Source organism: Kitasatospora sp. GAS204B, assembly GCF_029892155.1.
Lineage (GTDB): Bacteria > Actinomycetota > Actinomycetes > Streptomycetales > Streptomycetaceae > Kitasatospora.
The window spans coordinates 1-113,736 of the sequence record NZ_JARZAG010000003.1; the positions used below are offsets into that span (position 1 = coordinate 1).

General features: G+C 71.5%; 101 protein-coding genes and 2 pseudogenes (1 of these 103 only partly in view). 43 read left to right on the forward strand and 60 right to left on the reverse strand.

Annotated elements, in window-relative coordinates:
• Positions 1-136: 136 nt before the first annotated feature.
• From P3T41_RS04995 to proC, 8 genes are all read right to left on the reverse strand, one after another.
• A complete protein-coding gene (locus P3T41_RS04995; RefSeq protein ID WP_280688061.1) occupies positions 137-1,174 on the reverse strand; it encodes a lysophospholipid acyltransferase family protein in 1,038 nt (345 codons plus the stop codon).
• Positions 1,175-1,180: 6 nt separating this feature from the next.
• The gene (locus P3T41_RS05000) at positions 1,181-2,278 is read right to left on the reverse strand and encodes an NAD-dependent epimerase/dehydratase family protein (protein ID WP_280688063.1); all 1,098 of its coding nucleotides are present in this window, start codon (positions 2,276-2,278) and stop codon (positions 1,181-1,183) included.
• Positions 2,279-2,417: 139 nt separating this feature from the next.
• The gene (locus P3T41_RS05005; RefSeq protein ID WP_003948845.1) at positions 2,418-2,516 is read right to left on the reverse strand and encodes an AURKAIP1/COX24 domain-containing protein; all 99 of its coding nucleotides are present in this window, start codon (positions 2,514-2,516) and stop codon (positions 2,418-2,420) included.
• 121 nt (positions 2,517-2,637) lie between these two features.
• The gene (locus tag P3T41_RS05010) at positions 2,638-2,847 is read right to left on the reverse strand and encodes a helix-turn-helix domain-containing protein (RefSeq protein WP_035847941.1); all 210 of its coding nucleotides are present in this window, start codon (positions 2,845-2,847) and stop codon (positions 2,638-2,640) included.
• A gap of 258 nt (positions 2,848-3,105) precedes the next feature.
• Complete coding sequence (locus tag P3T41_RS05015; protein ID WP_280688067.1) at positions 3,106-4,305, reverse strand: acetoin utilization protein AcuC; 1,200 nt, start codon at positions 4,303-4,305, stop codon at positions 3,106-3,108.
• Entirely contained in the window at positions 4,286-5,602 is a 1,317-nt protein-coding gene (locus P3T41_RS05020) for an MFS transporter (RefSeq protein WP_348533628.1), read from the reverse strand. Before P3T41_RS05020 ends, P3T41_RS05015 begins: the two co-directional genes overlap by 20 nt.
• A 31-nt stretch (positions 5,603-5,633) precedes the next feature.
• Positions 5,634-6,287: an HAD family hydrolase gene (locus P3T41_RS05025; RefSeq protein WP_280688071.1), complete on the reverse strand. Its 654-nt coding sequence runs from the start codon at positions 6,285-6,287 to the stop codon at positions 5,634-5,636.
• Between the two features lie 5 nt (positions 6,288-6,292).
• Positions 6,293-7,120: a pyrroline-5-carboxylate reductase gene (gene proC, locus P3T41_RS05030; protein WP_280688073.1), complete on the reverse strand. Its 828-nt coding sequence runs from the start codon at positions 7,118-7,120 to the stop codon at positions 6,293-6,295.
• Between the two features lie 443 nt (positions 7,121-7,563).
• On the opposite strand from proC, the gene P3T41_RS05035 reads away from it, so the two are divergent.
• Positions 7,564-8,949 carry a cation:proton antiporter gene (locus P3T41_RS05035; RefSeq protein WP_280688075.1) on the forward strand — a complete coding sequence of 462 codons (1,386 nt, stop codon included), beginning with the start codon at positions 7,564-7,566 and terminating at the stop codon, positions 8,947-8,949.
• On the opposite strand, the gene glgA is transcribed toward P3T41_RS05035, so the two are convergent.
• Positions 8,928-10,112: a glycogen synthase gene (glgA, locus tag P3T41_RS05040; RefSeq protein WP_280688077.1), complete on the reverse strand. Its 1,185-nt coding sequence runs from the start codon at positions 10,110-10,112 to the stop codon at positions 8,928-8,930. The two genes, P3T41_RS05035 and glgA, sit on opposite strands and share 22 nt — an antisense overlap.
• A 44-nt stretch (positions 10,113-10,156) precedes the next feature.
• The gene (locus P3T41_RS05045) at positions 10,157-10,315 is read right to left on the reverse strand and encodes a hypothetical protein (protein ID WP_280688079.1); all 159 of its coding nucleotides are present in this window, start codon (positions 10,313-10,315) and stop codon (positions 10,157-10,159) included.
• 280 nt (positions 10,316-10,595) lie between these two features.
• Here P3T41_RS05045 and P3T41_RS05050 point away from each other — a divergent pair, with 280 nt between their 5' ends.
• The gene (locus P3T41_RS05050; RefSeq protein ID WP_280688081.1) at positions 10,596-11,942 is read left to right on the forward strand and encodes a helix-turn-helix domain-containing protein; all 1,347 of its coding nucleotides are present in this window, start codon (positions 10,596-10,598) and stop codon (positions 11,940-11,942) included.
• Between the two features lie 37 nt (positions 11,943-11,979).
• Here P3T41_RS05050 and glgB read toward each other — a convergent pair whose 3' ends face one another.
• From glgB to P3T41_RS05110, 12 genes are all read right to left on the reverse strand, one after another.
• Complete coding sequence (glgB, locus tag P3T41_RS05055) at positions 11,980-14,259, reverse strand: 1,4-alpha-glucan branching protein GlgB (protein ID WP_280688683.1); 2,280 nt, start codon at positions 14,257-14,259, stop codon at positions 11,980-11,982.
• A 101-nt stretch (positions 14,260-14,360) separates the two neighbouring features.
• Positions 14,361-15,935 carry a phosphotransferase gene (locus tag P3T41_RS05060; RefSeq protein WP_280688083.1) on the reverse strand — a complete coding sequence of 525 codons (1,575 nt, stop codon included), beginning with the start codon at positions 15,933-15,935 and terminating at the stop codon, positions 14,361-14,363.
• Position 15,936: 1 nt separating this feature from the next.
• Complete coding sequence (locus P3T41_RS05065; protein WP_280688085.1) at positions 15,937-17,928, reverse strand: alpha-1,4-glucan--maltose-1-phosphate maltosyltransferase; 1,992 nt, start codon at positions 17,926-17,928, stop codon at positions 15,937-15,939.
• Between the two features lie 23 nt (positions 17,929-17,951).
• Positions 17,952-18,548: a DJ-1/PfpI family protein gene (locus P3T41_RS05070; protein ID WP_280688087.1), complete on the reverse strand. Its 597-nt coding sequence runs from the start codon at positions 18,546-18,548 to the stop codon at positions 17,952-17,954.
• 33 nt (positions 18,549-18,581) lie between these two features.
• Positions 18,582-20,258: a thiamine pyrophosphate-binding protein gene (locus P3T41_RS05075; RefSeq protein ID WP_280688088.1), complete on the reverse strand. Its 1,677-nt coding sequence runs from the start codon at positions 20,256-20,258 to the stop codon at positions 18,582-18,584.
• Positions 20,259-20,374: 116 nt separating this feature from the next.
• Complete coding sequence (locus P3T41_RS05080; protein WP_280688090.1) at positions 20,375-21,214, reverse strand: type 1 glutamine amidotransferase domain-containing protein; 840 nt, start codon at positions 21,212-21,214, stop codon at positions 20,375-20,377.
• Between the two features lie 83 nt (positions 21,215-21,297).
• A complete protein-coding gene (locus tag P3T41_RS05085) occupies positions 21,298-21,999 on the reverse strand; it encodes an EthD domain-containing protein (RefSeq protein WP_280688092.1) in 702 nt (233 codons plus the stop codon).
• Between the two features lie 324 nt (positions 22,000-22,323).
• A complete protein-coding gene (locus tag P3T41_RS05090) occupies positions 22,324-22,632 on the reverse strand; it encodes a muconolactone Delta-isomerase family protein (protein WP_280688094.1) in 309 nt (102 codons plus the stop codon).
• Positions 22,633-22,724: 92 nt separating this feature from the next.
• The gene (locus P3T41_RS05095; protein ID WP_280688096.1) at positions 22,725-24,179 is read right to left on the reverse strand and encodes an ankyrin repeat domain-containing protein; all 1,455 of its coding nucleotides are present in this window, start codon (positions 24,177-24,179) and stop codon (positions 22,725-22,727) included.
• A 21-nt stretch (positions 24,180-24,200) separates the two neighbouring features.
• On the reverse strand, positions 24,201-24,869 hold the full coding sequence (locus P3T41_RS05100) for an SDR family oxidoreductase (RefSeq protein ID WP_280688098.1): 669 nt from the start codon (positions 24,867-24,869) through the stop codon (positions 24,201-24,203).
• Positions 24,870-24,963: 94 nt separating this feature from the next.
• Positions 24,964-25,305, reverse strand: coding sequence for a nuclear transport factor 2 family protein (locus P3T41_RS05105; RefSeq protein WP_280688100.1), 342 nt, complete (start codon positions 25,303-25,305; stop codon positions 24,964-24,966).
• A 188-nt stretch (positions 25,306-25,493) separates the two neighbouring features.
• Entirely contained in the window at positions 25,494-26,975 is a 1,482-nt protein-coding gene (locus P3T41_RS05110) for an MFS transporter (protein ID WP_280688101.1), read from the reverse strand.
• A gap of 177 nt (positions 26,976-27,152) precedes the next feature.
• Between P3T41_RS05110 and P3T41_RS05115 the strand changes: the two genes are divergently transcribed.
• The 4 genes from P3T41_RS05115 to P3T41_RS05130 all read left to right on the forward strand — a co-directional run bounded on the left by P3T41_RS05115 (position 27,153) and on the right by P3T41_RS05130 (position 30,025).
• Complete coding sequence (locus P3T41_RS05115) at positions 27,153-27,593, forward strand: VOC family protein (protein ID WP_280688103.1); 441 nt, start codon at positions 27,153-27,155, stop codon at positions 27,591-27,593.
• A 53-nt stretch (positions 27,594-27,646) separates the two neighbouring features.
• Positions 27,647-28,303: a TMEM175 family protein gene (locus P3T41_RS05120; protein ID WP_280688104.1), complete on the forward strand. Its 657-nt coding sequence runs from the start codon at positions 27,647-27,649 to the stop codon at positions 28,301-28,303.
• A gap of 43 nt (positions 28,304-28,346) precedes the next feature.
• Positions 28,347-29,303 (forward strand): NADP-dependent oxidoreductase, encoded by a 957-nt coding sequence (locus P3T41_RS05125; RefSeq protein ID WP_280688106.1) that lies wholly within the window; start codon positions 28,347-28,349, stop codon positions 29,301-29,303.
• Between the two features lie 86 nt (positions 29,304-29,389).
• A complete protein-coding gene (locus P3T41_RS05130; RefSeq protein WP_280688108.1) occupies positions 29,390-30,025 on the forward strand; it encodes a nuclear transport factor 2 family protein in 636 nt (211 codons plus the stop codon).
• A 145-nt stretch (positions 30,026-30,170) separates the two neighbouring features.
• Here P3T41_RS05130 and P3T41_RS05135 read toward each other — a convergent pair whose 3' ends face one another.
• The 5 genes from P3T41_RS05135 to P3T41_RS05155 all read right to left on the reverse strand — a co-directional run bounded on the left by P3T41_RS05135 (position 30,171) and on the right by P3T41_RS05155 (position 38,163).
• Positions 30,171-31,508, reverse strand: coding sequence for an IS701 family transposase (locus P3T41_RS05135; protein ID WP_280688109.1), 1,338 nt, complete (start codon positions 31,506-31,508; stop codon positions 30,171-30,173).
• Positions 31,509-31,586: 78 nt separating this feature from the next.
• A complete protein-coding gene (locus P3T41_RS05140) occupies positions 31,587-33,749 on the reverse strand; it encodes an AGE family epimerase/isomerase (RefSeq protein WP_280688110.1) in 2,163 nt (720 codons plus the stop codon).
• On the reverse strand, positions 33,746-35,890 hold the full coding sequence (gene glgX / locus P3T41_RS05145) for a glycogen debranching protein GlgX (protein WP_280688113.1): 2,145 nt from the start codon (positions 35,888-35,890) through the stop codon (positions 33,746-33,748). The genes P3T41_RS05140 and glgX overlap by 4 nt, the downstream gene beginning before the upstream one ends.
• 166 nt (positions 35,891-36,056) lie before the next feature.
• On the reverse strand, positions 36,057-36,749 hold the full coding sequence (locus tag P3T41_RS05150) for an NAD(P)H-binding protein (RefSeq protein ID WP_280688115.1): 693 nt from the start codon (positions 36,747-36,749) through the stop codon (positions 36,057-36,059).
• Positions 36,750-36,819: 70 nt separating this feature from the next.
• Complete coding sequence (locus tag P3T41_RS05155; protein WP_280688117.1) at positions 36,820-38,163, reverse strand: NDP-sugar synthase; 1,344 nt, start codon at positions 38,161-38,163, stop codon at positions 36,820-36,822.
• Positions 38,164-38,581: 418 nt separating this feature from the next.
• Here P3T41_RS05155 and P3T41_RS05160 point away from each other — a divergent pair, with 418 nt between their 5' ends.
• From P3T41_RS05160 to P3T41_RS05170, 3 genes are all read left to right on the forward strand, one after another.
• Positions 38,582-39,058: a hypothetical protein gene (locus P3T41_RS05160; protein WP_280688118.1), complete on the forward strand. Its 477-nt coding sequence runs from the start codon at positions 38,582-38,584 to the stop codon at positions 39,056-39,058.
• Positions 39,059-39,117: 59 nt separating this feature from the next.
• A complete protein-coding gene (locus P3T41_RS05165; RefSeq protein ID WP_280688119.1) occupies positions 39,118-39,567 on the forward strand; it encodes a hypothetical protein in 450 nt (149 codons plus the stop codon).
• A gap of 100 nt (positions 39,568-39,667) precedes the next feature.
• Positions 39,668-40,954: a hypothetical protein gene (locus P3T41_RS05170; protein ID WP_280688121.1), complete on the forward strand. Its 1,287-nt coding sequence runs from the start codon at positions 39,668-39,670 to the stop codon at positions 40,952-40,954.
• A 3-nt stretch (positions 40,955-40,957) separates the two neighbouring features.
• Here P3T41_RS05170 and P3T41_RS05175 read toward each other — a convergent pair whose 3' ends face one another.
• The 5 genes from P3T41_RS05175 to P3T41_RS05195 all read right to left on the reverse strand — a co-directional run bounded on the left by P3T41_RS05175 (position 40,958) and on the right by P3T41_RS05195 (position 46,226).
• Entirely contained in the window at positions 40,958-41,440 is a 483-nt protein-coding gene (locus P3T41_RS05175) for a hypothetical protein (RefSeq protein WP_280688123.1), read from the reverse strand.
• A gap of 61 nt (positions 41,441-41,501) precedes the next feature.
• Positions 41,502-43,346: a dihydroxy-acid dehydratase gene (gene ilvD / locus P3T41_RS05180; RefSeq protein WP_280688125.1), complete on the reverse strand. Its 1,845-nt coding sequence runs from the start codon at positions 43,344-43,346 to the stop codon at positions 41,502-41,504.
• Between the two features lie 82 nt (positions 43,347-43,428).
• On the reverse strand, positions 43,429-44,196 hold the full coding sequence (locus P3T41_RS05185; RefSeq protein ID WP_280688127.1) for a class I SAM-dependent methyltransferase: 768 nt from the start codon (positions 44,194-44,196) through the stop codon (positions 43,429-43,431).
• A gap of 30 nt (positions 44,197-44,226) precedes the next feature.
• Positions 44,227-45,030, reverse strand: coding sequence for a sugar phosphate isomerase/epimerase (locus P3T41_RS05190; protein WP_280688684.1), 804 nt, complete (start codon positions 45,028-45,030; stop codon positions 44,227-44,229).
• A gap of 233 nt (positions 45,031-45,263) precedes the next feature.
• Positions 45,264-46,226 (reverse strand): Ppx/GppA phosphatase family protein, encoded by a 963-nt coding sequence (locus tag P3T41_RS05195; RefSeq protein WP_280688129.1) that lies wholly within the window; start codon positions 46,224-46,226, stop codon positions 45,264-45,266.
• 131 nt (positions 46,227-46,357) lie between these two features.
• On the opposite strand from P3T41_RS05195, the gene P3T41_RS05200 reads away from it, so the two are divergent.
• Both P3T41_RS05200 and P3T41_RS05205 read left to right on the forward strand, forming a co-directional pair.
• On the forward strand, positions 46,358-47,113 hold the full coding sequence (locus P3T41_RS05200; RefSeq protein WP_280688130.1) for an alpha/beta hydrolase: 756 nt from the start codon (positions 46,358-46,360) through the stop codon (positions 47,111-47,113).
• A gap of 35 nt (positions 47,114-47,148) precedes the next feature.
• Positions 47,149-48,006: a hypothetical protein gene (locus tag P3T41_RS05205; RefSeq protein ID WP_280688132.1), complete on the forward strand. Its 858-nt coding sequence runs from the start codon at positions 47,149-47,151 to the stop codon at positions 48,004-48,006.
• Here the strand turns inward: P3T41_RS05205 and P3T41_RS05210 are convergent, their stop codons facing one another.
• Both P3T41_RS05210 and P3T41_RS05215 read right to left on the reverse strand, forming a co-directional pair.
• Entirely contained in the window at positions 48,007-49,155 is a 1,149-nt protein-coding gene (locus tag P3T41_RS05210) for an NADH-quinone oxidoreductase subunit D (RefSeq protein WP_280688685.1), read from the reverse strand.
• Positions 49,156-49,160: 5 nt separating this feature from the next.
• Complete coding sequence (locus tag P3T41_RS05215) at positions 49,161-50,168, reverse strand: SAM-dependent methyltransferase (RefSeq protein ID WP_280688133.1); 1,008 nt, start codon at positions 50,166-50,168, stop codon at positions 49,161-49,163.
• Positions 50,169-50,262: 94 nt separating this feature from the next.
• On the opposite strand from P3T41_RS05215, the gene P3T41_RS05220 reads away from it, so the two are divergent.
• From P3T41_RS05220 to P3T41_RS05295, 16 genes and pseudogenes are all read left to right on the forward strand, one after another.
• Positions 50,263-51,465, forward strand: a complete 1,203-nt coding sequence (locus P3T41_RS05220; RefSeq protein ID WP_280688135.1) for a sensor histidine kinase — start codon at positions 50,263-50,265, stop codon at positions 51,463-51,465.
• A 58-nt stretch (positions 51,466-51,523) separates the two neighbouring features.
• A complete protein-coding gene (locus tag P3T41_RS05225; protein ID WP_280688137.1) occupies positions 51,524-52,213 on the forward strand; it encodes a response regulator transcription factor in 690 nt (229 codons plus the stop codon).
• Positions 52,214-52,291: 78 nt separating this feature from the next.
• Positions 52,292-53,215: a DUF2520 domain-containing protein gene (locus P3T41_RS05230; protein WP_280688139.1), complete on the forward strand. Its 924-nt coding sequence runs from the start codon at positions 52,292-52,294 to the stop codon at positions 53,213-53,215.
• The gene (gene panC / locus P3T41_RS05235; RefSeq protein WP_280688141.1) at positions 53,215-54,111 is read left to right on the forward strand and encodes a pantoate--beta-alanine ligase; all 897 of its coding nucleotides are present in this window, start codon (positions 53,215-53,217) and stop codon (positions 54,109-54,111) included. The genes P3T41_RS05230 and panC overlap by 1 nt, the downstream gene beginning before the upstream one ends.
• Before the next feature lie 48 nt (positions 54,112-54,159).
• A complete protein-coding gene (gene panD / locus P3T41_RS05240) occupies positions 54,160-54,576 on the forward strand; it encodes an aspartate 1-decarboxylase (RefSeq protein WP_280688143.1) in 417 nt (138 codons plus the stop codon).
• A gap of 23 nt (positions 54,577-54,599) precedes the next feature.
• Positions 54,600-56,267: an L-aspartate oxidase gene (locus P3T41_RS05245; RefSeq protein WP_280688145.1), complete on the forward strand. Its 1,668-nt coding sequence runs from the start codon at positions 54,600-54,602 to the stop codon at positions 56,265-56,267.
• Between the two features lie 5 nt (positions 56,268-56,272).
• Positions 56,273-57,244, forward strand: a complete 972-nt coding sequence (gene nadC / locus P3T41_RS05250; RefSeq protein WP_280688147.1) for a carboxylating nicotinate-nucleotide diphosphorylase — start codon at positions 56,273-56,275, stop codon at positions 57,242-57,244.
• A 26-nt stretch (positions 57,245-57,270) separates the two neighbouring features.
• Complete coding sequence (locus P3T41_RS05255) at positions 57,271-58,068, forward strand: type III pantothenate kinase (RefSeq protein WP_280688148.1); 798 nt, start codon at positions 57,271-57,273, stop codon at positions 58,066-58,068.
• Positions 58,069-58,143: 75 nt separating this feature from the next.
• On the forward strand, positions 58,144-58,857 hold the full coding sequence (locus P3T41_RS05260) for a hypothetical protein (RefSeq protein WP_280688150.1): 714 nt from the start codon (positions 58,144-58,146) through the stop codon (positions 58,855-58,857).
• Between the two features lie 206 nt (positions 58,858-59,063).
• Positions 59,064-60,653, forward strand: coding sequence for a hypothetical protein (locus P3T41_RS05265; RefSeq protein ID WP_280688152.1), 1,590 nt, complete (start codon positions 59,064-59,066; stop codon positions 60,651-60,653).
• Between the two features lie 76 nt (positions 60,654-60,729).
• Positions 60,730-62,307: pseudogene (gene lysX / locus P3T41_RS05270) on the forward strand (bifunctional lysylphosphatidylglycerol synthetase/lysine--tRNA ligase LysX); the annotation flags it as partial.
• 4 nt (positions 62,308-62,311) lie between these two features.
• Positions 62,312-62,476, forward strand: a complete 165-nt coding sequence (locus P3T41_RS05275) for a hypothetical protein (protein WP_280688156.1) — start codon at positions 62,312-62,314, stop codon at positions 62,474-62,476.
• 87 nt (positions 62,477-62,563) lie between these two features.
• Positions 62,564-62,968, forward strand: coding sequence for a BlaI/MecI/CopY family transcriptional regulator (locus P3T41_RS05280; RefSeq protein ID WP_280688158.1), 405 nt, complete (start codon positions 62,564-62,566; stop codon positions 62,966-62,968).
• A gap of 10 nt (positions 62,969-62,978) precedes the next feature.
• Complete coding sequence (locus P3T41_RS05285; RefSeq protein ID WP_280688160.1) at positions 62,979-63,506, forward strand: amino-acid N-acetyltransferase; 528 nt, start codon at positions 62,979-62,981, stop codon at positions 63,504-63,506.
• 195 nt (positions 63,507-63,701) lie between these two features.
• Entirely contained in the window at positions 63,702-64,052 is a 351-nt protein-coding gene (locus tag P3T41_RS05290; protein ID WP_280688161.1) for an Lsr2 family protein, read from the forward strand.
• 667 nt (positions 64,053-64,719) lie between these two features.
• On the forward strand, positions 64,720-67,236 hold the full coding sequence (locus tag P3T41_RS05295; RefSeq protein ID WP_280688163.1) for an ATP-dependent Clp protease ATP-binding subunit: 2,517 nt from the start codon (positions 64,720-64,722) through the stop codon (positions 67,234-67,236).
• A gap of 71 nt (positions 67,237-67,307) precedes the next feature.
• Here the strand turns inward: P3T41_RS05295 and P3T41_RS05300 are convergent, their stop codons facing one another.
• Positions 67,308-67,751, reverse strand: a complete 444-nt coding sequence (locus P3T41_RS05300) for an ATP-binding protein (RefSeq protein WP_280688165.1) — start codon at positions 67,749-67,751, stop codon at positions 67,308-67,310.
• A gap of 34 nt (positions 67,752-67,785) precedes the next feature.
• Between P3T41_RS05300 and P3T41_RS05305 the strand changes: the two genes are divergently transcribed.
• The 4 genes from P3T41_RS05305 to P3T41_RS05320 are packed head-to-tail and all read left to right on the forward strand — an operon-like array spanning position 67,786 to position 69,713.
• Positions 67,786-68,265: a helix-turn-helix transcriptional regulator gene (locus P3T41_RS05305; protein WP_280688168.1), complete on the forward strand. Its 480-nt coding sequence runs from the start codon at positions 67,786-67,788 to the stop codon at positions 68,263-68,265.
• Positions 68,241-68,705 carry a DUF5753 domain-containing protein gene (locus tag P3T41_RS05310; RefSeq protein ID WP_280688686.1) on the forward strand — a complete coding sequence of 155 codons (465 nt, stop codon included), beginning with the start codon at positions 68,241-68,243 and terminating at the stop codon, positions 68,703-68,705. The genes P3T41_RS05305 and P3T41_RS05310 overlap by 25 nt, the downstream gene beginning before the upstream one ends.
• A complete protein-coding gene (locus tag P3T41_RS05315; RefSeq protein ID WP_280688170.1) occupies positions 68,695-68,907 on the forward strand; it encodes a DUF397 domain-containing protein in 213 nt (70 codons plus the stop codon). Before P3T41_RS05310 ends, P3T41_RS05315 begins: the two co-directional genes overlap by 11 nt.
• 11 nt (positions 68,908-68,918) lie before the next feature.
• A complete protein-coding gene (locus tag P3T41_RS05320) occupies positions 68,919-69,713 on the forward strand; it encodes an alpha/beta hydrolase (RefSeq protein WP_280688172.1) in 795 nt (264 codons plus the stop codon).
• Positions 69,714-69,882: 169 nt separating this feature from the next.
• On the opposite strand, the gene P3T41_RS05325 is transcribed toward P3T41_RS05320, so the two are convergent.
• Entirely contained in the window at positions 69,883-71,046 is a 1,164-nt protein-coding gene (locus P3T41_RS05325) for a pentapeptide repeat-containing protein (protein WP_280688174.1), read from the reverse strand.
• A 172-nt stretch (positions 71,047-71,218) separates the two neighbouring features.
• On the opposite strand from P3T41_RS05325, the gene P3T41_RS05330 reads away from it, so the two are divergent.
• Complete coding sequence (locus tag P3T41_RS05330) at positions 71,219-71,431, forward strand: cold-shock protein (protein WP_280688176.1); 213 nt, start codon at positions 71,219-71,221, stop codon at positions 71,429-71,431.
• Between the two features lie 10 nt (positions 71,432-71,441).
• On the opposite strand, the gene P3T41_RS05335 is transcribed toward P3T41_RS05330, so the two are convergent.
• Positions 71,442-72,053, reverse strand: a complete 612-nt coding sequence (locus tag P3T41_RS05335) for an XRE family transcriptional regulator (RefSeq protein WP_280688178.1) — start codon at positions 72,051-72,053, stop codon at positions 71,442-71,444.
• A 74-nt stretch (positions 72,054-72,127) separates the two neighbouring features.
• Positions 72,128-73,084, reverse strand: a complete 957-nt coding sequence (locus tag P3T41_RS05340) for a helix-turn-helix domain-containing protein (RefSeq protein ID WP_280688180.1) — start codon at positions 73,082-73,084, stop codon at positions 72,128-72,130.
• Between the two features lie 110 nt (positions 73,085-73,194).
• Here P3T41_RS05340 and P3T41_RS05345 point away from each other — a divergent pair, with 110 nt between their 5' ends.
• Positions 73,195-74,223, forward strand: coding sequence for a saccharopine dehydrogenase NADP-binding domain-containing protein (locus P3T41_RS05345; RefSeq protein WP_280688182.1), 1,029 nt, complete (start codon positions 73,195-73,197; stop codon positions 74,221-74,223).
• A gap of 78 nt (positions 74,224-74,301) precedes the next feature.
• Here the strand turns inward: P3T41_RS05345 and P3T41_RS05350 are convergent, their stop codons facing one another.
• The 4 genes from P3T41_RS05350 to P3T41_RS05365 all read right to left on the reverse strand — a co-directional run bounded on the left by P3T41_RS05350 (position 74,302) and on the right by P3T41_RS05365 (position 77,865).
• Positions 74,302-75,711 carry a CHAP domain-containing protein gene (locus P3T41_RS05350; RefSeq protein WP_280688184.1) on the reverse strand — a complete coding sequence of 470 codons (1,410 nt, stop codon included), beginning with the start codon at positions 75,709-75,711 and terminating at the stop codon, positions 74,302-74,304.
• A gap of 93 nt (positions 75,712-75,804) precedes the next feature.
• Positions 75,805-77,052 (reverse strand): transglycosylase family protein, encoded by a 1,248-nt coding sequence (locus tag P3T41_RS05355; protein WP_280688186.1) that lies wholly within the window; start codon positions 77,050-77,052, stop codon positions 75,805-75,807.
• 110 nt (positions 77,053-77,162) lie between these two features.
• The gene (locus P3T41_RS05360; RefSeq protein ID WP_280688188.1) at positions 77,163-77,312 is read right to left on the reverse strand and encodes a hypothetical protein; all 150 of its coding nucleotides are present in this window, start codon (positions 77,310-77,312) and stop codon (positions 77,163-77,165) included.
• A gap of 148 nt (positions 77,313-77,460) precedes the next feature.
• Positions 77,461-77,865: a hypothetical protein gene (locus P3T41_RS05365; protein WP_280688190.1), complete on the reverse strand. Its 405-nt coding sequence runs from the start codon at positions 77,863-77,865 to the stop codon at positions 77,461-77,463.
• Positions 77,866-77,980: 115 nt separating this feature from the next.
• Here P3T41_RS05365 and P3T41_RS05370 point away from each other — a divergent pair, with 115 nt between their 5' ends.
• The gene (locus tag P3T41_RS05370) at positions 77,981-78,976 is read left to right on the forward strand and encodes a LuxR family transcriptional regulator (RefSeq protein WP_280688192.1); all 996 of its coding nucleotides are present in this window, start codon (positions 77,981-77,983) and stop codon (positions 78,974-78,976) included.
• A 19-nt stretch (positions 78,977-78,995) separates the two neighbouring features.
• On the opposite strand, the gene P3T41_RS05375 is transcribed toward P3T41_RS05370, so the two are convergent.
• The 5 genes from P3T41_RS05375 to P3T41_RS05395 form a co-directional block, all read right to left on the reverse strand.
• Entirely contained in the window at positions 78,996-79,679 is a 684-nt protein-coding gene (locus tag P3T41_RS05375; RefSeq protein ID WP_280688194.1) for a Clp protease N-terminal domain-containing protein, read from the reverse strand.
• A gap of 49 nt (positions 79,680-79,728) precedes the next feature.
• Positions 79,729-79,956: a hypothetical protein gene (locus tag P3T41_RS05380; RefSeq protein ID WP_280688195.1), complete on the reverse strand. Its 228-nt coding sequence runs from the start codon at positions 79,954-79,956 to the stop codon at positions 79,729-79,731.
• A gap of 79 nt (positions 79,957-80,035) precedes the next feature.
• Positions 80,036-83,425, reverse strand: a complete 3,390-nt coding sequence (locus tag P3T41_RS05385; protein WP_280688196.1) for a tetratricopeptide repeat protein — start codon at positions 83,423-83,425, stop codon at positions 80,036-80,038.
• A gap of 270 nt (positions 83,426-83,695) precedes the next feature.
• Positions 83,696-84,022, reverse strand: coding sequence for a trypco2 family protein (locus P3T41_RS05390; RefSeq protein ID WP_280688198.1), 327 nt, complete (start codon positions 84,020-84,022; stop codon positions 83,696-83,698).
• Positions 84,023-84,105: 83 nt separating this feature from the next.
• Positions 84,106-85,266, reverse strand: coding sequence for a beta-eliminating lyase-related protein (locus tag P3T41_RS05395; protein ID WP_280688199.1), 1,161 nt, complete (start codon positions 85,264-85,266; stop codon positions 84,106-84,108).
• 322 nt (positions 85,267-85,588) lie between these two features.
• Here P3T41_RS05395 and P3T41_RS05400 point away from each other — a divergent pair, with 322 nt between their 5' ends.
• Positions 85,589-86,491: a M23 family metallopeptidase gene (locus P3T41_RS05400; protein ID WP_280688200.1), complete on the forward strand. Its 903-nt coding sequence runs from the start codon at positions 85,589-85,591 to the stop codon at positions 86,489-86,491.
• Positions 86,492-86,519: 28 nt separating this feature from the next.
• Here the strand turns inward: P3T41_RS05400 and P3T41_RS05405 are convergent, their stop codons facing one another.
• On the reverse strand, positions 86,520-87,143 hold the full coding sequence (locus P3T41_RS05405) for a TetR/AcrR family transcriptional regulator (protein WP_280688201.1): 624 nt from the start codon (positions 87,141-87,143) through the stop codon (positions 86,520-86,522).
• A 283-nt stretch (positions 87,144-87,426) separates the two neighbouring features.
• Between P3T41_RS05405 and P3T41_RS05410 the strand changes: the two genes are divergently transcribed.
• Positions 87,427-89,028, forward strand: a complete 1,602-nt coding sequence (locus P3T41_RS05410) for an MDR family MFS transporter (RefSeq protein WP_280688203.1) — start codon at positions 87,427-87,429, stop codon at positions 89,026-89,028.
• Positions 89,029-89,100: 72 nt separating this feature from the next.
• Here P3T41_RS05410 and P3T41_RS05415 read toward each other — a convergent pair whose 3' ends face one another.
• Positions 89,101-89,994: an A/G-specific adenine glycosylase gene (locus P3T41_RS05415; RefSeq protein ID WP_280688205.1), complete on the reverse strand. Its 894-nt coding sequence runs from the start codon at positions 89,992-89,994 to the stop codon at positions 89,101-89,103.
• A 170-nt stretch (positions 89,995-90,164) separates the two neighbouring features.
• Here P3T41_RS05415 and P3T41_RS05420 point away from each other — a divergent pair, with 170 nt between their 5' ends.
• Positions 90,165-91,040, forward strand: coding sequence for a hypothetical protein (locus P3T41_RS05420; protein WP_280688207.1), 876 nt, complete (start codon positions 90,165-90,167; stop codon positions 91,038-91,040).
• A gap of 55 nt (positions 91,041-91,095) precedes the next feature.
• Here the strand turns inward: P3T41_RS05420 and disA are convergent, their stop codons facing one another.
• Together disA and radA are read right to left on the reverse strand one after the other, a co-directional pair.
• Positions 91,096-92,202, reverse strand: coding sequence for a DNA integrity scanning diadenylate cyclase DisA (gene disA, locus P3T41_RS05425; RefSeq protein ID WP_280688209.1), 1,107 nt, complete (start codon positions 92,200-92,202; stop codon positions 91,096-91,098).
• A gap of 120 nt (positions 92,203-92,322) precedes the next feature.
• On the reverse strand, positions 92,323-93,828 hold the full coding sequence (radA, locus tag P3T41_RS05430) for a DNA repair protein RadA (RefSeq protein ID WP_280688211.1): 1,506 nt from the start codon (positions 93,826-93,828) through the stop codon (positions 92,323-92,325).
• Positions 93,829-93,954: 126 nt separating this feature from the next.
• Between radA and P3T41_RS05435 the strand changes: the two genes are divergently transcribed.
• On the forward strand, positions 93,955-95,898 hold the full coding sequence (locus P3T41_RS05435; protein ID WP_280688213.1) for a sigma-70 family RNA polymerase sigma factor: 1,944 nt from the start codon (positions 93,955-93,957) through the stop codon (positions 95,896-95,898).
• 219 nt (positions 95,899-96,117) lie between these two features.
• Positions 96,118-97,146 (forward strand): NAD-dependent epimerase/dehydratase family protein, encoded by a 1,029-nt coding sequence (locus tag P3T41_RS05440; RefSeq protein WP_280688215.1) that lies wholly within the window; start codon positions 96,118-96,120, stop codon positions 97,144-97,146.
• A gap of 80 nt (positions 97,147-97,226) precedes the next feature.
• Here the strand turns inward: P3T41_RS05440 and P3T41_RS05445 are convergent, their stop codons facing one another.
• From P3T41_RS05445 to P3T41_RS05470, 6 genes are all read right to left on the reverse strand, one after another.
• The gene (locus P3T41_RS05445; protein WP_280688216.1) at positions 97,227-97,985 is read right to left on the reverse strand and encodes a DUF4239 domain-containing protein; all 759 of its coding nucleotides are present in this window, start codon (positions 97,983-97,985) and stop codon (positions 97,227-97,229) included.
• Positions 97,986-98,023: 38 nt separating this feature from the next.
• A complete protein-coding gene (locus tag P3T41_RS05450) occupies positions 98,024-99,175 on the reverse strand; it encodes a family 2 encapsulin nanocompartment cargo protein polyprenyl transferase (RefSeq protein WP_280688218.1) in 1,152 nt (383 codons plus the stop codon).
• Between the two features lie 110 nt (positions 99,176-99,285).
• Positions 99,286-100,710, reverse strand: coding sequence for a family 2B encapsulin nanocompartment shell protein (locus P3T41_RS05455; protein ID WP_280688220.1), 1,425 nt, complete (start codon positions 100,708-100,710; stop codon positions 99,286-99,288).
• Between the two features lie 216 nt (positions 100,711-100,926).
• On the reverse strand, positions 100,927-101,478 hold the full coding sequence (locus tag P3T41_RS05460) for a methylated-DNA--[protein]-cysteine S-methyltransferase (RefSeq protein ID WP_280688222.1): 552 nt from the start codon (positions 101,476-101,478) through the stop codon (positions 100,927-100,929).
• Between the two features lie 47 nt (positions 101,479-101,525).
• Positions 101,526-103,307, reverse strand: coding sequence for a beta-galactosidase (locus P3T41_RS05465; RefSeq protein WP_280688224.1), 1,782 nt, complete (start codon positions 103,305-103,307; stop codon positions 101,526-101,528).
• A 137-nt stretch (positions 103,308-103,444) separates the two neighbouring features.
• The gene (locus P3T41_RS05470; protein WP_280688225.1) at positions 103,445-104,674 is read right to left on the reverse strand and encodes a M23 family metallopeptidase; all 1,230 of its coding nucleotides are present in this window, start codon (positions 104,672-104,674) and stop codon (positions 103,445-103,447) included.
• 177 nt (positions 104,675-104,851) lie between these two features.
• On the opposite strand from P3T41_RS05470, the gene P3T41_RS05475 reads away from it, so the two are divergent.
• The 4 genes and pseudogenes from P3T41_RS05475 to P3T41_RS05490 all read left to right on the forward strand — a co-directional run.
• Positions 104,852-105,709, forward strand: a complete 858-nt coding sequence (locus P3T41_RS05475) for a polysaccharide deacetylase family protein (RefSeq protein WP_280688228.1) — start codon at positions 104,852-104,854, stop codon at positions 105,707-105,709.
• Between the two features lie 240 nt (positions 105,710-105,949).
• Positions 105,950-106,363: a hypothetical protein gene (locus P3T41_RS05480; RefSeq protein ID WP_280688229.1), complete on the forward strand. Its 414-nt coding sequence runs from the start codon at positions 105,950-105,952 to the stop codon at positions 106,361-106,363.
• 71 nt (positions 106,364-106,434) lie between these two features.
• Entirely contained in the window at positions 106,435-108,918 is a 2,484-nt protein-coding gene (locus P3T41_RS05485) for a tetratricopeptide repeat protein (protein ID WP_280688687.1), read from the forward strand.
• Positions 108,919-109,390: 472 nt separating this feature from the next.
• Positions 109,391-110,293 (forward strand): annotated as a pseudogene (locus P3T41_RS05490) (MinD/ParA family protein); the annotation flags it as partial.
• Between the two features lie 164 nt (positions 110,294-110,457).
• On the opposite strand, the gene P3T41_RS05495 reads toward P3T41_RS05490, so the two are convergent.
• The 3 genes from P3T41_RS05495 to P3T41_RS05505 form a co-directional block, all read right to left on the reverse strand.
• Positions 110,458-110,877, reverse strand: coding sequence for a hypothetical protein (locus tag P3T41_RS05495; protein ID WP_280688231.1), 420 nt, complete (start codon positions 110,875-110,877; stop codon positions 110,458-110,460).
• Positions 110,878-111,060: 183 nt separating this feature from the next.
• Positions 111,061-112,272, reverse strand: a complete 1,212-nt coding sequence (locus P3T41_RS05500) for a histidine kinase (RefSeq protein ID WP_280688234.1) — start codon at positions 112,270-112,272, stop codon at positions 111,061-111,063.
• On the reverse strand, positions 112,269-113,736 hold the 3' portion of the coding sequence (locus P3T41_RS05505; RefSeq protein WP_280688236.1) for a cation acetate symporter. 260 nt of this gene lie beyond the right edge of the window; the window shows 1,468 of its 1,728 coding nt (coding positions 261-1,728); its start codon lies beyond the right edge, outside the window; the stop codon is at positions 112,269-112,271. Before P3T41_RS05505 ends, P3T41_RS05500 begins: the two co-directional genes overlap by 4 nt.

Consider the following 113,736-nt stretch of genomic DNA (forward strand, 5'->3'; position numbering starts at 1 on the left):
CGCCCGAGCGGGCCCCCAACCCCCCCCCGCTCACCCCGGGGGCGCTCGGGGGGCCGGCCGGGCCGGGCACCTGCGGGCCTCCCTCTTTTATACGGGGGGGGGGCGCGCGCCGCGCCCCCCCCCCTCCCCGTTGCCGTCAGAAGAACACGCTGCGGCGGTCCACCAGTAGCCGGTACAGGGTGTGCTGGATGGTCTCCCGCACCTCGTCGGTGAGGTTGAAGACCAGCATCGGGTCCTCGGCCGCCTCCGGCGGGTAGCCGTCGGTCCGGATCGGCTCACCGAACTGGATCGTCCACTTGGTCGGCAGCGGCAGCACCCCCAGCGGGCCGAGCCAGGGGAAGGTCGGGGTGATCGGCAGGTAGGGCAGCCCCAGCAGCCTGGCCAGGCTCTTCACGTTGCCCAGCATCGGGTAGGTCTCCTCGGCGCCCACGATCGAGCACGGCACGATCGGCACCTGGGCCCGCAGCGCGGAGGCGACGAACCCGCCGCGCCCGAACCGCTGCAGCTTGTACCGCTCGGCGAACGGCTTGCCGATCCCCTTGAAGCCCTCCGGCCAGACGCCGACCACCTCGCCGCGCTCCAGCAGCGCCTGGGCGTCCTCGTTGCAGGCCAGCGTGTGCCCGGCCTTGCGGGCCAGCTCGCCGACCAGCGGGAGCACGAAGACCAGGTCGGCGGCGAGCATCCGCAGGTGGCGCCGGGCCGGATGGTGGTCGTGGATGGCGACCTGGGTCATCAGCGCGTCCAGCGGGACCACCCCGGAGTGGTTGGCCACCACCAGGGCGCCGCCCTCGGCCGGGATGTTCTCGATGCCGCGGACCTCGATCCGGAAGTACTTCTCGGCCAGCGGCCGCAGCGCGGAGAGGAAGACCTCCTCGGTCAGCTCGCGGTCGAAGCCGAACTCGTCCACCTCGTAGTCACCGGTGATCCGGCGCCGCAGGAAGGCCAGCCCACTGGCCGCCCGGCCTTCCCAACCCTTGCCGAACACCGACTCCGTCACCGGTCCGAGCCGGTCGGCCAGCAGGTCGCCCAACAGGTCACCCAGACCGTCGGCCAGTCGGGCGGCGACGGCAGCGAGGTCGGCACCCGCCTCGTCGCCGGCCGGCGACCAGCTCGGGGCGGACTCGATCGGGATCACCTTGGCCTCGCCGGGCAGCTCCTCGTGGGCGGCACTCATCGGGCCTCAGCTCCTGTCGTCAGGGGTGCGCACGTCCTCGGGGGTACGCAGCAGCGCGGTCAGCCGGTCGGTCACGGTGGCCAGCCGTTCGGGGGGCAGCAGACCGGCGCGCTGCCCGGCGGCGAAGTCGGCGAAGGCCTCGGTGGTGCTGAACCGCGGGCGGTAGCCGAAGACCTCGCGCAGCGCGGTGGTGTCCACCACCCGGCCGTGCGCCAGCAGGCCGATCTGCTCGGTGGAGAAGTCCGACACCCGACTCCGCTTGGCCAGCGCGGCCACCCAACCGAGCGCGGGCAGCAGTATCGGCACGGTGGGCCGGCCCAGCCGCCGGGCGCACTGCGAGAGCAGCAGCACGCCCTCGCCCGCGACGTTGAAGGTGCCGGTGCGCCGCGGCTCGCCCTCACCCGGGTCCAGCGCGGCCAGCCGCAGCACCTCGACGGCGTCGTCCTCGTGCACGAACTGCAGCCGCGGGTCGTGGCCGAGCGCGGTGGGCAGCACCGGCAGCGTGAAGTACTCGGCGAGCGGGGTGTCGGCACCGGGGCCGACCAGGTTGGCGAACCGCAGCACGCTGACCGCGACGTCGGGGCGGCGCCGGGCGAAGCCGCGCACGTAACCCTCGACCTCCGCCGCGTCCTTGGCGAAGCCGCCGGTCGGCAGGGTCTTGGGCTGGGTCCGCTCGGTGAAGACGGCCGGGTCGCGCGGGGTCGACCCGTAGACGCCGGTGGTCGACTTCACCACCAGGCGGCGGAGCACGGCGGACTGCTGGCAGGCACCGAGCAGCTGCATGCTGCCGATGACGTTGATCTCCTTGACCGTGGCCCGCGCCGAGGTGCCCGGGTTGGTGGCGCTGACGTTGAGGTGCACCACGGTGTCCACCGCGTACTCGGCCAGCACGCGGGCGATCGCCGGGCGGCGCAGGTCGGCGTGCGCGAAGACGAAGTCGGCACAACGGCTGTGGTCCAGCGGTGCGACGGACCCGACCGGACGGCGCGGCGGCTCGGTGTCCACCCCGACCACCAGGTCCACCCCCGGCTCGCGGCGGATCCGGTCGACGAACCGGGCACCGAGTTGCCGGGCCACGCCGGTGACCAGCACGACCTTGCCCACGTCCTCGCCGCCCTCCCTGCCGTCGCCCCGCTGCCACGGGTGGTTGCACCGTACCGCGTCGGCTCCCCGAAACAGACGTTGCCCGCCCCGGCAAGCCGGGACGGGCAACGGTTGCACCTGGAGCGGGGCTCCGAGGGTGTTACTTCTTGTTGCGACGCTGCACGCGGGTCCGCTTCAGAAGCTTGCGGTGCTTCTTCTTGGCCATACGCTTGCGACGCTTCTTGATGACAGAGCCCACGGAACAACCCTCGCTCACTGAGACTTCCGCCCGTGAGAGACGGAGTCCATACGACTGACGGAGGGCCTAGCCTACCGTTTGCGCGGCCAGCACCGTAATCGGGACCGGACGCACCCCCCGGTCAGGCGCTCTGACGGCCGACGTAGGAGTCCTTGAGGTAGTCGTGGACCGCCTGTTCGGGCACCCGGAAGGACCGGCCGACCCGGATGGCGGGCAGCTCTCCGCTGTGCACCAGCCGGTACACCGTCATCTTGGAGACCCTCATGACCGAGGCGACTTCCGCCACGGTCAGGAAGTTGACCTCTTGCAGGGGGCGTTCGCCGGAACTCATGACCTCACCCGACCCTTTTCCGTGTGCAAGGCACCGGCTTCCCCTCCGGTGACTCCACCGACACACGCGTATCCCCAGAGTAGTTGCGGGTGGTACGCGTGGGAAGAGGGGGATGCCGACTCCTTGTACGGTCAGAGATCCCCCTGTTGCAGTACGTAGGCGGTCAGTCGTCTGCCCCAGTCCGCCTCACGTCGGCGCCACTCCGGCCGCACCTCGGCCGCGCGTCCGGCGATCGGGCGGGAGCAGGGCGGGCCGGGTTCAGGCCAGCAGGCCGAGCTGGGGGAAGGCTGCCCGGCGGGTGGCCAGGATCGCCTGGTCGAGGCGGTCGCCGGGGTCGTAGCCGGACTCGGCGAAGTCGCGGAAGTGCGCGTCGGCGCCGTCGGTCATCCGGCTCGGGGCGGGGCAGCGGGTGCGCCGGTAGACCTCGGCGCGCCAGGCCTCGGGGGTTTCGGTGGCCGGGTCGACGGGGTGGCCGGCGGCGATGGCCACCAGGTGGGTCCAGGTCCGCGGCACCACGTCCACCACCGCGTAGCCACCGCCGCCGAGCGCCACCCAGCGTCCCTCGCAGTGCCGGTGGGCCAGCTCGTGCAGGGCGCCGGCGACCGCGCGCTGGGCGTCCACGGTGACCGCGAGGTGGGCCAGCGGGTCCTCCAGGTGGGTGTCCGCGCCGTGCTGGCTGACGATCACCTGGGGGTCGAAGGCCGCGATCAGCTCGGGGACCACGGCGTGGAAGGCACGCAGCCAGCCGGTGTCGCCGGTGCCGGCCGGCAGTGGGAGGTTGACGGCCGAGCCGGGCGCCTGCTCGCCGCCGGTCTCGGTGGCCCAACCGGTCTGCGGGAACAGCGTGCTGGGGTGCTCGTGCAGCGAGATGGTGAGCACCCGCGGATCGTCCCAGAAGGCCTGCTGCACCCCGTCGCCGTGGTGCACGTCCACATCGACGTAGACGACCCGCTCGGCGCCCAGTTCGAGCAGCCGGGCGATCGCCAGGGCGGCGTCGTTGTAGACGCAGAAGCCGGAGGCCCGCCCGGGCATCGCGTGGTGCAGGCCGCCGGCGAAGTTGACGGCGTGCCGGGCCCGGCCCTGCCAGACCGCCTCGGCGGCGCCCACCGACTGACCGGCGATCAGCGCGGAGGCGGTGTGGATGGCCGGGAAGACCGGGTTGTCCTCGGTGCCCAGGCCGTGCCGCTCGTCCAGGGTGCCGGGGTGTGCGGCAGCTTGCCGGACCGCCTCGATGTAGTCCAGCCGGTGGACCAGGTGCAGGGTCGACTCGCCCGCCGGCGGGGCGGCGGTCACCGTCACCCCGGGCAGCCCGGGCAGCCCGAAGGCCTCGACCAGCCGCATGGTGAGCGCGAGCCGGGTCGGGTCCATCGGGTGGGTCGGGCTGAAGTTGTAGGCGGTGACCCCCTCGTCCCAGAAGAGGCGCAGGCTGCAGGGCTGATCAGACTCGGCTTGAGGCATGGTCCAAAAGTAGTGGCTGGCGTTCGGCGGGAGCGAAGTGCCCGGCCAGCGGGACCACCACGAGCACCAGCAGCATCGGCGCCAGCAGCGCCCAGCGGAACGAGCCGGCCCCCGCGATCGCGCCGACCAGCGGCGAACCGATCAGGAAGCCCACGTAGTTGAAGAGGTTCAGCCGGGCCACCGCCGCGTCCGAGTCCTGCGGGAAGAGCCGCCCGCCGGCCGCGAAGACCTGCGGGATGACCGCGCAGATGCCGAGCCCGAGCACGGTGAAGCCGGCGATCCCGGCCCACGGCGCGGGCGCCAGCGCCGCGATGCCGAAGCCGAGCGCCGCCACCGCGGCGCCGCCGCGCACCACCGCGGCGGCACCGAAGCGCTGCACGCCGCGGTCGCCGAAGGTGCGCCCGACCAGCAGCGCGACCATGTAGCCGGCGTAGCCGAGCGCGCCCACCCGGTCGCCGCTGTGCAGCGTCTCGGTCAGGTACTTGGCGCTCCAGTTGGAGACCGTGGAGTCGGCGATGTAGGCGAAGGCCATCGCGGCGCAGAGCGGCAGCAGCGGCTTCCACGGGATCGACCGGGCGGCGGCCGCCACCGCCTCCTCGACCGCGTGGCCGAGTTCACCCGGCCCGGCGAAGAACCGTCCGGCGATCAGCGCGGCCGGGACCAGCACCGCGACACTGGCACCGAAGAGCGTGATCAGGTGCAGGTGCGCACCGCCGCTGGCGAGCAGCGCGCCGATGATCCCGCCGGCGCTGAACGCCGCGTGGAAGCCGAGCATGATCGAGCGGCCGTAGCGGTGCTGCAGGCCGACCCCGAGCATGTTCATCGAGGCGTCCAGCGCGCCGACCAGCAGCCCGAAGGCGGCCAGCGCCAGGGCGAGCGCCCAGAGCGAGTGCCCCAGGCCCACCCCGACCAGGGTCAGGCAGACGGCCGGCTGGACGATCCGCAGCACGGTGCGCGGGGCGGTCCGTTTGACGAGTTGCTCGGAGCTGATCGACCCGACGCCGGCCAGGATCGGCACGGCGGCCAGGAAGATCGTCAGGGTGCCGTCGGACAGCCCGTACTGCCGCTGGATGCCCGGGATCCGGGTGACCAGCAGGGCGAAGGTGATGCCCTGGAGCAGGAAGGCGACCAGCAGGGCGGTGCGGGCCTGGCGCAGCCGAGCCGAGACTTCGGCGGGTACGGCCTGGGTCGTCATCCGGACCTCGCTCACCACCGGTCCAGTGGCTACTGGCCGGTACGACGATATTGGCGCGAGCGTAGGGGGTGGGCGCGGGTTTGGGGAGAGGGCCGACGGCAACGATCGGGCGACGAGGACGATCTGGCCTCGATCAGGCGTCCAGCAGCTCCAGCACCTCGGCCAGGCCGCCGATCAGCCCGGTGGCACCGGCCTCGGTGAGCCGCTCGGCCGGGGTGAGCGCGGTGTAGCCGTACACGTCCATCCCGGCGGCCCGGGCCGCCAGCACGCCCATCGGGCTGTCCTCGATCACCAGGCAACGCGCCGGTGCCACCCCCAGGGTGCGGGCGGCGTGCTGGAACAGGTCGGGCGCGGGCTTGCCGACACCGACGTCCTGGGCGCTGAAGATCCGCTCCTCGGGGAGCAGGCCGCGCAGTCCGGTGAGGTCGAGCGCGGCGCGGATCCAGTCGTGCCCGGCCGAGGAGGCCAGGCAGTACGGCACGCCGCGCCGGCCGAGCTCCTTGAGCAGTTCGGCGGCGCCGGGCACCGGGGTGAGCTCGGTCGCGAAGGCGGCGAACACCCGGTCGTGGAAGGCCTGCGGGAAGTCGGCGGGCAGCGTGGCGCCGAACCGCTCGGCGACCAGCTCGCGCACCGCGTGGCTGGCCCGGCCCATCAGCTCGCGGTAGGAGTCCTCGACGGTGATCGGGAAGCCGAGGCCGGTGAGGTACTCGGCCAGCAGGCGGTTGGATATCGGCTCGCTGTCGACCAGCACGCCGTCGTTGTCGAAGATGACCAGGTCGTGGTTCACCGCTGTCACTTCCCGCCGGAGGCCAGCTCGCGGGACCGGTCGCGGGCCGCTTCCAGCGCGCCGAGCAGCGCCGCCCGCACCCCGTGGTTCTCCAGCTCGCGGATGGCCGCGATGGTGGTGCCGGCCGGCGAGGTGACCGCCTCGCGCAGCTTGACCGGGTGCTCGCCGGAGTCCCGCAGCATCACCGAGGCGCCGATCGCGGACTGCACGATCAGGTCGTGCGCCACCTGCCGGGGCAGGCCGAGCAGGATGCCGGCGTCGGTCATCGCCTCGACCAGGTAGTAGAAGTAGGCGGGGCCGGAGCCGGAGAGCGCGGTGGCGGCGTCCTGCTGGGACTCGGGCAGCCGCAGCGCCTTGCCGACCGACTGGAAGATCTGCTCGGCCCGCCGCAGGTGCTCCTCGCCCGCGTGCGAGCCGCCGGAGATGACGCTCATCCCCTCGTCCACCAGGACGGGGGTGTTGGGCATCACCCGCACCACCGGCGTGCCGGCCGGCAGCCGGGCCTCGAACCAGCGGGTCGGGATGCCGGCCGCGGCCGAGATGACCAGCCGGTCGCTGCCGACGTGCGGGCCGAGCTCCTCCATCAGCGTTCCCATGTCCTGCGGCTTGACCGCCAGGATCAGGGTGTCGGCCAGCTTGGCCGCCTCCCGGTTGGTGCAGGCGCCGACCCCGTACCTGCGGGCCAGCTCGGCGGCCCGCTCGGGACGGCGGGCGGTGACCCAGACCTCGGCCGGGCGCTTGCCGGCCCGCAACAGACCGGAGAGCAGCGCTTCGCCGATCTTGCCGGTGCCCAGGAAGGCGATCCGCTGGGGATGGACGGCGCTGCTGGTCATGGCGTGGCTCCTTGATCACCGCGACAGTACTGCCGCCCATCCTCGCACCCGGCCCTGGGCCGTCGGGGGACCCGTCCACCGGGCGGACGGCTCCCCCGACGGCCCAGGGGCGACCAGGCGGTGGTCGAGCATCGCTCGCGCGACGCGCCCGGGCGTCGGGGAGTGAGGAAGATCGCACGGGAGTCTCCGGAGGATTCGCCGGACCGGAGCGCAACCGGGACATCGGACAGTGCGCCCCCGCTTCGCACGGGTTTGTGACTGATCATCAGCGACAAGTTATATTTCTATTTGTCAATTTACTAGTAAATCCCGATCCGCCCGCCGCTCCCGATAACGGCGAAGTCTGGGAGGTTCACCATGCCAACCCCGCCACGGAGCCCTCGGTCGGCGACGCCGGCACCCCACCGGCCGACCACGCAGGGTGGCGACGGCCGGGAGCGCCGATGAGCTCCCTGGACCTCACCACCCGCCTGCTGGCCGGCCTGGCGGTGCTGCTGGGACTGAGCCGCGGCGCCGGACGGCTGGCCACCCGGTTCGGGCAGCCGGCCGTGCTGGCCGAGATCGCGGTGGGCGTGGCACTCGGCCCCTCGGTGCTGGGGCGGCTGCTGCCGCGGGTGCACCAGCAGCTCTTCGGCCGGGACGTGCAGTCGGTGTTGAACGGGCTGGCCCAGCTGGCGGTGGCGCTGTACGCCTTCGAGATCGGGCGGCACCTGGCCGACCGGAAACAGCGGCAGGCCGGCCCGGCCACGGCCGGTGGGCGGGCGCCGCTGGTGCTGGCGGCGGTCTCGCTGCTCACGCCGGCCGCCGCCGGGCTGGCGCTGGCACCGCTGCTGCACGCGCACCGGCTGGCCGGCCCGGGGACCGGACTGGGCGCCTTCGCCCTCTTCCTGGCCTGCGCGCTCGGCGTGACGGCGGTCCCGGTGCTGGCCCGGATCCTGCAGGACCGGGGCTTGGCGGAGACCACCGTCGGACGGCTGAGCCTGCTGGCCGCCTCGGTCGGGGACGCGGCCTGCTGGTGCCTGCTGGGCCTGGCGCTCTTCCTGGCCGGCCGGATGGGGTGGCCGCAACTGCTGGCCGCACTGCTCGGCGCGGGGCTGGCGGCGCTGGTCGCCGGGTACCGTGCCCGGCGGCCGCACCTGGCCGCGCGGCGGGAGGCGAGCACGGTGACGGTGACCGGTGCGATCTGCCTGGCGGCCGCGGCCTCCTCGGCGCTCGGGCTGCACCCGCTCTTCGGCGGGCTGATGCTCGGGCTCGCCTGGCCGGCGGGGGCCTCGGCGATCAGTTCGCTGACCGTCGGCTCGCCGGGCGGCGGCTCAACGGGCGCGGGGTCACCGGGCGTCGGTTCACCGGCTGTCAAATCCGCACTCGACGTTCGGTCAACCCGGCCGCCGGCGCCGCGCCCCGGTCCGCGGTCGAGCCCGGCGGTCGGCCAGCTCGCCGCCGTGCTGCTGCCGTGCTTCTTCCTGGGAACGGGGCAGCAGGTCGATCTGGGCGCGGGCCTGCTGGACGGCGGCTTCCTGCTGCTGGTGGCGGCGCTGCTGGCGGTCGCCACCGCGACCAAGTTCGCCGCCTGCGCGGTGGTCGGCGCCCGCTACGGCTTCCCGCCCAGGGACGCGCTGCGCCTGGGGGTGCTGATGAACACCCGCGGACTGACCGAGATCGTCGTGCTGACCACCGGCTACCAGGCCGGGCTGATCGGTCACCGGCTCTTCGAGGCCCTGCTGCTGGTCGCCCTGCTGGCCACCGCGGCGGCCGGCCCGGCGCTCAGCCTGCTGGCCCCGCGCCGGGCGCCGGTCACCGGACGGCCTCAGGCGACGAGCTTCTCGTAGACCCGCAAGGTGCGCTCGGCCACGCCGGTCCAGGAGAACCGCTCCACCGCCCGCCGCCGCCCGGCCGCGCCGAGCAGCTCGGCCAGGTCCGGATCGTCGAGCAGCCGGTTGACGGCGGCCGCCAGGCCCAGGGTCAACTGCTCCGGCTCCGCCGGCTCGCCGGTCCCGTCGGTCCTGGGCCGGTACTCGACCAGCAGCCCGGTACCGCCGTCCTCGACCACCTCGGGGATCCCGCCCACCGCGGTGGCCACCACGGCCGTCCCGCAGGCCATCGCCTCCAGGTTGACGATGCCCATCGGCTCGTAGAGCGAGGGGCAGACGAAGACCGTGGCGTGGGTGAGCAGTTGGCGCAGGCTGCGGCCGTCGAGCATGCCGTCGATCCGCACCACGCCGGCCCGCCGGCGGCTCAGCTCGGCCACCAGCTCGGCCACCTCGGCGGCGATCTCGGGGGTGTCGGCCTGGCCGCAGCAGAGCACCAGTTGGGCCTCGGGACGCAGCTCGAAGGCGGCCCGCAGCAGCTGCGGCAGGCCCTTCTGCCGGGTCACCCGGCCGACGAAGAGGACGATCGGGCGCTGCGGGTCGATGCCGTACCTGACCAGCGTGTCGATCCGCGGATCGGCCTGGTAGATCTCGGTGTCGATGCCGTTGTGGATCACCTGCACCCGCTCCGGGTCGATCTCCGGATAGGTGGTGAGGATGTCCTCGCGCATCGCCGTCGAGACCGCGATCAGCGCGTCGGCGGCGAGCGCCGCCGACCGCTCGAGCCAGCTCGACAGCGCGTATCCGCCGCCCAGTTGCTCGGCCTTCCACGGCCGCAGCGGCTCCAGGCTGTGCAGCGTCATCACGTGCGGGACGCCGTGCAGCAGCTTGGCCAGGTGTCCCGCGGCGTTGGCGTACCAGGTGTGACTGTGCACCAGGTCGGCGCCGGCGCAGTCGGCTGCCATCCGCAGGTCCGCGCCGAGGAAGCGCAGCGCCGCGTTGGCATCGCCCAGGTCGCTGGGCAGCGGGTAGGCGCGGGTGTCCGGCTCGCTGCGGGGGGCGCCCAGGCAGCGGACGTTGACCTGGGCGAGCTGTCGCAGCGCCCTGGTGAGCTCGGCCGCGTGCACACCGGCGCCGCCGTAGACCTCCGGCGGATATTCCCTGGTGAGCAGGTCGATCCGCATGGTAATTCCCTTCTGGCGAGGTGGCAGCGGGAACTGACGGATCATCAGCAGCAGGCCGGCGGTCCATTGGGAGTCGGCGTGGCGTTGGCCGTGACGGGCGGCGGCGTCGGCGTTGCGGCAGCCGCGCCACCTGCGGTGACGGCCAGGACGCCGGTCATGGCCAGCAGAGTGGCGGCGAAGAAGAGCGGAAGGATCTTGCGCATGGGCTTTGCCTTTCGCTGAGTCACTTTTGTTGACAGCCAGAGTCAATCTTACTTGACCATAGAAGTCAATGATCATCTTTCGCGCTGACTCACCCCACCGGAGAGTGACCATGGCGTACGGGGGAACATCACACCGTGCTGGGGACGTTCGCCGTACCAAGGGGCCATGCGTGGGGCGATAGCCTTGGCGGGGGCCAGCTAGTGATGTAAAAGATGGAGTCAAATGGGTATCTCGCGAGGTACGGCTCAAAGCGCCGCCCTCCCCGTTGACCGGAGAACCATGGAGCAATCACAGAGCGGGACGAATGGCATCGGGCAGCGGCTTCGCGAGCTGCGCCAGAAGCGTGGCCTGAATCAGCAGGACCTCGCGTCCGCGGATATCTCGGTGAGCTACGTGTCGCTGATCGAGACCGGGAAGCGCGCGCCCTCGGAGACCGTGCTCAAGTCACTGGCCGAACGGGTCGGGTGCACGGTCGACTACCTGCGCACCGGACGGGACGACACCCGGGTCAAGGAGCTCGAACTCAAGATCGTCTTTGGTGACATGGCGCTGCGCAACGGTGCCAACGGCGAGGCCCTGCAGTCCTACAGCGAGGCCCTGGCGAACGCCCCGCTGCTCGACGAGGCGATGGTCCGGCGGGCCAAGCTCGGCCAGGCGCTGGCCTTCGAGAAGCTGGGCCGGCTCGAGGCCGCCATCCAGCTGTTCAACGCGCTCTACGACGACCCGGAGACCACTCCGGGCTCGGCCGAGTGGGCCCAGCTCGCGGTGGCCCTCTGCCGGGCCTACCGGGACGCCGGCGACCAGGTGATGAGCGTGGAGGTCGGCGAGCGGGCGATGAAGCAGCTCGACCGGCTCGGCCTGGACGTCACCGACGACCACATCCAGCTGGGCGCCACGCTGATCGGCTGCTACTACAACCGCGGTGACCTGACCCAGGCCCAGTTGCTGAGCAACCGGCTGACCCAGGTCGCCGAGGAGAACGGCTCGCGGGTCGCCCGTGGCGCGGTCTACTGGAACGCCGCGCTGGTGGCCAACTCGCGGGGCCAGGCGAAGGAGTCGCTGGCGCTCGCGGAGCGCGCACTGGCGCTGATGGCGGAGTCCGACAACGTCCGCCACATCGGTCTGCTCAAGGTCAACTGCGCCGCCTACCTACTGGAGATCGACAGCTGCGACCTGGACCACGTGGCGGTCCTGCTGACGGAGGCGCAGGAGACGATGCTGGAGGTGGGCACCGCGGCCGAGCAGGCGAGCGTGGAGACCTACCGCGCGCGGCTGGCGCTGCGCCAGGCCGACCCCGACGCCGCCCTGGAGCGGGCCAGCCGGGCGCTCGGCCTGCTGCGCAACGAGTCCCGCTGGGAGTCCGCCTCGGCCCGCGTGGTGCTGGCCCAGGCCCAGTTCGAGCGGGGCGAGGCCACGGCCGGCGCGGAGACCCTGCACGCGGTGGAGCGCCAGCTCGGGCAGATCCCGGTGAACCGGAACACCGCCCTGGTCTGGCGGCAGGCCGGCGACGTCTGGCAGCTCAACGGCCACCCGAACGAGGCCCTGGCCATGTACCAGCACGCTCTGTCCGGCGTCGGCCTGGTGCCGCTGAAAGGGGCCGCCCGGGTCACCGCCCCGCTGATCTGAGCGCCGGGCGCGGCCGACGCGCCCGCGCCCGGTCCACTCAGCCCGCCTCGGGAACCGGTCCGGCCGGCCGGGCCCCGGTCAGCCGAGCCGCCGTCAGCGGCAGCTCCGGCCCCTGCGGGCAGAGCCACACCGTGGCCAGTGGCGGCAGCGTCAGCTCGGCGCTGAACGGCTGGCCCTGCCACGGCAGTTCCTCGGCTTGGTGCGGACCGGGGCGGCCCGAACCGGCGCCGCCGTAGCGGGAGTCGTCGGTGTCCAGCACGACCTGCCAGACCCCGGCCGCCGGCAATCCGATCCGGTAGCCGGTGCGCACCGACGGCGACAGGTTGCTGACCGCCACCAGCGAGCGTCCCGCCGCGTCCCGGCGGACGAAGCAGTAGACGTTGTCCTGGGCCGCGTCGGCGTCCAGCCAGGCGAAGCCGGCCGGGTCCGCGTCGAGTTGCCACAGTGGCGGGCAGTCCTGGTAGACCTGGTTCAGGTCGGTCACCAGCCGTCGTACGCCCCGGTGGTCCTCGGCGGCCGGCCAGCCCTCGTCCAGCAGCCACCACTGCGGGCCCTGCTCGTGGTCCCATTCGGCGCCCTGGGCGAACTCCTGGCCCATGAAGAGCAATTGCTTGCCGGGGTGGGCCCACATGAAGCCGAGGTAGGCGCGGTGGTTGGCCCGCTGCTGCCACCAGTCGCCCGGCATCTTGGAGACCAGCGCACCCTTGCCGTGCACCACCTCGTCGTGCGAGATCGGCAGCACGTAGTTCTCCGAGTAGGCGTACACCATCGAGAAGGTCAACTCGTTGTGGTGGTACTGCCGATGGATCGGCTCCCGGGCGAAGTAGCGCAGCGAGTCGTGCATCCAGCCCATGTTCCACTTCAGGCCGAAGCCGAGCCCGCCGCTGCCGTCATGTCCCAGGGAGTCGGTGGGGCGGGTGACGCCGTCCCAGGCGGTGGATTCCTCGGCGATGGTGACCACGCCGGGGCAGCGGCGGTAGACGGTGGCGTTCATCTCCTGGAGGAAGGCGACGGCGTCGAGGTTCTCGCGGCCGCCGAACTGGTTGGGGGCCCATTCGCCGTCCTGGCGGGAGTAGTCGAGGTAGAGCATGGAGGCGACCGCGTCGACGCGCAGGCCGTCGATGTGGAACTCCTCGCACCAGTAGACCGCGTTGGCGACCAGGAAGTTGCGGACCTCGGTGCGGCCGTAGTCGAAGGTCAGGGTGCCCCAGTCGGGGTGTTCGGCGCGGCGCGGGTCGGCGGGCTCGTAGAGCGGTTCGCCGTCGAAGCGGGCCAGCGCGAAGTCGTCCTTGGGGAAGTGCGCCGGCACCCAGTCCATGATCACGCCCAGGCCCGCCTGGTGCAGCGCGTCGACCAGGAACTTGAAGTCGTCCGGCGAGCCCAACCGCGCGGTGGGCGCGTAGAAGCCGGAGACCTGGTAGCCCCAGGAACCGCCGAACGGGTGCTCCAGGACCGGCATGAACTCCACATGGGTGAAGTTCAACTCCCGCAGATACTCCGGCAACTCCACCGCCAGCTGACGATACGTCAGACCTGGCCGCCAGGAGGCCAGATGCAGCTCGTAGATCGACATCGCGCCGGCCTGGGCACAGTGCTCGGCCCGGTGGCGCAGCCAGCGCGCGTCGCCCCAGACGTAGGGCGAGTCGTGCACCACCGAGGCGGTGGCGGGCGGGGCCTCGGCGCGGCGGGCCAGCGGGTCGGCCTTCTGCAGCAACCGCCCGTCCCGGGTGGCGATCTCGTACTTGTACCTGGCGCCCTCGCCGACGCCCGGCACGAACAGCTCCCAGATCCCGGTCGAACCCAGCGAGCGCATCGGGAACCCGGTGCCGTCCCAGAAGTTGAAGTCGCCGACCAGCCGCACCCCGACCGCGTTCGGCGCCCACACCGCGAACGCCGTGCCCAGCACGCCGTCCACCGTGCGCGGGTGCGAACCGAGCGCCTTCCAGAGCTGCTCGTGGCGCCCCTCGCCGATCAGGTGCAGGTCCAACTCGCCCAGCGTGGGCGCGAACCGGTAGCCGTCCTCCTCCACCCGCTCGCCGTTGCCGTCGGTGACCCGCAGCCGGTAGTCGGCACGCCAACCCGTCGGCAGCAGGCCGGTGAAGAGGCCGTCGTCGGCCCAGGAGAGCGCCATCCGACCGACCTCGGTCTCCAGCACCACCGCGTCGGCACCCGGCCGCAACACCCGCACCGCGACCCCGGACTTGCCGGGGTGGGCGCCCAGCACGGCGTGCGGATCGTGGTGGCGGCCGGCCAGCAGGCGGGCGACCTCGTCCGCGGACGGCCGCGCCGGGGAGAGTTGCAGGACCGGGGGATCCAGTTCGAGGGCCAGGCGCGGAGTCACGGGTGAAGTCCCTGTCGTCTAGTGGGCAGTGTGGGCATCTCTGGGGCGGCCGCCGCCGGGGTCGGGCAGCCACCGGGTCAGCGGCCGAAGACCAGCCGTTGGATCGCCGCCATCGGGATCGGCAGCCAGGCCGGTCGGTGCTGGGCCTCGTAGACCGCCTCGTAGACCGCCTTCTCGGCCTCGAAGGCCCGCAGCACCACCGGGTGGCAGTGTGGATCGACGCCTCCGGCCGCCGCGTAACCGGCGGTGAAGGCACGGCGGTTGCGCACCGCCCAGGCGTAGGCGCGGCGGTTGCGGCGCAGCCGGGCGGCGGTCCGCTCGGCGCATTCGCCGGCCGGCGGCTCGCCCCGCTCGGCGACGTCGCCGGACCCGGCGGACGGCTGCAGGCCGGCCAGCGCCTGCTGGCCGGCGTACTCGAAGGAGCGCAGCATGCCCGCCACGTCCTTGAGCACCGGCTGCGGCAGCACCCGTTCGGCCACCGGGCGGGCCGGCTCGCCCTCGAAGTCGATCACCTTCCAGCCGCCCTCGGTGCGCAGTACCTGACCCAGGTGCAGGTCACCGTGGATCCGCTGGGCCGCCAAGCCCCGCCCGCGCAACGCGAGTTTACCGAAGTCCTCGTAGAGGCTGCTCAACCGCCCGACGTAGGCCTCCAGTTCGGGCACCTCGCGGACGGCGGCGCGCAACTCCCGGTGCAGGCCGTCGACCAGCGCGACGATCTGCTCGGGCCCGAGCTCCACCTGGCCGAAGGCCTCGGCGAGCGCCGCGTGCACCTCGGCCACCGCGCCGCCCAGCGCCCGCGCCTCGTCCGTGAAGCCGTCCACGGCGGGCACCGTGCGGCAGACGCCGGTGATGCACTCGGCGGCCTGCTCGACCGCCAGCTGCCAACCGTTGCCCCGGGCCGGCAGGAACTCCTCCAGGATGCCGAGCACCATGGCCTGCTGCGGCTCACCGTCGGTGTGCAGCCAGCCGGCCAGGCCCGGGATGCGGTCGCAGTGCACCTGGGTGAGGCCGCGCAGCGCCTCGGTCTCCGGGTGCGGGCCGGGCTCCGGCTGGCGGAAGATCTTGAAGAGCAGGCGGTCGCCGTAGACCACCGTGCTGTTGCTCTGCTCCACGGCCAGCGCGCGGGCGCTGAGCCCGCGCGGCACCGGGCCGGCGCCGGTCAGCGACATCCGCAGCTCGCCGGTGTCGGCACCCGCGTCCACCGCGGACTCGGCGACCGCACCCATGCCCGACGCGACCGTCCGCTCCAGCAGCCGCTCCATCAACTCGTGGTCCTCGGTGGCCTCGTAGAGCGACCAGCCGTCCCACCGGCCGCCCCGCGCGATGCCGATCCCGGCCGGAGCCAGCGCCTCGGGCAGGCTGGGGCGCAGCCCGACCAGCAACTGGTAGTGGCGCGAGCCGGTACTGCCGTGCCGGGCGTCGAGCACCGAGTGCAGCAGCACCGGACCGTGCGGATCGCCGGCGCGCGGGCCGTCCAGCACCGAGGCGCTGACCGGGGCCAGCTGTTCCAGGTGGCCGTGCTCGTGGGTGAACCAGCGACGGGTCACCAACCAGGGCAGCAGGTCGGGCAGCAGCGGACGCAACAGCTCGTCGGCCTGCGACTCGGTGCCGCGCTCGGCGTTCAGGCAGGTGGCGCAGAGAATCGCCGGCATCTCAGCTCTCCTGACGGAACGTCATGATGTGGGCCGGGCCCTGCGCGGGGTCGAGCCGCACGTAGGCGTGGTGCTGCCAGCGGTGGTCGCCGCCGGAGAGCTCGCAGTGCACCGCGAGCGGGCCGTCGGCCTCGGGCAGCGTCACGGTGCACTCCTGCACGCCGGTCGGGTCCAGGTTGACGACGACGATCAGCTGGTCCGTGCCGGTGCGCTTGGTGTAGGCGACGACCTGGTCGTTGTCGGTGGGCAGGAAGCTGAGGTTGCGCAGTTCCTGAAGGGCGGGGTGTTCGCGGCGCAGCCGGTTCAGGGTGGTGAGCAGCGGCGCCAGGGAGTCGATGCGGGTCCAGTCGCGCGGGCGCAGCTGGTACTTCTCGCTGTCCAGGTACTCCTCGCCCTCGTCCACCGGACTGTTCTCGCCCAGCTCGAAGCCGGCGTAGACGCCGTAGCTGGGCGACAGGGTGGCGGCCAGCACGGCGCGCACCGCGAAGGCGCTCAGACCCTGCTGCTGCAGGTGCCGGGGCAGGATGTCCGGGGTGTTGACGAAGAAGTTGGGCCGCAGATAGGCGCCGGTCTCCTCGGTCAACTCGGTCAGGTACTCGGTGAGTTCCCGCTTGCTGTTGCGCCAGGTGAAGTAGGTGTACGACTGCTGGAAGCCGATCTTCGCCAGCGTCCGGAGCATCGCCGGGCGGGTGAAGGCCTCGGCCAGGAAGACCACGTCCGGGTCGGTCCGGTTGATCTCGCCGATCACCAGCTCCCAGAAGTGCACCGGCTTGGTGTGCGGGTTGTCGACCCGGAAGATCCGCACCCCGTGGCCCATCCAGTACCGCAGCAGGCGTAACGTTTCTTCGACCAGGCCGTCGAAGTCCTGGTCGAAGTTGATCGGGTAGATGTCCTGGTACTTCTTCGGCGGGTTCTCCGCGTACGCGATGGTCCCGTCGATCCGGTGGCTGAACCACTGCGGGTGCTCGTCGACCCAGGGGTGGTCGGGCGAGGCCTGCAGCGCGAAGTCCAGCGCGATCTCCAGACCCAACTCGCGGGCCCGGGCCACGAAGGCGTCGAAGTCCTCGATGGTGCCCAGGTCCGGATGGACCGCGTCGTGACCGCCCGCCGGCGAGCCGATCGCCCACGGCGAGCCGACGTCGTCCGGGCCCGCCGTCAGCGAGTTGTTCGGGCCCTTGCGGAAGGAACGCCCGATCGGGTGGATCGGCGGCAGGTAGAGCACGTCGAAGCCCATCGCCGCGACGGCGGGCAGCCGCTCGGCGGCGGTGCGGAAGGTGCCCGAGCGCGGCGGGTTCAGGGTGGCGCCCTCGGAGCGCGGGAAGAACTCGTACCAGGACCCGAACAGCGCCCGCCGCCGCTCCACCTGGAGCGGCAGCGTCGCCGAGGAGGTGACCTGCTCCCGCAGCGGGTAGCGCTCCAGCACGGCCGTCACGCCGGGCAGCAGCGCGGCCGCCAGCCGGGTCAGCGGGGCCCGGCGGTGATCGCGCAGCGCGGCCACCGCGGCCAACACGGCGGTGCGCGCGCTCCCCCGCGGCACCCCGGCGGCCACCCGCTCCAGCAGCAGCGCGCCCTCCTCCAGGGTCAGTTCGACGTCCTGCCCGGCCGGCAGCTTGATCTCGGCCCGGTCCAGCCAGCTGGTCACCGGGTCGCTCCAGGCCTCCACCGTGTAGCTCCAGCGGCCCACCGCGCTCAGGCCGACCTCGACGCCCCAGCGGTCGGTGCCGGGCGCCAGCTCGCGCATCGGCAGCCAGGGCCCGGGCCGGCCTTCGGGGTCGCGCAGCACCACGTTGGCGCCGAGCTTGCCGTGGCCCTCGCGGAAGACGGTGGCGCTGATCAGGAAGCTCTCGCCCAGCACGGCCTTGGCCGGGCGGCGGCCGTCCGCCACCACCGGGCTGAGGTCGAGCACGGGTATCCGTCCCACCAGAGCCGGCGCCGGCCCCGCGGTCGCCGGCTCTCCCAGCGCCGGTGTGGCGCGCGTGACCAGGTCGGTCATCTGTGGTCTCCCCTGTCGGCCGGTCAGGACAGCTCGGCGTGGCGCCGGCTGCCGCGCTTGGCGAGTTCTTCGATGATCTGGCGGGCGAACACGTGGCAGTGGTTCCCGGTCCGTGCCGTGACCAGGTCCTCGTCGACCACCACGTCCTGGTCGACGTAGACCCCGCCCATGTTCCGCAGGTCGCCGAGCAGGTTGTTGTGCACGACCGCGCGCCGGCCGCGGATCACCGCCGGGACCGGGGCGGCCAGCCACATGCCGTGGCAGATGATCCCCTTGACGATCGCCGGGTCGGCGAAGGCGCGCCGCAACAGCACGGAGGCCGGCGGCAGTTGGTCCACCTGCTCGGTGTAGCGCAGCCGGTCGGCGACGATGCCGGAGGGCACGATCAGCGCCGCGTACTCCTTGAGCCCGTACTCGTCCAGCTCCTCGAAGGACTCCGACACCTCGAACGGCATCCGATGCTCGTGGCCGCGGAAGACCAGCCGGTCGTTGCCCCAGAGCCGGGTGAGGAAGTGCACCTCGCCGCCCTCCTCGGCGAACCGGCGCTGGTAGTAGAGGATTTCCGGTTCGTAGAAGTCGCTCTCCATCAGGACGGCGATCTTCTGGCCGTTCAGCACCACGACGCAGACTCCTTCACTGCTGGGTCGGTTCGGTCAGGAGGAACGGCCGATGACGAGGTCGATGAGGAACGGGCCGCGGTGCGCCAGGGCCTTGGTGATGGCGGGCGCGGCCTGTTCGGGCTTCTCCACCCGCACCGCGCGCACGCCCAGCGACTCGGCGAGCTTGACGAAGTCGATCGCCGGGTGGTCCAGGTCGAACGGGCCGGGGAACTCGTGGTGCTCGACGGCGACCGTCTTCCAGTACTCCTCGATGTTCAGGTCGAGCAGCCGGTAGCGGCCGTTGTTGCAGATCACGAACTTCGCGGCGATGTCGTAGCGGGCCGCCGTCCACAGTGCCTGCACGGTGTACATGCTGCCGCCGTCGCCGGTGAAGCCGACCACGGTGCGCTCGGGGTGGGCCAGCTTGGCGCCGATCGCGCCGGGGATGCCGACGCCGAGCGAGCCGCCGCGGGTCTGGTGCCAGTGGCCGGGCAGGTTGGCCGGCAGATGCCGGAAGAGACCGGGCGAGCTGGTCAGCGCCTCGTCGAAGAGGACCGCGTCGGCCGGCAGTTGCTTGGCCAGCTCGTAACCGAACAGCTCGGCGGAGAGCGGGTCCTGGCCGACGCCCGCCAGGTCGATCGCGTTGGCCTCGATGACCGCGATCTTCTTCTCCTGCCTGGCCTTGGTCAGCCGGGCCAGCGCGTCCGACTTCTGCTCGCCGGTCTGCCGGCGGCGCAGCGCCTCGGTCAGCCGGGGCAGGGTCTGCTTGGGGTCGGCCAGCAGGCCGAGGTCGACCGGGAAGTTCTTGGCGATCGCACCGCTGTCCAGGTCCAGGTGGACCACCTTGCTGCCGGGCGAGAAGACCCCGTCGAGCAGCGGGTAGACCTCGTTCAGCGTGTAGGTGCCGGTGATCAGCACGCCGTCGGCCGGGTTGATGATCTTCGCGCTGGCCTCGCCGAACATGTGGCCCAACTGGCCGCCGAAGAGCGGGTGTTCGGCCGGCAGGTTGACCTCGGACCAGTCCGCGCCCCAGACGGTGGCGCCCCAGGCCTCGGCGAACTCGGCCAACTCGGCCTGGGCGCCGGCGAAGTGGACGCCGTCACCGGCCAGGATCAGCGGGTGGCGGGCACCGGCCAGCAGCGCGGCGGCCTGCTCGACGGAGCCGGCGTCCGGGCTGCTGGTGGTGGTGAGGTAGGAGGTGGGGACCGCGTCCTCGGTGGTCTCCTGGTCCATCACATCGGCCGGCAGCACCACCAGGACCGGCCCGTACGGCGGGGTGGCGGCCACCTTGAAGGCCCGGCGCAGCACCCGCAGGGTGGACTGCGGATCCACCACCCGGGTCGCCCACTTGGTCACCGGCTCGGCCATGCCGACCAGGTCGGCGGCCATCTGGGCGTCCATGCTGTCGTAGGCCAGGCCGGACTCGCCGACCACGCAGACCAGCGGGGCATGGCCGCGCATCGCCTGGTAGAGCATGCCGATGCCGTTGCCCAGGCCCACGCCGGAGTGCAGTTGGAGCAGGGTGGGCCGGCGGGTGGCCCGGGCGTAGCCGTCGGCGATGCCGACCACCACGGCCTCCTGCAACGACAGGATGTACTCGATGTCCGGGAAGCCCCGCAGCTCGTCCAGGAAGCCCTGTTCCACGGTGCCGGGATTGCCGAACATGTAGCGCACGCCGTCGGCCTTGAACTGTTCGAGCATCGCCACCCGGGCGGGCCTGGCGCCAGCCATCTCAGCCTCATCTCTGCGACGTCTGCGCGACGTCGGCGTCTGGAGCGGGAAACGGGCGGGCGGTCGCGCGGTGCGCGCCGGATGCGACCGCCCGCCCGGTCTTGGGGCGCCAGGGCTCAGTTGACGGTGAAGCCCCACTGGCGCAGGCCCTGCTCCAGCACCTCGACGACCTTCTGGCCGGTGAGGTAGGAGTCCGGGGTGGAACGGCCGGTGACGAACGGGAAGTCCACGATCACCGAGGTGTCGTGGCCGAAGTTGCCGTGGTAGGCACCCTCGGGCGCGGTGGCGTCACGCAGGATGTACTCCAGCGGGTACGGCGGCGGGCCGATCACGAAGTCGGTCCCCAGGAAGCCGGTGCCGTCCTTGTAGTCGTACTCGATGCAGTGCCCGGTGACGTGCTTGTTGCGGATGATGCTGACGCGGTCGTCCATCTCCCGGGCGAAGGCCAGGCAGGCCACGCCGTAGCACTCGGCGGCCACCACCAGGCCGAGGTCGCGGAAGGCCAGGATCAGGTCGTGCACCCGCCAGTTGTTGGCCAGGTCGACGATCGGCCCGGAGCCGCCGACGATCAGCAGCGCGTCGTAGCGCTCGGCGATCTGCGCCTTCACGTGCTCGCGCCGGTTGTGGTAGGCCTCGAACGCCCGCAGGAAGTCGGGCCGGCTGCGGTAGGGCCGGTCCGGCAGCCAGGAGGAGATGTCCAGCGGGTTGTCCAGCCGGTCCGAGGTGTCGACCGCCTTGACCTTCTCGGCCATCTCACCGGTGGTCACCGACTTGCCCAGCGGGGGGTCGATGTACTCGGGGTCGTAGCTCGGCGGCAGCGCGACCGGACGCTTGCCGGTCGGCGTCGCGAACGTGACCTCGTAGCCGGCCTTGTCGAAGGTCTCCAGCGGGCCGACCAGTTCCTCGCCCCAGTAGCCGTACTCGGACAGGACGATGAGGATTCTCTTCTTCGCCATCGGCGGTGGTCTCCTTCAGCGGGAGAGGTAGCGGATCGGCGGTCGAGGGGTCGACCCGCCGAAGGTCTGTGGTCGGCCGGAGCTCAGCGGGCTTCCGGTCCGATGATCCAGTTCTCGGTGACGGCCAGCGAGAAGACGTACTTCGGGTCGACCAGACCCTGCTGAGCGGCCTTCAGCTCGGCGAACCAGGGCGAGTCGAGGGCGGCCGCCAGGGCCTGCTCGTCGTCGAACCAGAGCTGCTCGACGCTGTCGAAGGCGGCTTCGCCGAACACGTAGTAGCCGTCCACGGTGTGCGCGTGCAGCGCCCGGCGCAGGCCGGGGGCGGCCGCCACCACCTGGGCGTACTCGCCCAGCGTGCGGGCCCGGTAGTCGGCCAGGTCCAGGCCCGGCGCGCGCTTGAGCAGCACGGTCAGCTTGACCCGGCCCGGCGCGGCCCCGGCCGGACCGGGCACGATCTCGTGCGCGGTGGTGTCGATCACCATGGACTGCCAGAAGGCGGCCCAGTTCGGCTCGTCCAGCCGGGCGCCCTGGAGGAACTCCTCGGTCTGCAGCGAGGCCACCTGCTCCTCGCCGTTCGCCAGCCAGATCTCGGCGATGCCCTGGTGGGGCAGGGCCGGCGTGCCGAGGTCGCCCGCGAAGGGGATCCGGCAGTCGATCAGGTACTTGCGGATCTGCGGGATCTTCGAGGCGAACTTCACCGCGTGGACGTTCACCCAGTAGTCCTGGAACTCCTGGGCCGTCATGCCCGGCTTGGGCGCGGCCAGAATGAACTGATGGATCATCATGTCTCCTAGATGGCACCGGATGGATGGCACCGGTACAGCTGGCACCGGATGTGGACACCAGGCCTGGCCACCGGGAAGGGGGCGGGCCCGCGCTGGGGCGCCGATGGCGAGCGAGCGCTCGAAAAGCCGCCGCGCCGACGGTGACGAACCGGCAAGGCCCTGTGCTTTCCATCGTCGCGAGGGCGCCACGGGGGGTCAATCACGATGGCGGGCCCCGGCCGAGAGTCGCAGGTTCCGGCCAGGACTCGTCCAGGTCACGGATGCGGACGGGCCCCGGACAGGTGTCCGGGGCCCGTCATCGCGAGGAACTCAGACCGGTCGGTCTCAGACCTGGTAGCGGAGCTTCACGTCCTCCGCGAAGCCGAGGTAGTCGCGCAGCGGCCAGACCGTCTCGAACTCCAGGTACTCCCGCATCGGGAGCCGGCCCAGCGCGGTGCGGTCGAGCTCCTCGGCGTCCGGCGAGTCGATGATCGCGATCACCCGCTTCTGCGCCGCCACCTTCCAAATACCCACGCAGAAGCCCGATTCGACGGTCTCCTTGGCGTGCTCCGCCTCCTCGCGCTCCAGCTCCCAGAGCTCGTCGAGAGTGATCCGGCCCTCGTGCTTCCACTTCATCTGGACGTAGAACAGCATCTGTTCTCCTCCGCGGAGGTGTGCGGCGCGAACCGCGTGGGCCGCGCCGGAACTGGACCGGCGGTGCTGCCGCGACCGCCGGGCGTGCTGGCTCAGGCCGACTTCGCGGCGGCGGCCAACCGGGCCGTCAGGGGGTGGTCGGACCCGAGCACGTCGGCGGCGACGTCGTACGGGGTCTTGCCGTCATGGCCGATCAGGTCGGTGCGGGCGCCGGCGTCCAGCAGGATCCGGGCGCACTCCTCCCAGCCGTGCCAGAGCGCGTCGTGCAGCGGCGTGTAGCCGTTGGTGGCGCCCTGGAAGTCGAGGTCGATGCCGTCCTGCCGGACCAGGTCGGCGGTGATCTCCGCGTGGCCGTTGTAGACGGCCTTGTGCAGCGGCACCGCGCCGAAGCACGGCTCGACCGCGTTGAGCTCGGCGCCGGCGGCCAGCAGGAGCTCGGTGATCTCCTGGTGCCCGTCCCGGGTGGCGACGTGCAGCGGGGTGTGGCCGTCGTTGAAGCCGTTGAGGTGCGGGAAACGGGCGTTGACCGCGGCACCGGAGGCGAGCAGCGCGCGCACCGCCTCGACGTCGTCCGCCACCACGGCCGCCATCAGCTGCTGCTCGGCGACCGCCTCGGCGTCCCGCTTGCGCCGCTGCTCCAGCAACTCCTCGGCGCGCAGCAGCAGTTCCTTGCCACGGGTGTTGACGTTGAGCTCGTACTCGAAGTGCTGGCGCAGCGAGAAGCCGTAGTGGGTGTACAGCTCCAGGCCCGCGCCCTGCTCGAGCAGGTACGCCACCAGGTCCGGGTACTTGTACCAGAGCGCGTCCATCAGCGGGGTGTGACCGGTGGTGGGGGCCACCGCGTCGACGAACGCGCCGGCCTCGACCAGCGCCCGGGCCACCGCCACGCTGCCGCTCTGGCAGGCCTTGTGCAGGGCGGTGGCCCCGGCCCGGGCGTCGGCGGTGCGCGGATCGGCACCGGCCTCGAGCAGCAGGCGCACCAGCTGCTCGTCGCCGCGCCCGGCCGCGATCAGCAGCGGGGTCAGGCCGCTGGCCGCGTCGACCCGGTTGACGTCGGCGCTCTCCACCTCGATCAGGTCGCGGACCGTGGCGACCGCACCGGCCCAGGCGGCCTCGACCAGGCGCTCCTGGCGGTCGGCGGTGAACGCGGCGACCTCGACGTTGGGGTCGAAGTAGACCTTCCAGCGGGCTATCCGGCCCTCCTCGTCGACCACGAAGCGGTGCGCGTCCTCGATCTCGAACTCCTGGCGGGTGCGGGTCTGCGCCGCCTTGGTGTAGACCACCGCGAAGGCGACGTCACCCTCCGCCCGCAGGTCCCTGACCTCGTACTCGATGACCTCGGTCGTCTCGGCCCGGACACCGAACGCCGCCTGGACCGCCTCCCGGCCGAGGTGACGGCCCAGGTACGGGACCACCCGGTTGAACCGGTCGGCCGGGAGCTCGAACTCGATGTCCGGGGACAGGCTCCCGATGACGGTCTCCATGTCGCCGCGACTGAGCGCGGCGAACCAGTCGGCCAGAGCCTCGTGCGTGCGCTTGCTGTCCATGGCGAACAGCCTCCTATCGGACTACCGGACGGGGTCCGGTTGCAGGGTGTCGAAGAGGTCGTCCCAGTCGGCCCGAGCGCCGCCGGACGCGTTGTACATCTCGAAGGTCCTGGACCGGGCGGCCGCGCTGTACAGGGCCTGCACGCAGGCGTCGGCCACGTCCTGACGGGTGATGTCGCCCTCGCCGCGGTCGCCCTGCTCCAGGCGGACGGCGGTGCCGCCCTTGCCGCCGGTCAGCCAGCTGGGCCGCACGATGGTGTAGGGCAGGCCGGAGGAGCGGATCGCGTCCTCCCCCGCCAGGCGCCAGTCGAGCATCCGCCCGGTCGCGTTGATCGGGTGGTTCTTGCGGGTCACGTAGATCTGGCTGACCAGCACGATGTGCGGCTTCTCGCCCGCGGCGGTGGCGGCGTCGAGCACGTTGACCACGCCCTGGTACATGGTGGCCTCCGGGCTGTTCGGACCGCTCGACGCGGTGCCCGGCTCGACGCTGAACACCACCGCGGAGCAGCCGGCCAGCGGCGTCGCCAGCGACTGCCGGTCCCGCACGTCGGCCTGGAAGGTCTGCGCGGCACCGGCCGACCGGGCCCGGCGGCTGACCACCCGGACCTGCTCCCCGCGCTCCAGCAGACCGGCCACCACCAGGCGGCCGACACTGCCGGCGCCGCCGACCACCACTACCGGGTTCTCCACAGCTACTCCTAGGAAATATGTCGGACCCTCAGGTCCGTTGGTGGTACCGGGCGTTCGTCCGGGCGCACTCGGTGCTCTCGCCGCCGACAGTGCGTCAGGTGAAGCGGCCGACGATCTCGGTGATCGCACCGCCGCCGACCCGATAGGTGTAGGCGAGATCCTCCCGCAGGCCCGCCGGCGTCCGGAAGCGGTACAGGACGGTCACCGCGTCGCCGGCCGGCCTGGCGCCGGTCTCCTGGTAGCGGCCGGCGACCCGGACCACCCAGGGCAGGAAGAAGCGGTCGAGCACCTGGCCGCGACCCTGGTGGACCGCCCCGCCCATGTCGATCCGGACGTCCGGGGCCAGGGCGCGCTCCAGCGCCGGGACATCGCCGCGGTTCGCGGCCGCGATGAATGCGCGGGCCGCGTCCAGCGCCTGCTGCGAAACCTCGTTCATGGCACCCCTTCGAGCCCCTTCGCGGCGTCAGGAAACGTGCACGTCAAGAAAGGGGTATCAATGACATTGACTCCTGGTCAATATCAGAGTTGAACAAGTACTTCCCTGATGCCTGTGAGGCGCATACGATGAGATCCACAGGCATCAGGGAAGGGGGCAGTGTCCTTCAGCGTTCCGAAGGCCTGCGATCAGCGTTCGGAGGCGGCCCTGGCCGGCGCGACGCTGTCCGCGGCGACCGGCGAGCCGGCCACCCGGGTGCCGCGCCCGGCGGGGGTGCGCAGGCCGATGAAGCCGATCACCAGGCCGGTCAGCGAGAACAGGCCGGCGACCAGGAAGGCCCAGCGGTAGCTGGAGATGCTGCCGCCGTGCGAGGTGGCGGTGAGCACGGCGGCCAGCACGGCCACCCCGATGCCGGCGCCGACCTGGTACGCGGCGGTGATCAGACCCGCCGCGACACCCTGCCGCTCGTCGGCGACGCCGCTGACACCGGCGATGTTGACGGACGGGTAGATCAGGCCGTTGCCGATGCCGTGCAGGATGATGCCGGGCAGGATCGCGACGGCGTAGCCGCTGGTGCTGCCGACGCCCAGGAAGAGCAGCACACCGGTGGCCTGGATGATCAGGCCGACGGTGACCACCGCGCGCATGCCGAAGCGGGTGACCAGCGGTCCGGAGGCGAACTTGGCGACCGCGACGATGAGGATGCCCAGCGGCAGGAAGGCGAAGGCCGTCTTCAGCGCGCTGTAGTGCAGGCCCTCCTGCAGGTAGAGGGTGGCGACGAACTGCCAGCCGATGGTGGAACCGGCCCACACCAGGTTGACCAGGTTCGCCGAGCTGAGCGTGCGGGCCCGGAACAGCGAGAGCGGCACCAGCGGCGAGCTGTGGCGGGACTCGATCACCACGAACAGGACCAGCAGCAGCACCGCGCCGACTAGCGTGCCGATGGTGCCGACCGAACCCCAGCCCCAGGACGGCGCCTGGACCAGGCCGTAGACCAGCAGCATGACGCCCAGGGTCGCGGTCAGCGCGCCCCCGATGTCGAAGCTCTGGCGCGGACCGGCGACCCGCGGCGGGTCGGCCTTGATCAGCGGGGTGGCCAGCAGCACCGCGATCGCGATCACGCCGGGTGCGAAGAACACCAGGCGCCAGTTGATCTCGGTGAGCACACCGGAGAGCACCAGGCCGAAGCTGTAGCCGGCGGCGCCGGTCATGGCGAAGACACCGAGCGCGCGGTTGCGCTCGGCACCCTCCTTGAAGGTGGTGGTGATCAGTGACATCGCGGCCGGTGCGGTGAAGCCCGCAGCGATGCCCTTGAGCACCCGGGTGCCGATCAGCAGCGCGCCCGAGGTGAGCACCCCGCCGAGCAGGCTGGCGACGATGAACAGGGCGGTCGCGCCGATGAAGGTCCGGCGCCGGCCCCACATGTCGGCGCACCGGCCGCCGAGCAGCAGGAAGCCTCCGTAGCCCACGGTGTAGCCCGAGACGAGCCACTGCAGCGAGCCGTCCGACAGGTGCAGGCCCGTCTTGATGCTGGGCAGCGACACGCCCAGCAGAGAGATGTCGAGCGCATCCAGGAAGACCGCGCCGCACAGGATCAGCAGCGCCAGCTGCTTCCTGCCGGCGGACAGTTCGCCCGGAGCGCTCGTGGATGCGCGATCGATGGTGGTCATGGCGTGTCTGGCTCCTCAGATCTCCGAGTGGAACGAGGTGACGCCTCACCAGAAAACCGCTAGAGTCAATCATTGTCAATCGAACAGTCAATACTCTAGGCTGTCGAAACCTGTGAGTGGCGCTCGGGCGATCGCTGTCGCGCCGCGGTGCCGCTTTTTCATGTCCCCGGAGGATCAATGTCCACCGAATTGACGCAGCAGCAGGTGGCGGACCGGATCACGACGATGTCGAGCTGCTTGGTCGTCGCCGACATCGACCGCGCCATCGACTGGTACCAGCGCATCCTCGGATTCGCTCTGGTCAACCGGCTCGACATGCCCGAGCGGGGCGAGCGGGTGGCCTTCCTCGGCAGCGGCACGCTGCGCCTGGAGCTCGCCGAGCGGACCGGATCGGCGTCGCTGCGCCGCGCAGACCCGCCGGAGCACGGCTCCGTCCAGGGCCCGAGCCATCTCTCCTTCTACGTGGACGACCTCGAAGCCGTCCTGGAGCGGCTGGCCGCGCTGGGCGTCCCGCCCGTGGTGGGACCGGTCGACGTGACACCGCTGGCGATCCGGGTCGCCTTCGTCCGCGACGTCGAGGACCACCTGATCGAGTTCGTCCAGACCGCGCCATGGTGACCGCCGCCGAACCGGCCGGCCGGGATGCGGCGGAGGGCCTGGCTCCTCCCGTGATGACGACCGCGCGCCTGGAAGCCTTCAGCGACGGCGTGTTCGCGATCGCCATAACGCTGCTGATCCTGGACGTGCATCCGCCCGGTCCCCTTGAGGCGGGCACCGGGCTCGCCTCGGCGCTGGGCCACCTGTGGCCGTCCTACGTCGCCTACGTGGTCACGTTCATGCTGATCGGGATGATCTGGCTCAACCACCACCTGATGTTCCACTACATCGTCAGGGTCGACCGGCCGCTGATGATCGTGAACCTGCTGCTCCTGCTCTCCGTGGCCTTCCTCCCGTTCCCCACCGCGATCCTGGCGGAGGCGGTGAGCACCGGCCACGGCGAGCAGGTGGCCGCGGCACTGTACGGGGTCGTGCTGATCCTCGGCGGGGTGTTCTTCAACGCGCTGTGGATCTACGCCTCACTCGGACACCGGCATCTGGGCGACCACATCTCACCCGCCCAGGCCCGGCGGATCCGGATCCGGTTCGGCGTGGGGCCGTTGCTCTACCTCACCGCTGTGCTGCTCTCCCTGTTCAGCGCGACGCTCAGCATCTGCTGCTACATCGCGCTGGCGCTGTCCTACTTCATCGACGTCAGCCCCAGGTCGGCGATGCCCGAGGCCACCGCCGACACCAGATCGGATCCAGCCCGCCCGCCGGACGGTTTCTGACGGACCGTCGGGGTCGACTGCCATCTCGGACGAGGAGCTCCACATGCCCGAAACCATGCGCGCGGTCCGCCAGCACAGCTTCGGCGGCCCCGAAGTGCTCAAGATCGAGGAGGTGCCTCGCCCGGAACCGCTCTGGACCGAGGTGCTGGTCCGGGTGCACGCCGCCGGCGTCAACCCGGTCGACTGCAAGACCCGGGCCGGCGGCGGCATCCTGAGCACCCAGGGGCCGCTGCCGTTCACCATCGGCTGGGACGTCTCCGGCGAGGTGGTGGCCATCGGCTCCGGCGTGACCCGCTTCGCCGTCGGCGACGAGGTGTACGGGATGGTCAACTTCCCCCGGAGCGGCGCCGGTTACGCCGAATACGTGACGGCCGACTCGCGCCAGCTGGTCCGCAAGCCCGAGGTGCTCAGCCACCAGGAGGCGGCCGGGGTCCCGCTGGTGGCGCTGACCGCCTGGCAGAGCCTGGTCAGCGTCGGTCGGACCGGCCCGGGCACCCGGGTCCTGGTCCACGGCGCGGCCGGCGGGCTGGGCCACATCGCGGTCCAGATCGCCCGGGCCCGCGGCGCCTGGGTGTGCGGCACGGCGGGCACCGCCCAGCAGGACCTGGTCCGACAGCTGGGCGCCGACGAGGTCTACGACTACACCAAGGTCCGGTTCGAGGAACTCGCCCACGACATCGACGTGGTGGTCGACACCGTCGCCGGGGACAACGGGCTGCGCTCGCTGCGCACCATGCGCCCTGGCGGCGTGCTGGTCTCGCTGCCGGTGCCGCCCGACGAGCAGACGCTCGCCGAGGCCGCCCGGCTCGGGCTGCGCGCGGTGTCGCTGACCGTCGAGGGCGACCGGACCGACCTGGAGGACATCACCGCGCTGATCGAGGCCGGCGCCATCAAGCCGATCATCGCCGAGGTCCTGCCGCTGGAGCGCGCCGACAAGGCCCACGAGCTGATCGAAACCGGCCAGGCCAAGGGCAAGGTCGTGCTGAAGGTCATCGGCTGACCTCTCCCCTCCTCACCTCACCTCACCTCATCCCGAGTCCCCGCCCGCCCCGGGCGGGGACCGTCTCCGTCAGGAATCGAGGATCCATGCCCATCATCAAGGTCAATCTCATCGAAGGCTTCGCCACCCTGGCGGAGAAGTCCCAGATCACCATGGAGATGACCGAGGCGCTGGTCACCGTCATGGGCGAGGTGACCAGGCAGTTCACCTACGTGTCCGTGGAGGACATGAAGCCCGGCGCCGTCTCGATGGGCGGCCAGCTGGTGACCGAGGAGACGATGCGCGGCGGGCTCGTCCTGTCCGAGCAGGAACTGGCGGTCAAGCTCACCGCCAGCCGCGTCAAGGCCGCCTACGCCGCCCTGGACAGCGGCGACCGCACCGCCATCGAGCAGTACTGGGACAAGGACCTCACCTGGTCGGTCCCCGGCGCCAACCCGCTGGCCGGCACCTACGAGGGGCTCGACGCCTTCCTCGGGTACGTGCAGAGCCGCCGGGACCTCTCCGGCGGCTCGTTCAGGTCGGAGGAGGAGCAGATCATGGTCGACGGGCACATCGCCGCCTACCTCTGCCGCAACTCCGCCATCCGCTCGAGTGCCGACTGCTCCTGCGCGCTGGCCGCCGACCTGATGCAGCTGCTGCACTGGAAGAACGGCCGGGTGATCTCCGGCCAGGAGGCCTACTTCGGCGACGGCGCCACCGGCAACGACGCCTTCTGGCGCTGACCGGCACCCGGCGCGCCAGCACGACGGCGCCTTCGGTGCGCACCCTCCCGGTGCCCACCGAAGGCGCCCTTCTGGTGGGCCGGCACGGCAGTGGGGGCACCGACCGCTTCGGTCGGTGCCCCCACTGCCGTGCCGGTAGCACGCCCTAGCGTTCGTCCGCGAGCTCCGCCGCCCGGTCCAGGTCCGGCTCCAACTGGGCCTCCAGCTCGGCCTCCAGGCCCTCCTCGAGCTCGGCCTCCAGCTGGTCGTCGTCCAGTTCGGCCGCCGCCAGCTCCGCCGACAGGTCTGCCACGTCCCCCAGCTCCTGGAGGGTGTGGAAGCCCAGCGCGGCCGAGGCCAGCGTCACGTGGTGGTGCCAGCCACGGAACGAGCGGCCCTCGAAGTCGCCCAGCCCGTAGTTCTGCCGCAACCGGTCCTGGCTGACCGCGACGTGGTGCCGCAGCTCGGCGAGCGCGACGGTGTCGGCCAGCCGGTCGGCGGGCAGGTTGGTCACCCAGTAGGTCCGCGGCCGCGGGCGGCCGAACGGCCACTCGACCACCAGCTGCCGCTGGACCCGGTAGCCGCCGGCCCGGCGCGGCCGCAGCGGCTGGCGACCGATCGCGCCGACCGGGCCGCCGCCGAGCGGTACCACCATGAACTGCGAGTGCCGGGTCCGCGCCGCCGGGCTGTCCTGCCAGGAGAGCGCCACCCGCTCGGCCCGGCCGCCCAGCGCGAGCGCCACGTCCACTGCGGGGTTGCGCTGTCCCGGTGCCCGGCCCGACAGTTGACGCACCGGCAGCAGGGTGCTCGGACCCACCTCGACGAGGTAGCCGACGTTGCGGTCCTCGAGCCCGACCAGCAGGGCCTCGATCTGCGGCTCGTAGGTCCAGTCGGCCAGCACCGGGGCGGGCGGCACGTTCCACTCCAGGACCTCGTCCAGCGACTCCAGCACGTAGCTCCAGCGCGGGCGGTGTCGCTCCTCGGCCGGGACATGGGCCTGGTTGCGCAGCTCGTGGTCCTCGTCCCAGTGCCGGGGCAGCATCAGGTGCCAGTTGACCGGCAGGCTGCCGCCGCGGTGCACCAGCGAGGTGGCCAGCGCCAGTTGGCAGTTGACCACCCGGCCGGCCGAACCGACGAACTGCCGGCCGACGCCGGCCGAGCGGGTGCCGTTCTTCGGGAACACCACCTCGTCGACGGCCCATGCCTGGGGCGCGGCCGCGCCGGCCACCCGCTCCGCGAGGTAGCGGCGCACGGTGTGCGAGGCCCAGGTGCTCTGGTTGACGAACTGCTGGATGGGCTGGACCGCTCTGTGGCCGAGCACCTTCTCGGTGATGTTGGCCGGGGTCCGGCGGCCGGGGGCGTGCAGCAGCCCCCGCAAGTAGACCTCGCCCCAACGGCGTTGGTCGGAACGGGCGAAGCAGGAGAAGAGGTCTCGACAGTACTCGGAGATTCCGTCCTGCCGATCCCCCGCAAACGGATCACGGAGGTGCGAAACCTTGGTCACAGCGGGTCCTTCGGCGTTCGGGCCACGCGGTCCGCCCCGCCCACCGAGGCGGGGCGGACCGGCGTGGCGCAGGGGTGGTCACTCGTCGTTGCAGGCGCGATCCGGGTCGAGCACGAAGGCGTCGGTCGCGATGAGCATCTGAGCGATCTCGGGTTCGGCGGAGCCGACGATGACGAAGTCGACGTCGGCGCCGATCTTGGTCCGCTGGAACAGCAGCTCGTTGATGATCGGGCGGCTGATCTCGGTGACCTTGCAGAGGTGGAACTCCACCCGGCGCGGGTTGACCGACAGGGCCTCGCCGAAACCGCGGCGGAAGTTGTCCAGCTCCTGGAGGTCGAGGATCCCCTCCAGGTGGACGTGCGCCGTCTCGCCGTCGAACTCGCTGGAGATCCGCAGCCGCAGGTCGGCCGGCTCGACGACCACCCGCACCCGCAGCGCCTCGCTGCTCTTCGGCAGCTTGACGGTCAGCGCCTTGGCGTCGAAGTCCTGGTACGGCTCGTCGTCGATCCAGACCTGGTCGATCTGGACCGAGCCCTCCGGCAGCATGTCGGGAGCCACCCGCAGCACCCCGTCCGGGAACGCGTCGGGGCGCGGCCGGAAGTGCAGGGTCAGCGGCTGCGAGGTGACCAGCAGGTTGGTGTAGGTCGCCGCCAGGTAGCAGAGCTCCAGCGCGTGGTAACCGGCCATCGAGTGGCTGCCCTTGAGCCGCTCGGTGCCCAGCAGGTAGGGGATGCCGTTGGCGAGCACGTTGAAGTAGACGCCGCCGTCGTCGTAGTCCAGGAAGAAGGCGTTGTAGAACGCCGCCGCCTCCCGGGCCTGCCGCTTGTGCTCCGGGTCCCCGGTGACGCCCGCCAGGATCAGGTAGGCCAGGATCGACTGCTCCTGCTGCCACCAGGCCTTGCGGTCGTGCCAGACCAGCCGGTGGGCGCCGCTGTCCGGGTCGGGGACCCGCTCGACCACGTCGTACCAGCCGCCGCGCTGCTGGTCGCTGCCGACCGGCGGCATGATCTCCGCGATCCGCTCGGCCAGTTGGCTGTACTCCGGCTTGTCGCGCAGCGCCCGGATCCGGGTGAGGTTCCAGGCGATCTTGAGGTTGTGGCCGACCACCGCGCGGTCCTGCTGCCAGCCCCAGGTGCGGTCGGGACTCCAGTCCTCGTGGAAGCGCTCCTGCACGAACGGGCTGTTGGGCTCGTCCGGGAAGTACTTGGCGATGGTGTCGGCGGTCTCCTCCAGGAGCTCCGCGAAGTCCGGCCGCCCGGTGGCCAGGTAGGCGTTGATCAGGTAGGCCGGGGCGTGGTCGCCGACCGAGTTCCAGTTCTTCCGGGCCCGGTTGCGGCCCAGCGAGTCGGACCGCGGGTCCATCGTGATCGGGTCGAGGTGGGAGAAGAAGCCGCCCCGTTCCTCGTCCTTGAAGTACTTGTGGAACAGCGCCACGGTGCGGTCGATGTCGTCCAGGATCCGCGGGTCGCCGGTGATCCGGTAGGTCTGGGTCGGGCCGGCCAGCGCGTAGATCTGCTCGTACATCGGGATCGCGTTGTAGTCGTCGCCGAACTCCGAGGCGAAGACCTTGCGTTGGGCGTCGGGGGTGATGTCGATGGCGTGGTACCAGTAGACGACGCCCTCCTGCTCGTCCGAGACCCGCATGTGCTCGCGCAGGTACTCGGTGCCGGACTCGGCCGCCGCCAGGAAGCGCTCCTCGCCGGTCAGCATGAAGGCGGTGGCCAGGCCGTAGACCAGCCGGGAGATGGTGTCGGTCTCCTGGCGCAGGTCCTGCTCGCTGTACTCGGACACGTGGGTGCCGTGCAGCGTCAGCCGGGTGCGGAAGCCGCGCCAGTCGTAGACCCCGTCGGGGAAGTGGCCGCGCAGGTAGAAGTCGGCTATCTCGGCCGCCTGCTGGACCCACCAGCCCGGCTTCTCGAAGACGTAGGCACCCCGCCGCTCCTCCGGGAAGACCAGCTCGCGGGCGTCGATCCGCTCGCCGCCGGCCCACTGGTGGAAGAGGCCGTAGACGAACACGTAGCGGCCCTCGGCCAGCAGGTCGCGGGTGGCGCCGCTGGTGTCCCGGCGGTGCGAGTCGCCGAGGTTGCGGACGATCTGGGAGCCGAGCACGCCATCCAGGTGGATGGTGAACTCCCGCCCGTCGGTGGTCCGCAGGCCGAACCGGTCATGCGTCGGCTCGTAGGAGGTGATGTATCCGGCGATGCTGTCGGAGTAGGTCCGTCGGACGTCGGGTGCGCTCATCGATTGGTGCCTCCGTTGTCGGGCAGCGCCACCAGGACGACGACGCTGCGACCGTGGGCGTGGAAGAGGTGGCCTGTGACGGGCTCCTCCGCACCGGGCGCCAGCACGTCGGCGTCCGCGCCGCGGGCGGTGTCGACCGTCCGGTGCCACTGGTGTCCCGCGATCTGCGGGAGCTCGAAGTCCAGACCGAGGTGGTACATGTTGAGGATCACGTGCAGGTCCGGATCGCCGTCGAAACCGCCCAGCGTGAAGGAGAGGACCCGGGCGTCGGTGTCCTCCCAGCCAGGCTGCTCCAACCTGGTGCCGTGCCAGCTGACCTCGGGCACCTCGCGCTCGTTGTGCCGACCGCTGAAGAACTGGGGCCGGCGCAGGGTCGCGTGGCGCTTGCGCAGCGCGATCATGGAACGGAAGAAGTCCTGGACCTCGGTCTCCTTCTCCGCCTGCTCCCAGTCCAGCCAGGAGATCTCGTTGTCCTGGCAGTACGCGTTGTTGTTGCCGCCCTGGCTGTTGCGGAACTCGTCACCGGCCAGGATCATCGGCACGCCGCGGGAGAGCATCAGGATCGCCGTCAGGTTCTTGATCTGCCGCACCCGCAGCCGCTCGATCTCGTCCGCGTCGCTGGCGCCCTCCACCCCGCAGTTCCAGCTGAAGTTCTCGTGGCTGCCGTCGGTGTTGGCCTCGCCGTTGGCGTGGTTGTGCTTGCCGTGGTAGCTCACCAGGTCGTTCATCGTGAAGCCGTCGTGGCAGGTGATGAAGTTGACGCTGTTGGTGGGCAGTTCGCCCTGCCGGCTGAACAGGTCGCGGGAGCCGCCGATCCGGGTGGCCACCGTCCCCACCAGGCCCGCGTCACCGCGCACGAAGCGCCGGATGTCGTCGCGGAACGGCCCGTTCCACTGCGCCCAGCGCTTTCCGGGGAAGCGGCCGACCTGGTAGAGGCCGCCGCCGTCCCAGGGTTCGGCGATGATCTTCGTCTCGGAGAGGATCCCGGACAGCTCGATGCCCCAGAGCACCGGCGGGGTCTCCATCTCGTAGCCCTCGGCGCCGCGGGAGAGTTCGGAGGCGAGGTCGAAGCGGAAGCCGTCCACGTGGTGCTCGGTGACCCAGTACTCCAGGCACTCGATGATGAACTTGGCCACCGCCGGGTGGTTGGCGTTGACCGCGTTGCCGCAGCCGGTGAAGTCCATGTAGTGCCGGCGGTCCTGCGGCCACAGGTGGTAGTAGACCTCGTTGGCCTGGCCCCGGAAGCTGATCGTGGGGCCGTGCTCGTTGCCCTCCGAGGTGTGGTTGAAGACCACGTCCAGGATGACCTCGATGCCGGCCTTGTGCAGCGCCTTGACCATGTCCCGGAACTCTTCGATGTGCTTGCAGCCGCACGGGTCGGAGCAGTAGTCGCTGTGCGGGGCGAAGAAGCCGAACGGGTCGTAGCCCCAGTAGTTGCGCAGCGGCGTGCCGTGCGGGCCGACCCGCAGCACCTGACGCTCGTCGAAGTCGAAGACCGGCAGCAACTCGACCGCGGTCACGCCGAGTTCCTTGAGGTACGGGATCTTCTCGACCACGCCGGTGAAGGTGCCGGGGTGGGTCACCCGGGCGGTGGGCGAGGAGGTCAGGCCGCCCACGTGCATCTCGTAGATCACCGTCTCGGCCAGCGGCCGGCGCAGCGGCTCGTCGCCCTCCCAGTCGTAGCAGTCCAGGTCCACCACCATGCTGCGCATCGCGTAGGCGCAGTTGTCCTCGTGGCCCACCGCGCGGGCCCGGTCCCAGAGGATGTTGATGTTCGCCCGCGAGTAGGGGTCGAGCAGCACCTTTCGGTGGTTGAACCTGGCGCCGGACTCCTTGACCTGCTGCGGACCGTCCATCCGGTACGCGTACACCTGTCCTTCCCGCAGACCGGTGACATGGCAGTGCCAGAAGTGATAGCTGTGATTGTTTTCCGGATCGAGCGTGATCACCCGGGCCGGCGCCAGCGCGTGGTAGCTGTCGAACAGCAGCAGGTCGACCCGAGTGGCTCGCTCGGAGAAGATCGAGAAGTTCACGCCGGTTTCGTCCACGGTGGCACCCAGCGGCTGCGGATGCCCGGCCGTCACCTCGGCCCGCATCAGTGTTTCGACCGGGACTTCTGTCGTCGCCTGACTCTTGGTCATATCTTCTGTCAACTCCCTACCCCATGATGCACCCGGAATTGTGGATTCCGCCCGACTCTCACCCCCCATGAGGGGAAGGACCGGGCTGCTCTCCGCTTCGCCGACGCGCGCACGGGTGCGGGCGGAGAAGGTGGCCTCGGCGCGGCACACCGGGACCACCGAAGGCTCAGGCCACCGGTGTCCGGTCCCAGGCGAGCGAGCCGTAGGCCTCGCTCCAGGACGGGAACGGCACCCCTGGCTCGTTGAAGATCTCGAAGGTCACCCCGCGGGCGGCCGGCGTGTACAGCGCCTGCAGGCAGGCCTCGGCCACGTCCCGCCGGGCCACCTGCCCGGTGCCCTGGTCCCCCTGGTGCAGCCGCACCCGGTGGCCGGCGCTGCGGTCGTCGATCAGCCACCCGGGCCGCACCACGGTGTAGGGCAGCCCCGACTCGCGCAGCGCCTCCTCGCCGGCGAAGCGCCAGGAGAGCAGGCGGCCGTAGGCGTTCAGCGGGTGCCCCTGGTGGGTCGCGTGCAGCTGGCTGATCAGCACCACGTGCGGCCGGTTGCCGTCGGCGGTGGCGGCCTTGAGGACATTGCGCACCCCGTGGCAGAGGGTGGTCTCCGGCCGGTCGGGCCCGCTCTGCTCGGTACCGGGCTCGACGCCGTAGACCACCGCCGAGCAGCCGGCCAGCGCACCGCCCAAGGTCTGCGGGGCGCGCACGTCCGCCTGTCTGAACACCGCACCCGGCGCCAGCTCCCGGCGGGCGCGGTGCGCGCTTCGACCGATGACGCGCACGCTCTCCCGGCGCTCCAGGAGCCCTTGCACGATGAATCGGCCGACGCGTCCCGTGCCGCCGACCACCACCACCGGATTGTCCATCGCCTTCACTCCTCTGCTCAGCCGTCGGGTGACGAGTCGTCGGGCAGGTCGCCGGTGTGCGCCGGTCGGATCAGATCCATCGCAGGATGTCGTCCGAGCTGGTCAGCCGGGTGCCCGAAGGAAGGTTCGCGATCATTGGGACTCTCAGGCGCGGGTAGACGCTGACCCCGGAGAGCCGGGACCCCCGCCAGAGCTGGGCGCCGTCCCCGATGGCCGAGAAATCCTCCAGTCGGACCGGGTTCTCCCGGTCCGACTGGATCTCCACCATGGGGCCGACATAGCTGTCGCTGATGTGCGCATACGGACCGATCACCGAGGCGTCGCCGCAGGAGCTGCGGCTCAGCCGCGCCCCCGCACGCAGTTCGACGCCGTCGCCGACGTCGGTGTACTCCAGCCGGACGTCACTGCCGACCGCGACATGGCGGCCTATTCGGACCCCGGGGCCGATCACCACGGTGCCCGCCTCGATCTTGTCCGCCAGCGTGGTGCCGGTGATGTCGTCGCGGGTGGCCAGCGAGGTCTCGTGGATCCAGTACCGCGGACTGGCGCTGGCCGGCTCGGCCATCAGCTCGTTCATCAGCGGATAGCCGCCGGCCAGCACGTCCTTGAGGGTGACCAGGTAGTCCTCGACGTTGCCGAGGTCGCCGAGTCTGTCGATCCGGTGCGCGGCCACCGGCAGGCCCCGCTCCACCAGGGTGGGCAGCAGGTCGCCGCCCCAGTCGAGCCGCTGCTGCGCCTGGCGCATCAGCTCCGGCTCCCGGGCGGCCTCGCGCAGGCGTGCGCAGTCCACCAGGTACATCCCGGCGTTCGTGGGAAGCATCGCGTCCGCGTCCTGGCGCACCTCGGGGAAGAGCTCGTGGATCCGGTCCAGCGCCGGCTTCTCCACGAAACCGGAGACCAGGCCACGGGCGTCGGTGCGCATCGCGCCGTACTTGCCGGCCACCTCCTGCGGCGTGCGGGCCACCGCGGCCACCGTCACCACCGCGTCGGCGGCCCGGTGGGCGGCCGCCAGCTCGGCGAGCGAGAAGTCGAAGATCGAGTCGACGGGCAGCACCAGGGCCTGCCCGGTGAGGTCCCACTCCTCCAGGTTGTGCAGGGTGGCCGCACCGGAGCCGACGTTGTACCGGTCGAAGCTGGGCCGCGAGTAGCGCACCTCGACGCCGTATCGCTCGCCGTGGCCGAGCAGCAGCATGATCTGGCTGCGGTTCTCCAGCCCCTGGGCCACCACGTAGAAGCGACGGATGCCCTGCTCACGACAGGCGTCGACGACCCACTCGATGAGGCGACGGCCGACGAAAGGGATCAGCGCCTTGCTGCGGATGTAGTCCGCGGACTCCAGCGTGATCGGCTTGGCACGTTCGCCGCGCCCACCGGCCAGGATGATCCCCACGGTCTCCATGTGCTCGCCACCCATCTCGCATCCCCCACGTCGGCGACCCTTGTCAGCAAAGACTCAACAGCAAGAGTCACATGGTGTCAACGAGGGAGTCAAGCCGGTGACCGAATGCCCGCCTTGTCGTCATGTCACCGGCGCGGTTCCGAGACGATATGTCAGGTCCACGACATGAAATTTCGGACCATTCCCCTGAAACTCATTCACGCCCGCCGGCGGCCGGCTCGGGACGACTGTGGGCCAATCAGCCGAGCTGGTGCGATTGGGGCGATTCGGATCTCCCCGGAATTCAGACCTGACCCTCCGTCACGCTGTCTCCCGACTATTGAGGATTCTCGTGACCTTCCGTAGCTGAAATTAAACTCCGGGGTCAGCCGCTCAAGCGGCCGAAAAGAAGCGATATCTTCGGCCTTACATCTCGCGCCACTGGGAGGATCAAATGGGGGAGTCCATGCGCGCCGCTTTCTTCGATCTGGGAGGCAGACACAGCTCACTGCGACACAGCCGGGCGGTACGCGCGGCGGCGGCCAGACACCGCTCGGTCGGCGACCTGGTGGTCCTGGTGCTCTCCCGCGACCAGCCCAAGAGGCCGACCCCGGCTGCGTTGAGCCTGGAGACGCTGGGTGTCGACGCGGACCTGGTCCTGCTGCCCGAGCCGGTCGACCCGCCCACCGTGCCCGAGAGCCACCCGCCGGTGACCGTGATCGAGGCGATCACCCTGCTCGGCCTCGACCCCGCCTGCTGCTTCGGCTACGTCGACCACTGCGGCGGCCTGCGCACCCTGGCCGTGGTCGGCAATCCCCGCGTGGTCGGCCTGGACCCGGATCTGGCCGCGCACGCCGACTCCCACGGCTGGCCGATCCTGAGCGAATCCCAGACACCGGTCGGCCAGGCCGGACCCCCAGGCGCCCAGTAGGGGAAAACTCAGGGCCGTGGCTACTGGCCCCCGGGCCCCGCGAGGAGCACCGTGGAGGCATGGAACACGGAGATCTGTCGCGACGCGAGAACCGTCAACTGGCCGTCGCCTCTGCCACCCTCGGTCCGTGGCGTGCTGCCACGGCCGTGGGCGCGGTGGTCGGCGGGGCAGCGCTGGCCGTGGACGTGGTGACCGGCCACTGGACCACGAGCATCCTGGCCGGCCCGGTCGGCCTGGCCCTGTTCTTCTTCTTCCTGGTCGGCGGCCTCGGCGGGCGGCTGCGCAAGGACACCGGCGACCGCCGGCTGCGACGCTGGGCCGACGCCAACCCCTGGCAGTCCGCGTTGCCGCTCAGCGGCGCCCTCCTGGTGCTGAACACGCTGGCGCTGACGCTGCTCGGCAGCTGGGGCATCTTCGGCGCGTTCTTCACCTCGCTGCTCCCGGCCGGCCTGCTGCTGGTGGTGCTCGGCGTGGTCGGCTCGGTCAAGGGCGCCCGCCGGTCCCGCTGACCGGGCAACTGAGGAGATATCAGCACAGTTCGCGCACCGGGGCATCTCAGTATGGCCGCCCGGTGCGCGAACTGTCGTTCACCCTCTGCATACTGACCGCGTGTCGATCACCGAAGACCCACCACAGCCACCCGGCGAGGAGCCGGACCCGTTCGCCGACCTCGTGCTCGACGAGGAGTTCGTCAAGGGTGCCACCGTCAAGGAGCAGTCCGGCCGGGCCCGGATGCTCTCCGCCAAGTGGCTACGCGAGCCTCCCCAGCCGGAGCAGGCCTGGCGCCCGCCGACCGAGACCCGCCGCCGCTGGTACCAGCGCCGGGCCGCGCCCGTGGACCCCTGGGGCAACAAGCGCCGCACCAAGCGGAACTGGCAGGCCCCGGTCTTCGTGCTGCTCGCGATAGCCGTGGTGGCCGCCGGGCTGAACGTCAATGGGCTGCACAGCTGGTACGTGAACAACTTCGGCGGTGGGTCCTCTGGCTCCGGGTCGGCGGCGGCCGGGGCACCCCCCGTGCCCGTGGTCACCCAGGCGCCGGAGACCGCCCAGCCGACCGCGGCGCCCTCCACGGCGGACCCGCAGACCCCGACCGTGGCGCAGCCGTGGCTGGGCTCGCCCGCCGACGCCTGGCCCGCCGGCCCCGACGCCGTCGTACTGCCGCCGGCCCAGGCCACCGGGGTGTTCTCGCAGGACCAGGTGGCGGGGCAGCTGAAGCTCGTGAAGGACTTCCTGGTCGGGTCGAACCTCGACCCGACCGTGCTGTCGGGCGGGACCCCGCAGCAGGTGCTGGACCTGCTGGGTGGCAAGTCGCTGGCCGCGTTCAAGGACTCGCTCGCCCACCCCGGCCCGACGAACGACCCGACCAGCTGGATCAGCCGGTTCAACCCGAAGACCGCGATCCCGGCCGGCAACGTGGTCAAGCTCCAGGGCCGGATCACCTTCGCGGCGGACACCGCCAAGGACGACCCCGACGGGGTGCTGGTGCACACCGACTACACCTTCGTCTACGCCCTGGTGCCGGGTCCGCAGCAGTTCGATCCGAACAGCGTGCCCAGCGCGTCGCCGACCGGCGGCGGCAACGCGCAGTCCGTGGCCCTGCTGTCGCTGGACCCCAACGCCGTGGTCACCCGCGAGATCGTCCGCCGGACTCAGGACTTCGTCTTCTACGACCCGGCCAAGTTCAACGTGTCGCCGCACAAGCTGTACTTCGGGCAGGGCAACAGCTCCCTGGGCAACAACTACTGCGCGATTGGCGACGGCTGGCTGGAGCCGCTGTTCCCGCAGACGGGGAACATCGACGGGGCGGCGCCGAGCTCCGGCCCGACGATGGACCCCTACGACCGCAGCCAGGCGCTGCCCGACGACCAGAAGTGCCGCACTGACAGCCGTTCCTGACCGCTACCGCTTCTTCCGCTTCCCCGGCCGCCCGCCACCCGAGGCCTTCCGCTTCTCGTGCCGGGCGGTCTCGCGTTCCCACTGCGCCCGCCGGACGCCCTCGCCCGGGGCCTCCGTGAGGCTGCGGAAGAAGTACGCCGCCGCCGAGCCGACGCAGCCGATCAGCCAGACCGCGCCGAGCGACTTGTCCTCGGCCATCCAGCCGTCCAGCGAATCGCGGCCCTCGGCGAGGACCTTCCAGGTGCGCAGCGCGGCCAGCACCGAGCAGACCGCGATGGCGGCCAGCAGCAGCCAGTTGACCAGGCCGCCGGCCTTGGACATCCGCACCCCGCCGACCGCGAACTGCAGCACCAGCCCGCCCGCCACCACCGTGGCGAAGGCGCCGAGCGAGACCGCCACCCGGCGCAGCCAGTAGTCGGTGCCGTGCTCCACCCAGCTGGTGCCGAAGAAGCGGATGGGCTCGGGGGCGGTGCGGTCGTCGATCACGCCTCAAGTATCCCCGAGCCCCTCCCGGCCCGTCGGTCCGTGCCCGGCCGGCCCGAGCCCGTCAGCCCAGCTTGCTGACGTCCCGCACCGCGCCCTTGTCGGCCGAGGTGGCCATCGCCGCGTACGCCTTGAGCGCCGCGCTGACCGGACGGTCGCGGTGGGCCGGCTGGTAGCCGCCGGACTCCTCCAGCCGCAGCCGGCGCTCGTGCAGCTCCTCGAAGGAGACCTCCAGCTGGACCGAGCGGCCCGGGATGTCGATCGAGATGACGTCGCCGTCCTGGACCAGCGCGATGGTGCCGCCGGAGGCCGCCTCCGGGGAGGCGTGCCCGATCGACAGCCCGGAGGTGCCGCCGGAGAACCGCCCGTCGGTGATCAGCGCGCACGCCTTGCCCAGGCCCCGGCCCTTGAGGAACGAGGTGGGGTAGAGCATCTCCTGCATGCCGGGGCCGCCCTTGGGGCCCTCGTAGCGGATCACCACCACGTCGCCCTCCTTGACCCGCTTGGTCAGGATCGCGTCCACCGCGTCCTCCTGGGACTCCAGCACCACGGCCGGTCCTGAGAAGGTCCAGATCGACTCGTCGACGCCGGCCGTCTTCACGATGCAGCCGTCCTCGGCCAGGTTGCCGTAGAGCACGGCCAGGCCGCCCTCCAGCGAGTAGGCGTGCTCGACGCTGCGGATGCAGCCGCCGGCCGCGTCGGTGTCCAGCGTCTCCCAACGCTCGGACTGGGAGAAGGCGGTGGCCGAGCGGACGCAGCCGGGGGCCGCGTGGAACAGCTCGACGGCGGTCGGCGAGGGCGAGCCGCCGCGGACGTCCCAGGTCTTCAGCCACTCGGCGAGCGAGTCGCTGTGCACGGTGTGCACGTCCTCGTTCAGCAGCCCGCCCCGGTACAGCTCGCCGAGGATCGCCGGGATGCCGCCGGCCCGGTGCACGTCCTCCATGTAGTACGAGCCGTTCGGCGCGACCTTGGACAGGCAGGGCACCCGGCGGGAGATCTGGTCGATCGCCCGCATGTCGAAGTCCAGCTCGGCCTCCTGGGCGGCGGCGAGCAGGTGCAGGATCGTGTTGGTCGAGCCGCCCATCGCGATGTCCAGCGCCATCGCGTTCTCGAAGGCCGCGCGGGTGGCGATGGACCGCGGCAGCACCGAGTAGTCGTCGCCGTCGTAGTGCCGCTTGGTGATCTCGACGATGGTGCGCCCGGCGTCCTCGTACAGCGCCTTGCGGGCGGTGTGGGTGGCCAGCGTCGAGCCGTTGCCGGGCAGCGCGAGACCGATCGCCTCGGCCAGGCAGTTCATCGAGTTCGCGGTGAACATGCCCGAACAGGAGCCGCAGGTCGGGCAGGCGTTCTCCTCGATGATCGCGATGTCCGCGTCCGAGACATTCTCGTTGACGGCGTCGGAGATCGCGTTCACCAGGTCGAGCTTGCGCACCGTGCCGTCCACCAGCACCGCCTGGCCGGCCTCCATCGGGCCGCCGGAGACGAAGACGGTGGGGATGTTGAGGCGCAGCGCGGCCATCAGCATGCCGGGGGTGATCTTGTCGCAGTTGGAGATGCAGATCAGCGCGTCCGCGCAGTGGGCGCTGACCATGTACTCCACGCTGTCGGCGATCAGGTCGCGCGAGGGCAGCGAGTAGAGCATCCCGTGGTGGCCCATCGCGATCCCGTCGTCCACCGCGATGGTGTTGAACTCGCGCGGGATGCCGCCGGCCGCGGCGATGGCCTCGGAGACGATCCGGCCCACCGGCTGCAGGTGGGTGTGGCCCGGCACGAACTCGGTGAAGGAGTTGGCCACCGCGATGATCGGCTTGCCGAAGTCCTCCCGGGCTACACCGGCCGCCCGGAGGAGGGCGCGGGCGCCTGCCATGTTGCGACCGTGGGTGACCGTACGGGACTTCAGCTCGGGCACGGGATCTCTCCATTCCCAGGGGTAGGTAACAGCCGAGCCTACGCCCCGGTCCCGCCCGCCGGACGCACCGTCCGCATCGCGGTCAGGCCCGCTTGAACGCCAGTGTCAGCTCGGTGCGGTACTCCTCGACGACCTCGCCGTCCGGGAAGGCGGCCAGCAGCGCGGCACGCTCGGCGGCCAGCACCGGCTCCTTCACCGCCGCGTCCAGCACCGCGAAGTAGGACTTGGAGCGCAGGTCGGTGATCACGTCCTCGACGCTGATCCGGCGCTCCCAGCGCAGTTCGCGGGTGGTGACCGGCTCGAAGGGGTAGGCGTCCAGCGTCCCGGTGAGAGCGTTCATCTCGCCGTAGTAGTGGAAGTTCGGCAGCGCGGCGGTCAGCCGGGCCAGTTGCTCGCCCAGCCACGGCACCGAGCGGTCCTTGAGGTTCCAGACCAGCGCCAGCGCGCCGCCCGGGCGCAGCACCCGCAGTGCCTCGGGCAGCGAGCGCTCGGGGTCGGTCCAGTGGAAGGCCTGGAAGTAAGTGATCAGGTCCGCGCTGGCGTCGTGGCACGGCAGGTCGTTGCCGTCGCCCTTGACCAGCGGCAGTTCGGGACTGACCCGGTGCAGCTGGGCCGCCATCCCGGGGGTCGGCTCGACCGCGATCACCCGGGCGCCGCGCGCGTGCAGCAGCCGGGTGGCGATCCCGGTGCCGGCGCCGACGTCCAGCACATCCGCGCCGCTGACCGGGCGACCGGTCAACTCCTCGATGGCGTCGAACAGTTCGCCGGGGTAGGAAGGGCGGGCCCGGTCGTACTCGGCGGCCACCGAGCCGAAGCTCGACGCGTGCGCGTGGTGCTGATCGACGGTCATGACCGGTCCCTCCAGGGGTCGTTCGTACCGTCAGAGTACGCGCGAGCCGGTGGCCAGATGCAGCCGGGTGAAGGCCAGCGCCTCGGCCAGGTCCGCCTCGCGCTCGGCGGGTGAGCCGGAGCGCCGGGTGTTGACCTCCAGCACCACGTGGCCGTCGAAGCCGGTGCGGGCCAGCCGCTCCAGCAACTCGGCACAGGGCTGCTTGCCGCGCCCGGGGATCAGGTGCTCGTCCTTGCCGGAGCCGGTGCCGTCGGCCAGGTGCACGTGGGCCAGCCGGTCCCCCATCCGGTCGACCATGGCGAAGGCGTCGATCCGCGAGGTGGCCACGTGCGAGAGGTCCACGGTGAAGTGCCGGTAGGCCTCGTCGGTGACGTCCCAGCCGGGGGCGTAGGCGAGCACCTCGCGGTCCTTGTAGCGCCAGGGGTACATGTTCTCCACCGCGAACCGCACCGCCGTCTCGCCCGCCATCCGCTCGATGCCGCGGACGAAGTCGCGCGCGTAGCCGCGCTGCCAGCGGAACGGCGGGTGCACCACCACGGTGTCCGCGCCCAGCGCCTCGGCGGCCGCCCTGGCCCGCTTGAGCTTGGTCCACGGATCGGTGGTCCAGACCCGCTGGGTGATCAGCAGGCAGGGCGCGTGCACCGCCAGGATCGGCATCCGGTGCTGCTCGGACAGCGCCCGCAGCCCGTCCAGGTCCTGGCTGATCGGGTCGTTCCAGACCATCACCTCGACACCGTCGTAGCCGAGCTTGGCCGCCAGCTCGAAGGCGACCGCGGTGTTGTCGGGGTAGACCGAGGCGCTGGACAGCGCGATCTTGGTGTCCGGGATGTGCAGCGCGGGGTGCGCCGGCAGCACCAGCCGGTCGGTGGTGCGCAGCAGCGGGTCGCGGCGCGGCGGAGTCGCCTTGCGGCGCGCGGCCCTGGGCAGCCGGGGCTGCGGCGCGGCGGCGGCCTTGGCGGTGCGCCGCCGTGGGCGGGCCTCGGCCCGCTCGGCCTCGGTCCGCTCCTGGGGCTGCTCGTCCGCCACCAAAGACTCGTCCTCCACGGGAGACAGGTACGGGAGACAGGTTATGCGGACTGCGCCACGAGCGGCGTCCCGCCGGGCTGGCCCATGCTGTCCAGTCGCCGCAGGATGATGCCCTCGCGCAGCGCCCACGGGCAGATGTCCAGCTCCTCGAGGCCGAACAGGTCCATCGCCGCGTCCGCCACCAGCGCCCCGGCCAGCAGCTGACGGGACCGGCCCTCGGAGACCCCGGGGATCTTGGCCCGCTCGGCCGCCGTCATCGCGGCGAGCCTGGGCAGCCAGGCCGCCAGGCCGGCGCGGCTCAGCTTGCGCGGCACCCGTGGCCCGGCCTCGGCGGGCGCGGCGCCGGTCATCCGGGCCAGCTGCTTGAAGGTCTTGGAGGTGGCCACCGCGTGGTCCGGCGGCCCGAGTCTGGCCACCTCGGCGATCACCCCGGCGATCGCCGCCCGGATGTGCCGGCGCAGCTCGCGCACCGCGTCCGGGTCGGCCACGTCGCCCGGCAGCCAGCCGGCGGTCAGCCGGCCCGCGCCCAGCGGCAGCGAGACGGCGGTGTCCGGCTGCTCGTCGATACCGCAGGCGATCTCCAGCGAGCCGCCGCCGATGTCCAGGTCGAGCAGCCGCCCGGAGGACCAGCCGAACCAGCGGCGCACCGCGAGGAAGGTCAGCCGCGCCTCGTCCTGCCCGGAGAGCACGGTGAGCTCCACCCCGGTCTGCTCCTCGACCTGGCGCAGCACCGCCTCGCCGTTGGCCGCCTCGCGCACCGCCGAGGTGGCGAACGGCAGCAGGTCGACCACGCCCTTGTCCTCGGCGACCCGGAGCGAGGAGGCGATGTGGTCGATCAGCCGCTGGACGCCGTCCGCGCTGATCGCCCCCCGCTCGTCGAGCAGTTCCGCGAGCCGCAGCTCCGCCTTGTGCGAGTACGCGGGCAGCGGGGCGGCACCGGGGTGGGCGTCCACCACGAGGAAGTGGACGGTGTTGGAACCTACGTCGAGCACACCGAGTCGCATAATCCACCACGCTACGCCACGGCACCTGCGGAAATCCCGCCTGTTCGATTGCCGAGCAGCGCCGGTTCAGGCCAGCCTGGTCAGCTGACGTCCCCTCCGACATCCCATCGACTACTTGGGAGCCACGCCTCATGACGATCAGTCACCGCCGCCTGGGTGCCGGCGAGCACAAGGTCATCGTCCTGCACGACTGGTTCGGCACCTCGGCGGGCTGGGGCCCGTTCCTCGACTACCTGGACAAATCGACTTTCGGCTACGCCTTCCTGGACTACCGCGGCTACGGCGACCGGGTCGAGGTGCCCGGCGAGTACACCCTGGCCGAGATCGCAGCCGACGCGCTGGCGCTGGCCGACGATTTGGGCTGGGAGCGGTTCTCGCTGGTCGGCCACTCGATGGGCGGCAAGGCGGCGCAGCGGGTGCTGCTCCAGGCGCCGCACCGGGTGCGCAAGCTGGCCGGCATCGCGCCGGTGCCGGCGGCGGCCTACCCGTTGGACGAGCAGGGCCGGGCCCTGTTCGAAGCCGCCGCGCAGAACTTCACCGCCCGCCGGATGATCCTGGACCTGGTCACCGGGCACCGCGCCAACCCGATCTGGCTGGACCGGATGGTGGCCCGCTCCACCGCCACCAGCCGCACCGACGCCTTCGACGCCTACCTGACGGAGTGGACCGGCCAGGACTTCGCCGCGAAGCTCACCGGGCTCGAACTGCCGGTCGGCGTCTTCATCGGCGAGCACGACCTGGCGCTCACCGCGGAGACCTTCCGCACCGGCTGGCAGCCGCTCTATCCGAACGCCGAGCTGCGGGTGCTGCCGGCCACCGGGCACTACCCGATGTACGAGACCCCGGTCGCCTTCGCCACCGCGCTGGAGGCGTTCCTCCGGGCCTGACCGGACCGGCGGCGATGGCGGCTACCCTTGGCCGGGTGGCCGCCATCGACATCCCCGCCCCCACCAGCAAGAAGCCTCTCCCCGAGGTCGGGCTGGACTTCCCCCGCGCCTGGGTCGAGTTCGCCGACCCCGCCGACCCCGAGCAGGTCTTCCGCTGCGACCTCACCTGGCTGACCTCCCGCTGGGGCTGCATCTTCGGCCAGGGCTGCCACGGCATCCGCCCCGGGCGCGGTGAGTCCGACGGCTGCTGCACGCTGGGCGCGCACTACTCGGACGAGGACGACGAGCAGCGGGTGGTCGAGCACGCCAAGCGGCTCACCCCCGAGACCTGGCAGTACTTCGAGCAGGGCACCGACAAGAAGGGCCGGCTCAAGCTCGACGGCGGCATCACCATGCTGGACGAGGACGGCGACCGGCAGACCCGCCGGGTGGACGGCGCCTGCATCTTCCTCAACCGCCCTGGCTTCGCCGGCGGCCAGGGCTGCGCGCTGCACACGCTGGCCCTCGAGGAGGGCAAGGAGCCGCTGGAGACCAAGCCGGACGTCTGCTGGCAGCTGCCGATCCGCCGCACCTACGACTGGATCGACCGCCCGGACGACACCCGCTACCTTCAGGTGTCGATCGGCGAGTACGACCGGCGCGGCTGGGGCCCGGGCGGCCACGACCTGCACTGGTGGTGCACCAGCAGCTCGGAGGCGCACCAGGCCCCCGACCCGGTCTACGTCGGCTACCGCGCCGAGCTGACCGAGCTGATGGGCGCCGAGGCCTACGCCGTGCTGGTCGAGCTGTGCGAGCAGCGGATCAAGGCCAAGGGCGACCGGAAGCTGGCGCCCCACCCGGCGGACGCCGGAAATCGAAAGGGGTCGGCCGACCCGAAGCGGCCGAAGAAGTAACTACTTGTCGATGTCGCCGACCACGAAGAACATCGACCCGAGGATCGCGACCATGTCGGCCACCAGGGTGCCGGGCAGCAGCTCGGTCAGCGCCTGGATGTTGTTGAAGGACGCCGAGCGGAGCTTGAGCCGCCACGGCGTCTTGTCGCCGCGCGAGACCAGGTAGTAGCCGTTGACGCCGAGCGGGTTCTCGGTCCAGGCGTAGGTCTCGCCCTCGGGGGCCTTGAGCACCTTGGGCAGCCGCAGGTTGACCGGGCCGGCCGGCAGCCCGGCCAGCCGGTCCAGGCAGGCGTCGGCCAGGTCCAGCGAGTTGGCGGTCTGCTCCAGCAGGCACTCGAACCGGGCCAGGCAGTCGCCCTCCTCGCGCAGCGCGACGGTGAGCACGTCCTGCAGCTCGCCGTAGGCCAGGTAGGGCTCGTCGCGGCGCAGGTCGAAGTCGACGCCGCTGGCCCGGGCGATCGGCCCGGTGATGCCGTAGGCGTGCACGTGCTCGGGGGCGAGCACCCCGACGCCCGCCGTCCTGGCCCGGAAGATCTCGTTGCCGAGCACCAGGTTCTGGTACACCGGCAGCTGGGCGCGGACGGCGGCGACCGCCGCCCTGACCCGGCCGAGCCAGCCGGCCGGCAGGTCCTCCTTGAGGCCGCCGACCCGGTTGAACATGTAGTGCATCCGCCCGCCGCTGGCCTCCTCCAGCACCTGCTGGAGCTCCTCGCGGCTGTGGAAGGCGTAGAAGACGGGGGTGATGCCGCCCAGCTCCAGCGGGTAGGAGCCGATGAACATCAGGTGGTTGAGCACCCGGTTGAGCTCGGCGAGCAGGGTGCGGGTCCACACCGCGCGCTCCGGCACCTCCATGCCGAGCATCCGCTCGACGGCGAGCACCACGCCCAGCTCGTTGGCGAAGGCGGAGAGCCAGTCGTGCCGGTTGGCCAGCATGATGATCTGCCGGTAGTCGCGGGCCTCGAAGAGCTTCTCGGCGCCGCGGTGCATGTAGCCGATGATCGGCTCGGCGGAGACGATCCGCTCGCCGTCCAGCACTAGCTTGAGGCGGAGCACGCCGTGGGTGGCCGGGTGCTGCGGACCGATGTTCAGCACCATGTCGGTCGCGGTGTTCTCTGCACCTGCGCCGATGCCGACCGTGGTCTCCCTCAAGCTGCTCATGCCTCCAGAGTCTGCCATCCCGGCAGGCCCTGGAAGCTCCGCGGTACCGGCATCCGGACAGCCTGGAGCAGCCAGCCGAAGCCGCCGAGCCCGGCGCTCGCGGTCAGCTCGGCCGCCTCCCCGGCGGCGGCCAGCGCCCGCAGGTAGCCGGCCGGGTCCTCGGTGGCGAGCGCGAGCGGCGGCCGGGTGCCGTCCACCCCGAGGGCGCGCAGCGCGGCCCGCTGGGTTGTCCACAGGCTGTGGATGCCCGGGACCGCCACCGAGTCCAGCGCCACATGCGCCGTCAGATCGCAGCTGCCGTCCGGCACCGGCGGCACCTCGCGCCCGTCCCGGAAACCGGTCAGCGTCCCGAAGGTCGGCCGGTCCGACGTCCGGTGCGCGTAGTCCACCGCCACCGCGAGCCCCCGCTCCAGCGCGCCGACCGCCGCCGCCCACGCCTCGTCCCGCGGCCCGCCCAGCTCGACTCTCTCCCCCTCGGCCTGTTCTCCCGCCGGCCACCACTCTTGTGCCCAGGCCGCGTCCGCCCCCGTCAACGGCGCCCCCAGCCGCTCCTCACCCGTCGTGCTGACCTCGACGTAGCGCAGCACCCCCGCCTCGTCCCGCTCGGCGATCTCCAGCGGCACGTTGTCCAGCCACTCGTTGGCGAAGAGCAGCCCGACCGCCCCCTCGGGCACCCGCTCGGTCCACCGCACCTGGGCGGGCAGGCCGTCGGGGCGCGCGGCCAGCTCGACCCCGTAGGCGCGCAGCCGCCCGGGGAGCAGGTCGCAGAGCGCGCCGACCAGCTCGCCGCGCCCGGCCCCGACGTCGATCAGGGCGATCTCCGGCGGGTGGCCGAGCGCCTCGTCCACCTCGAGCAGCAGCCGGCCCACCGCCGACCCGTACTGGGCGGAGGCGTGCACCGAGGTCCTGAAGTGCCCCGCCGGGCCCTCCGGCCTGCGGTAGAAACCGCCCTGTGCCCCGTACAGGGCCCGTTCCATGGCGGGGCGCCAGCGCATCCAGGTCATGCTCGCGACCGTACCGGGCTCCGACCTGCGGACGATGCGGGGATCGCCCTCGCGGTGGAGGGGAGCGCCGCTGCGGTCTGCCTACGCTTGTCACGTGCATCGACTCAACGCCTGGCTTCGCGGACACCCCATGGTGGTCGATGGCGCCTGGGCGTCCGTCGTGCTCTTCCTGGCAGTGGTCTCCAACGTCAACAACGAGGGCTGGCACCAGACCGGCTACTACGTCATCTCGGTGCTGATCTTCGCGTTGATGCTGGTGCGCCGCCGCTGGCCGAACCTGGCCGTGACCGCCGGACTGCTGCTGGGCCTGGCCCAGGCGGCCGCCCAGATCGCCCCGGACGCCTCCTCGATCGGCTACCTGGTCTTCGTCTACACCGGCGCCGCCTTCGGTGCCCCGTGGATCTCCCGGTTCGCGCTGGCCGGCGGCCTGCTCGCCGGGCCGCTCACGGTCGGGATGCTGCACAAGACCTCGGACAACGGCCCGCCCGGGCACGGCTTCCTGCAGCAGTCCTTCGTGGCCGCGCTGCTCTCCACCCCGTTCATCCTCTGCTGGGCCTGGGGCCGGCTCACCCGGGTCCGCCGCGCCTACCTGACCGAGCTGGAGGACCGCGCCGAGCGGCTGGAGCGCGAGCGCGACGCCCAGGCCAAGGTGGCGGTGGCCGCCGAGCGGGCCCGGATCGCCCGCGAGCTGCACGACGTGGTCGCGCACAACGTCTCGGTGATGATCGTCCAGGCCGACGGCGCGGCCTACGTGATGGACAACTCGCCGCAGCAGGCCAAGGAGGCGCTGTCCACCATCGCCTCCACCGGACGGCAGGCACTGGTCGAGATGCGCCGCCTGCTGGGCGTGCTGCGCACCGCCGACGCGACCGAGGAGTACGTGCCGCAGCCGGGCGTCGAGGAGCTCCCCGACCTGCTCGACCAGGTCCGCACCGCCGGGCTGCCGGTCGCGTACTCCACCTCCGGGGAGGTCCGCGAGCTGCCCCGCGGGGTCGAGCTGACGGTCTACCGGATCGTCCAGGAGGCGCTGACCAACGTGCGCAAGCACGGCGGCCCGAACGTCAGCGCCCGGGTCGCGGTGGACTTCGGCGACCGCGACCTGAACGTATTGATCGAGGACGACGGACGTGGCAGCACCGACGAGCAGCTCACCCGTGGTGGTCTGGACGGGCAGGGGCACGGCCTGATCGGCATGCGCGAGCGGATCGGCATGGTCAGCGGCAGCCTGGACGCCGGGCCGCGCCCCGGCGGCGGGTTCCGGATCCGCGCCGTCCTCCCGCTCAAGACCGCCCGCTAGCCGCTCGCTAGCCGCCCGCTAGCCGCTCGACCGTTGCTCGACCGAAGGAGAGCCCGAAGTGACCATCCGCGTGATGCTCGTCGACGACCAGGAACTGCTGCGCACCGGCTTCCGGATGGTCCTCCAGTCCCAGCCCGACATCGAGATCGTCGCCGAGGCCGGCGACGGCGCCCAGGCGCTGGAGGTGCTGGCCCGGACCGCGGTGGACGTGATCCTGATGGACGTCCGGATGCCCCGGCTCGACGGCGTCCAGGCCACCCGGCGGATCTGCCTGGACGCCGAGGGCGCACCACTGCCGGACGTGCCCAAGGTGCTCATCCTGACCACCTTCGACCTGGACGAGTACGCCTTCGCGGCGCTCAAGGCCGGCGCCAGCGGCTTCCTGCTCAAGGACGTGCCGCCCACCGAGCTGGTCACCGCGATCCGCGCGGTGCACGCGGGCGACGCGGTGGTCGCCCCGACCACCACCCGCCGGATGATCGACCAGTTCGCCGAGGTCCTCCCGCTCCCCCAGGCGCAGAGCGGCCCGCCCACCCTGAAGGCGCTGACCGAGCGCGAGCGCGAGGTCTTCCTGCTGGTCGCCCAGGGCCTGTCGAACGGCGAGATCGCCGCCGCGCTGACCCTCTCCGAGGCCACCGTGAAGACCCACGTCGGGCGGATCCTGGCCAAGCTGAGCCTGCGCGACCGGGTCCAGGCCGTGGTGCTCGCCTACGAGGCCGGGCTGCTGCGGGCGGGCGGGCACGTCTGAGTCCTGTCCGGGGCGCAGCGGGCGGGCCGTAGGATGGGACGGACCGTCTGGTACCCGTAGAGGACTGGAACGCAGACCGTGAACACCTCCGACCTGTTCGACCTCCCCGACCCGGACGACCCGGCGGGCCGTCCCGCGCGCCTGGCCGTGGGCGTGGTCGGCACCGGGCGGGTCGGCACCGCGCTCGGCGCGGCCCTGCAGCTGGCCGGCCACCAGGTGGTGGCCGCCTCCGGTGTCTCCGCCCTCTCCCGCCGCCGCGCCGAGGCGCTGCTGCCCGGGGTGCGCCTGGTGACGCCCCCTCAGGTGCTGGCCGCCGCCGACCTGGTCCTGCTGACCGTCCCCGACGACGCGCTGGCCGACCTGGTCGCGGGCCTGGCCACCACCGGCGCGATCCGCCCGGGCCAGCTGCTGGTGCACGCCTCGGGCGCGCACGGCGTCGGCATCCTGACCCTGGCCACCCGGGCCGGGGCGCTGCCACTGGCGCTGCACCCGGCGATGACCTTCACCGGCACCTCGGTCGACGTGGCCCGGCTGGCCGGCTGCCCCTTCGGGGTGACCGCCCCCGAGGAGTTGCGCCCGGTGGCCGAGGCCCTGGTGGTGGAGATGGGCGGCGAGCCCGAGTGGGTGCCCGAGCAGGTCCGCGCGCTCTACCACACCGCCCTCGCGCACGGCGCGAACCACCTGGTCACCCTGGTCGCGCAGGCCATCGAGCTGCTGCGGGTGGCCGGCGTGGCCGAGCCGGGCCGGCTGCTCGCCCCGCTGCTCGGCGCCGCGCTGGACAACAGCCTGCGGGCCGGCGACGCCGCGCTGACCGGCCCGGTCGCCCGCGGCGACGCGGGCACCGTGCGCCGCCACCTGGCGCAGCTGACTACCGTGTCTCCGGACATCCCGGCGGCCTACCGGGCGATGGCGAAGGCCACCGCGCAGCGGGCGCTGGCGCACGGGACGCTGACGGACGAAGCGGCGGCCTCGCTGCTGGACGTACTCAACGAGGAGAAGTGATGGCCCGCCCCAAGCCCGCCGCCAAGGCGCCCAAGGTGCGCACGGCGCAGCTCACCCACACCGTCACCGACTTCGAGGCGGCCTTCTGGCCCGACGAGAGCCCGGTGGACAACGCGGTCGTGATGACCATGGGCGCCCTGCACGAGGGCCACGCCGCGCTGATCCGGGCGGCCCGCAAGGAGGTCGGCCCGGACGGCCGGGTGGCCGTGACGGTCTTCGTCAACCCGCTGCAGTTCGCCCCGAGCGAGGACCTGGACCGCTACCCGCGCACGCTGGCCGCCGACGTGCGGCTGGCCGAGGAGCACGGCGCCGACGTGGTCTTCGCCCCGCTGCCCGAGGAGGTCTACCCGAACGGCACCCCGCAGGTGCGGCTCGCCGCGGGCCCGATGGGCGAGCGGTTCGAGGGCGTCACCCGGCCCGGTCACTTCGACGGCATGCTGACCGTGGTGGCCAAGCTGCTGCACATCACCGACCCGGACTTCGCCTTCTTCGGCGAGAAGGACGCCCAGCAGCTGGCCCTGATCCAGCGGATGGTGGCCGACCTGGACTTCGACGTCGAGGTGATCGGCGTGCCGACCGTCCGGGAGGCGGACGGCCTGGCGCTCTCCTCGCGCAACCGCTTCCTCTCCGAGACCGAGCGCGAGCAGGCGCTGGCGCTCTCCCGCGCCCTGCTCGCCGGGCGGGACGCCGGCGCACGCGGCCCCAAGGCCGTGCGCGAGGCGGCCGCCCAGGTGCTCGACGACGCCCCGGGCGTCGACCTCGACTACCTCGCCCTGATCGACCCGCACGACTTCGTCGAGGCGCCGGACGACTTCCAGGGCGAGGCGGTACTGGCCGTGGCGGCGAAGGTGGGGAGTACCCGCCTGATCGACAATGTTCGCCTTCAGGTCAGGTAGTCCAGTTATCCCTTCGGCATGCACTCACCTACGGAGGCGTGACCCGTAATGCTTCGCACCATGTTCAAGTCCAAGATCCACCGCGCCACCGTCACCCAGGCCGACCTGCACTACGTCGGTTCGGTGACGGTGGACCAGGATCTGCTGGACGCCGCCGACATCCTGCCCGGCGAGTTGGTCCACATCGTCGACATCAACAACGGGGCCCGGCTGGAGACCTACACCATCGCCGGCCCGCGCGGCACCGGGGTGATCGGCATCAACGGCGCCGCCGCCCGGCTGGTCCACCCCGGCGACCTGGTGATCCTGATCGCCTACGGGCAGATGGACACCGCCGAGGCGAAGGCCTACCAGCCCAAGGTGGTCTTCGTGGACGCCGAGAACAAGATCACCGGCACCGGGGCGGACGCCGCCGAGGCCCTGCCCGGGACGGACACCCTGCGCGGCGACGCCGTCCACGTGTAACACCTGCCGACTGGAGCTCCACCATGCCTGTGACCCACCGCCTCACCGCCCCCACCCCGGGCTGGACCGCCACCACCGATGTCGTGGTGGTCGGTTCCGGCGTGGCCGGGCTCACCGCCGCGCTCGGCATCCGCCAGGCCGGCCTGCGGGTGACGGTGGTCACCAAGGCGATGCTGGACGACGGCTCCACCCGCTGGGCCCAGGGCGGCATAGCCGCCGCCCTGGGCGAGGGGGACACCCCCGAACAGCACCTGGCCGACACCCTGGTGGCCGGCGCCGGCGTCTGCGACGAGCAGGCCGTGCGGGTGCTGGTCACCGAGGGCCCGGGGGCGGTGCGCCGGCTGATCGCGGTCGGCGCCGCCTTCGACACCGACACCACGGGCGAGATCATGCTCACCCGCGAGGGCGGCCACCACCGGCGCCGGATCGCGCACGCGGGCGGCGACGCCACCGGCGCGGAGATATCGCGGGCCCTGGTCGCCGCCGTGCGCGACGACCCAGGCCTGGAGCTGATCGAGCACGCCCTGGTGCTCGACCTGCTCACCGACGAGAGCGGCCACGCGGCCGGCCTGACCCTGCACGTGATGGGCGAGGGCCAGCGCGACGGGGTGGGCGCACTGCGGGCCAAGGCCGTGGTGCTGGCCACCGGCGGCATGGGCCAGGTCTTCTCGGCCACCACCAACCCGGCGGTCTCCACCGGCGACGGCGTGGCGCTGGCGCTGCGGGCCGGCGCCGAGGTGGCCGACCTGGAGTTCGTCCAGTTCCACCCGACCGTGCTCTGGCTCGGCCCCGAGGCGCACGGCCAGCAGCCGCTGATCTCCGAGGCGGTGCGCGGCGAGGGCGCCTACCTGGTGGACGCCGCCGGCACCCGCTTCATGCTGGGGCAGCACGAGCTCAACGAGCTGGCCCCGCGCGACATCGTGGCCAAGGCGATCACCCGGCAGATGCAGGACCAGCGCGCCGAGCACATGTACCTGGACGGGCGGCACTTCGGCGCCGCCATGTGGGCCGAGCGGTTCCCGACCATCCTGGCCTCCTGCCGCTCGCACGGCATCGACCCGGTCACCGAGCTGATCCCGATCGCGCCGGCCGCGCACTACGCCTCCGGCGGGGTCCGCACCGACCTGCACGGGCGCACCTCGGTGCCCGGCCTGTACGCCTGCGGCGAGGTGGCCTGCACCGGGGTGCACGGCGCCAACCGGCTGGCCTCCAACTCGCTGCTGGAGGGCCTGGTCTTCGCCGAGCGGATCGCGGCCGAGCTGACCGAGCGGCACCGGGCGGGCGAACTGCCCGAGCGCGCGGTGGACGTGGCGGCCGCCCGGGCCGCCCACGCCGTCGCGCTGCCCGCGCCCGAGGCCAGGGCCCAGGTGCAGCAGCTGATGTCGCGCGGGGCGGGCGTGCTGCGCTCGGCCGCGAGCATGGCCGGCAGCGCCGAGGGCCTGGCCGCGCTGGCCGAGGGCGCCGCCGCGCACCTCGCCGACGAGAAGCCGGCCGACCCCCGGGTGGAGACCTGGGAGGCGGCCAACCTGCTGCTGGTCGCCACCGCCCTGGTGACCGCCGCGGCCCGCCGCGCCGAGACCCGCGGCTGCCACTGGCGCGAGGACTTCCCGGAGCGCGACGACGTCCACTGGCAGCGACACCTGATCACCACCCTGACCGCGGACGGCCTCCGCATCGCCGAGGAGCACTGACGACCATGACCCACACGCACGAAGAACTGCCGCTCGCCGACCAGCAGGACGGCTGCGGCGCGGGCTGCGGCTGCGCCGACGGCGAGGGCTACGAGACCGGTCTCGACCCGGCGCTGGCGGAGCTGCTGGAGGCGGCGGGCCTGGACCCGGTCGAGGTCGAGGACATCGCCACCCTGGCGCTGGCCGAGGACCTGGCCGGCGGCGAGGACGTCACCTCGGTGGCCACCGTCCCCGAGGACGCGGTGGCCACCGCCGACTTCACCGCCCGCCAGGCGGGCGTGGTGGCCGGCCTGCGGATCGCCGAGGCCGTGGTCTCGCTGATCTGCGAGGAGGAGTTCGAGGTCGAGCGGCACGTCGAGGACGGCGACCGGGTCGAGGCCGGCCAGGTGCTGCTCTCGGTGCGCAGCCGCACCCGCGACCTGCTCACCGCCGAGCGCAGCGCGCTCAACCTGCTCTGCCACCTGTCCGGCATCGCCACCGCCACCCGCGCCTGGGCCGACGCGCTGGCGGGCACCGGCGCCGCGGTGCGCGACACCCGCAAGACCCACCCCGGCCTGCGCGCGCTGCAGAAGTACGCGGTGCGCTGCGGCGGCGGCGTCAACCACCGGATGGCGCTCTCCGACGCCGCGCTGATCAAGGACAACCACGTGGTCGCCGCGGGCGGCGTGGCCGAGGCCTTCCGGGCCGTCCGGGCCGCCTACCCCGAGCTGGAGGTCGAGGTCGAGGTCGACCGGATCGACCAGATCCCGCCGGTGCTGGAGGCCGGGGCCGACCTGATCCTGCTGGACAACTTCAGCGTCGCCGAGCTCGGCGAGGCGGTCCGGCTGGTCGCGGGCCGGGCCAAGCTGGAGGCTTCCGGCGGTCTGACCCTGGCCACCGCGCGCGAGGTCGCCGAGACTGGTGTCGACTACCTGGCGGTCGGGGCGCTGACCCACTCGGCACCCGTCCTGGACATCGGCCTGGACCTCCGTTCCTGACCCTGCTCCCCCTACGAAAGCGGCCCATGCTCCTCACCATCGACGTCGGCAACACCCAGACCACGCTCGGCCTGTTCGACGGCGAGGAGGTCGTCAACCACTGGCGGATCTCCACCGATCCGCGCCGCACCGCCGACGAACTGGCGGTGCTGATGCAGGGGCTGATGAGCCGTCATGTCGGCGGCGCGGGCGCCGAGCAGGTGAAGGTGGACGGGCTGGCGATCTGCTCCTCGGTGCCCGCCGTGCTGCACGAGCTGCGCGAGGTGACCCGTCGTTACTACGGCGACGTGCCTGCGGTGTTGGTGGCGCCGGGGGTGAAGACCGGGGTGCACGTCCTGATGGACAACCCCAAGGAGGTCGGCGCGGACCGGATCGTCAACGCGCTGGCCGCCAACCACCTGTACGGGGGGCCGTGCATCGTGGTCGACTTCGGCACCGCCACCACCTTCGACGCGATCAACGAGCGCGGCGACTACGTGGGCGGCGCGATCGCCCCCGGCATCGAGATCTCGGTCGAGGCGCTGGGGGTGCGCGGCGCCCAGCTGCGCAAGATCGAGCTGGCCAGACCGCGCAACGTGATCGGCAAGAACACCGTGGAGGGCATGCAGTCCGGCGTGCTCTACGGTTTCGCCGGCCAGGTGGACGGGCTGGTCACCAGGATGGCCAAGGAGCTCTCCCCCAAGGACCCGGAGGACGTCCAGGTGATCGCCACCGGTGGCCTGGCCCCCCTGGTGCTCGGCGAGGCGAGCACCATCGACGTGCACGAGCCCTGGCTGACGCTGATCGGGCTGCGGCTGGTCTACGAACGCAACGCGACAAGCTGATCGCAGCTTGACCCGAACGGGGGGCGCAACGCGAGGCTTCCGACAAATCGGATATTCCTCACGTAGTGTCAACTCATGCCCACGCCCCACGGATCCCGCGGCGGCATGGCCTTCAGCGCCGACGAAGTGCGCGTGCTGCGCCGTGCCCTCGCCCAAGCTCTCCACCCCACCGTTCCCGCGCAGCTGCCGCTCGGCGCCGCCCTCTGGGTCGAGGACGTCCAGGAGGCGCTCCGCCTGACCGAGGCGATCGACGAGGCCGCCCAGGAGGGCGGTCGGCTGCGCCGGTTCCTGCTCGCCGAACTGGTCCGCTACCGCGGCGCGCTGCCCGGCAGCGCCCGCGGCTACCTGGAACGCCTGGAGGACGCGGTCACCACCGGCTACCTGCCCGGACCCGACGACCTCTCGGCCCTGCGCGCCCTGACCCGCCAGCCCTGCGGCCCCGGCGAACACACCCGCCGCTCCCGACTGGCCGCCCGCTGCCACGCCCTGGCCGAGGCCGCCGTCCGCGAACGCCTCGCGCTCGCCGCCGGCCCGCCCCGCCCCGCCGCCGAGCCAGGCCCGGCCCCCGCGCGCCATCTGGCGGCCGTGCCCAGCCCCCTCACCGACCGAGCCGGAGGACCGACCCCGATGAGCACTCGCCCCCAGCAGCCCCCCGCCCCGGCTCAGCGGCCCAGCCGGATCCCCACCCCCGCCGAGCTCTTCGCCCGCCGACCGGCACCGGCGGTGGTACCCGTTCCCGTCCCGGCACAGGACGAAGAGGATGAGGAGCTCGCGACCGGGACGGGGTGAAACCGCGTCCGAACCGCGTGCCATCGCCCCTCGGGGCGGTGGCGCGCAGTGCTTTATCGATAATTCGATCACCTTATGACTGATGAATGGTCAATCTTTCTCAAAATCTCCGCACGCTTACGCACGACTGTCCACAAGTGACCGATTCGTACCGCCGCCGCCCCCATAAGGTCCGCTGGGACCAATTCAGCAACCAGGGGGACCCCGTGCTTTCAGCCCGCACCCGCAGAGCCACCGCCGCCGGCGCCACGGCGCTCACCGCGCTCCTCACCGCCGGCCTGACGGCTTTGCCGGCGCACGCGGCGGCCGGCACGCTGACCATCAGCGGCCAGGCGGCCTACGCGCTGCCCACCGATGGGAGCACCCAGCAACTGCAGCTGACGATCGCCGACCCGCAGTCGACCAAGCCGCAGCTGAGCAAGGTCACGATCGACACCAGCGCACTGGCCGGTATCGCCTCCTACCAGAGCACCGCCGGCTGCACCGCTCAGGGCGCCACCTTCACCTGTGACGAGTTCATCGGCAACGGCTCCACCGAGCTCCAGCTGCCCTTCCAGGCGGCCAAGGGTGCGAAGCTCGGAGCCTCCGGCAAGCTGCACCTCACGGCTGCCACGCCGGACGGCGGCTCCGCCTCGTTCGACACCGCGCTGACCGTCGGCGGCACCAAGCTGTCGGTCAAGCCGCTCCCCGCACAGAACGGCCTCAAGGTCGGCTCGACCATCACCACCGGCCTGGAGATCACCAACAACGGGCCGCTGGCCTCCACCCAGACGAACATCGAGATCTACTCGGACACCGCGCTGCCGATGCACCAGTACGGCAACTGCCTCTACGACCACAGCTCGGGCATCGAGTCGCTCGCGATCTGCACCATCAACACCGGCATCGCTCCCGGCGAGACGGTCCACCTCGACCCGGTGCAGTTCGATGTGACCAGCCAGGCCCTGGGCGAGGACATCGAGTTCAACGTGAGCCCGCAGCCGGTCGACCTCGCACGATTCTCCAGCACCGACAAGTTCGTTCAGGGCAGCGGCCCGCGACTGACCCTCGGCAAGCCCGAGTCCCCGGCCCCGATCCCGTCCACCGTGGCCGAGCTGAACATGAATGTCGGGGCCGACCTGGAAGTGAGCGTCGACAACAGCGCGGACTTCGTCGCACTCGGCAGCTGGAAGCCGCAGGCCGGTGGCAAGCAGGGCACCCTGGAGGTCGGCCTGCGCAACGACGGTCCGGCCATGATCAGCAGCCGGGCCGGCTCCTCCGTCGCCGACCTGCAGGTGATCCTGCCCGCCGGGGTCAAGGCGACCACGGTGCCGAACGGCTGCCGAGCGGCGAACCTCTCCGACCCGGCGGGTCGGACCATGTACCGCTGCGACACCAAGGACACGCAGCTGGCCGGCTCCAAGATCACCTTCGACTTCGGCATCCAGGTCGACGACCCGACCGCCACCCGCAACGGCCTGGTCGACTTCGTGAACGGCGAGGCGCCGTCCGACTTCAACGCCACCGACAAGCTGAGCTTCGACCCGAACCCGGCCAACAACAGCGTCCAGCTCGCGTTCGGCGCCCAGGCCGCGACCGCCTCCCCCAGCACCGCCCCCGCCACCGCCATCAGCGCCGCCCCCGCGAGCAGCGCCCCGACCGCCTCCCCCACCAAGGCCGCCGGCCAGGACCTCGCCTTCACCGGCGGCGGCTCCAACAGCGGCACCATCGCCGCCGTCGGCGCCGGCGTGGTCGTCCTCGGCGCGGGTGCGCTCGTCTACGCGAACCGCCGCCGCAAGGCCGCCACGCACAACTGACACCCGCGGCACCCTCGCCCCGCCACCGGCGTCATGCGGTGGCGGGGCGAGGTGTTCGGCTCGCTACCCTGATGAGGTGAGCGATCAGAGCAGCCTTCCCGCGACCGACGACCTCCCCGAGCAGATGCGCGTGAGGCGCGAGAAGCTCGACCGGCTCCGGGCCGCGGGTGTCGACCCGTACCCCGTGGGGTTTCCCCGGACCACCACCATCGCGGAGCTGCGCGCCAAGTACCCGGAGCTGCCGACCGACACCGCGACCGGTGAGCGGGTCGGGGTGACCGGGCGGGTGATCCTGGCGCGGACCGGCGGCAAGCTCTGCTTCGCGACGCTGCGTGACGGCTCGGGCGACCTTCAGGTGATGCTCTCGCTGGACCGGCTCGGCGAGGAGCGGCTGGCGGCCTGGAAGGGCGACATCGACCTGGGCGACCAGGTGGGCGTCGAGGGCGAGGTGATCACCTCCAAGCGCGGTGAGCTGAGCATCATGGTGGAGAGCTGGGCGCTGACCGCCAAGTGCCTGCGCCCGCTGCCGGACAAGCACAAGGGCCTGACCGACCCGGAGGCCCGGGTCCGCCAGCGGTACGTGGACCTGATCGTCAATCCGGAGGCGCGCGAGATCCTGCGGCTGCGCACCAGGGTGGTCCGCTCGATCCGCCGCACCTACGAGGACCGGGGCTACCTCGAGGTCGAGACCCCGATGCTGCAGCCGATCCACGGCGGTGCCAACGCCCGCCCGTTCATCACCCACAGCAACGCCTACGACGTCGACCTCTACCTGCGGATCGCCACCGAGCTGTACCTCAAGCGGCTGGTGGTCGGCGGCGCCGAGAAGGTCTTCGAGATCAACCGGAACTTCCGCAACGAGGGCGCCGACGCGACCCACAACCCGGAGTTCACCGCGCTGGAGTCCTACGAGGCGTACGGCGACTACGACACCCAGGCCGAGCTGATCCGGGCGATCGTGATCAACGCGGCCCAGGACGCGCTGGGCACCACCGTGGTGCGCGGCACCGACCCGCACGGCGTCGAGCACGAGATCGACCTGGCCGAGCCGTGGGAGGAGGTCAGCGTCTACCCGGGGATCTCCGCCCGGCTGGGCACCGAGGTGACCCCGCGGACCTCGGTCGAGGAGCTGCGCAAGCTCGCCGACGCGGCCGGCGTGCCCTACGAGAAGGAGTGGGGCCACGGCCAGATCGTCCTGGAGATGGTCGAGCGGTTGCTGGAGGAGAACGCGATCCGGCCGACCTTCATCAAGGACTACCCGACCGAGGTCTCCCCGCTGACCCGCCAGCACCGGTCGATCCCGGGCGTGGCCGAGAAGTGGGACCTGGTGATCCTCGGCACCGAGCTGGGCACCGCCTACTCCGAGCTGATCGACCCGGTCGAGCAGCGCGCCCGGCTGACCGCCCAGTCGCTGCTGGCGGCCGGCGGCGACGTCGAGGCGATGCAGCTGGACGAGGACTTCCTGCGCGCCCTGGAGTACGCCATGCCGCCCACCGGCGGCCTGGGCCTGGGCGTCGACCGCCTGATCATGCTGCTCACCGGCAAGAACATCCGCGAGACGGTGCTCTTCCCGCTGGTGCGGCCGGAGGCCAAGCAGAGCGGCACCGGGAACGCCGGGCCCAGCGAGACTACTGAGCAGACCGAGGGAGAGTGACCTGATGGAGTACGTCAGTGCGATCGTGCCGCCGCTGGTGATGGCGATCGGCTTCGGGTTCCTGGTGCGGGCCATCATCCGCAGCCAGGGCGGCGCCCAGAAGGGCAAGGAGGACGCGGCCGTCGACGCGATGCAGCGGGCCGCCGCCGCCCGGCAGCCGGCCGAGTAGGCGGGCAGGCCACTGGTGGAGGCCGTTTCCCCACGCGGGGGGAGCGGCCTTCACGAATAACCGGACAAAACTCTTTAAAGTGGTCGTATGGTGCGGCAACTCGGCGAGCTTGAGAACGCCGTCATGACCCGGGTGTGGCAGTGGAACCGCCTGGTGACGGTTCGCGAGGTGCTGGTCGATCTGCGCGCGGAACGGGAAATCGCGTACACCACGGTGATGACCGTGCTGGACAAGCTCTACCGAAAGGGCTGGCTGCGTCGGGAGCGCGAGGGGCGCGCCTATCGATATGCGCCGGTGGCCACGCGTGAGGCGTACACGGCATCGCTGATGAACGAGGCGTGGAGCACCAGTGACAATCCCGCCGCCGCGCTGGTGCACTTCTTCGGCATGATGTCCGGCGAGCAACGGGCCGCACTGCGCGACGCGCTTCGAGTAGCCGGACCCGATCTGCGATACGGAACGGAGGAGACCCCTCCCCCGCCGACGCGATAACGTCCCGCCCATGGAGGTCACCATCCGCCGGGCGCGGACCACTGATGTGCGGGCCGTGCGCCGGCTCATCGACAGCTACTCGCGCGACGGCATTCTGCTGGACAAGCCCACCGTCGCGCTGTTCGAATCCGTCCAGGAGTTCTGGGTGGCCGAGCGGGACGAGGACGGCACGGTGGTCGCCTGCGGCGCGCTGCACGTGATGTGGGAGGACCTCGCCGAGGTCCGCACCCTGGCCGTCGACCCGATCTGCCGAGGCCACGGCATCGGGCACATCCTGCTGGGGCGGCTGCTGGAGACCGCCCGCTGGCTCGGCGTCCGTCGGATTTTCTGCTTGACGTTCGAGGTGGCCTTCTTCGCGAAACACGGCTTCGTCGAGATCGGGGAAACCGATGATGGTACGACAGACCCGGCCGTCATCGCTACGGAAGTGTATGAAGAACTCCTTCGTTCCTACGACGAAGGAGTGGCGGAGTTCCTCGATCTGGAGCGTGTGAAGCCCAACACCCTGGGCAACTCCCGCATGCTGCTGCACCTCTGAACCGCTGCTGGGACGGTGTCGGACAGTTGCCGGGCAGTTGGCTGACAGTAGCCCGCACAGTTGCCGGGCAGTTGACCCGCGACTTGCCGCAGAGCGCTTGGCACGCCCGGGCGAAGAGACCGGGGTTTGTGTTTTCTGAGAAAAGGCGGTTTCCTTTCCCTAAGGCATTGGGTCGTTAAGAGGAAAGGGAGTCCCGTGGCACAGAGGGTGCAGGTCATTCTTGAAGACGATCTCGACGGCGGTTCGGCGGACGAGACGGTGACGTTCGCCCTCGACGGCGTTGCCTACGAGATCGACCTGAAGTCCGGCAACGCGGAGAAGCTGCGCGAGCTGCTCGCTCCGTTCGTCGAAAAGGGCCGCAAGCAGAGCGGTCGGCTCACCGGCGCGCGTCGTGCCGGTGGCCGCAGCGCCGCCCGCCCGGCGGCCAGCAGTGCGGACACCGCCAAGATCCGCACGTGGGCCAAGGACAACGGCTTCCCGGTGAACGACCGGGGCCGGGTCCCGAGCAACGTCCGTGAGGCGTACGAGGCCGCCAACGTCTCCTGACGCGCTCCTGGTCGCCACCCGGCGCCCGCAGCGCATCGCGCCGCCCACGACGGGGCGCGGAGGTCCACCCTCCGCGCGCCGTGGCCCGCGCCAGCCGCCAGCACACTCACGGACTGTGCAACGCTGGAACGACGAAGCGGTCACGGCGCCCGCCCCGTTCGGCCCTACCCGGGCCGCAGCACCACCGCCTCCGGCCGGCGTTCCCACTACCACGGGCCGCCGGGCCGCCGGTTGAGTCCCTGTCATCCGGGGCCCGCCGGGCCGCACTTCTCCCCGGGCGAACAACACCACCCGGGAAACTGCACGAGACGACCGGAATTTCCGGTATGAATGCAGGTGGGGAGGGCGACAGAGGCAGCACCGGCTTCCGGAGCCCACCCCGGAGGCAAGCCGCGAAGCCGACAAACGAGGCGCGTGCGCACTGTTCCCAATCGGGGCGCGGAGCGTGTTCGCCGTTGGCGTAGCGGCAACACGTGCATCGGGCCGACTGGCGGGAACACCGTTCCCCAGCATCAGGTTGGGAAGGGTGTCGGCTCGTCGCGCAGCATGATTTCCTCGCAGTCGCGAGGGAACACCGTAGGCCGCGCCGCTGAGCGGGACTAGCATGCGGAAGGACAGGGCGGGGACAGTCCCCGAACTGCCCGACCGCTCTGAGGAGCGATTAACGATGTTCGAGAGGTTCACCGACCGCGCGCGGCGGGTTGTCGTCCTGGCTCAGGAAGAAGCCCGGATGCTCAACCACAACTACATCGGCACCGAGCACATCCTCCTGGGTCTGATCCACGAGGGTGAGGGTGTCGCCGCTAAGGCCCTGGAGAGCCTCGGGATCTCTCTTGAGGCGGTCCGCCAGCAGGTCGAAGAGATCATCGGCCAGGGCCAGCAGGCCCCGTCCGGTCACATCCCGTTCACCCCCCGGGCCAAGAAGGTGCTGGAGCTGTCGCTCCGCGAGGCCCTTCAGCTCGGCCACAACTACATCGGTACCGAGCACATCCTGCTCGGGCTGATCCGCGAGGGCGAGGGCGTCGCCGCCCAGGTCCTCGTCAAGCTCGGCGCCGACCTCAACCGGGTGCGCCAGCAGGTCATCCAGCTGCTCTCCGGTTACCAGGGCGGCGGCAAGGAGTCGGCCACGGCCGGCGGGCCCGCCGAGGGCACCCCGTCGACCTCGCTGGTCCTGGACCAGTTCGGCCGCAACCTCACCCAGGCCGCCCGCGAGGCCAAACTCGACCCGGTGATCGGGCGCGAGAAGGAGATCGAGCGGGTCATGCAGGTGCTGTCCCGCCGCACCAAGAACAACCCGGTGCTGATCGGCGAGCCCGGCGTCGGCAAGACCGCCGTCGTCGAGGGTCTGGCCCAGGCGATCGTCAAGGGCGAGGTCCCCGAGACGCTGAAGGACAAGCAGCTCTACACGCTGGACCTCGGCGCCCTGGTGGCCGGTTCGCGCTACCGCGGTGACTTCGAGGAGCGCCTGAAGAAGGTGCTCAAGGAGATCCGCACCCGCGGCGACATCATCCTCTTCATCGACGAGCTGCACACCCTGGTCGGCGCGGGCGCCGCCGAGGGTGCGATCGACGCGGCCTCGATCCTGAAGCCGATGCTGGCCCGCGGTGAGCTGCAGACGATCGGCGCCACCACGTTGGACGAGTACCGCAAGCACCTGGAGAAGGACGCCGCGCTGGAGCGCCGCTTCCAGCCGATCCAGGTCGCCGAGCCCTCGCTCCCGCACACCATCGAGATCCTCAAGGGTCTGCGCGACCGGTACGAGGCCCACCACCGGGTCTCGATCACCGACGCCGCCCTGGTCGCCGCCGCCACCCTGGCCGACCGGTACATCTCGGACCGCTTCCTGCCGGACAAGGCGATCGACCTGATCGACGAGGCCGGTTCCCGGATGCGCATCCGCCGGATGACCGCGCCGCCGGACCTGCGCGAGTTCGACGAGAAGATCGCCGAGGTCCGCCGCGAGAAGGAGAGCGCGATCGACGCGCAGGACTTCGAGAAGGCCGCCTCGCTGCGTGACGACGAGAAGCAGCTCCTGAACGCGAAGTCCAAGCGCGAGAAGGAGTGGAAGGCCGGCGACATGGACGTCGTCGCCGAGGTCGACGAGGAGCTGATCGCCGAGGTCCTCGCCACCGCCACCGGCATCCCGGTCTTCAAGCTGACCGAGGAGGAGTCCTCCCGCCTGCTGCGCATGGAGGACGAGCTGCACAAGCGCGTCATCGGCCAGAAGGACGCCATCAAGGCGCTCTCCCAGGCCATCCGGCGCACCCGTGCGGGCCTCAAGGACCCGAAGCGTCCCGGCGGCTCGTTCATCTTCGCCGGCCCCTCGGGTGTCGGTAAGACCGAGCTCTCCAAGACGCTGGCCGAGTTCCTCTTCGGCGACGAGGACGCGCTGATCGCCCTCGACATGTCGGAGTTCAGCGAGAAGCACACCGTCTCGCGGCTGTTCGGCTCCCCGCCCGGCTACGTCGGGTACGAGGAGGGCGGCCAGCTCACCGAGAAGGTGCGCCGCAAGCCGTTCTCGGTGGTCCTCTTCGACGAGGTCGAGAAGGCCCACCCGGACATCTTCAACTCGCTGCTGCAGATCCTGGAGGACGGTCGCCTGACCGACTCCCAGGGCCGGGTGGTGGACTTCAAGAACACCGTCATCATCATGACCACCAACCTCGGCACCCGGGACATCTCCAAGGGCTTCGGCCTGGGCTTCGCGGCCAGCGGCGACACCGCCACCGGCTACGAGCGGATGAAGGCCAAGGTCGGCGAGGAGCTCAAGCAGCACTTCCGCCCCGAGTTCCTCAACCGTGTCGATGACATCGTGGTCTTCCACCAGCTGACCGAGGAAGACATCATCCAGATCGTCGACCTGATGATCGAGAAGGTGGACGGCCGCCTCAAGGACCGCGACATGGGCCTGGAGCTCAGCATCGAGGCCAAGAAGCTGCTGGCCAAGCGCGGTTACGACCCGCTGCTGGGCGCGCGCCCGCTGCGTCGCACGATCCAGCGCGAGATCGAGGACCACCTCTCCGAGAAGATCCTCTTCGGCGAGCTGCGGGCCGGCCACATCGTGGTCGTCGGCGTGGAGGGTGAGGGCAAGGAAGCCAAGTTCACCTTCCGCGGCGAGGAGAAGTCGGCGGTCGCCGACACCCCGGCGGCGGTCGCGGCCGCGGGTCCCGACCTGACGAAGTAGTACCTGGCTTTTCCCGTAGTGGCGGTGGGCCCCCTCGAAGACCTTGGGTTTTCGAGGGGGCCCACCGCTGTTCACGCCTGGTCATCGGCGGGCGGAATCTCGCACCAGACGAACTTGCCGAAGCCCTGCACGCGCGGGCAGCAACCCCAGCGAGTCGCCAGCGACTTGACGAGGAGCAGGCCGCGTCCTGACTCCTCGCCCGTGCCGACGGCCTGGCGTGGCACCGGGCGCCGGGCTGTGCCGATGTCGTGCACCTCGATCCGCAGCGGCCGGTTCTCGGCGAGGCTCACGATCACCCGGATCAGCGTGCCCCGGTCCGCGCCGTGGACCACGGCGTTGGTGACCAGTTCGCTGAGGACCAGTTCGCCGCTGTCCGCGTAGCGCTCACCGCCCTTGGCGCGGGTGAGGACCTCGCGCAGAAACGCCCGGGCACGGCGGGGGCTCAAGTTGCTCCTGGGGAACCAGCGGTCGGCCTCGACAACCCAGGCGGGTGGTTTGGCAACGGATTCGGGCATGCGGGAGCCTCCCATGGGGCACGGTGGCCGGTATGTGACGCTCTCCAGCCTGGGGGTCGGCGGGGGCGGCATGCCAGGGGGGCAATGGCAGCAAGAGCGTTGTGGGAATGGGGAGTTCGAACACATGGGCGCAGAACGGTTCAACCAGAAGATCGGGTGGAAGTACTTCGGCACCGAACTCAAGCTCGCTCGGGAGGAGAAGGGGCTCTCCCAGCAGCAGTTGGGGGCGCTGATCTTCGTATCGGGGTCGTATGTCGGCCAGTTCGAATCGGCCACCCGCAAGCCGCAGCTTGATGTCGCCGAGCGCATTGATGTGGCGCTCGACACCAAAGGGCGCTTCACCCGGATGTGCCAGGAGCTGATCGACAGCTCGCCGTTCTCCGACAACTTCGCGATCGTCGCCGAGCTTGAGCAGCAGGCGATCAGCATCTGCGAGTACGGGGCCAGCTGTTCCCCGGCCTGCTGCAGACCGAGGCCTACACGCGGGCCATCTACCTCGCCTGCCAACCGCTGATCCCCAAGGAGGAGCTCGATCAACTGGTGGCCGCTCGCCTGGCCAGGCCGAAACTGCTGGCCGGACCAACAACGCCCCTGCTCTGGGTGATCATCGACGAGTCGGCGATCCGGCGGCCGCTGGGCGGCCCGGCGACCATGGCCGGCCAGCTCCGCCACGTCGCGGAGCTGGCCGAGAACGGGCTCATCATCCTGCAGGTGGTTCCGTTCTCGGCCGGTGGCCACGCACTCCAGGAAGGCAACATGCGCATCATGGCCTTCGCCGACGCGCCGCCCTTGGCCTATGTGGAAGGCCCATTCGCGAGCCAACTGATCGATGATCCGGCCATGGTGGCCAAGTGCGGGATGCTCTACGATCTCGTGAGAGCGTCCGCGCTGCCACGCGAGGCCTCTCTGGCACTGGTCAAGGCGGCTGCAGAGGAATACGCACGTGAGCAATGACCGCGCACCGTCCTGGCGCAAGTCCAGCTACAGCGGCGGCACCGAGGGAAACAACTGCGTCGAGGTGGCCGACGGCCTCACCGGCGTCCTCCCGGTCCGCGACTCCAAGGACCCCCACGGACCCGCACTGGCCTTCACTCCTGACGCCTGGTCAGCCTTCGTCTCCGCCCTCAAGTCCGGAACTGTCGCAACACGGGCCTAGTTGTTAGCTCTGTGACGACTCATCAGCTCGCCTACCGCGAGAGCACCGGCCAGGGCCGCCCCGTCATCCTCGTGCACGGCAACTCCAGTTCCTCCCGTACCTGGCAGCGGCTGCTGGACAGCCCGTTCGGGCAGCGCTACCGCTGCCTCGCCCCGGACCTGCCCGGGCACGGCAAGTCCCCGCGTTCCACCGACGGTTACTCGATCTCGGGCTACACCCACGCGCTGGCTGCCTTCGCCCGGGACACCGGGGCCCGGGACGCGCTGATCGTGGGCTGGAGTCTGGGCGGGCACATCGCGCTCGAAGCGGCACCCGAACTGCCGGACGCCGCCGGGTTCGCGATCTTCGGCACCCCGCCGCTGACCGGCCCCGAGGCGATGAGCAGCGCCTTCCTGCCGCACCCCGCACTCGCGGTGGGCTTCAGCGCGGAGGTCGGCCCGCAGGAGGCGCACGCCTACGCGGCCGCCCAGCTCTCCCCCGACTCGCCGCTCTCCCCGGCGTCGGCTGTCGCCGACATCCTGGCCACCGATCCGGCCGCCCGCAGCGACCTCGCGGCCGCCCTCGCCTCGGGCGCGATAGCCGACGAACTCGCCATCGCCCGCACGCTCCGGCAGCCGCTGGCCATCCTGCACGGCGACGAGGACCAGCTGATCAGCCTGCCTTACCTGCGCTCCCTCGCACCGTCGCTGCCCACCCTGTGGCGCCACGAGATCCAGCTGATCCCCGGTGTCGGACACTGCCCCCAGGAGGAACGACCGGAGGCGCTCGCGGCCCTGCTGACGAAGTTCGTGACCGGCCTCGCCTGACGGGCCTAGGGCCTGTACGGCGGATCTTTTCGGATGAACCCGCGGCGTTGGGCGCCCGGCTGGGCGTGCGCCCGAGTCGTCCTCGTACTGGACGTACTTGGGCGATTCGGGCGTGCGTCCAGCCGGGATGCCCGGCGTCGCGGGCCCGGAAAGATCCGCCGTACAGGCCCTAGACCGAGCGCAGGGTCGGCACGTCTCTCACCAGCGCGGCGGCCGGCAGCAGAATGCTCTGCTCGGCGCCGGGATCCTCGGCGATGACGACGCCGGCTTCCTGGAAGTCGAAGCCCGTCGGCCAGATCGTGCGGTTGCTTGCCAGCGCGCCCGCCAATTTCGCGCGTTCCAGATCAGCACCGGTGAGGTCGGTTCCCCGGAGGTCGGCCAGCCGCAGATCCGCACCGGTGAACCTGGTGCCGTGGGCCCGTGCCTTGCGCAGATTCGCCTCCCGCAGGTCCGCATCGGAGAAGTCCGCGTCGCCGAGGTCGGCCTTGACCATGCGAGCTCCGCGCAGGTCGGCTTCGATGCAGCGGCACTGGTGGAGTATCGACGTCCCGAGCTCCACGTGCCGCAGGTTGGCCGCGATCAGCGATGCCTTGGTCAGGTTGACCTGGTAGATGCTCGCGGCCTCCAGGCAGGCGCCATCGAAGTTGATGTCGTTCAGCCACAGTCCGTCGCAGTCGGCCCGACGAAGGTCGGTATAGCTGACGTTGAGCCAGTCGGGACGACGACCCTGCTGGCACAGGACGCCGAGACCGGTGAGCGCCACCTGGGCATCCGCGGCGCGGGTCTCCAGCGGAGGCACGGAGTTGATGGAGGTCTCCGCCAACGGGGTCTCCGCCGACGGGGACTGCGCCGACGGGAACTGCGGCCCCTGCGGCGGCCATGGCAGATGCGTCCGAAGGTACGCCGCCATGATCGAGATGACCGCCTCGCGGTCGTGCGCCGAATGGTCCGCGATCCGCCACAGCGCATAGAGACCACCGATCCGCACGTCCAGCTTCTCGCTGCCGAGTTGATCGACCGCTCGGCTGAAGCGGTCGGTGATGTGTCCCTCCCGGGTGGCGTTCAGGCCCTCCTGACTGACCCTCAACTGCCGCCAGGTGGCGTACGCCCCGAAGAGGACGACGGCGCCACCCACCGCCTGTAGGAGCGTGGTGCGCACGTTGTTCACAGCTCCGACCCGGTCGGCGGCCCCGATCCGGGCACCCCCGAGATCGTGGTCGACCACCAACCCTGGCAGCACCACCACCAGCACGGTCAGCGCGGCGAGCGCCGCCAGCACCGCCGCCGCGATGAGCACGGCACTGACCCAACGACGCCGCGAGGCGGGCGACATGCGGCGTCCATGACGAGATCCCCCCGTATCCATGCGCACATGATCCCAGGTCGGTCCGGGAACCGTGGTGACTATCTGTAGGAAACCAGGTGCGCACTGCGGTGGCTGGGGCATGATCAGCTCTGTGGCGGCCGCCCTGGCCGTCACAGCTCGTGCGACGCAGGGAGTAGGCATGGCCGACAGGCAGACCGGGACAGTGAAGTGGTTCAACGACGAGAAGGGCTTCGGCTTCGTCACCCCGGATGGCGGCGGTGACGACCTCTTCGTGCACTTCAGGGCGATCGAGAGCGACGGATTCAAGAGCCTCAAGGAGGGGCAGAAGGTCTCCTTCGTCGCCGAGCAGGGCCAGAAGGGCATGCAGGCTGCGCAGGTCCGGCCGGAATAGCCCTCGCCGGCTACCTCGAACCCCGGGCGGCACCGAACTCGGGGTCGGTCAGGTGCAACCGCTCCTCCGCTCGGTGGTGCAGCAGCAGCACCGAGCGGACGGGGCCGTCCAGCGCCGTGTAGCTGTGCGGCATCGTGGCGTCGAACCCCACGTAGTCGCCGGGGCCCAGCTCCACCTCGTCGCCGTCCACCCGCACCCCGAGCCGGCCGGCCTGGACCACGGTGTGCTCGCTGCCGACGTGGCCGAGCGAGTCCTGCCGGCAGCCGCCCCGCACCTGCTGGTCGTAGATCTCGAAGACGGAGTCGCCCGACTCGATCCGCCGCAGCGGCCGCAGGTCGACGCCCTCACCGCTGAGCACTTCGACGTCGGCGGCGCGGACCACGGTCAGCCCGCCGGTCGGCCGGCCCTCCACCAGGTCGGAGATCGGCACCTCCAGCACCCGCGAGAGGCTGAAGACCGTCTCGATGGTGGGGTTGCCGGCGCCCGACTCCAGCTGCGACAGGGTCGCCTTGCCGATCTTCGACCGGCGGGACAGCTCGGAGAGCGACAACCCGCGCTGGATCCGCACCCGCTTCAGGTTGGCGCCCAGCACCTCCCGGACCGACCCCTCGGAGCTGCTCACGCGCTTTCCCTTTCCCTGTGCCGGCGTTCGGCATGCCGTACGGAACCTGCCAGCCGACGCGTTCATTATGCCGATCACTCCGGGCCGGGGCGGGTGCGCGCGCGGAAGGTGCGGCGGTAGGTGTCCGGCGGCACGCCGACCGTGCGGTTGAAGTGCCGGCGCAGCGTGGTGGCGGTGCCCATGCCGGTCGCCGCCGCGACGCTGTCGATGCTGTCGTCGGTGGTCTCCAGCAACTCCTGGGCGTGGCGGATCCGTTGAGTGAGCAGCCACTGCAGCGGGGTGGTACCGGTCACCGACCTGAAGTGGCGGCCCAGGTTGCGCGAGCTCATCCGGGCCCGGCGGGCCAGGTCCGCCACGGTCAGCGGCTCGTCCAGCCGTTCGAGCACCCAGGGGAAGAGTTCGGCGAGCGGGTGGTTGTCCGGGGCGGGGACCGGGGTGGTGACGAACTGGGCCTGGCCGCCGTCCCGGTGCGGCGGCACGACCAGGCGGCGGGCGAGGGTGTTGGCGATCGAGGAGCCGTGGTCGAGGCGGACGAGGTGCAGGCAGAGGTCCATGGCGGCTGCCTTGCCGGCGGAGGTGAGCACGCTGCCGTTGTCCACGTAGAGGACGTCCGGGTCGACCGTCACCCGGGGATAGCGGGCGGCCAGGGCCTCGGTGTGCGCCCAGTGCGTGGTCGCGCGCCGCCCGTCCAGCAGGCCGGCGGCGGCCAGCACGAACGCGCCCGTGCAGAGGGAGGCCACGCGCGCGCCGGCCTCGTGAGCCGCGCGCACCGCGTCGACCAGGTCGGCGGGCGGGTCCTGCTCGGTGTCGGCCCAGCCCGGGACGATCACGGTGTCGGCGCGCGCGAGCCGGTCGAGTCCGTGGTCCGGCTCCAGTCGGAACCGGCCGACCCGCACGGCAGCCGACCCGCAGAGGACGAGGTCGTACCAGGGGCCGGTCACGGCGGCCGGGGCGGGACCGAAGACCTCGCAGGCCAGGGCCAGTTCGAAGTGCAGCATCCCGTCGGTGACGGCCAGCGCGACAGTTCCCATGTCCGGAATTGTATGGGTGATGGCGTTCCGGACACTCGTGTGGGGCGCCGATCCTCGCCAGGATGTTCGTGACGGATCACAACGGATCGTTCGAGTACGGGGGAGAACCCATGGAATCGGGACTCACGGTGGCGGTGTTCGGGGCGTACGGGCACACCGGGCGCTTCGTGGTGGCGCAGTTGCGGGATCGCGGGTTCGTCCCGATCCTCTCCGGCCGCGACGCCGGCAAGCTGCGCGCACTGGCGTCCGCGACCGGACTCGACGCCCGCCCGGCGTCGGTCGACGACCCCGCCTCGCTCGACCGCGCCCTGGCCGGTGCGGCGGCCGTGATCAACTGCGCCGGGCCGTTCGCCACAACGGCCGCCCCCGTGATCGAGGCGGCCCTGCGCGCCGGGATCCCGTATCTGGACATGGCCGCTGAACTCGAGGCCAACACCGATACGTTCACCCACTTCACCGACCGCGCTCGCGCCGCAGGAGCGTTGATCGTTCCCGCGATGGCTTTCTACGGCGGGCTCGGGGACCTGCTGGTCACCGCGGCGATGGGCGACTGGACGGCGGCCGACGAGGCGCACATCGCGTACGCGCTGAACAGTTGGCATCCCACCCCCGGGACGCGCACGGCGGGCGCGGTCTCCCGGGAGCGGCGCGGCGGCGGCCGCCTGGTGTTCACGAACGGGCAACTGGAGTACCGCTATGACACCCCGCCGACCGTCGAGTGGCCCTTCCCCGACCCGATGGGCCCGCGAGACGTCATCGCGGAGTTCACGATGGCCGACGTCATCACCGTCCCCAGCCACCTGCCCATCCCCGAAGTGCGCACCTACATGACGGTCGAGGCGGCCAGCGAGGTGACGGCCCCGGACACCCCGACCCCGACCCCGGTCGACCCGCACGGCCGGTCCGCGCAGACCTTCCTCGTCGACGTCGTCGTACGCTCCGGCGAGACCGAACGGCGCGCCGTGGCAACGGGCCAGGACATCTACGCCGTCACCGCGCCCCTCGTGGTGGAGGCGGTCGACCGCATCCTCACGGGCCGCACCAAGGCGGTCGGCGTCGCCTCCGCCGGCGAGATCTTCGACGCGCCCGACTTCCTCCGCGCGTTGTCCTCGCACATCTCCGTGGAACTGCGCCCGTAGGACGAACGACCCCTCCAAAACCGGTCGGCCCCGGTCCGCACCGTGAGGTGAGGCCGGGGCCGAGACCGACTGATGGGGTCAGGCGCTTGCGCCGCCGGGGACGGCGGTCCAGTTGTTCCAGGTACCGGCGTTGTAGTCCGCGTCGCGGGTGTAGACCGCGCCGTCGGCGGCGACGGCGTAGATGTGGTTGACGTTGCCGATCGTGGCGCTGGTGATGGACTTGAGGTTGGAGGTGTCCATCTTGGTCCAGGTCGACCAGGCACCGGTGGTGTAGTTGCCCTCGTTGTCGTACAGCGCGCCGTCCGAGCCGATCAGGCTCAGGTGCACCACACCGTTCGACGCGGAAGCCGAGACCGCCTTGCCACCGGAAGCGCCGCCGGGCACGGCGGTCCAGTTGCCCCAGGTACCCGCGTTGTAGTCCACGTCACGGCTGTAGACCGCGCCGTCGGCGGCGATCGCGTAGATGTGGTTGACGTTGCCGATCGTGGCACTGGTGATCGACGTGAGGCTGGAGGTGTCCATCTTGGTCCACGTCGACCAGGCACCGGTGGTGTAGTTGCCCTCGTTGTCGTACAGCGCACCGTCCGAGCCGATCAGGCTCAGGTGCACCACACCGTTCGACGCGGAAGCCGAGATGGCCTTCGCACCGGACGCAGCACCGGGGACGGCGGTCCAGTTGCTCCACGTCCCCGCGCTGTAGTCCGCATCCCGGGTGTACACAGCGCCGTCGGCGGCGACCGCGAAGATGTGGTCGACGTTGCCGATGCTGGCGCTGGTGATCGACCTCAGGTTGGAACTGTCCATCTTGGTCCAGGTCGACCAGTGCCCTGACCCGTAGTCACCGTCGTTGTTGTACTGGGCACCATCGGACCCGACCAGCTCCAAGTGCACCGTGCTGCCCGTCGCGGACGCCGACAACGCACCCGCGCCAGAGGCCGACGTCGACGGAGTGGTGTCGCGGCCACCGACCGGGCTGGTGTAGCCGCTGACGCGCTGCGAACCGTAGTAGCCGCTCGCGCTGATGCTCCCACGGGTGACCATGCCACCGCCCTGGTTGCCGCCGATGGTGCTGACGCTGCCGTCGGAGTTGACCGAGGTGACGATCGAGACGTGATCGGCGTAGCCGGCTCCGTTGTAGTTGAAGATCGCCGCGTCACCGACCTGCGGAGTCTGGTGCATCCCCGCGCCGTAGGTGGCGAAGCTCCCGGCGCCGGCGGTGATACCGGTGACGTCGACGCCGTCCTGGGCCCAGACCCACTTGGCGAAGTCGGCGCACCAGGACTCGCCGTTGGTGCTGGTGTAATAGCCGGTGCCGCCCGCGCTGTTGGTGCTGGACGGGCCGTTGCCCAGGTTCGCGGCGGCGATGCCGACGATGGTGGTGCCGACGCTGGCGGAGGCGGCGCCGGTCTCGGCGAGCAGCAGGGTGCCGGTGAGGGCGGCGATGGCAAGGGCGGCGCTGAGGACGCGGTGGGACTTACGAGCGGACATGGCGGTACTCCCAATCGGCATGGCGGTAAGTGGTCTCAGGGGGACCGGCGTGACGATCCCGGAGGGCGCCGAAGGCGCTCTCGAAACTGGGGGTCAGGCGCTTGCGCCGCCGGGGACGGCGGTCCAGTTGTTCCAGGTACCGGCGTTGTAGTCCGCGTCGCGGGTGTACACCGCGCCGTCGGCGGCGACCGCGTAGATGTGGTTGACGTTGCCGATGGTCGTGCTGGTGATGGACTTCAGGCTGGAACTGTCCATCTTGGTCCAGGTCGACCAGGTACCGGCCGTGTAGTTGCCCTCGTTGTCGTACAGCGCTCCGTCCGAGCCGATCAGGCTCAGGTGCACCACACCGTTCGACGCGGAAGCGGAGACCGCCTGGGCACCGGCGGCGCCGCCGGGCACGGCGGTCCAGTTGCCCCACGTACCCGCGTTGTAGTCCACGTCGCGGCTGTAGACCGCGCCATCGGCGGCGACCGCGTAGATGTGGTTGACGTTGCCGATGGTCGTGCTGGTGATGGACTTGAGGCTGGTGCTGTCCGTCTTGGTCCAGGTCGACCAGGTGCCGGTGGTGTAGTTGCCCTCGTTGTCGTACAGCGCTCCGTCCGAGCCGATCAGGCTCAGGTGCACCACACCGTTCGACGCGGAGGCGGAGACCGCCTGGGCGCCGGAAGCACCGCCGGGGACGGCGGTCCAGCTGGTCCACGTTCCCGTGCTGTAGTTCGCGTCGCGGGTGTAGACCGCGCCGTCGGCGGCGACGGCGAAGATGTGGTCGACGTTGCCGATGCTGGCGCTGGTGATCGACTTGAGGTTGGAGCTGTCCATCTTGGTCCAGGTCGACCAGTGCCCTGACCCGTAGTCACCGTCGTTGTTGTACTGGGCACCATCCGAGCCGACCAGCTCCAAGTGCACCGTGCTGCTCGTGGCGGACGCCGACAGCGCACCCGCACCAGAAGCCGGCGCCGACGGAGTGGACGGGTACGGGGCGGCCGTGTCGGCGCCAAGTCCCGCCTGCGGGCCGCAGACCGGCCACGCGCCCTGGCCCTGGGAGGTGAGGACGTTCTCGGCTATCAGGATCTGCTGCTGCTCGGTGGCCAGGTCGGCCCGCGCGGCGTACTTGGTGCCACCGAACGCGGCCCAGGTGGAGGAGCTGAACTGCAGGCCGCCGTAGTAGCCGTTCCCGGTGTTGATGCTCCAGTTGCCGGTGCTCTCGCACTGCGCCACCTTCTCCCAGGTGGCGACCGACGCGGCAGAGGCCTGTCCGGTCATCATCGCCTGAGTGGCCAGTGCCGCTACCGAAGCGATGGAAAGTGCGACAGCGGACTTCTTACGGTTGTTCTTGGGCATGGCGGGGCTCCGAGCAGAGTCAGTGAAGCGACGGTGGATGAGAACCGGGCCGGCGAGACGGAAGGCTGCCCTGCAGGAGCAGCCGTCGGCGGTGCGGCCGGCGGGGTGGGTCAGGAGCCCCAGATCAGGTTGTCCGGGGTCACCGAGGCCGCGGTGGTGACGGCGGGGTGCACGGTGGCCGCGCCGGCGACGGCGGGGAGCGAGAGGGCGGCGGCGAGGGCGATGGTGGCGACCGCGGTGGCCTTGGCGATACGGATCATGGTCGTGATTCCTGTTCTGCGAAGAGTGGCTAGGAGGTGATCCGGTCTCGCGTCCCGCGGTGACGCTTCGTCCGGTGGTGCCCGCCGGGCGGTGCTCCCTGCTGGCGAGTACTAGCTTCGTCGCAGGTCACGGCCCATGGAAGAGAGATCAACTGGACGGAAGCGGCCCTGGCCCGATCAGTCCACCGAGGCCGGAAGAGGACAGCAGCCGGTCGTAGAAGGGCGCGACGAGCGGAGCCTCGGCGCTGACCAGCTGCCAGCCGCGCAACGGGGAGACATCCGTGACCCAGCGTCGGCCCAGTCGCTGCGCGCGCTGCTCCGCCTCTCGCAGGCTGTCCGCCATCAGGTAGAGGCCCAGCGTCGGATACGGCACGGCGTCGGGGTGCACGGCGATGTGCTCAAGGCGGTCCTCGGGCACTGTCATGGCACCGAGCAGGGCGGCCAGCCGGGGAGGAAGGTCGACACCGACCGCCGGCGGGCGCAGCTTTGCGTGGATGAGGTACATGCCGTCGACCATCCCAAAGCGGCCATCCGGCATATAGGGGATCAACATGGACGCTTCGGTCCCTGGCCCAAAGAGGCCAGGGACGGCGCATGGTTCGCAAATGTGAATGTGCGACGATCGCACCCATAGGAATCTTTTCGAGTTCACCATGGGGGATCTGCGCGTGCTGGCGAGTCTTGGCCTCGATGTCGCCTCGGAGGCGGTCTACCGCGCGATGCTGGCGCATCCGCAGGACGATGTGGCCGCGCTGGTCCAGCGGCTGGGCGTCTCAGAGGACTCCGTACGGCAGGCGCTGGACACCCTGAGCGAGCTGGCGCTGCTGCGGCCCTCCCACGAGCGGCAGGGCGAGCTGCGGGCCGTGTCGCCGGATGTCGGCATGGAGATCCTGATGGCCAGGCAGCAGGCCGAACTCGCCGCGCAGCAGCTACGGATCGAGGCCTCCAGAGCCGCCGCCGCACAGCTGATCGCGGAATACGCCGAACTGCGGCCCGCCAGCACTCATCCCGGCGTCGAGCAACTGGTCGGGCTGGACCAGATCCGTGATCGCCTGGTGACCGTCGGGCGGGAGCTCCACACGGAGGTGATGACCTTCGCCCCGGGCGGCGGCCATACCGAAGCGGACATCGCGGCGGCGAAACCGCTGGACCAGGACCTGCTGGACCGGGGGATCCGGATGCGAACCGTCTATCTGGACAGCGTTCGCAATAGCCCGGCCACGGTCGAGTACGTCAACTGGCTCGCCGGACTGGGCGGTGAGGTCCGCACCGTGCCCGCCCTGCCGACCCGCATGATCGTCGCGGACCGGACCACCGCCATCATCCCCGTCAGCGGCGACGACGCGGCCGCAGGCGCCGTCGTCCTCACCGGCCACGGCACCCTCGCCGCGCTCTGCGCGCTCTTCGAGAGCGTCTGGGCCGGCGCACAGCCGCTGGGCGAGGCCGCACCGAAGGGCACGAACGGGCTGAGCCCGCAGGAGGCGACGGCCATCCGGCTGCTCGCCGACGGACTCACCGACGAAGCGATCGCCAAGCGGCTCGGGGTCTCGCACCGCACCGCGCGGCGCCTCGCAACCGAGTTGATGGAGCGCCTGGGCGCCCGGAGCCGGTTCGAGGCCGGCGTCCGCTCGGTTCAGCACGGATGGCTGCCCGGCCGCAGCTGACGCCGGCTCGGTTCGCGCGCTACGCCAGGCCGGCCTCCACCGCTGCCTTGGTGAGGCCGAGGGTGCTCAACACCCCCTCGCCGTGCTCGAATTCGAGCAGCGCGAGCAGGATGTGCTCGGTGCCGACGTAGTTGTGGGCCAGTCGGATCGCCTCGCGGAAGGTCAGCTCCAGCACCTTGCGGGCGCCCGCGTCGTACGGGATGAGCTCGGGCACCTCGGCAGCCGCGGCGGGCAGTGCGGCGCTCACGGCGGCGCGGACGGCGTCGGGGGTGAGGCCCTGGGCGGTGAGGGCCTTGGCGCCGAGCCCGTCAGGCTCGTGCAGCAGGCCGAGGAGCAGGTGGCCGACGCCGATCTCCTCGTTGTGGGCGGCGCGGGCCTCTTCCTGGGCGGCCATCACCACGTGGCGGGCGCGGTCGGTGAAGCGGCCGAAGCCCTGACTGGGGTCGAGGTCGGAGGGCTCCCCCGGGTCCTTGGGCACGAACCGCTTCTGCGCCGCCTGCCGGGTCACCCCCATGCTGCGCCCGATGTCGGTCCAGGACGCGCCGGAGCGGCGGGCCTGGTCGACGAAGTGGCCGATCAAGTGGTCGGCCACGTCGCCGAGGTGGTCGGCGGTGATGACCGCGCTGGAGAGCTGCTCCAGGACGTCGTCGTTGGTCTTCTTGATGCCGTCGATGAGGTCATCGAGGCGGATGGAGTGCGTCATGCGTCAACCGTAGGTTGACAGCAGTGGCCCGTCAACCCCGGGTTGACACTTACTGGCCGCCGAGCAGGCCCTGGGTCGCCGTGGTGGTGTTCGGGGCCGCGGCGGCGGGACCGTGGTGGTTGCCGAGCAGGGAGTCGACGATGGGGTTGTTGCCCGCCAGGTTCGGCCTGGTGCCGTCGCCGACCACGGTGTCGGCGTGGGCCGCGCTCGGCGCCGCGAGCGAGGCCGCGAAGCCGACGGCGAGGGAGGCGACGGCGAGCATGCTGCGCTTCTTCATGCGCTGGATAACGAGGCGGCGGGCACCAGGTTTCGCCACTCGCGCGGGTGACTTCTGCCGGTCGGCGGATGCCGCGGCGTCACCCGGCGGCCCTCAGGCTCTCCCGTACCGCCACCGTCAGCGGATGCGCCTCGCTCAGGTAGGTGAGGCACAACGCCAGGGTGCGGCCCGCGAGTTGGGCCGCCTCCACCGGCTCGCCGGCCGCCCAGTGCGCCTTGGCCAGCTGGTGGCGGGTGCGCAGCGTGTCCGGGTGGCGCTCGCCGAGCAGTGCCCAGCGGTCGCTGAGCACCGCCCGCAGCAGGTTCACCGCGCGCGCCGGGTCGCCGGTCAGCCGGGTGGCGACGCCCAACTCGTAGCGCAGCGCGAGGGTTTCGGGGTGCTCGTCGCCGACCGCCCGCTGGGCCTGCTCCAGCGTGGTGTGCAGCAGGTCGAAGGCCGAGTCGCGCTCGCCGAGGCCCAGGTAGGCGACCGCCAGGTGCCGCCGGGCGGCGAAGGTGGCGGGGTGGGCCTCGCCGTACACCCGGGTGCGGGCGACGTCGATGGCCTCCAGCAGCGGGACGGCGCGGAACTGGTCGTCGGCGGTGAGGTAGGCGGCGGCCAGCCGCAGACCGGCCGCGAGGGTGGTCGGGTAGTCCTCGCCGAGGGCGCGCACGGCGTCGGCGTGGACCTGCTCGAGGGCGGGCAGGGCGCGGGAGAGGTCGCCGAGTTCGGCCAGCGCGGTGGCGGCGTCGGTGCGGATGACCAGGGTGGTCCGGTCGTCCTCGCCGAGGATGCGTTCGGCGTCCGGCAGCAGCCATTCGAAGGCGGTGATCGCCTTGGCCAGCGCGCCGTTGTCGCGCAGCGCGGTGGCGTGGTTGCCACGGGCCTCCAGGGTCGAGCGGCTCTCGGGCCCGTGCAGTTCCTCGGTCTGCGCCTTGAGCTGCTCGAAGAGCGGGACGGCCCGGTCGGTGGCGCCGGCCGTCAGGTAGGCGGTGGCCAGCCGACCCCGGATGTGCAGCAGGTCGGCCGCGGCGGCGGCCGACTCGGCGTCGGCGAGCAGCTGCTGGTAGCGGGCCAGCGCTCCGCTGAGCCGGCCGCAGTCCAGGTAGGCGTCGGCCAGCCGCAGCCGGGGGGCGAAGGTGTCGGGGTGGCCCGCGCCGTAGACCGTCTCGGAGAGGGTGACCAGCTGTTCCAGCACCGGGATCGCCTGGCCCAGGTCGCCGGCCTCCTGGTAGGCGCGGGCCAGCATCTCGCGGGAGGTCAGGGCGTCACGGTCGCTCTGCTCGGCGGCGATCCGAGCGTTGACGGCGACCAGACGGGTCAACGCCTCCTCGCCGCCCATCCGTTCGAGCAGCCGGCAGACCAGCCAGAGCGGCAGGTCGGTGTCCGAGCCGAGCAGCGGCAGCAGTTCCTCGCCGATCGCGAACAGGCCCTGCCACTCGCGCTGTTCGAAGGCGGCCTGGTTCTCCACCGGGTACAGCCGCAGCATCGGCAGCAGCGCGCCCAGCACCTCGGCGCGGATGTCCTCGTCCAGCACCGAGGCGTAGGGCAGGCAGCTGGCGGCGATCAGGCGCAACCAGCGTGCCTCGCGCGGCTCCTGGCGGGCGTCGGCGTCGGCCAGCAGTCCGTGCAGCAGGCGGGCCCGGTCGGGGGGCGGGCAGTGGCCGACGGCCATCCGGATCACGTCGGCCCAGTGCTCGTCGGTGGCCTTGTCGACCAGCAGGCCGAAGGAGCGGTCCTGGGCGAACTCCCGTCCGGCCAGGTAGTCCTGGAAGGTGCGGTGGACGAACTCGAAGGTGTCCACGCTGGTCTCGGTGAGCAGACCGGTGCGCTCGACCAGGTGGCGGAGCATCTGTTCGGCGTCGATGCCGGAGCGGGCGGCGGGCAGGCTGGGCAGCACCGAGTCGATCTGGCGCAGCGCGTCGCTGCGGTCGCCCTCGTGCTGGCCGTTGAGCACCAGCCAGCGGGCCATCCGTTGCAGCGGGGCGAGTTGCTCCTCACGGCCGAACTGGTGGCTGAGCGGCTCGACGACCACCCGGCGCTGCTTGTCGCGGCGCAGCAGCAGCATGTCCAGGGCGAGTTCGTAGAGTTCCATCTTGCGTCGGGGCAGCGCGCCCTCCCACTCGCTGTGCAGGGCGCAGATCATCGCGCAGAGCAGCGGGCTGTCGGTGAGCAGTTCGAGCTCGGGCGACTGGCCCAGGGTGCGCCGCAGGGAGTGCTTGCGGGCGCGGAACTCGTCTTCCAGTGCTTCGAGTTCGGTGTCGGTCAGCTGCTCGGGGGCGGTCGCCTCGGTGGTGGCGCGTTCGGCGGCCAGGGCGGCCAGGTGCCAGCGGTCGATGAACCGGTTGCGGTCCCACTCGTCCATCGGGCAGAGCAACAGTTCCTCGAAGCGCAGGTGTTCGAGCCAGCGCGCGGCTACGCCGGAGGGTCGCACGGTGACCAGGGTGAAGCAGTTCGGGTGGGAGGCGAGGAGTTCGGCCAGCCATTCGCCGGCCTCGTCGCGTTCGCTCTGCGGGATCTCGTCCAGGCCGTCGACCAGCAGGATGGCCCGGCCGGTGGCGAAGAGCCGGTCGGCCCAGCCGGGCGGTTGGCCGTCCGCGACCGGGCTGCGGTCCATGGCGAGGAACTCCGCGGGGACCGGCTGCAGGTTGCGCAGCTGGAACATGGTGCGCAGGCGCAGCACGAACGGGACGCGGTAGTTGAGTTCGGCCAGCTCGCCGACCAGGGTGCCGGCCACGGCGTTGACGGCCAGCCACTGCAGCAGGGTGGTCTTGCCGGACCCGGCCTGGCCGCGCAGCAGGACCCGGCGGCGGTCCTTGAGCATGCCCTCGACCCGGCCGCGCCGGTCCGGCGGGCCGAGCAGGGTCTCCCCGCTGGGCACGGCGTCGCCGCGGTGATCACGCCAGGCGCCGGGGCGGGCGGCGGCGCGCTGGGGGTCGGTGAGCTGGACGGCCTGCAGGCTGAGGTAGGCGGTGCCGAGGTCCCAGGGCAGCGACTGCGGCAGACCGAAGATCTTCAGCCGGCCGTGCTCCTTGCCGATGCTGCGGGCGTAGCGCTCCTCGAAGGCGGCGTCCCTGCGTTCGGCCTCCGAGATGCCGAGCACCCGGACCGGCGCGGGCAGGTGGCGGGCCAGCAGCTCGGCCAGGCCGGGCGTGGCGAGCAGCGGGACGAGCGGGATCAGGCCGAGCTGGGAGTGGTGCCAGATGCTGGGCGCCAGGTCGGCGGTGGCCAGGCCGAGCAGCAGGCCGTTGAAGACCACCGGCGCGCCCGACATGCCGGCCCACGGGGAGTCGACGCCGGCCACCGGGCCCGGCGGCGGGTGCTGGGTGCTGAGGGTGTGCCGCCCGGTGCCGATGCCGGTGCCGGGGGCCAGCGTGCCGACCAGCTGGTGGCTGCGCAGCACCACGCCGTCCTCGCGTCCTGCGGCGGGGTAGCCGATCGCGTGGCAGAGCGGTAGCGGCTCCAGGCCCTCGATCCGGCCCCAGGGCAACGGGCTGAAGGCGGCGGCGAGTTCGGGGCGGACCAGGTCGCGGGCGGCCAGCAGCAGCGCGAGGTCGCAGCTGCCCGTCGGGCGCGCGCCAGAGCACCGCGCAGCGCACCCAGCTCACCCCGCCGCCGGGGACGGCGGCCTCGATCCGGACGGGGGCGGCCGCGGCGGGCGGCAGCAGGTGGGCGACGGTGAGGATCAGCCGTCCGGTGAGCAGCAGCCCGCTGCCCTGCGTGGCCGCCCGGACGGCCGCGACCCGCTGGGCGGTCAGGCTCAAAAGCCCTCACCGCTGCCCAGGTCGGGGTTGCCGACCAGGACGTGGCCGTCGGGGCTCTGGGAGTCTCTGGGGGTGAGCGAGACGGTGATCTTGTGGCTGCGGGTGCGGCCGGCGCCGGCCGCGGCGTCGGCGTGCAGTACCCAGGCCTTGACGCCGCCCTTGGCCGTCACGTCGCGGCGCAGCTCGACGGAGAACTCCAGCTCCACCGGGCCGACCTCGAACTGGAACCGCTCGCCGGCCGCGCGTTCGGCCGCCGCCACGAGCTGGCGACGGATGGCCTCGATCGCCTCCGCGAGTTCGATGTCCGCGAACCGGTCGTCCATGTCGCCCCCACCTGGATCGAGCTCCGTCGATTGACCGGTCCACGACCGATCGCTCATCAGCGTTGACGATGGGCGAGTTTGCGTCAACCCCGACTCGGGTCGGCCAGTTTGAGGAAATCCGTGAACGAGTCCGTGACCTGCGCGGGGTTCCAGTCGAGGGCCGGCGTGAGGGCGGTCACCTCGGTCATCGCCAGGCCCGGTTGGCTGGACTCCGTCCAGGTGCCGAAGAGCGCGTCGCCGCTCAGCTCGGCGTGGCGCAGGTTCGCCTCGGTGAGCCGTTCGGGCGGGTAGGGCAGCAGCAGTTGGAACTGGTGGGTGTGCGGCGGATCGGGGTTCAGCCGGCCGCCGGGCACCCGCGCCAGCGCCGGGCGCAGCCCGTCCGCCAGCCGTTGAGCCTGTGTCAGGTAGTCGGGCAGTCTGGGCAGTTCGCGGTCGAGCGCGGCCAGTGCGGAGAGCGCGGCGGGCCACTGCTGGTAGACCAGTCCGCCGTAGCGGTGGCGCCAGCCGCGGGCCTCCTGGATCAGTGCCCGGTCGCCCGCCAGCGCGGCGCCGCTGATCCCGCCCAGCGCCTTGTAGAAGGAGACGTAGACCGAGTCGCCCAGCGCCGCGAGCTGCGCCAGCGGCCGGCCGTAGTGCGCGGCGGACTCCCAGAGCCGGGCGCCGTCCAGGTGCACCACGGCCCCGCGCTCGCGCGCGACGGCCACCAGGTCGGTCAGCTCGCTCCACCGGGGCAGCAGGAACCCGGCGGCCCGCAAGGGCAGTTCGAGCATCAGGATGCCGTACGGCTCGTCGAATCCGCGCAGTTCGGCGGCGGTCGCCAGCCGCGCCGCGGTGGTGGGCCAGACCGCGTCCAGTCCGGTGAGCCGGCGGTAGGCGCGGCGCTCGTGGGTCTCCAGGTGGAACAGCGGATGGGTGGCGACCACCGGATCGCCGCCGCGTCGGGCCCAGCAGCGCAGCGCGACCTGCTGGGCCATGGTGCCGGTGGGGAAGAAGAGTGCGGCGGGCTTGCCGAGCAGCTCGGCGACCCGCTCCTCCAGTTCGGCGACCACGCCGTCACCGTAGAAGTCGGGCCGCTCCAGCGGTCCGACGGCGCTGCGCGCATCGGCGCCCAGCTCCGCCAGGCGTTCGTGCAGGGTGACCGGGCGCGCCCCGGAGAGGATCCGCCGGCCGGCCCGCCAGAGGGTGAAGCGGCGGTCCGCCGCACTGGACACCGAATCCGATCGACCGTTCGACTCGTAGGCCATCCCTCGATGGTCCATCAGGCGGGCGGTGCGCGGAATGCCCGCGACAGAAGCGGTGGTGGCACTCGTCACAGCAGGGCGAGCCGATGGGAGGGCAGATACGAGGGCCGATAGTAGACCCGCCGATGATCCGATCAGTGGACCAATCCGCCGATCGCCTGAAAATTTGAGACGCCTTCCACTACACGCCGTCGTAGCTGATCGGATTTCGCTACCACCTCATCGACGGTTACATCTGTAGGGTCCCCCGCCGAGCGCCCGCCAGGGCCGGCTCCGCGCTGTCCCCGAACCCCCGTCCCCGAACCGCTGCGAGGTCGAGCACACGTTGTCCGTCGAATCGTCCGTCGAAGTCGAGCCCGTCGAGGTCGAAGCTGTCGCAGTCGAAGCTGTCGAAGTCGAAGCTGTCGAGCCCGCCATCGAGTCGGCCGCCACCACGGTGCGCCGCACCGCGCCGCCCGGGGTCGGCCCGTACGCCGTCTTCCGCGGGCCGCACCGGCGCAAGGCGATCTCCTCGGCGCTGGCGGGGGCCGCGTTGCTCGGGGTGGGGCTGGCGGCGGTCCCGGGCAGCGCGGTGGCGCAGACGGTGCACCCGACCACGCCCGACAGCTCCGCGTTCGGCGTGACGCACGGCAGGGTGCCGTTCGACAACCTGGTGCAGGTGGCCGACCCGAGCGCGTACCAGCTGCCGCAGGGGGCGGCGTCCTCCCAGCAGGCCGTCGCGGTGGCGGGCAACCTGGCGGCCGCGGCGGCCCCGCAGGAGCACCCGGCACCCCCGGCGCCGCCCACCCCGTCCACGCCGCCCGCACCGCCGGCCCGGCCCGACTGGTCGGCCCCCGCGCCGGGCGCGCCGATCAGCAACGGCTTCGGCCACCCCGATCCCGGCTACGCGGCCGGCTACCACACCGGCGTGGACTTCGCGGTGCACGAGGGCACCCCGCTGGTCGCGGTCGGCGCCGGCAGCGTGGTCTCGGCCGGCTGGGCCGGCGCCTACGGCAACGAGGTGGTGCTGGAGCTGTCCGACGGCCACTTCGCGCAGTACGCGCACCTGTCGCGGCTGGACGTCGAGGCCGGCGACCAGGTGACGGCCGGTCAGCGGATCGGCGCCGCCGGCAGCACCGGCAACGCCACCGGGCCGCACCTGCACTTCGAGATCCGCACCACCGACACCTACGGCGCGGTGATCGACCCGGTCGCCTACCTGCGGGCGCACGGGGTCACGGGCCTCTGACAGCTGGGTCGGCGGCCCGACCACGGCGCTACCGCGCGTGGATCCGGGCGGAGTTCTCCAGCGCCACGGTCAACGCGGCCGCCATCGCCGCCTCCACCGACGCCGTCCACTCCGGCCCGCCCGGCGTGCAGCCGTTCGGCTGGTTCAGGTCGTTCTCCAGGTCGTTCTTGAGCACGAAGAACGCCGAATTCACCGAGAACAGCGCCATGGTGGCGCGCAGCCGGTCCTCGAAGCCCGCGCCCGGGCCGTGCACCAGGCTGACCAGCTTGCCCATCCGCTTCTTGAACTCGAGCCCGGACGGCGAGTCGCGCAGCGCGGGCTGGTTCTCGTGGAAGAACCGCAGCAGCGGGGCCCGCTCGGCCGCGCCCGCCGCGAACCGGCGGATCAGCTCGTCGCGCACCTCGGGCGACCAGGTGTGCAGCTCACCCCAGGCGATGGTCGCGTCGATCGGCGCCGCCATCGACTCCACGATGCCGTGGACGATGTCGTCCTTGGTCTTGAAGTGGTAGTACAGCGCCGCCTTGGTGACCCCCAGCCGGTCGGCGATCTCCCGCAGCGAGGTTCCCTCGTAGCCCTGTTCCGAGAAGAGCTCCAGCGCGACCTCGATGATCCGCGCGCGGGTGCCACCGCGGGGGCTCTGCGACGTACTCATGGCTTCGTGGCCTGCCTAGCTAGCTGCGGTAAGGGACCGTCGTGGTCGAGTCGCACCCGCCCACGTCATGCGGACATTCTGGCCGTCCGCAACCTCGTGACCGAATTCGGCTTGACGCCTGGCTTATCCAGACCTTACCGTGCCAGCTGAGCAATAACTAGCCGGTCGGCAAGTAAGTCCAGCTAGCAGCAGAGCGAAGCACAGGACGCAGCCGACGACAAGAGGCCGTGAACCGCGAATCCCACGCGGCCCACGGTCCGAACGCGCTTTCGGGAGAGGCACCATGGCACAGCAGCAGGTCGACGCCAAGGCGGAGAACCCGCCCGAGGGCGTCGCGGGGGAGGCCGGCGACCAGCGACCGGCCCGTACGCACCGGGAGATCAGGCTGGTGATGATCGGCCTGGTCATCACCATGATGCTCGCGATGCTCGACAACCTGATCGTCGGCACCGCGATGCCCACCATCGTCGGTGACCTGCACGGGGCCAACCACCTGTCCTGGGTGGTCACCTCGTACACCCTGGCCACCGCGGCGGCCACCCCGGTCTGGGGCAAGCTCGGCGACCTCTACGGCCGCAAGGGCACCTTCCTCACCTCGATCGTGATCTTCCTGATCGGCTCGGCGCTGGCCGGACTGTCGCAGAACATGAACGAGATGATCGCCTTCCGCGCCCTTCAGGGCCTGGGCGCCGGCGGTCTGATGGTCGGCGTGATGTCGATCATGGGCGCGCTGGTCTCGCCCCGCGAGCGCGGCAAGTACCAGGGCATGTTCGCCGCCGTCATGGCGATCGCCACGGTCGGCGGCCCGCTGCTGGGCGGCTTCATCACGGACCACTTCAGCTGGCACTGGATCTTCTACATCAACCTGCCGCTGGGCCTGGTCGCCCTCGCCGTGGTGTGGGTCACGCTGCACCTGCCCAAGGTCCGCTCCACCGCGAAGATCGACTACGCCGGCGCGGCCCTGCTGACCATCGGCATCGTCTCGCTGGTGCTCATCACCACCTGGGGCGGCACCCAGTACGCCTGGGGCTCCAAGCACATCATCGGTCTGATCGTGCTGGCCGCCGCCGCGCTGATCGGCTTCTGCTACGTCGAGCAGCGGGCCCAGGAGCCGATGCTGCCGCTGAGCCTGTTCCGCAACCGCGACTTCACCGTGGTCTCGATCATCGGCTTCATCGTCGGCTTCCAGATGTTCGGCGGCGTCACCTTCCTGCCGCAGTACCAGCAGATAGTCCAGAACGCCTCGGCCACCAACTCCGGCCTGCTGCTGATGCCGATGATGTTCGGCATGCTGGTGGTCTCGCTGGTGGTCGGTCAGGTGGTCACCAAGACCGGCAAGTACCGGATCTTCCCGATCATCGGCACCGTGGTGATGGGCGCCGGCTCGCTGCTGCTCTCCACCATGGGCACCGGCACCACCCGGCTGACGTCCAGCATCTTCATGGCGGTGCTCGGCGCCGGCATGGGCTTCCTGATGCAGATCACCATGCTGGTCTCGCAGAACAGCGTCGAGCTCAAGGACATGGGCGTGGCCAGCTCGACCGCCACCCTGTTCCGCACCATCGGCGGCTCCTTCGGTGTGGCGCTGTTCGGCGCGATCTACACCAACCGGATCACCGACACCTTCAAGGGCGCCCCGGGCGCCGGCGCGGGCGGCGGGGTCGACCAGATGACCCCGGCGAAGCTGCGCGCGCTGCCCGATCCGGTGCAGAACCTGTTCCACCACGCGGTGTCCAACGGCATCCACTCGGTCTTCATCTGGGCCGCGCTGATCAGCCTGGTCTCCGTCGTGGCCGCCCTCTTCCTGAAGGGCACCCCGCTGCGCGGTGCCGGCCAGGGTGCCGAGAAGCCCGAGAGCAGCGACATGGCGGCGATGGCGCACTGACGCCGGCCGACCGCCCGAGAAGCTGACGGCGGGTGGGCCCGGAGGGATCCCGGGCCCACCCGCCGTCGTCGTTCACGCCGGAAGGCGGAAACGTTCCGAGCCGACGGGCTCGACGAGCCCGTCGATGATCAGACCGTCCAGCGCGCGGGACCGCTGCACGGCGTCGGGCCACACGGCGTCCAGCCGCTGCCGCGGGACCTCGCCGTGCGCCTCGCGGAGCACCGCGAGCAGCTTGCCGCGCACCTGACGGTCGGTGCCCTCGTAGCTCTGGCCGCGGCGGGCCGGGCCCTGGTACGGCGGTCGCCCTGCCCGGTCCCAGGCGCAGTGCGGGCGCAGCGGGCAGTCGCCGCACTCGGGGCCGCGCGCGGTGCAGACCAGGGCGCCCAGCTCCATCACTCCCACCGCCCAGGCGGCGGCCACCTCCGGGTGGTCGGGGAGCAGTTCGGTGGCGGTGCGGCGCTCGGCCGCGGTGGTGGCCTGGGCGGGGTACTCCTCGCCGGTCACCGCGCGGGCGAAGACCCGGCGGACGTTGGTGTCCAGCACCGCGTGCCGCTGGCGGAAGGCGAACGAGGCGACGGCCGCCGCCGTGTACTCGCCGACGCCGGGCAGCGCGAGCAGTTCGGCGTGGTCCGCGGGCACCTCGCCGCCGTGCCGCTCGACGATCGCGGCGGCGGCCGCGTGCAGCCGCAGGGCGCGGCGCGGGTAGCCGAGCCGGCCCCACATCCGCACCGCCTCGCCCGGGGCGTCGGCGGCCAGCGCGGCGGGGGTGGGCCAGCGCTCCAGCCAGGCGGCGTAGGCGGGCAACACCCGCTTGACCGGGGTCTGCTGGAGCATGAACTCGCTCACCATCACCGCCCAGGGCGAGGCGTCGGGCGCCCGCCAGGGCAGGTCGCGGGCGTTCTCCCGGTACCAGTCGAGCACGATGCCGTGCAGCAGCGGGGCGGGGGTCACAGAGGTCGTTGCCATAGCTCTCCGATCCTCGCACACCATGAGGGGGCCGAACGGGCGCCGGATCGCCGCCGGGTGGCCGCCGGATCATCGCTCGAACGGCGGAAATACCGGATCATCGGAAAGATCGGGGTTCGAGAGCGGTGTTGGTGCAACGAGCGGTGCTCCGGCTCTCGTAGAGTTTGATCGTGCCTTCTCTGCGTCAGCCCGTCGGACCGCTGCCCGCCTCGATCTACTGGCGACGGCGGGTTGTTGTGCTTGCCGCCCTCGCGGTGGTGGTGGCCCTGATGGGGTGGCTGACGCTGGGTCAGGGCGGCGGGAACGGCGGCAAGGAGAAGACCGCGCAGCCCGTGCCGGCCCACAGCACGCCACCCTCCCCCGGCTCGATCACGCCTGGCGCCACCCCGACCGGTCCCGCGATCAGCTCGCACCCCGGCGGCTCCAGCGGCGGCACCGGGAGCGGCTCTGCGGTCGGCGGCTCTGGCTCTGGCAGCAGCGGCGCCACGAGTGGCAGCGGTGCTCCTGGTACTCCCGGTTCGACGAGCGGCGGCAGCGGCGGCACCACGGGCGGCAGCGGCACCACCGGCGGCGGCAGCTCGGGCGGTGACGGCGGCGGCACCCCGCCGATCAACACCGGCGACGTGCTGGCCCTGCCCGCCTGCACCGCCTCCCAGCTCACCCTGCAGCTGGCCGGCACCCAGGACGCCTACCAGGCCAAGGACAAGCCGACCTTCGAGCTGAAGATCCACAACGTCTCCACCGCGACCTGCCGCGTCGACCTCGGCCAGACCGCCTCCGCGATCACGGTCAGCTCGGCGAGCGGCGAGCGGTTCTGGTCCTCGGCCGACTGCGCGACCGACAAGCAGAGCCGTTGGGTGCAGGTCTCCCCGGCCGACGTGCTGACCGAGACCTTCGTCTGGGACCGCTCGCACAGCCAGCCGCAGTGCGCGACGCCGACCGACACCTCGCCGGCACCGGTCGGCAAGTACTCGGTGCAGGCCGAGCTGACCGGCCCCGGCGGCGGCCCGGTCAAGGCCCTGGTCTCCACTCGGCTGGACAGCTGACCGTACGTCCGAGTCGATGTGCTGAGCCGACGCGCTGAGCTGACACAGTGTCAGCTCAGACGTAACGCTCCAGGATCGAGGACTCCGCCAGCCGCGACAGCCCCTCGCGCACCGAACGGGCCCGGGTCTCGCCGACGCCCTCGACGGCCTGCAGGTCGTCGATGCTGGCCGCGAGCAGCTTCTGCAGCCCGCCGAAGTGCTCGACCAGCCGCTCGATGACGGTGTTCGGCAGCCGGGGGATCTTCGCCAGCAGCCGGTAGCCGCGCGGCGAGACCGCGGAATCCAGCGACTCGGGCGAGCCGGAGTAGCCGATCGCCTTGGCCACCGTCTGCAGGTCGAGCAGCTCGGCGTGGGTGAGCGCCTCCAGGTCGGCCAGCACCTCGGGGACGGTGCGCCCGCGCTTGGCGGCCCGCTCGGGGAAGTAGTCCCGGGCGACCAGCTCGCGCTCCGGCTCCACGCCCGCGATCAGCTCGTCCAGCTGGAGCGAGAGCAGTCGCCCGTCGATGCCGAGCTCCAGCACGTACCCGGCGATCTCGGCCGCGATCAGCCGGACCATCTCCAGCCGCTGGGCCACCGCCGTGACGTCCCGGACCGTGACCAGGTCCTCGATCTCCAGCGCGGAGAGCGTGCCGGCCACCTCGTCCAGCCGCAGCTTGTAGCGCTCCAGGGTGGCCAGCGCCTGGTTGGCCCGGGAGAGCACCGTGGTCGAGTCCTCCAGGACCCGGCGGGTGCCGTTGACGTACATCGCGATCAGCCGCATCGAGTGCGAGACGGCGACCACCGGGAAGCCGGTCTGCTTGTTGACCCGCTCGGCGGTGCGGTGGCGGGTGCCGGTCTCGTCGGTGGGGATCGCGGCGTCCGGCATCAGGTGCACCCCGGCCCGGACGATCTTGGTGATGTCCTTGTCGAGCACCACCGCGCCGTCCAGCTTGCACAGCTCGCGCAGCCGGGTCGCGGTGAACTCGACGTCCAGCACGAAACCGCCGGTGCAGACCGACTCGACCGTCTTGTCGAAGCCGAGCACGATCAGGCCGCCGGTGTTGGCCCGCAACACCCGCTCCAGGCCGTCGCGCAGCGGCGTGCCGGGCGCGATCGCCAACAGCGAGGAGCGCAGCAGGGCCTCTTCGCGGGGGGACTTCTCCGCCCGGTCGCTCGCTGCCACGTGACTCCTTAGGCCGGCCGGTTCGCGCCACCCGGTGGCCCCGGTCCCTCGTTGGCTACTGCCCGTTCTGGTGCTGGACAGGGCAAAGTCTACGGTGCGGGCGCGCTGACGGAGCCTCGGTCAGGCCAGTTCGTCCGAATCGACCGGTTCCCAGCCCGCCATCACCTCCTCGGGCCAGGCGGCCGGCGGCGGCACCAGCGGGGCGCCGACGGCCTGCGGGCGCTGCTCCGTGCGGGGCTTGGCGGCGGCCCGGCGGCGGCCGGGGATCGCCTGCAGCGCCTCGCCGATGTCCGCCACCTCGACCACCTTCATGCCCGGCGGCACCTTGCCCGGGTCCGGCGGGACCAGCGCGTGGGTGAAGCCGAGCCGGTGCGCCTCGGCGAGCCGGCGCTGCACGCCGGTCACCCGGCGGACCTCACCGGCCAGGCCCACTTCGCCGATCGCGACCAGGTTGCTGGGCAGCGGCGTGTCGGTGGAGGAGCTGGCCACCGCCAACGCCACCGCCAGGTCGGCGGACGGCTCGCTGAGCTTCACCCCGCCGACGGTGGCGGTGTAGATGTCCTGCTTGCCGAGCTTGACGCCGCCGTGCCGCTCGACCACGGCCAGGATCATCGCGATCCGGGGCGACTCCAGGCCCGAGGTGGTCCGGCGCGGCGAGGGGATCTGGGAGTCCACCATCAGCGCCTGCACCTCGGCGACCAGCGGGCGCTTGCCCTCCAGGGTCACCGTCAGGCAGGTGCCGGGAACCGGCTTGTCACGGCGGGTCAGGAAGAGGCCGGAGGGGTCGGCCAGACCGACGATGCCCTCGTCGTGCAGCTCGAAGCAGCCGACCTCGTCGGTGGCGCCGTAGCGGTTCTTGACGCCCCGGATGATCCGCAGCCGGGCGTGGCGGTCGCCCTCGAAGGAGAGCACCACGTCGACCAGGTGCTCCAGCAGGCGGGGGCCGGCGATCTGGCCGTCCTTGGTGACGTGGCCGACCAGCAGGGTGGCCATGCCGCGGTCCTTGGAGGCGCGGATCAGCGCCCCGGCCACCTCGCGCACCTGGGCCGGGCCGCCGGGGGCGCCGTCCAGCTCGGCGGAGGCGATGGTCTGGACCGAATCGAGGATCAGCAGGCCGGGGTTGACCTGGTCGATGTGGCCGAGCACCGCGCCCAGGTCCTGCTCGGCGGCGAGGTAGAGGTGGTCGGAGAGCGCGTCGATCCGGTCGGCGCGCAGCCGGACCTGGCCCGCCGACTCCTCACCGGTGACGTAGAGGGTGCGGTGCTGGGAGGTGGCGGCCTTGGCGGCGACGTCCAGCAGCAGGGTGGACTTGCCGACGCCGGGCTCACCGGCCAGCAGCACCACGGCGCCCGGGACCAAGCCGCCGCCGAGCACCCGGTCCAGCTCCGGCACGCCGGTGGAGCGGGCGGTGGCGACCTGGCCGTCGACCTGGCCGATCGGGCGGGCCGGGGCGCTGACCGGGCCGGCGGCGGTGGTGCGGATCGGCACGGCGCCGTACTCCTCCACCGTGCCCCAGGCGTTGCACTCGGGGCATCGGCCGACCCATTTGGGCAGCTGGTTGCCGCACTCCGTGCAGCGGTAGGCCGGACGGGGCTTGGCGGTGGTCTTCGCGGTGCGGGCTGCCATGGGGGCCACGGTAGCGGGTGGGACCGACAACGAGTTGTCAGCCGCTGTGTGGTGCTGTTACCCGAAAGAAGGACAAACGGCCCGACTTTCGGGGTCGCCGGGCGCCGGGTCCCTACCGTCGGGAGGATGAACCCCCGTCTGGACCCCACCGCGGCGTTCGACCAGCTGCTGGACGGCCTGTACACCTACTGCCTCTCGGTCCTCTGCGACCGGCGGGCCGCGCTCGCCGCGCTGGACGAGGCCCGGCAACTGGCCCTCGCCAGCGCGGACCGGCTGGCCGACCCCGGGCTGTACCGGGCCTGGCTGTACTCGCTGGCGCGGTACGCCTGCGTCCGGCGGCTGGCCGCCGCCGGTGACGCCCCGGCCGACACCACGGCTGGCGCCGGGGCCGACGCTTCGGCTGATGCTTCAGCCGAGGGCGCGGCTGACGCGCCGGCGTCGGGCGGCGGTGACCCGGCGCGGCTGGGCGAGCTGGCCTGGCCGGAGGCGGCCGGCACCACCGCCGAGCAACGTGAGGCGCTGGAACTGGCGTTGCGTCACCGGCTCACCCCGCTGGAGGTGGCGGCGGTGCTCGGGATCGACGCGCAGGCCGCCCAGCAGCTGCTCGCGGACGGCCGTGCCGAGGTGGAGCGGACCAGGCTGGCGCTGCTGGTGCTCGGCGTCGGGAGCTGCCCCGAGCTGGGCCGGCTCGGCGGCGCGGGCGCGGACCACTGGCGCTCCTGGGTGCTCGGCCCGGCGCTGCGCCGCGAGCTGGTGGGGCATCTGGTCAGCTGCCCGACCTGCCGGGGCACCGCGGAGCGGGTCGGCGCGACGCTCGGCGCGGTGGGCGGCGGCCCGGCCGGGCTGCCGCTGCTCGCGGCGCCGGTGCAGCGCGCGGCGCCCGGAGGTTCGCCTTTGACGCCGGAAGTCGGCCCGATCGACGTTCCGAGCCCGCCGCGCGCCGGCCGTCCCGCTCGGCACGCCCGCGCCGCGCGGTTCGACGAGCGCGGCTTCCCCCGGCACCGGGCGCCCGGCCTGCTGGAACGCCATCGCCCGGGCGGCGATCTGCACGAGCGTGCCGTCCTGGTCCGCCAGCGGGCGCTCACCACCGGGGTGCTGGCCGCCGTGCTCAGCGCGCCGCTGGCCGCGCTCTGGCTGTCGCACCGGGACGGGTCCGCCACGGCCACCACGGCTGCGGTCTCCTCGGTCCGGGTGTCGGACGGGACGCCTGACCCGAGCCTGGGGGCGCCGCCGAGCGTCTCCGCCGCGCCGGCGCCGACCCCGGGTGGCGGCCGGCCGCCGGTCAGCGCGCTGGCCGCCGCGGTCGTGCGACCGGCCGTGCCAGCTGCTGGTGCTGCTGCGACGGGTGCAGAAACGTTGCTGCCGAACGTGCGGGGCGTCGCCGTCCCGGTCCCCGCCGCGGGCGCCGTGGCGCTCAGCGACCCGGGCCTGCACAGCGTCCCGGTCCCCAGTTCGTCCACCGGACCGGTCGCGCAGCTCACCGTCGAGGCCGGCGCCTACGGCAGCCGTACCGTGCTCACCCTCACCAACAGCGGCGACGTGCCGCTCGACTGGCGGGCCGTGCCCGACTGCGACTGGCTACGCCTGAGCCGTGACGCGGGCACCCTGGCGCCCGGCCAGCGGATCACCGTGACGGTCACCGTCGACGAGCAGCGCGCGCCGAGCGGTCACTGGACGGCCACGATCGCGCTGCCGCCGTCCGAGGCCGTGGTCACGCTGGCCGGCGACAGCGGCGGGGCGCCCTCGCCCACTTCCAGTCCGTCGGCCTCCTCCCCCACCTCGGCCCCCAGCGCCAGCGCGAACCCCAGCGGGGTGGCCAGCCCCAGCCCCTCGGTGACGCCCACCGCGGGCAGCAGCGCGAGCAGCGCGCCGAGCAACAGCGAGAGCCCGAGCGCGAACCCGACGTCGGGCCCGTCGGCCACACCGAGTTCGTCCGCCCGCCCGAGCAACTCGCCGAGCGCCGCGCCCACGCCCTCGCCGAGCCCCTCCGGCAACGCGCCCAGCCCGATCCCCAGCCCCGCTCCGACCTCCGCCACGTCCCACTCCTCGCCCTCGTCGCCCGCACGCTGAACCCCCGGAAACGCCCAGTGATTCCTATGACTCCCCCGAGGCGGAACTTGTTGCACCGGCCGATGAGAAAGCAATGAGGATGTGGCCGAAGCGATACACAAGGCCTGCGCGGAACGTCATGACGGGCTGTCAGCCGGCCTTGGACGATCCGCTCTCGGCGGATCCGCCGTAGGCGAACGCCCCGCTCCGGATCGGCCCCGGGTGGGCAGGATCAGCGGCATGCGAATCCTGATGCTCGGCGGGTCGGTCTTCCTCGGCCGTGCTTTCGTCACCGAGGCCCTGGCCAGGGGCCACCAGGTGACCACCTTCAACCGCGGCCGGTCCGGCCCCGATCTGCCGGGCGCCGAGGCGGTCCGCGGCGACCGCGACAGCGACCAGGACCTGGCCGCGCTGGTCGCCCTGGCGCCGGGGCCGGAGCGGGCCTGGGACCTGGTGATCGACACCAGCGGCCAGCAGCCGCACAGCGTGGCGCGCTCGGCCCGGGCGCTGCGCGAGCACGCCGGGCGCTACCTCTTCGTCTCCTCCGTGCACGCCTTCGCCGACTGGCCCGCCGCGCCGGTCGACGAGGACTCGCCGCTGCACGCGTGCCCGGCCGACTCGCCGCCCGGCCTGCCGTTCGGCAACGCGCTCAAGGCGGGCTGCGAGCGGGCGGTGACCGAGCAGTTCGGCGAGCGCTCGATCGTGCTCAACTGCGGCCTGCTGATCGGGCCTTACGAGAACATCGGACGGCTGCCCTGGTGGCTGGAGCGGATCGCCCGCGGCGGCCGGGTGCTCGCTCCGGGCCGGCCCGGGCTGCCGATCCAGCTGATCGACGCCCGCGACTTCGCCGTCTTCGGCCTCGATCTGGCCGAGCGGGGCGCGAGCGGACGTTACGTGACCACCGGGCTGCCGGGGTCGAGCACGTACGGCGAGCTACTGGCCGAGTGCGTGGCCGCGACCGGCTCCGACGCCGAGCTGAGCTGGGTGGCCGACGACCGGCTGCGCGCGGCCGACATCGAGAGCTGGAGCGAACTTCCGCTCTGGGAAGCCGAGTTCGATGAGGACGGCCGGCCGATCGGGATCTGGCAGGCGGACAGCCGCAAGGCGCGGGCGGCCGGCCTGCGCTGCCGCCCGCTGGCCGAGACGGTGCGCGACACCTGGGCCTGGATCCAGCAGCGCGGGCCCCGCGACCAGCCGTACCTCCAGGGCACCGAGCCGCTCGGCATCGACTCGGCGAAGGAACTGCGGATCCTGGACGGGGAGCCCTGACAGCCCTGACAGCCCTGACATGACGGCGGTTGCGGGAGGTCGGCCTGACCGACTTCCCGCAACCGCCGTGCTGCTCGGGCTCAGCGCGGCGGAGGCAGCCGTTCCAGGAAGACTTCGAAGGCGGTCGGCTTGATCGCGGTGACCCCGGTGAACGGGAAGTTCATCTCCTTGATCACCAGCAGCGAGATCACCACCAGCCCACCGAGCGAGAGCACCATCAGCGAGTGCGCCAGGGTGTTCGGCAGCCCGAAGAGGAAGGTGAAGCCGACGGTGAGCACCCCGCCCGCGATCAGTGCCACCCAGAGCAGCGCCGGGACCTCGTCGTCCACCTCGTTCAACCGGGCCCGGCGCTCCGAGGCGAGGTCCTCCAGGTGGGTCACCGCGTGCTCGTAGAGGACCTGCTGCTGGGCGCCGTTGGGGTTGATCGAGAAGACGCTGGTGCGCATCTGGTAGACCAGCTCGGTGGCCTGCGGGCTGCTCTCGTGCTTGGCCATCTCCGGCCACTCGGTGTCCATCACCGTCCGCGCGTAGCTGAGGGTCTGCTGCTCCAGCTGCGGGCCGAGCGGCGCGGGCAACTCCCGCGAGATCCAGTAGATTCCGGCGACCGCGTCGGCCTCCTGGAAGGTGGTCCGGCGGGCCGAGTCGTTGTTGTTCCAGACCGTGACCACCACGAAGGCGAGCAGCACGGCGTAGATCACCCCGACCGCCGCGAAGATGAACCCCGCGACGTCGTTGTGCGCCTCCCGGACGTGGTGCGGGATCCAGCGTTGCAGCAACTTGAGGAGGACGGCCAGCAGGGCCATGACTATGAAGACGGTGCCGATGTCCATCAGGCTCATGACGGGTGGTCCCTCGGGTCCCTTGGAGAGTGTCGGGCTCAGCGGTTGCGGCGGGTGACCAGCTCGGCCAGCGCCAGCAGGTCGTCGGCCGCCGAGGGCTCCTGGACGGCGACCGAGAGGTGCTCGATGGCGGCGGCCATCCGCTCGCAGGACTCCCCCTGCGCCCAGGCGCGGCCGCCGGCCAGCTCCACGGCCGCGGTGGCGCGGCGCACCTCGTCGGCGGTGAGCGGGCGGTCCAGCGCGTAGATCTCGGCCAGCTCCTCGCCCGCCGGGGTGCCCGAACCGAGGGCCGCCACCACCGGCAGCGACTTCTTGCGGACCAGCAGGTCGGCGCCGACCGGCTTGCCGGTCACCGCCGGATCGCCCCAGATCCCGATCAGATCGTCGATCAGCTGGAAGGCCAGCCCGATCTCGCGGCCGAAGGCGTCCATCGCGGCGGCCCCCTGCGGGCCGGCGCCGCCGTACAGCGCCCCGATCGCACAGGCGGCGCCGAGCAGCGCGCCGGTCTTGGCCTCGGCCATCGCCAGGCACTCGGCCAGCGAGACGGTGCTGCGCTGCTCGAAGGCGCAGTCGGCCTGCTGGCCGTCGCAGAGCTCGACCACGCAGTGGGCCAGCCGGCGCAGCGCGTCGCCGGCCGCCGGGTGGCCGTCCTCGGCGAGGGTGCGCAGGGCCAGCGAGTGCATGGCGTCACCGGCCAGGATCGCCTCGGTCGTCCCGAACACCCGCCAGGCGGTCTGCCGGTGACGACGGGTCTGGTCACGGTCGATCACATCGTCATGCAGCAGCGTGAAGTTGTGCACCAGCTCGACGGCCGCGGCGGCCCTGGTCACCGTCCGGGCGACCTGCTCGGCCGGCGTGCTCCGGTCGGCGCAGGCCTGTGCGGCGGCCAGCACCAGCGCGGGCCGGATGGCCTTGCCGGCGTCCGCCCCGGACGGGGTGCCGTCCGCCTCGCGCCAGCCGAAGTGGTAGGCGGCGACCCGGGCCATCGACTCGGGCATGCTCTCCACCGCGGTCCGCAGCGCCGGGTCGACCACCGCCCGGGCGCGGGCCAGCAGCTCGCCCGCCGGGTCCTCGCTGAACGGCGTGGTTCCGACGGGGGGTTCGGCCCGGGCTGCCGGTACGGTGCCGGCCTGCTCGTGTTGTCGGCTCTGGTCCTTGAGTGGTTGGTCGTTGAGTGTTTCGATCCCCATGGTCGCTGGTCCCCCCAGAAGTCGGGCACGAGAAAGCAGCGGGCAACACCGTGGAGGCTGCCCGCCGACCGCCCCGGGACCTTCGCCCGGGGCGGTCGCAATGGCACGACTCAGCTGCGCGGTCGGGCGATTTCCACGTTTTCCAGCACGCCGATGGCGTCAGGCACCAGAATGGCCGCCGAATAGTAGGCGCTCACCAGGTAGGAGATGATCGCCTTCTCGTTGATGCCCATGAAACGCACCGAGAGGCTGGGCTGGTACTCGTCGGGAATGCCGGTCTGGTGCAGGCCGACCACGCCCTGGTTGTCCGCGCCGACGCGCATCGCCAGAATCGAGCTGGTGTGACCGTCCACGATCGGGATCTTGTTGCAGGAGAGGATCGGCACCCCGCGCCAGGAGGGCACCTGCTGGCCCTGAAGGTCGACGGTGCCCGGGTAGAGGCCCCGGCTGCTGCACTCGCGGCCGAAGGCGGCGATGGCCCGGGGGTGGGCCAGGAAGACCTTGGTGCCCCGGCGACGGCTGAGCAGCTCGTCCATGTCGTCGGGGGTGGGCGGACCGGAGTGGGTCTGGATCCGCTGGTCGTACTCGGCGTTCTGGAGCAGACCGAAGTCGCGGTTGTTGATCAGCTCGTACTCCTGGCGCTCGCGCAGCGCCTCGATGGTGAGCTTCAGCTGCTCCTCGATCTGGTTCATCGGCTCGTTGTAGAGGTCCGCGACCCGGCTGTGCACCTGCAGGACGGTCTGCGCGACGCTCAGCTCGTACTCGCGCGGGGTGAGCTCGTAGTCCACGAAGGTGCCGGGCAGCTCGTGCTCGCCCTCGTGGCCGGCGGCCAGCGCGATGTCGGCCTCGCCGTGCTTGGTCTGCGGCTTGTCGACGTCGGCCAGGAACTGCAGGATCTGGGTGCGCAGGGCCTCCGAGCGGTCCGCGAGCTCCTGGAAGGCGGGCCAGGCGAGGGCCAGCGCCGTGCCGGCGGTGGCGGCCCGGACGGTGTACGGCCAGAGGCCGTCGGCGGCGGTCAGCGCCTCGTCGCCCAGGTGGTCGCCGTCGGCCAGCACGCCGACCACGGCCTGGTCGCCGTACTTGCCGGAGCCGACCTTGTTGATCTTGCCGTGCGCGATCAGGAAGACCTCGTTGATCGGCTGGCCGGCCTCGCAGAGCACCTCGCCGGCCCGGAAGTCCCGCTGGACGAACCGGGCGGCCAGCTCCTCCAGCAGGGCGTCGTCCTCGAGGCCGCGCAGCACCGGCACCTCGCGGAGCGTGGGGGCCAGCACCCGCACCTCGGCCCCGGTCTTGATGAAGCCCACCCGACCGCGCCCCACCGCGTAGCTGAGCCGGCGGTTGACGCGGTACGTGCCTGCGGACACCTGGACCCAGGGCAGCACCTTGAGCAGCCAGCGCGAGCTGATGCCCTGCATCTGCGGCGTGGACTTGGTGGTGGTGGCAAGATTCCGAGCCGCGGCGGTCGCAAGACTCTGCTGCTGATTCTCCGACGAGCTGCCGGGTGCCGGAATACCGACATTGGTCTCAGTGGTCATGACGGGGCCCTCCCCCAGAAAAATGATGCGGACTGCTGCATTCCAGCCTGGGGCCCCGACGATCACAACGCAATCACTCGGATGGGTGATTGGATGGTCGGATTAATAAGTACGATTAGCTATTCTGCTCGAATTCCGGTTCGAGGAATTCCGGACAGGATCGTTCCTTCCGGCCACCGCGATCGCACCGTTTCGTCCGTCGTCCGCAGTCCGTCGTCAACTCGGCCCGTCCCAGTCCAGGGTCGGCGCCAGCCAGCCCTCCAGGGTCAGCAGCCAGCGCTTGACGTCCAGCCCCACCCGGCCGTTGCCGAATCCGCCCAGCCCGACCGAGGCGACCACCCGATGGCAGGGCACCAGCACCGGGAGCGGGTTGGCGCCCATCATCTGCCCCACCGCCCGGGCCGCCAGCCCGGGGCTCTCGGCGACGCTCTCGAACACCCGGCTGCGTTGGGCCAGACGGCCGTACGTGATCGTCTCGCCGTACGGCACCGTCCGGTGCAGCGTCGCCAGCACCACCTGGTGCGGGCCGCCGGCCAGCCGCCAGTCGAGCGGCAACGCCAACTCGCGGCGCTGCCCCGCGAAGTACTCCGCGAACTGCTCGATCACCGCCGCCACCCGCCGCGGCTCGGCGCAGCGCGGCCCGCCCTCGGGCACGCTCTCCGGCGTGAAGTGCACCGCCGCCACCCCGAGCCCGGTGACGCCGACGGTGAGCGGCCCGGTCGGCAGCGGGCTCGGCACGGTGATCCACTCGATCGTTCCGTCGCTCATGACCGCCTCGGTGTGTTCTCCATACACCCAGCCTAAGCGGCCCGCGGTCAGGCCCGATCGGTACCGCTCAGCCGGTCCAGCACCGGCTCGTCCACCAGCTCGAGCCCCGCCCCGCGCGGCCCGTGCAGCTCCAGCAGCACCAGCTCGTTGGCGCCGGGGCGGAGCAGCGGGCCCGGCAGGTAGAGGGTCTGCTGCGGGCCGATGTCCCAGTAGCGGCCGAGCAGGAAGCCGTTGACCCAGCAGAGGCCCTTGCCGTGGCCCTCGGTCAGCACGAACGCGTCCGCCGGACGGTCCACCTCCAGCACCGCGCGGCGGAGCACCGGACGGTCCGCCGGCTCGCCGCTCTGCGGGGGCGCCGCGACCGCCCGGCCCGGGTCGGCGAGCGGCAGCCCGAACATCTGCCAGTCCAACAGCAGTTGCTCGCCGAGCCGGACCCCGCCCGCGATGCCCTTGCGATCGGCCAGCTGCGGGCCGTAGTTGACCCGCCCGAGGTTCTCCACCAGCAGTTCCAGGCGGGCCCCGCCGGCCGGGATCGCCAACTCGACCGGCCCGCCGGTGAGTCCGGTCCGGTCCAGCACGCCCAGCGGCCGCCCGTCCAGGAAGACCTGCGCGCGGTCGCCGAGCCCGTCCACCACCAGCTCCGCCGCCTCGCGCGGCCCGCTGACCCAGGTGCGGTAGAGCACGAAGCCGTAGGACTGGTCGAGCTCCTCCATCGCCAGTGGGGCGGCGGCCTGGACCGGGGCGGCCAGCTGCTCGGCCAGCTCCAGCAGCGGTACCGGCGGGCCGAGTTCGAGGATCCGCGGTGCCAGGAACGTCACCTCGGTGTCGTCCGGCAGCGGCGGCAACTCGGTGTAGCGGCCGAGCACTTCGCGAAACGCCCAGTACTTGTCGGTCGGGCGGCCCGCCTCGTCGAGCGCGGCGTCGTAGTCGTAGCTGGTGATCGTGGGCTTCAACAACCCGTCCGTCAGGTTGGCGCCGTTCAGGTAGCCGAAGTTGGTGCCGCCGTGCGCCATGTAGAGGTTGACCGAGGCCCCGGCGGCGAGCAGCTCGTCCAGCACCCTGGCCGCGTCGCCCGCGTCCCTGGTGTGGTGCGGCGCGCCCCAGTTGTCGAACCACCCGTTCCAGTACTCCATGCAGACGGCGGGCCCGTCCGGCAGGTACTCGCGCAGCACCGCGAAGCTCTCCGCCACCCGGTCCCCGAAGTTGACCGTGGGCAGCGCGTCCGCCAGCGTGCCGCCCTGCAGCGCCGGGTGGGTCGGCCCGTCGGACGTGAAGAGCAGGCAGCCGGCCCCGCGCCGCCGCAGCCCGTCGGCGAGGTGGCGCAGGTAGGCGGCGTCGTTGCCGTAACTGCCGTACTCGTTCTCCACCTGCAACGCCAGCACCGGGCCGCCCCGTTCGGCGAGCAGCGGCAGCAGGCGCGGCAGCAGCACGTCGAACCACCGGTCGACGGCGGCCAGGAACGCCGGGTCGGCGCACCGCAGCCGCATCGACCGGTCCTTGAGCAGCCAGGCGGGCAGCCCGCCGAACTCCCACTCCGCGCAGATGTACGGCCCCGGGCGGAGCAGCACCTTCAGCCCGTGCCGCTCGGCGGTCCGGACGAACCGCTCCACGTCCAGGAACCCGCCGAAGTCGTAGTGCCCGGGCCGCGGTTCGTGCAGGTTCCAGGGCAGGTACGTCTCGACGGTGTTCAGCCCCATCGCCCGCAGCAGCCGCAGCCGGGCGGCCCACTGCTCGGGGTGCACCCGGAAGTAGTGCAGCGCGCCGGAGAGGATCCGCAACGGGCTGCCGTCGAGGGTGAAGCCGTCCCGGTCATAGGTGAGGCTGGACATCGGCGGCGAACTCCTCGGGGTGCGGGAACGGCGGACGGTGGCCATGCTCGCGGACGGGGCGTGTGGTGCGGGTTAACGCCGGTCCAGCAGACCATGGACCATCGGCGCACACCGGACGGCGCGCGGCACCGGTTGCCTCAGCGGTCCAGTCGCCGTCCGCGTCGCAACTCGCGCGCCGGACGGGCGGCCAGGCGCAGCGGTACCGGGGTGACGGTGTCCGCGGTGCGGGCCTCGGCGTGCAGGTGCAGGTGGGGCTCGGTGGTGTTGCCCGAGTTGCCGACCTCGGCGAGGGGTTGGCCGACCGTCACCCGCTCGCCCTCGGCAACCAGCAGGCTGCCGACCCTCAGGTGGGCGAGGATCAGCACGACCTCCTCGTCGGCGGCCGTGCGCAGGATCAGGTGGTTGCCGTACGCCGGCTGCGGCTGGAGCGCTCCCGGCTCGAACGGGTTCGCCAGCACCGGCTGGTCTGCGTGGCCGTCGACGGCCAGGACCACCGTGGCCTCGCACGGCGCCGCGACCACCGCGCCGTACGCGCGGTAGGCCGTCAGCCGGCGGGGCGCCAGGCCGCGGGCCCGGGCGCCGAGTCGGCCCAGGCAGAGCAGGTCGAGGGCGTACCGCTGGGTCGGGTGGGCGGCATGGTGGTTGACGGACTTTCCGCCGCCCTGGCCGACCAGCACCCGGCTGCCCGGTAGCGGGTTGGCGATCAGCAGTGGGGTCCGCTCGGCCGGGGCCTCGCGGCGGCCGGACAGCGTCGAGACGGCGGCCCACCCGGCGAACACCGGGCCGCCCAGGTAGGTCCAGAGCAGATGTCCGGTGGGCAGGCCGGGCAGCCGGGTCATCGCGAGGACCAGCGCGCCGAGGACGACCGCCGCGAACACCGCTCGGAGGTACTGGCTCGCCCAGCACCACGGCGCACTCAGCCAGAGGACCACCAGCATCGCGAGGCTGATCAGCAGGCCGGGAAGCATCAGGATCCGGCTGTCGACCAGCGCCGAGCCCACCGCGATCAGTGGGACCCCCAGGGTCGCCAGCATCAGCACCGCCAGCTGCAACAGTGCCTTCACCCGCTGCCCGACCGAGCGCGGCCGGTCGTCCAGTTGCGGCTCCAGCCAGAGCCGGCTGATCAGCCCCTGTTCGTCCACCGCTATCTCGGCCCGCAGCACCCCGCGGGGGCAGTCCACCCGGTAGGTCCCCGCCGCCTCGTCCGGCCTGATCGACCCCAACCCGCCGAAATCCTTGCGGATCCGGTCACGGATGCCTGTGAGTTTCGCGGCCCCGACCTCCGCCACGAAGCCCGGGGCGAAGAGCGCGTGATCAAGGCGCGGCCCAGTCAGATAATCTCGCAGGCGGTCCTGCTCAACACCCATACCAGTCATTCGCGCGTTCCCCCCAGTCGACGCCGACGGCCGACCCGACCGCCGCCTCAGTCTCATCGAGGGCCCGCTGTCGATCAAGCCCAACACCCAGCGGACTCCCAGGAACTGTTCGGGTTCACACGGCGTCGACTCAGATGTATCCGTCCCCGCCTGCCCTGAGGTGCCGCCATGCCGATAGCCCGGCCGTCCCAGCCGTCCGACTCGTCCCTGCCCTCCCGCCGCCGCCTGCTCGCCTGGACCACCATGGGCGCGGCCTCACTCGCCTCGGCCGCGCTGGCCGGCTGCTCCGACTCGGCCCACGCCCACGGCGCCGCCCCCGCCCAGGACGCCTCCCCCTCCGACTCGTTCTCCCCGGCCGCGCCGGTCGATCCGCAGGCGGCCTCCGGCCTGCCGAGCCCCGCGGCCGCCTCCCCGGCGGCGGTGCGTACCAAGCCCGTCTTCAAGGTGCACGACCTGCTGCCGAACGCGCCCACCGACGCGGTCGCGCTGACCATCGACGACGGCCCCAGCCCGATCTACACCCCGCAGATGCTGGCGCTGCTGCGCAAGTACGACATCAAGGCCACCTTCTCGGTGGTCGGCAGCGAGGCGCACGCGCACAAGGACCTGATCCGTCAGATCGCCGCCGACGGGCACACCGTGGCCAACCACACGATGACCCACCCACAGCCCTTCTCGCACCGCACCGCCGCCCAGATCGAGCAGCAGATCGTCGACGCCCAGTCGGTCATCGTCGACGCCGGCGCCCCGGCCCCCACCCTGTTCCGCTCCCCGGGCGGCGACTGGTCCCCGACCGTCTTCGCGACCGTCGCCAAGTACGGCATGACCCCGATCGACTGGGACGTCGACCCGCGCGACTGGAACCGCCCCGGTGTCCCGCACATCACCGAGAAGCTGATGGCCGCCCACCCGGGCGACATCCTGCTCTGCCACGACGGCGGCGGCGACCGCTCGCAGACCCTGGACGCGCTGAAGACGGTGCTGCCCGCGCTCAAGGCGAAGGGGTTGAGCTTCGTGACGCTCTGAGGCCCGACCTGACCTGTCTTTTCATCAGTTGAGCCGGGGCCCCGGCTCAACTGGCCGCTGCTGACAGCGGGACAGGTCCCCCGCCTCCTGGGAGTACAGCTGGCATCAGGCGCAGTTCTCGCATGCCGAAAATACGAATTCCACCGGCCCCGATCACGTCAGCCCGCGAGGGCGACGGGATGAGGTTTCGTCGTGCTATAAAGCGCTGACGATGCGTCATTTTCTAGGGCAGGGAGTCAGTTGTCCGAATTCGCCAAGCGCGGCCTCGCCGGGGTTCTCAGCGCCGTCGTAGCAGCAGTGACAGGCATCGCTACCAAGCAGGCCACCGACAGGCCAACTCTGAGCTGGATCGTCTTCCTGGTCTCACTTGTCACCGTTGGTGCCGCCCTGCAGTACTACCTGACTTACACGGAGGGCAGCTCGGCGACGGTAATCGCCGCCGGCCCGGGATCGGTCGCGATCGGTGGCTCCTCCCATGCTCCGATCAAGGCCAGGGCAAGCCAACGACGAGAGGCCATCGCACCGTCAGTGCCAACCAAGGGCGTTATGGCGGCGGGCGCCGGCGCTGTCGCGGTGGGTGGGGACGTCGCAGCCTCCATCGAGTCGGAGAGCATCGAGTCAGGCACCGCTAGCGCCCGCCACGGGACGATCTGATGCGTCCACGAACCAGTGAAGCCAGCGGTGCCGCCGCCGTTTCGATCAATGGTGACCCCTCTGCGGCAATCATGACCAGCCCCACAATCGTGTTCGTCCAGGCGCCTCCGAACGAAAAGTCGACTACTCCGTCCAGCGGTAGCATCGTTCGCCCATGCCTACTCCCGCCCGAGGTCCCCAACTTCACGGGCCGGGAATCGGAACTTCAGGCCGTAGGGGCCGGAGCCACATCACCCTGCCAGGCACCGCCAGTAGGCATCACGACGATCACTGGCAAGCCGGGCGTTGGAAAGACCAGCCTGGCGGTGCACATCGCCTACAGCGCGCGCTCCGCCTATGCCGATGGCGATCTCTACATGGACCTGCGCGGTCTGGACACCGAGCCGGCCTCGCCCGAGGAGGTCATGGGCCGCTTCATAAGAGCGCTCGGGAGCCCGGAAGAGGACATCCCGACCGACCCGCAGCTACGAGCCGACGCCTACCGGAGCGCCCTCGCCGACCGACCGCTGGTGATCGTCCTGGACAACGTGAGCGACGAGGGCCAGGTACGCCCGCTGCTCCCTCCGGGAAACCGTGCCTTCATGCTCGTCACCAGCCGGAATCCACTCCGTGGCCTTCAGGGCGTCACCCGCATCGATCTAGACATCTTTCCAGTCGCCACGTCGCTTGACTTTCTGGCGCAAATCGTCGGCGAGGACCATGTGTTTGGCGACGTCCCGAGCTCGCAGCGCGTCGTCGACGCCTGCGGCCACCTGCCCCTAGCGCTTCGCATCGTCGCGAACCGGCTGGCCTCGACCAGGGGCATGCGTATGGCTGACTGGGCGTCAGCTCTGGAGGACGAGCGGCACAGACTGTCAGCGTTGAAGGCCGGGGACCTGGAGATCAGGGCGGCCTTCAATCTCTCGTACCGAAGACTCGGAAAGCCCGCCAAGCGGGCATTCAAGCGGCTCTCACTCGTACCTGGCGAGGACTTCGGCGCGGGACTCTGCTCAGCACTCATGGACTGCACCGCAGGAGAGGCGCAGGAGCTGCTGGACAAACTGCTGGACACAAGTCTCATCGAGTCGGCTGCCAGCTATGGCAGATATCGATTCCACGATCTGATCAAGAGCTTCTCGCGCGGCAAGTTCCTGAAGGACTCAGGCAAGAAGGGTGAGGCACCGACACGGCGCATGCTTGCCTGGCTAGGGAACTCCGCGGCCAGAGCCCACTTCGCCGTCACCGGGAAACTGGAATCAGCCGGCAAACCCTCTGGACACACCGCACCGATCGACTCCAAGGAGTCGGCTCATCGCTGGGCTGACGATGAGCTGCCGAACGCCACCGCAGCAATCGCAATACACCTGGGCAGGAAATCTGCCGAACATGCAGCACTCCTAGCCCTCCATCTGTACGCCGTCTGTGAGACCCTCGGCCGCTGGCAGGCCTGGGAGGAGGTGTCCAGCCGTGGCTTCGATGCCGCCGAGGCACTTCGAAATGACGGCTATAAAGCTTTCTTTCTCTTCGCGCGAGCCAACCTCGCCCGCAGCAGGCGGGAGTTCCCGGCAGCTCTAGCGATCGCTCGTGATGCATACGAGTTGGCCACCGCGTCCAAGAATCCTCTGGCCGTCGCCCCGGCTGCCAACATCCTGGGCTGTCTCCTGCTCGACTGCGGCGCGCCCGCCGAGGAGATCAACCCGTACCTGCAACAGAGCCTCGATCTATATGAACAGCAAGGGAACGAGCACGGCGTCAGTACGGTCATCTACAACCTTGGGACGATTAACCGCGCCAGCGGCAAGTATCGCGAGGCGTTCCAAGGGTTCCAACATGACCTGCAGTCCTGCAAGAAATCCGGTGACGAGCCAGGGATGGCCGAGACACTCAATACCTTGGCACTCGCATACGTCGACAGCGGACAGTTCAACGAGGCCGAGGCTCTACAGCGGCAGGCGCTTGAGCTTTCCAAGCACCTCGGAAATCCGCACCTGATGAGCACAATCATGAACGACCTTGGGCTTACTCTCCGACGGCTAGGGAAGCTGGACGAGGCTCTGGAGATCCATTTGGAGGACATCGAGCTTTCACAGCAATCCAGGAATGATTCGGGCGCGGCACTGGCGAAAGCGAACGCGGCCGCAACGCTTTACGTGCTCGAGAAAGACAACGAGGCTTTCGAGCTGTTCAATGCTGCAATCTCCGCTTTCACCCACCTGGGAGACCAGAAACGGCTCGCCAACACCCTGGTAGCCCAAATCCCACTCCTCTTCGCCCTTGGCCGAAGGTCGTATGCGGAGCAGAGTGCAGCCGAAGCAATCACCATCATGAAGGAGTTCGGCGACCTTCAGCATCTCGCGGGCGCCTACCAGGTTCTGACCTGTGAATATGACGAGGCAGGCGAGTACGAGCGCGCGTGGGACTACGCGCAGCTGGCACTCGGCCTCATCGCCTACCTCTCCCCGTTCATGCGCCGTACGACTCTGGCGGTGGCCCTCGGCGTGGCGGAAAGCCTCGGACTCATCGATCAGACTGCCGACTTGAAGCAGCGACTGCAGGCCCTACCCAGAACAGAGTGAGCTCCAGCCGATCATCCCGGCCGGGCCTGCTCCAGCACCCCTCCTGGAGTCAGTCTGGTGGACTCGGCTGAACCGGCGCGGCCGGCTGCGCCGTAGTGCGAGGTGAAGGTCGTCACCAGCCCTGCGCAAGGCGGAGATCAGGAGGCCACAGATGGCAGCAGCAGTGGGCGCCACCACCGTCGTCACGCTCGACCCCGGTTTCTGGGGGGACGCTCCGGACTACACGCCGGCTTCGCTGCCGGCCAGGGCGGCAGCGGCAGCGGACGGTCCGGAGCAACTGCCGGAGTGGGCCACGCCGATGGATGCCCTCGGGACGGTGCTGGTGCCGCCGGAGGCGCGGCGGCCCGGGCCGGTGCTGCCCGGGCCGGCCGAGGAGGCGTCGGCGGCGGTCACGCTCCCGCTGCCGCCGTACCAGCCGGAGCCGGCCCCCCAGCAGCCGGCCAGTCAGCAGCCGGTCGCCGAGCAGACCGCGCTGGGGCACACCGCCGCCGTCGAGCTCAGCTCCGACCGGTTGGTCCGGCGGCAGCCGCAGCGTTCGCAGCGGAGTCTGCCGTTCGGGCGGGGCGGGCGGCAGCGGGACGAGAAGCTGAAGTTGATCCGCACGCCGCTGGCCAGTTGCTACCGGATCGCCGTGATCAGCCTCAAGGGCGGGGTCGGCAAGACCTCGGTCACCATGGGGCTGGGTGCCACGCTGGCCGGGGAGCGGGCCGACAAGGTGATCGCCGTCGACGCCAACCCGGACGCCGGGACGCTGGGGCGCCGGGTGCGTCCGGAGACCACCGCGACCATCCGCGACCTGGTCGACGCCCTGCCGCAGGTGCGCAGTTACATGGACATCCGGCGCTTCACCTCGCAGACCAGAGCCGGGCTCGAGGTGCTCGCCAACGACGTCGACCCGGCCGTCTCCACCGCCTTCGACGACCGGGACTACCGGCAGGTGATGGATGTGCTCAGCACCCAGTACCCGCTGGTGCTGACCGACTCGGGCACCGGCCTGCTCTACAGCGCGATGCGCGGCGTGCTGGACCTCGCCGACCAGTTGATCGTCGCGGCGACGCCGAGCGTGGACGGCGCGAGCAGTGCCAGCACCACCCTGGAGTGGCTGGCCGCCAACGGCTACCAGGACCTGGTCGCGCGGAGCATCACGGTGATCTCCGGCGTCCGCGACACCAGCCGGCTCATCCGGCTGGACGACATGGTCACGCACTTCGAGACCCGCTGCCGCGGCGTCGTGGTCGTCCCCTTCGACGAACACCTGGCGACCGGCGCGGAGATCGAGCTGGACAAGCTGCGGCCGAAGACGCGTGGTGCCTACCTGGACCTGGCGGCGATGGTCGGCGAGGAGATGCAGCGCGCCCGGCTCGCCGCCGGGATACACCTCTCGCCCAAGCAGCACCGCGCGGCGGTGGCGGCGGGCTGAGCCTGGCCCGCCAGAAGACGGAGAAGCACGCATCCCCGGCCGAAGCACCTTGTGCGGCCGGGGATGTGACGTATCGTCAATCAACGTTCAAGCGTTCAGAGGTTCAAACGTTCAAAGGTTCAGGAGAGCGCCGCGATCAGCCGCTGGACGCCGTCCTCGCCGAAGCGGTGGATGAGCAGGGTGATCCAGTCCAGCGCCACGGCTCGGTCGGCCGCCGACCACTCGTCGACCGAGGGGTGCTCGTCCAGCACCATCGCCTCGGCCAACACCCGCATGCCGAGTTCGGGCTGGGGCAGCGGGCCGCTGCCCAGCCCCTCGGTGGCCAGTCGCCGGGCGACCGTGATGACCGCGTCCGCGGGGGCCGGCGGGACCGCCAGACCGGTGCCGAGCGGCAGTGAGGTGGCCGACCACGGGTCGACGTCCGCTTCGCGCTCCGCGTCGGTGGCGAGGCCGGTCGTCGGCTCGGCCAGCCACCCGGCAATCAGGCCTCGGACTTCGTCCTCGCCGAACGTGTCCCGCTCCCCATCGGCATCGTTCACGGCGACAAGTCTGCCACGCGGGCCGATCATTGTCGTACTCATCCGGTCCCCGTCTCGTCTGTGGCTCGAGCGGCCCGCGAGGCGCGCGAACCGCTGACGTGCAGGAGAACGGGACGGCGCGGACCGCCGGTTCAGGCGGCCGGTCCGGGCTGCCCTTTCAGGCAACTGGTTCAAGCGGCCGGTTCAGGCAGCCGGTCCGGGCGGGGCGGTGACCTGGACGCCCGGGTGGTACTTGGGGATCCGGACGGTGATCTTCATGCCGGCGCCGACCCCGGTCTCGATCATCAGGCCGTGGTCGTCCCCGTAGACCTGCCGCATCCGCTCGTCCACGTTGCTCAGGCCGATGCCGTGCGAAGGCCCGCCCCGGCCGGCCAGGATCTCGCGCAGCCGCTCGGGCTCCACGCCGACGCCGTCGTCCTCGATCACCACCACCGCCTCCGAGCCACCGTCGTCGGCCGTGATGACGATCCGGCTGGCGTCGGGGTGGCCCTCGATGCCGTGCTTGACGGCGTTCTCCACCAGCGGCTGGAGGCAGAGGAAGGGCAGCGCCACCGGCAGCACCTCGGGCGCCACCCGCAGGGTGACCCGAAGCCGGTCCCCGAACCGGGCCCGGACCAGGGCGAGGTACTGGTCGATGGAGCGCAACTCGTCGGCGAGGGAGGTGAAGTCGCCGTGCCGGCGGAACGAGTAGCGGGTGAAGTCGGCGAACTCCAGCAGCAGTTCGCGGGCCCGGTCCGGGTCGGTGCGGACGAAGGAGGCGATCGCGGCCAGCGAGTTGAAGATGAAGTGCGGGGAGATCTGCGCCCGCAGGGTGCGGATCTCGGCCTCGATCAGCCGGCTGCGGGAGCGGTCCAGCTCGGCCAGCTCCAGCTGGACGGCGACCCAGCGGGCGACCTCGCCGGTGGCCCGGAGCAGCGCCGGCGACTCGTCGGGGCCGAAGGCCGCGAGCGCGCCGAGCACCCGGCCGTCCACCTCCAGCGGCGCCACCGCCGCCCAGCGCAGGTCGCAGCCGGGCACCGTGCACGCCACCCCGACCACCCGCGGGCGCCCGTCCGCCAGCACGTCGGCGACCAGGACCATCGCCTCGGCCCGGTGGTGGTCCCCGGCGCCGTCCCAGGTGAGCGCGGTGTCCAGGTCGGTGAGGCAGAGCGCCGGGGTGCCGAGCAGCGAGCGCAGCCGGCGGACGGCCTTGCGGGCGGTGTCCTCGGTCAGCCCGGCGCGCAGCGGCGGGGCGGCCAGCGCGGCGGTGTGCAGGGTGTGGAAGGTGGCGCGCTCGACGGGTGTGCCCAGGTCGCGCTCGTCCCGGGTCCGGCGGCGGCTCAGCGTCCACTGGAGCGCGGCTCCGGCGGCGACGCAGCACAGTGCGCCGAGCAGCAGGGCGAGTGCCTCGATCATCGGCGGACGCCTCCTGGGCTGCGGGTGGGTCGGGTGGGCTCGGGCAGGTGCAGGCGCGCCAGGGTGGCGTCCGTCCGGGGCGGCACGCTGCCGGGGGTGGCGAGCGAGACCGTGATCATCACCAGGAAGCCCAGCGGGACGCTCCACACCGCCGGCCAGGCGAGCAGCGCGTGCGGCCAGCCGACCGGGAACCAGTCGGCCATGGTGAGGCCGGCCGCCACGAGGGCGGCGCCGCCGCCGGTGACGGCACCGGCGATCGCGCCCGGCGGGGTCAACCGGCGCCACCAGATGCCGAGCACCAGCATCGGGCAGAACGAGGAGGCGGCGACCGCGAAGGCCAGTCCGACCGCGTCGGCCACCGGCAGGTCCGAGGCGACCAGCGTGAAGACGGTCGGCGCGGCCACCGCCAGCACGGTGGCGCGCTGGAAGCCCTTGATGCCGACCGACGGCAGCACGTCCTGGTGCAGCACGCCGGCCAGCGAGACGGCCAGGCCGGAGGAGGTGGCGAGGAAGGCCGCGAACGCGCCGCCGGCCAGCAGCGCGCCGAGCAGCGCGCCACCGGTGCCGCCGAGCAGCCGTTCCGGCAGCACCAGCACGGCCGCGTCGGTGTTCCCGGTGAGCGCCAGGTCCGGGGCGTAGACCCGGGCCAGCGCCCCGTAGATCGGGGGCATCAGGTAGAAGACGCCGAGCAGACCGAGCACCACGAGCGTGGTGCGGCGAGCCGCCCGGCCGTTGGGGCTGGTGTAGAAGCGGACCACCACGTGCGGCAGCCCCATGGCGCCGAGGAAGGTGGCCAGGATCAACCCGTAGACGGCGTACAGCGGGTGGGAGCCGTGGTCGGCGGACGGGGGGCGGCCCCAGGGCGAGCCGGCCGCGCCGTCGACCCGGCTCGGCACCTGGGCGTGCGCGGGGAAGGTCAGGTCGGTGTGGCCGGCCACGGTGTGGACGCCCGCGGTGAGCGCCAGCGGGACCTGCTCGTAGGCCTGGCCGTCCAGGGTGCCGTCCACGGTCACCTGGACCGGGTCGGGCACCCGGATCCGGACCGCCTGGTCCACCTGGACCACGGTGGTCTTCTGGAAGACCGGGTGCTGGACCTGGCCGGTGGGCGAGCCGTCGGCGTGCCAGGCCAGCAGCAGGAAGATCAGCGGGACCAGCAACGCGGTCAGCTTGAGCCAGTACTGGAAGGCCTGGACGAAGGTGATGCTGCGCATCCCGCCGGCCATCACGTTGGCGGTGACCACCACGGCGACCAGCACGCCGCCGACCCAGCGCGGCGCTCCGGTGACGGTCTGCAGGGTCAGCCCGGCGCCCTGGAGCTGCGGCAGCAGGTAGAGCCAGCCGATGCCGAGCGCGAAGGCGCTGGCCACCCGCCGGACCTGGCGGGACTCCAGCCTGGCCTCGGCGAAGTCGGGCAGCGTGTAGGCGCCGGAGCGGCGCAGCGGGGCGGCGACGAAGAGCAGCATC

Excerpts from the sequence above, each read along its gene's own strand:
- P3T41_RS04995 (WP_280688061.1), bottom strand. The coding sequence starts at position 1,174 with ATGAGTGCCGCCCACGAGGAGCTGCCCGGCGAGGCCAAGGTGATCCCG.
- P3T41_RS05010 (WP_035847941.1), bottom strand. The coding sequence starts at position 2,847 with ATGAGTTCCGGCGAACGCCCCCTGCAAGAGGTCAACTTCCTGACCGTG.
- P3T41_RS05015 (WP_280688067.1), bottom strand. The coding sequence starts at position 4,305 with ATGCCTCAAGCCGAGTCTGATCAGCCCTGCAGCCTGCGCCTCTTCTGG.
- proC (WP_280688073.1), bottom strand. The coding sequence starts at position 7,120 with ATGACCAGCAGCGCCGTCCATCCCCAGCGGATCGCCTTCCTGGGCACC.
- P3T41_RS05035 (WP_280688075.1), top strand. The coding sequence starts at position 7,564 with ATGAGCTCCCTGGACCTCACCACCCGCCTGCTGGCCGGCCTGGCGGTG.
- glgA (WP_280688077.1), bottom strand. The coding sequence starts at position 10,112 with ATGCGGATCGACCTGCTCACCAGGGAATATCCGCCGGAGGTCTACGGC.
- P3T41_RS05045 (WP_280688079.1), bottom strand. The coding sequence starts at position 10,315 with ATGCGCAAGATCCTTCCGCTCTTCTTCGCCGCCACTCTGCTGGCCATG.
- P3T41_RS05050 (WP_280688081.1), top strand. The coding sequence starts at position 10,596 with ATGGAGCAATCACAGAGCGGGACGAATGGCATCGGGCAGCGGCTTCGC.
- P3T41_RS05060 (WP_280688083.1), bottom strand. The coding sequence starts at position 15,935 with ATGCCGGCGATTCTCTGCGCCACCTGCCTGAACGCCGAGCGCGGCACC.
- P3T41_RS05065 (WP_280688085.1), bottom strand. The coding sequence starts at position 17,928 with ATGACCGACCTGGTCACGCGCGCCACACCGGCGCTGGGAGAGCCGGCG.
- P3T41_RS05075 (WP_280688088.1), bottom strand. The coding sequence starts at position 20,258 with ATGGCTGGCGCCAGGCCCGCCCGGGTGGCGATGCTCGAACAGTTCAAG.
- P3T41_RS05080 (WP_280688090.1), bottom strand. The coding sequence starts at position 21,214 with ATGGCGAAGAAGAGAATCCTCATCGTCCTGTCCGAGTACGGCTACTGG.
- P3T41_RS05085 (WP_280688092.1), bottom strand. The coding sequence starts at position 21,999 with ATGATGATCCATCAGTTCATTCTGGCCGCGCCCAAGCCGGGCATGACG.
- P3T41_RS05090 (WP_280688094.1), bottom strand. The coding sequence starts at position 22,632 with ATGCTGTTCTACGTCCAGATGAAGTGGAAGCACGAGGGCCGGATCACT.
- P3T41_RS05095 (WP_280688096.1), bottom strand. The coding sequence starts at position 24,179 with ATGGACAGCAAGCGCACGCACGAGGCTCTGGCCGACTGGTTCGCCGCG.
- P3T41_RS05105 (WP_280688100.1), bottom strand. The coding sequence starts at position 25,305 with ATGAACGAGGTTTCGCAGCAGGCGCTGGACGCGGCCCGCGCATTCATC.
- P3T41_RS05110 (WP_280688101.1), bottom strand. The coding sequence starts at position 26,975 with ATGACCACCATCGATCGCGCATCCACGAGCGCTCCGGGCGAACTGTCC.
- P3T41_RS05115 (WP_280688103.1), top strand. The coding sequence starts at position 27,153 with ATGTCCACCGAATTGACGCAGCAGCAGGTGGCGGACCGGATCACGACG.
- P3T41_RS05120 (WP_280688104.1), top strand. The coding sequence starts at position 27,647 with ATGACGACCGCGCGCCTGGAAGCCTTCAGCGACGGCGTGTTCGCGATC.
- P3T41_RS05125 (WP_280688106.1), top strand. The coding sequence starts at position 28,347 with ATGCCCGAAACCATGCGCGCGGTCCGCCAGCACAGCTTCGGCGGCCCC.
- P3T41_RS05130 (WP_280688108.1), top strand. The coding sequence starts at position 29,390 with ATGCCCATCATCAAGGTCAATCTCATCGAAGGCTTCGCCACCCTGGCG.
- P3T41_RS05140 (WP_280688110.1), bottom strand. The coding sequence starts at position 33,749 with ATGAGCGCACCCGACGTCCGACGGACCTACTCCGACAGCATCGCCGGA.
- glgX (WP_280688113.1), bottom strand. The coding sequence starts at position 35,890 with ATGACCAAGAGTCAGGCGACGACAGAAGTCCCGGTCGAAACACTGATG.
- P3T41_RS05150 (WP_280688115.1), bottom strand. The coding sequence starts at position 36,749 with ATGGACAATCCGGTGGTGGTGGTCGGCGGCACGGGACGCGTCGGCCGA.
- P3T41_RS05155 (WP_280688117.1), bottom strand. The coding sequence starts at position 38,163 with ATGGGTGGCGAGCACATGGAGACCGTGGGGATCATCCTGGCCGGTGGG.
- P3T41_RS05160 (WP_280688118.1), top strand. The coding sequence starts at position 38,582 with ATGGGGGAGTCCATGCGCGCCGCTTTCTTCGATCTGGGAGGCAGACAC.
- P3T41_RS05165 (WP_280688119.1), top strand. The coding sequence starts at position 39,118 with ATGGAACACGGAGATCTGTCGCGACGCGAGAACCGTCAACTGGCCGTC.
- P3T41_RS05185 (WP_280688127.1), bottom strand. The coding sequence starts at position 44,196 with ATGACCGTCGATCAGCACCACGCGCACGCGTCGAGCTTCGGCTCGGTG.
- P3T41_RS05195 (WP_280688129.1), bottom strand. The coding sequence starts at position 46,226 with ATGCGACTCGGTGTGCTCGACGTAGGTTCCAACACCGTCCACTTCCTC.
- P3T41_RS05200 (WP_280688130.1), top strand. The coding sequence starts at position 46,358 with ATGACGATCAGTCACCGCCGCCTGGGTGCCGGCGAGCACAAGGTCATC.
- P3T41_RS05215 (WP_280688133.1), bottom strand. The coding sequence starts at position 50,168 with ATGACCTGGATGCGCTGGCGCCCCGCCATGGAACGGGCCCTGTACGGG.
- panC (WP_280688141.1), top strand. The coding sequence starts at position 53,215 with ATGGCCCGCCCCAAGCCCGCCGCCAAGGCGCCCAAGGTGCGCACGGCG.
- panD (WP_280688143.1), top strand. The coding sequence starts at position 54,160 with ATGCTTCGCACCATGTTCAAGTCCAAGATCCACCGCGCCACCGTCACC.
- P3T41_RS05245 (WP_280688145.1), top strand. The coding sequence starts at position 54,600 with ATGCCTGTGACCCACCGCCTCACCGCCCCCACCCCGGGCTGGACCGCC.
- nadC (WP_280688147.1), top strand. The coding sequence starts at position 56,273 with ATGACCCACACGCACGAAGAACTGCCGCTCGCCGACCAGCAGGACGGC.
- P3T41_RS05255 (WP_280688148.1), top strand. The coding sequence starts at position 57,271 with ATGCTCCTCACCATCGACGTCGGCAACACCCAGACCACGCTCGGCCTG.
- P3T41_RS05260 (WP_280688150.1), top strand. The coding sequence starts at position 58,144 with ATGCCCACGCCCCACGGATCCCGCGGCGGCATGGCCTTCAGCGCCGAC.
- P3T41_RS05275 (WP_280688156.1), top strand. The coding sequence starts at position 62,312 with ATGGAGTACGTCAGTGCGATCGTGCCGCCGCTGGTGATGGCGATCGGC.
- P3T41_RS05280 (WP_280688158.1), top strand. The coding sequence starts at position 62,564 with ATGGTGCGGCAACTCGGCGAGCTTGAGAACGCCGTCATGACCCGGGTG.
- P3T41_RS05285 (WP_280688160.1), top strand. The coding sequence starts at position 62,979 with ATGGAGGTCACCATCCGCCGGGCGCGGACCACTGATGTGCGGGCCGTG.
- P3T41_RS05295 (WP_280688163.1), top strand. The coding sequence starts at position 64,720 with ATGTTCGAGAGGTTCACCGACCGCGCGCGGCGGGTTGTCGTCCTGGCT.
- P3T41_RS05300 (WP_280688165.1), bottom strand. The coding sequence starts at position 67,751 with ATGCCCGAATCCGTTGCCAAACCACCCGCCTGGGTTGTCGAGGCCGAC.
- P3T41_RS05325 (WP_280688174.1), bottom strand. The coding sequence starts at position 71,046 with ATGTCGCCCGCCTCGCGGCGTCGTTGGGTCAGTGCCGTGCTCATCGCG.
- P3T41_RS05330 (WP_280688176.1), top strand. The coding sequence starts at position 71,219 with ATGGCCGACAGGCAGACCGGGACAGTGAAGTGGTTCAACGACGAGAAG.
- P3T41_RS05340 (WP_280688180.1), bottom strand. The coding sequence starts at position 73,084 with ATGGGAACTGTCGCGCTGGCCGTCACCGACGGGATGCTGCACTTCGAA.
- P3T41_RS05345 (WP_280688182.1), top strand. The coding sequence starts at position 73,195 with ATGGAATCGGGACTCACGGTGGCGGTGTTCGGGGCGTACGGGCACACC.
- P3T41_RS05350 (WP_280688184.1), bottom strand. The coding sequence starts at position 75,711 with ATGTCCGCTCGTAAGTCCCACCGCGTCCTCAGCGCCGCCCTTGCCATC.
- P3T41_RS05355 (WP_280688186.1), bottom strand. The coding sequence starts at position 77,052 with ATGCCCAAGAACAACCGTAAGAAGTCCGCTGTCGCACTTTCCATCGCT.
- P3T41_RS05360 (WP_280688188.1), bottom strand. The coding sequence starts at position 77,312 with ATGATCCGTATCGCCAAGGCCACCGCGGTCGCCACCATCGCCCTCGCC.
- P3T41_RS05365 (WP_280688190.1), bottom strand. The coding sequence starts at position 77,865 with ATGTTGATCCCCTATATGCCGGATGGCCGCTTTGGGATGGTCGACGGC.
- P3T41_RS05375 (WP_280688194.1), bottom strand. The coding sequence starts at position 79,679 with ATGACGCACTCCATCCGCCTCGATGACCTCATCGACGGCATCAAGAAG.
- P3T41_RS05380 (WP_280688195.1), bottom strand. The coding sequence starts at position 79,956 with ATGAAGAAGCGCAGCATGCTCGCCGTCGCCTCCCTCGCCGTCGGCTTC.
- P3T41_RS05390 (WP_280688198.1), bottom strand. The coding sequence starts at position 84,022 with ATGGACGACCGGTTCGCGGACATCGAACTCGCGGAGGCGATCGAGGCC.
- P3T41_RS05395 (WP_280688199.1), bottom strand. The coding sequence starts at position 85,266 with ATGGCCTACGAGTCGAACGGTCGATCGGATTCGGTGTCCAGTGCGGCG.
- P3T41_RS05405 (WP_280688201.1), bottom strand. The coding sequence starts at position 87,143 with ATGAGTACGTCGCAGAGCCCCCGCGGTGGCACCCGCGCGCGGATCATC.
- P3T41_RS05410 (WP_280688203.1), top strand. The coding sequence starts at position 87,427 with ATGGCACAGCAGCAGGTCGACGCCAAGGCGGAGAACCCGCCCGAGGGC.
- P3T41_RS05415 (WP_280688205.1), bottom strand. The coding sequence starts at position 89,994 with ATGGCAACGACCTCTGTGACCCCCGCCCCGCTGCTGCACGGCATCGTG.
- radA (WP_280688211.1), bottom strand. The coding sequence starts at position 93,828 with ATGGCAGCCCGCACCGCGAAGACCACCGCCAAGCCCCGTCCGGCCTAC.
- P3T41_RS05435 (WP_280688213.1), top strand. The coding sequence starts at position 93,955 with ATGAACCCCCGTCTGGACCCCACCGCGGCGTTCGACCAGCTGCTGGAC.
- P3T41_RS05440 (WP_280688215.1), top strand. The coding sequence starts at position 96,118 with ATGCGAATCCTGATGCTCGGCGGGTCGGTCTTCCTCGGCCGTGCTTTC.
- P3T41_RS05445 (WP_280688216.1), bottom strand. The coding sequence starts at position 97,985 with ATGAGCCTGATGGACATCGGCACCGTCTTCATAGTCATGGCCCTGCTG.
- P3T41_RS05450 (WP_280688218.1), bottom strand. The coding sequence starts at position 99,175 with ATGGGGATCGAAACACTCAACGACCAACCACTCAAGGACCAGAGCCGA.
- P3T41_RS05455 (WP_280688220.1), bottom strand. The coding sequence starts at position 100,710 with ATGACCACTGAGACCAATGTCGGTATTCCGGCACCCGGCAGCTCGTCG.
- P3T41_RS05460 (WP_280688222.1), bottom strand. The coding sequence starts at position 101,478 with ATGAGCGACGGAACGATCGAGTGGATCACCGTGCCGAGCCCGCTGCCG.
- P3T41_RS05465 (WP_280688224.1), bottom strand. The coding sequence starts at position 103,307 with ATGTCCAGCCTCACCTATGACCGGGACGGCTTCACCCTCGACGGCAGC.
- P3T41_RS05470 (WP_280688225.1), bottom strand. The coding sequence starts at position 104,674 with ATGGGTGTTGAGCAGGACCGCCTGCGAGATTATCTGACTGGGCCGCGC.
- P3T41_RS05475 (WP_280688228.1), top strand. The coding sequence starts at position 104,852 with ATGCCGATAGCCCGGCCGTCCCAGCCGTCCGACTCGTCCCTGCCCTCC.
- P3T41_RS05485 (WP_280688687.1), top strand. The coding sequence starts at position 106,435 with ATGACCAGCCCCACAATCGTGTTCGTCCAGGCGCCTCCGAACGAAAAG.
- P3T41_RS05500 (WP_280688234.1), bottom strand. The coding sequence starts at position 112,272 with ATGATCGAGGCACTCGCCCTGCTGCTCGGCGCACTGTGCTGCGTCGCC.